The 114,288-nt window shown below is 71.4% G+C and carries 108 protein-coding genes (2 of these 108 running past the window's edge); 47 read left to right on the forward strand and 61 right to left on the reverse strand.

The window, feature by feature from the left end:
- Positions 1-565, forward strand: the 3' portion of a protein-coding gene (locus tag H4696_RS20200; protein WP_086857778.1) for an alpha/beta hydrolase. 119 nt of this gene lie to the left of the window's left edge; 565 of the gene's 684 nt are visible here — the last part of the coding sequence; its start codon lies off the left edge, out of view; its stop codon occupies positions 563-565.
- A 53-nt stretch (positions 566-618) separates the two neighbouring features.
- Here the strand turns inward: H4696_RS20200 and H4696_RS20205 are convergent, their stop codons facing one another.
- Positions 619-1,284 carry a DUF3710 domain-containing protein gene (locus H4696_RS20205; RefSeq protein WP_086857758.1) on the reverse strand — a complete coding sequence of 222 codons (666 nt, stop codon included), beginning with the start codon at positions 1,282-1,284 and terminating at the stop codon, positions 619-621.
- The gene (dut, locus tag H4696_RS20210) at positions 1,284-1,787 is read right to left on the reverse strand and encodes a dUTP diphosphatase (RefSeq protein ID WP_086857759.1); all 504 of its coding nucleotides are present in this window, start codon (positions 1,785-1,787) and stop codon (positions 1,284-1,286) included. Before dut ends, H4696_RS20205 begins: the two co-directional genes overlap by 1 nt.
- Positions 1,788-1,811: 24 nt before the next feature.
- Here dut and H4696_RS20215 point away from each other — a divergent pair, with 24 nt between their 5' ends.
- Positions 1,812-2,294, forward strand: a complete 483-nt coding sequence (locus H4696_RS20215) for a DUF3093 domain-containing protein (RefSeq protein WP_086857760.1) — start codon at positions 1,812-1,814, stop codon at positions 2,292-2,294.
- Between the two features lie 140 nt (positions 2,295-2,434).
- On the opposite strand, the gene H4696_RS20220 is transcribed toward H4696_RS20215, so the two are convergent.
- A complete protein-coding gene (locus tag H4696_RS20220; RefSeq protein WP_013224476.1) occupies positions 2,435-2,743 on the reverse strand; it encodes a DUF4193 domain-containing protein in 309 nt (102 codons plus the stop codon).
- 481 nt (positions 2,744-3,224) lie between these two features.
- Here H4696_RS20220 and cei point away from each other — a divergent pair, with 481 nt between their 5' ends.
- Positions 3,225-3,908, forward strand: coding sequence for an envelope integrity protein Cei (gene cei, locus H4696_RS20225; protein WP_086857761.1), 684 nt, complete (start codon positions 3,225-3,227; stop codon positions 3,906-3,908).
- Positions 3,909-4,182: 274 nt separating this feature from the next.
- Here the strand turns inward: cei and H4696_RS20230 are convergent, their stop codons facing one another.
- Complete coding sequence (locus tag H4696_RS20230) at positions 4,183-5,001, reverse strand: inositol monophosphatase family protein (protein WP_086857762.1); 819 nt, start codon at positions 4,999-5,001, stop codon at positions 4,183-4,185.
- A gap of 64 nt (positions 5,002-5,065) precedes the next feature.
- Here H4696_RS20230 and ppgK point away from each other — a divergent pair, with 64 nt between their 5' ends.
- Together ppgK and H4696_RS20240 are read left to right on the forward strand one after the other, a co-directional pair.
- Positions 5,066-5,833 carry a polyphosphate--glucose phosphotransferase gene (gene ppgK, locus H4696_RS20235; protein WP_086857763.1) on the forward strand — a complete coding sequence of 256 codons (768 nt, stop codon included), beginning with the start codon at positions 5,066-5,068 and terminating at the stop codon, positions 5,831-5,833.
- A gap of 185 nt (positions 5,834-6,018) precedes the next feature.
- Positions 6,019-7,419, forward strand: a complete 1,401-nt coding sequence (locus tag H4696_RS20240; RefSeq protein ID WP_086857764.1) for an RNA polymerase sigma factor — start codon at positions 6,019-6,021, stop codon at positions 7,417-7,419.
- Positions 7,420-7,472: 53 nt separating this feature from the next.
- Here H4696_RS20240 and H4696_RS20245 read toward each other — a convergent pair whose 3' ends face one another.
- The 13 genes from H4696_RS20245 to H4696_RS20305 form a co-directional block, all read right to left on the reverse strand.
- Positions 7,473-8,654 carry a hypothetical protein gene (locus H4696_RS20245; protein ID WP_086857765.1) on the reverse strand — a complete coding sequence of 394 codons (1,182 nt, stop codon included), beginning with the start codon at positions 8,652-8,654 and terminating at the stop codon, positions 7,473-7,475.
- 40 nt (positions 8,655-8,694) lie between these two features.
- Positions 8,695-9,084 carry a hypothetical protein gene (locus tag H4696_RS20250; RefSeq protein WP_086857766.1) on the reverse strand — a complete coding sequence of 130 codons (390 nt, stop codon included), beginning with the start codon at positions 9,082-9,084 and terminating at the stop codon, positions 8,695-8,697.
- A gap of 67 nt (positions 9,085-9,151) precedes the next feature.
- Entirely contained in the window at positions 9,152-11,341 is a 2,190-nt protein-coding gene (gene glgB, locus H4696_RS20255; protein ID WP_086857767.1) for a 1,4-alpha-glucan branching protein GlgB, read from the reverse strand.
- A gap of 4 nt (positions 11,342-11,345) precedes the next feature.
- Positions 11,346-12,719 (reverse strand): maltokinase N-terminal cap-like domain-containing protein, encoded by a 1,374-nt coding sequence (locus H4696_RS20260; protein WP_086857768.1) that lies wholly within the window; start codon positions 12,717-12,719, stop codon positions 11,346-11,348.
- A 5-nt stretch (positions 12,720-12,724) separates the two neighbouring features.
- Entirely contained in the window at positions 12,725-14,533 is a 1,809-nt protein-coding gene (gene treS, locus H4696_RS20265; RefSeq protein WP_086857779.1) for a maltose alpha-D-glucosyltransferase, read from the reverse strand.
- Positions 14,534-14,570: 37 nt separating this feature from the next.
- Entirely contained in the window at positions 14,571-16,553 is a 1,983-nt protein-coding gene (locus H4696_RS20270) for a maltotransferase domain-containing protein (protein ID WP_086857769.1), read from the reverse strand.
- Positions 16,554-16,975: 422 nt separating this feature from the next.
- Positions 16,976-19,123: a glycogen debranching protein GlgX gene (glgX, locus tag H4696_RS20275; protein ID WP_086857770.1), complete on the reverse strand. Its 2,148-nt coding sequence runs from the start codon at positions 19,121-19,123 to the stop codon at positions 16,976-16,978.
- A 50-nt stretch (positions 19,124-19,173) separates the two neighbouring features.
- Entirely contained in the window at positions 19,174-20,886 is a 1,713-nt protein-coding gene (treZ, locus tag H4696_RS20280; protein WP_086857771.1) for a malto-oligosyltrehalose trehalohydrolase, read from the reverse strand.
- Positions 20,883-23,147 carry a malto-oligosyltrehalose synthase gene (gene treY, locus H4696_RS20285; RefSeq protein WP_086857772.1) on the reverse strand — a complete coding sequence of 755 codons (2,265 nt, stop codon included), beginning with the start codon at positions 23,145-23,147 and terminating at the stop codon, positions 20,883-20,885. Before treY ends, treZ begins: the two co-directional genes overlap by 4 nt.
- On the reverse strand, positions 23,144-25,270 hold the full coding sequence (gene glgX / locus H4696_RS20290) for a glycogen debranching protein GlgX (protein ID WP_086857773.1): 2,127 nt from the start codon (positions 25,268-25,270) through the stop codon (positions 23,144-23,146). The genes treY and glgX (H4696_RS20290) overlap by 4 nt, the downstream gene beginning before the upstream one ends.
- 76 nt (positions 25,271-25,346) lie before the next feature.
- The gene (gene malQ / locus H4696_RS20295) at positions 25,347-27,299 is read right to left on the reverse strand and encodes a 4-alpha-glucanotransferase (protein ID WP_338078692.1); all 1,953 of its coding nucleotides are present in this window, start codon (positions 27,297-27,299) and stop codon (positions 25,347-25,349) included.
- A 157-nt stretch (positions 27,300-27,456) separates the two neighbouring features.
- Positions 27,457-27,657 (reverse strand): hypothetical protein, encoded by a 201-nt coding sequence (locus tag H4696_RS20300; RefSeq protein WP_086857774.1) that lies wholly within the window; start codon positions 27,655-27,657, stop codon positions 27,457-27,459.
- Positions 27,654-28,229 (reverse strand): hypothetical protein, encoded by a 576-nt coding sequence (locus H4696_RS20305; protein ID WP_086857775.1) that lies wholly within the window; start codon positions 28,227-28,229, stop codon positions 27,654-27,656. The genes H4696_RS20300 and H4696_RS20305 overlap by 4 nt, the downstream gene beginning before the upstream one ends.
- 109 nt (positions 28,230-28,338) lie before the next feature.
- Here H4696_RS20305 and H4696_RS20310 point away from each other — a divergent pair, with 109 nt between their 5' ends.
- From H4696_RS20310 to H4696_RS20320, 3 genes are read left to right on the forward strand one after another with little or no spacing between them, the layout of a single operon-like run.
- Complete coding sequence (locus tag H4696_RS20310) at positions 28,339-29,508, forward strand: sensor histidine kinase (RefSeq protein WP_192782435.1); 1,170 nt, start codon at positions 28,339-28,341, stop codon at positions 29,506-29,508.
- On the forward strand, positions 29,505-30,173 hold the full coding sequence (locus H4696_RS20315; protein WP_086865395.1) for a response regulator: 669 nt from the start codon (positions 29,505-29,507) through the stop codon (positions 30,171-30,173). Before H4696_RS20310 ends, H4696_RS20315 begins: the two co-directional genes overlap by 4 nt.
- 41 nt (positions 30,174-30,214) lie before the next feature.
- Entirely contained in the window at positions 30,215-31,657 is a 1,443-nt protein-coding gene (locus tag H4696_RS20320; RefSeq protein ID WP_086865398.1) for an amino acid permease, read from the forward strand.
- Here H4696_RS20320 and H4696_RS20325 read toward each other — a convergent pair.
- The 3 genes from H4696_RS20325 to H4696_RS20335 form a co-directional block, all read right to left on the reverse strand.
- Positions 31,635-32,417: a DUF6885 family protein gene (locus H4696_RS20325; RefSeq protein ID WP_086865394.1), complete on the reverse strand. Its 783-nt coding sequence runs from the start codon at positions 32,415-32,417 to the stop codon at positions 31,635-31,637. The two genes, H4696_RS20320 and H4696_RS20325, sit on opposite strands and share 23 nt — an antisense overlap.
- 49 nt (positions 32,418-32,466) lie before the next feature.
- Positions 32,467-33,810, reverse strand: a complete 1,344-nt coding sequence (locus tag H4696_RS20330) for a type I glutamate--ammonia ligase (RefSeq protein WP_192782437.1) — start codon at positions 33,808-33,810, stop codon at positions 32,467-32,469.
- A 569-nt stretch (positions 33,811-34,379) separates the two neighbouring features.
- Entirely contained in the window at positions 34,380-35,186 is an 807-nt protein-coding gene (locus tag H4696_RS20335) for an EamA family transporter (RefSeq protein ID WP_420831506.1), read from the reverse strand.
- 341 nt (positions 35,187-35,527) lie between these two features.
- On the opposite strand from H4696_RS20335, the gene H4696_RS20340 reads away from it, so the two are divergent.
- Positions 35,528-35,707, forward strand: a complete 180-nt coding sequence (locus H4696_RS20340; protein WP_086862682.1) for a DUF7455 domain-containing protein — start codon at positions 35,528-35,530, stop codon at positions 35,705-35,707.
- 129 nt (positions 35,708-35,836) lie between these two features.
- On the opposite strand, the gene H4696_RS20345 is transcribed toward H4696_RS20340, so the two are convergent.
- The 5 genes from H4696_RS20345 to H4696_RS20365 form a co-directional block, all read right to left on the reverse strand.
- Complete coding sequence (locus tag H4696_RS20345; RefSeq protein WP_086862681.1) at positions 35,837-37,018, reverse strand: ROK family transcriptional regulator; 1,182 nt, start codon at positions 37,016-37,018, stop codon at positions 35,837-35,839.
- A gap of 11 nt (positions 37,019-37,029) precedes the next feature.
- Positions 37,030-38,496 (reverse strand): sugar ABC transporter permease, encoded by a 1,467-nt coding sequence (locus H4696_RS20350; protein ID WP_086862689.1) that lies wholly within the window; start codon positions 38,494-38,496, stop codon positions 37,030-37,032.
- A gap of 20 nt (positions 38,497-38,516) precedes the next feature.
- Complete coding sequence (locus H4696_RS20355) at positions 38,517-39,290, reverse strand: ATP-binding cassette domain-containing protein (protein ID WP_086862680.1); 774 nt, start codon at positions 39,288-39,290, stop codon at positions 38,517-38,519.
- Between the two features lie 92 nt (positions 39,291-39,382).
- Positions 39,383-40,519, reverse strand: a complete 1,137-nt coding sequence (locus H4696_RS20360; protein ID WP_086862679.1) for a sugar ABC transporter substrate-binding protein — start codon at positions 40,517-40,519, stop codon at positions 39,383-39,385.
- 556 nt (positions 40,520-41,075) lie between these two features.
- On the reverse strand, positions 41,076-42,812 hold the full coding sequence (locus tag H4696_RS20365; protein ID WP_086862678.1) for a DEAD/DEAH box helicase: 1,737 nt from the start codon (positions 42,810-42,812) through the stop codon (positions 41,076-41,078).
- Positions 42,813-43,026: 214 nt separating this feature from the next.
- Between H4696_RS20365 and H4696_RS20370 the strand changes: the two genes are divergently transcribed.
- Both H4696_RS20370 and H4696_RS20375 read left to right on the forward strand, forming a co-directional pair.
- A complete protein-coding gene (locus tag H4696_RS20370) occupies positions 43,027-44,172 on the forward strand; it encodes a YihY/virulence factor BrkB family protein (RefSeq protein ID WP_086862688.1) in 1,146 nt (381 codons plus the stop codon).
- Between the two features lie 89 nt (positions 44,173-44,261).
- Complete coding sequence (locus H4696_RS20375) at positions 44,262-47,408, forward strand: efflux RND transporter permease subunit (RefSeq protein WP_086862677.1); 3,147 nt, start codon at positions 44,262-44,264, stop codon at positions 47,406-47,408.
- Positions 47,409-47,460: 52 nt separating this feature from the next.
- Here H4696_RS20375 and H4696_RS20380 read toward each other — a convergent pair whose 3' ends face one another.
- Positions 47,461-48,297, reverse strand: a complete 837-nt coding sequence (locus H4696_RS20380) for a hypothetical protein (RefSeq protein ID WP_169735079.1) — start codon at positions 48,295-48,297, stop codon at positions 47,461-47,463.
- A 166-nt stretch (positions 48,298-48,463) separates the two neighbouring features.
- Positions 48,464-48,706 (reverse strand): DUF3039 domain-containing protein, encoded by a 243-nt coding sequence (locus H4696_RS20385; RefSeq protein WP_167379801.1) that lies wholly within the window; start codon positions 48,704-48,706, stop codon positions 48,464-48,466.
- A 58-nt stretch (positions 48,707-48,764) separates the two neighbouring features.
- Here H4696_RS20385 and H4696_RS20390 point away from each other — a divergent pair, with 58 nt between their 5' ends.
- The 4 genes from H4696_RS20390 to H4696_RS20405 are packed head-to-tail and all read left to right on the forward strand — an operon-like array spanning position 48,765 to position 51,954.
- Entirely contained in the window at positions 48,765-49,553 is a 789-nt protein-coding gene (locus H4696_RS20390) for a sporulation protein (protein WP_086862676.1), read from the forward strand.
- On the forward strand, positions 49,553-50,170 hold the full coding sequence (locus H4696_RS20395; protein WP_086862675.1) for an HD domain-containing protein: 618 nt from the start codon (positions 49,553-49,555) through the stop codon (positions 50,168-50,170). Before H4696_RS20390 ends, H4696_RS20395 begins: the two co-directional genes overlap by 1 nt.
- Positions 50,171-50,179: 9 nt before the next feature.
- A complete protein-coding gene (locus H4696_RS20400) occupies positions 50,180-51,085 on the forward strand; it encodes a pseudouridine-5'-phosphate glycosidase (RefSeq protein WP_086862674.1) in 906 nt (301 codons plus the stop codon).
- Complete coding sequence (locus H4696_RS20405; RefSeq protein WP_169735078.1) at positions 51,082-51,954, forward strand: carbohydrate kinase family protein; 873 nt, start codon at positions 51,082-51,084, stop codon at positions 51,952-51,954. The genes H4696_RS20400 and H4696_RS20405 overlap by 4 nt, the downstream gene beginning before the upstream one ends.
- 76 nt (positions 51,955-52,030) lie before the next feature.
- Here the strand turns inward: H4696_RS20405 and H4696_RS20410 are convergent, their stop codons facing one another.
- Together H4696_RS20410 and H4696_RS20415 are read right to left on the reverse strand one after the other, a co-directional pair.
- On the reverse strand, positions 52,031-52,345 hold the full coding sequence (locus H4696_RS20410) for a DUF3099 domain-containing protein (protein WP_086862673.1): 315 nt from the start codon (positions 52,343-52,345) through the stop codon (positions 52,031-52,033).
- 37 nt (positions 52,346-52,382) lie between these two features.
- On the reverse strand, positions 52,383-53,648 hold the full coding sequence (locus H4696_RS20415; protein WP_086862672.1) for an amidohydrolase: 1,266 nt from the start codon (positions 53,646-53,648) through the stop codon (positions 52,383-52,385).
- A gap of 28 nt (positions 53,649-53,676) precedes the next feature.
- Between H4696_RS20415 and H4696_RS20420 the strand changes: the two genes are divergently transcribed.
- The 6 genes from H4696_RS20420 to H4696_RS20445 all read left to right on the forward strand — a co-directional run bounded on the left by H4696_RS20420 (position 53,677) and on the right by H4696_RS20445 (position 60,552).
- On the forward strand, positions 53,677-55,182 hold the full coding sequence (locus H4696_RS20420) for a DUF7782 domain-containing protein (protein ID WP_192782440.1): 1,506 nt from the start codon (positions 53,677-53,679) through the stop codon (positions 55,180-55,182).
- Positions 55,179-55,604, forward strand: a complete 426-nt coding sequence (gene dtd, locus H4696_RS20425; RefSeq protein WP_086862671.1) for a D-aminoacyl-tRNA deacylase — start codon at positions 55,179-55,181, stop codon at positions 55,602-55,604. The genes H4696_RS20420 and dtd overlap by 4 nt, the downstream gene beginning before the upstream one ends.
- A gap of 286 nt (positions 55,605-55,890) precedes the next feature.
- Positions 55,891-56,922, forward strand: a complete 1,032-nt coding sequence (locus tag H4696_RS20430) for a sigma-70 family RNA polymerase sigma factor (protein WP_086862670.1) — start codon at positions 55,891-55,893, stop codon at positions 56,920-56,922.
- Positions 56,923-57,474: 552 nt separating this feature from the next.
- Positions 57,475-59,127 (forward strand): FumA C-terminus/TtdB family hydratase beta subunit, encoded by a 1,653-nt coding sequence (locus H4696_RS20435; RefSeq protein WP_192782441.1) that lies wholly within the window; start codon positions 57,475-57,477, stop codon positions 59,125-59,127.
- Between the two features lie 106 nt (positions 59,128-59,233).
- Complete coding sequence (locus H4696_RS50240; RefSeq protein WP_225955749.1) at positions 59,234-59,701, forward strand: transposase; 468 nt, start codon at positions 59,234-59,236, stop codon at positions 59,699-59,701.
- A complete protein-coding gene (locus tag H4696_RS20445) occupies positions 59,698-60,552 on the forward strand; it encodes an IS3 family transposase (protein ID WP_086864085.1) in 855 nt (284 codons plus the stop codon). Before H4696_RS50240 ends, H4696_RS20445 begins: the two co-directional genes overlap by 4 nt.
- A 70-nt stretch (positions 60,553-60,622) precedes the next feature.
- On the opposite strand, the gene H4696_RS20450 is transcribed toward H4696_RS20445, so the two are convergent.
- The 13 genes from H4696_RS20450 to H4696_RS20510 form a co-directional block, all read right to left on the reverse strand.
- Complete coding sequence (locus H4696_RS20450) at positions 60,623-61,288, reverse strand: RlpA-like double-psi beta-barrel domain-containing protein (protein ID WP_086865613.1); 666 nt, start codon at positions 61,286-61,288, stop codon at positions 60,623-60,625.
- A gap of 100 nt (positions 61,289-61,388) precedes the next feature.
- A complete protein-coding gene (locus H4696_RS20455; RefSeq protein WP_192782442.1) occupies positions 61,389-62,786 on the reverse strand; it encodes a DHA2 family efflux MFS transporter permease subunit in 1,398 nt (465 codons plus the stop codon).
- Between the two features lie 66 nt (positions 62,787-62,852).
- A complete protein-coding gene (locus H4696_RS20460) occupies positions 62,853-63,290 on the reverse strand; it encodes an SRPBCC family protein (RefSeq protein ID WP_086864620.1) in 438 nt (145 codons plus the stop codon).
- A gap of 23 nt (positions 63,291-63,313) precedes the next feature.
- Positions 63,314-63,811: a hypothetical protein gene (locus H4696_RS20465; protein WP_192783050.1), complete on the reverse strand. Its 498-nt coding sequence runs from the start codon at positions 63,809-63,811 to the stop codon at positions 63,314-63,316.
- Positions 63,812-64,005: 194 nt separating this feature from the next.
- The gene (locus H4696_RS20470) at positions 64,006-64,500 is read right to left on the reverse strand and encodes a hypothetical protein (RefSeq protein WP_192782443.1); all 495 of its coding nucleotides are present in this window, start codon (positions 64,498-64,500) and stop codon (positions 64,006-64,008) included.
- A gap of 36 nt (positions 64,501-64,536) precedes the next feature.
- Positions 64,537-65,334 carry an ABC transporter permease gene (locus H4696_RS20475; RefSeq protein WP_086865248.1) on the reverse strand — a complete coding sequence of 266 codons (798 nt, stop codon included), beginning with the start codon at positions 65,332-65,334 and terminating at the stop codon, positions 64,537-64,539.
- A complete protein-coding gene (locus tag H4696_RS20480; RefSeq protein ID WP_086865249.1) occupies positions 65,312-66,145 on the reverse strand; it encodes a 2-aminoethylphosphonate ABC transporter permease subunit in 834 nt (277 codons plus the stop codon). The genes H4696_RS20475 and H4696_RS20480 overlap by 23 nt, the downstream gene beginning before the upstream one ends.
- Positions 66,142-67,191 (reverse strand): ABC transporter ATP-binding protein, encoded by a 1,050-nt coding sequence (locus H4696_RS20485; RefSeq protein ID WP_086865250.1) that lies wholly within the window; start codon positions 67,189-67,191, stop codon positions 66,142-66,144. The genes H4696_RS20480 and H4696_RS20485 overlap by 4 nt, the downstream gene beginning before the upstream one ends.
- Positions 67,188-68,198 (reverse strand): 2-aminoethylphosphonate ABC transporter substrate-binding protein, encoded by a 1,011-nt coding sequence (locus H4696_RS20490; protein WP_086865251.1) that lies wholly within the window; start codon positions 68,196-68,198, stop codon positions 67,188-67,190. Before H4696_RS20490 ends, H4696_RS20485 begins: the two co-directional genes overlap by 4 nt.
- On the reverse strand, positions 68,195-68,857 hold the full coding sequence (locus tag H4696_RS20495; protein ID WP_276328962.1) for a phosphonatase-like hydrolase: 663 nt from the start codon (positions 68,855-68,857) through the stop codon (positions 68,195-68,197). The genes H4696_RS20490 and H4696_RS20495 overlap by 4 nt, the downstream gene beginning before the upstream one ends.
- Positions 68,854-69,972: a TIGR03364 family FAD-dependent oxidoreductase gene (locus H4696_RS20500; protein ID WP_192782444.1), complete on the reverse strand. Its 1,119-nt coding sequence runs from the start codon at positions 69,970-69,972 to the stop codon at positions 68,854-68,856. Before H4696_RS20500 ends, H4696_RS20495 begins: the two co-directional genes overlap by 4 nt.
- 105 nt (positions 69,973-70,077) lie before the next feature.
- Positions 70,078-70,458, reverse strand: coding sequence for a DoxX family protein (locus H4696_RS20505; RefSeq protein WP_086860344.1), 381 nt, complete (start codon positions 70,456-70,458; stop codon positions 70,078-70,080).
- 59 nt (positions 70,459-70,517) lie between these two features.
- Positions 70,518-71,294 carry a GntR family transcriptional regulator gene (locus H4696_RS20510; RefSeq protein ID WP_086860342.1) on the reverse strand — a complete coding sequence of 259 codons (777 nt, stop codon included), beginning with the start codon at positions 71,292-71,294 and terminating at the stop codon, positions 70,518-70,520.
- An 80-nt stretch (positions 71,295-71,374) separates the two neighbouring features.
- On the opposite strand from H4696_RS20510, the gene H4696_RS20515 reads away from it, so the two are divergent.
- The gene (locus tag H4696_RS20515) at positions 71,375-72,592 is read left to right on the forward strand and encodes an APC family permease (RefSeq protein WP_192782445.1); all 1,218 of its coding nucleotides are present in this window, start codon (positions 71,375-71,377) and stop codon (positions 72,590-72,592) included.
- Positions 72,593-72,717: 125 nt separating this feature from the next.
- Positions 72,718-73,518 carry a S1 family peptidase gene (locus H4696_RS20520; protein WP_086860338.1) on the forward strand — a complete coding sequence of 267 codons (801 nt, stop codon included), beginning with the start codon at positions 72,718-72,720 and terminating at the stop codon, positions 73,516-73,518.
- 64 nt (positions 73,519-73,582) lie between these two features.
- Here H4696_RS20520 and H4696_RS20525 read toward each other — a convergent pair whose 3' ends face one another.
- Positions 73,583-74,683: an NAD(P)H-dependent flavin oxidoreductase gene (locus tag H4696_RS20525; RefSeq protein ID WP_086860336.1), complete on the reverse strand. Its 1,101-nt coding sequence runs from the start codon at positions 74,681-74,683 to the stop codon at positions 73,583-73,585.
- Between the two features lie 14 nt (positions 74,684-74,697).
- Entirely contained in the window at positions 74,698-76,314 is a 1,617-nt protein-coding gene (locus H4696_RS20530) for an acyl-CoA synthetase (RefSeq protein WP_192782446.1), read from the reverse strand.
- Positions 76,315-76,376: 62 nt separating this feature from the next.
- On the opposite strand from H4696_RS20530, the gene H4696_RS20535 reads away from it, so the two are divergent.
- The 4 genes from H4696_RS20535 (at position 76,377) to H4696_RS20550 (ending at position 80,408) form a co-directional block, all read left to right on the forward strand.
- Complete coding sequence (locus H4696_RS20535) at positions 76,377-77,165, forward strand: crotonase/enoyl-CoA hydratase family protein (protein WP_086860332.1); 789 nt, start codon at positions 76,377-76,379, stop codon at positions 77,163-77,165.
- 81 nt (positions 77,166-77,246) lie between these two features.
- Positions 77,247-78,224, forward strand: a complete 978-nt coding sequence (locus H4696_RS20540; RefSeq protein ID WP_086860330.1) for a Zn-ribbon domain-containing OB-fold protein — start codon at positions 77,247-77,249, stop codon at positions 78,222-78,224.
- Between the two features lie 7 nt (positions 78,225-78,231).
- On the forward strand, positions 78,232-79,245 hold the full coding sequence (locus H4696_RS20545; RefSeq protein WP_086860328.1) for a thiolase domain-containing protein: 1,014 nt from the start codon (positions 78,232-78,234) through the stop codon (positions 79,243-79,245).
- Positions 79,242-80,408: a thiolase domain-containing protein gene (locus H4696_RS20550; protein ID WP_192782447.1), complete on the forward strand. Its 1,167-nt coding sequence runs from the start codon at positions 79,242-79,244 to the stop codon at positions 80,406-80,408. The genes H4696_RS20545 and H4696_RS20550 overlap by 4 nt, the downstream gene beginning before the upstream one ends.
- Before the next feature lie 54 nt (positions 80,409-80,462).
- Here the strand turns inward: H4696_RS20550 and H4696_RS20555 are convergent, their stop codons facing one another.
- Both H4696_RS20555 and H4696_RS20560 read right to left on the reverse strand, forming a co-directional pair.
- Positions 80,463-81,482 carry a YhjD/YihY/BrkB family envelope integrity protein gene (locus H4696_RS20555; protein WP_086862335.1) on the reverse strand — a complete coding sequence of 340 codons (1,020 nt, stop codon included), beginning with the start codon at positions 81,480-81,482 and terminating at the stop codon, positions 80,463-80,465.
- 64 nt (positions 81,483-81,546) lie between these two features.
- Positions 81,547-82,338, reverse strand: a complete 792-nt coding sequence (locus H4696_RS20560; RefSeq protein WP_086862334.1) for a transglutaminase-like domain-containing protein — start codon at positions 82,336-82,338, stop codon at positions 81,547-81,549.
- Positions 82,339-82,373: 35 nt separating this feature from the next.
- On the opposite strand from H4696_RS20560, the gene H4696_RS20565 reads away from it, so the two are divergent.
- On the forward strand, positions 82,374-82,955 hold the full coding sequence (locus tag H4696_RS20565; RefSeq protein ID WP_086862333.1) for a dienelactone hydrolase family protein: 582 nt from the start codon (positions 82,374-82,376) through the stop codon (positions 82,953-82,955).
- On the opposite strand, the gene H4696_RS20570 is transcribed toward H4696_RS20565, so the two are convergent.
- Positions 82,927-84,153: a cytochrome P450 gene (locus H4696_RS20570; protein ID WP_169735062.1), complete on the reverse strand. Its 1,227-nt coding sequence runs from the start codon at positions 84,151-84,153 to the stop codon at positions 82,927-82,929. The two genes, H4696_RS20565 and H4696_RS20570, sit on opposite strands and share 29 nt — an antisense overlap.
- Before the next feature lie 231 nt (positions 84,154-84,384).
- On the opposite strand from H4696_RS20570, the gene H4696_RS20575 reads away from it, so the two are divergent.
- Positions 84,385-85,542 (forward strand): steroid 3-ketoacyl-CoA thiolase, encoded by a 1,158-nt coding sequence (locus H4696_RS20575; RefSeq protein WP_086862331.1) that lies wholly within the window; start codon positions 84,385-84,387, stop codon positions 85,540-85,542.
- On the opposite strand, the gene H4696_RS20580 is transcribed toward H4696_RS20575, so the two are convergent.
- Positions 85,539-85,925 (reverse strand): RidA family protein, encoded by a 387-nt coding sequence (locus tag H4696_RS20580; protein WP_086862330.1) that lies wholly within the window; start codon positions 85,923-85,925, stop codon positions 85,539-85,541. The genes H4696_RS20575 and H4696_RS20580 overlap by 4 nt on opposite strands.
- A 43-nt stretch (positions 85,926-85,968) precedes the next feature.
- On the opposite strand from H4696_RS20580, the gene H4696_RS20585 reads away from it, so the two are divergent.
- Positions 85,969-86,766, forward strand: a complete 798-nt coding sequence (locus H4696_RS20585) for an alpha/beta fold hydrolase (RefSeq protein WP_086862329.1) — start codon at positions 85,969-85,971, stop codon at positions 86,764-86,766.
- A 5-nt stretch (positions 86,767-86,771) separates the two neighbouring features.
- Positions 86,772-87,122 (forward strand): DUF2255 family protein, encoded by a 351-nt coding sequence (locus H4696_RS20590; RefSeq protein ID WP_086862328.1) that lies wholly within the window; start codon positions 86,772-86,774, stop codon positions 87,120-87,122.
- Positions 87,123-87,127: 5 nt separating this feature from the next.
- On the opposite strand, the gene H4696_RS20595 is transcribed toward H4696_RS20590, so the two are convergent.
- From H4696_RS20595 to H4696_RS20610, 4 genes are read right to left on the reverse strand one after another with little or no spacing between them, the layout of a single operon-like run.
- Entirely contained in the window at positions 87,128-88,330 is a 1,203-nt protein-coding gene (locus tag H4696_RS20595) for a metal-dependent hydrolase family protein (protein ID WP_086862327.1), read from the reverse strand.
- The gene (locus H4696_RS20600) at positions 88,327-89,742 is read right to left on the reverse strand and encodes a sodium:solute symporter family protein (protein WP_086862326.1); all 1,416 of its coding nucleotides are present in this window, start codon (positions 89,740-89,742) and stop codon (positions 88,327-88,329) included. The genes H4696_RS20595 and H4696_RS20600 overlap by 4 nt, the downstream gene beginning before the upstream one ends.
- Positions 89,739-89,936 (reverse strand): DUF4175 domain-containing protein, encoded by a 198-nt coding sequence (locus tag H4696_RS20605; RefSeq protein ID WP_143265208.1) that lies wholly within the window; start codon positions 89,934-89,936, stop codon positions 89,739-89,741. Before H4696_RS20605 ends, H4696_RS20600 begins: the two co-directional genes overlap by 4 nt.
- A gap of 5 nt (positions 89,937-89,941) precedes the next feature.
- On the reverse strand, positions 89,942-91,135 hold the full coding sequence (locus H4696_RS20610) for a M20 metallopeptidase family protein (protein ID WP_086862324.1): 1,194 nt from the start codon (positions 91,133-91,135) through the stop codon (positions 89,942-89,944).
- Positions 91,136-91,203: 68 nt separating this feature from the next.
- Between H4696_RS20610 and H4696_RS20615 the strand changes: the two genes are divergently transcribed.
- Positions 91,204-92,268, forward strand: a complete 1,065-nt coding sequence (locus H4696_RS20615; protein WP_225955753.1) for an Lrp/AsnC family transcriptional regulator — start codon at positions 91,204-91,206, stop codon at positions 92,266-92,268.
- 752 nt (positions 92,269-93,020) lie between these two features.
- On the opposite strand, the gene H4696_RS20620 is transcribed toward H4696_RS20615, so the two are convergent.
- From H4696_RS20620 to H4696_RS20630, 3 genes are all read right to left on the reverse strand, one after another.
- On the reverse strand, positions 93,021-94,421 hold the full coding sequence (locus H4696_RS20620; protein WP_086861157.1) for a DUF1996 domain-containing protein: 1,401 nt from the start codon (positions 94,419-94,421) through the stop codon (positions 93,021-93,023).
- 275 nt (positions 94,422-94,696) lie between these two features.
- Positions 94,697-95,485: a zf-HC2 domain-containing protein gene (locus H4696_RS20625; RefSeq protein WP_086861155.1), complete on the reverse strand. Its 789-nt coding sequence runs from the start codon at positions 95,483-95,485 to the stop codon at positions 94,697-94,699.
- A 7-nt stretch (positions 95,486-95,492) separates the two neighbouring features.
- Positions 95,493-96,053 (reverse strand): sigma-70 family RNA polymerase sigma factor, encoded by a 561-nt coding sequence (locus tag H4696_RS20630; RefSeq protein ID WP_086861153.1) that lies wholly within the window; start codon positions 96,051-96,053, stop codon positions 95,493-95,495.
- A gap of 229 nt (positions 96,054-96,282) precedes the next feature.
- Between H4696_RS20630 and H4696_RS20635 the strand changes: the two genes are divergently transcribed.
- The 5 genes from H4696_RS20635 to H4696_RS20655 are packed head-to-tail and all read left to right on the forward strand — an operon-like array spanning position 96,283 to position 99,928.
- A complete protein-coding gene (locus H4696_RS20635; RefSeq protein WP_192782448.1) occupies positions 96,283-96,879 on the forward strand; it encodes a COG4315 family predicted lipoprotein in 597 nt (198 codons plus the stop codon).
- Positions 96,863-97,660: a DUF4142 domain-containing protein gene (locus H4696_RS20640; protein ID WP_086865697.1), complete on the forward strand. Its 798-nt coding sequence runs from the start codon at positions 96,863-96,865 to the stop codon at positions 97,658-97,660. Before H4696_RS20635 ends, H4696_RS20640 begins: the two co-directional genes overlap by 17 nt.
- On the forward strand, positions 97,653-98,270 hold the full coding sequence (locus H4696_RS20645) for a ferric reductase-like transmembrane domain-containing protein (protein WP_086865696.1): 618 nt from the start codon (positions 97,653-97,655) through the stop codon (positions 98,268-98,270). The genes H4696_RS20640 and H4696_RS20645 overlap by 8 nt, the downstream gene beginning before the upstream one ends.
- Before the next feature lies 1 nt (position 98,271).
- Positions 98,272-98,502 (forward strand): ferredoxin, encoded by a 231-nt coding sequence (locus tag H4696_RS20650; protein ID WP_086865695.1) that lies wholly within the window; start codon positions 98,272-98,274, stop codon positions 98,500-98,502.
- Positions 98,495-99,928 (forward strand): NAD(P)/FAD-dependent oxidoreductase, encoded by a 1,434-nt coding sequence (locus tag H4696_RS20655; protein ID WP_086865694.1) that lies wholly within the window; start codon positions 98,495-98,497, stop codon positions 99,926-99,928. Before H4696_RS20650 ends, H4696_RS20655 begins: the two co-directional genes overlap by 8 nt.
- 299 nt (positions 99,929-100,227) lie before the next feature.
- Here the strand turns inward: H4696_RS20655 and H4696_RS20660 are convergent, their stop codons facing one another.
- Complete coding sequence (locus H4696_RS20660; RefSeq protein ID WP_225955756.1) at positions 100,228-101,715, reverse strand: MFS transporter; 1,488 nt, start codon at positions 101,713-101,715, stop codon at positions 100,228-100,230.
- Between the two features lie 75 nt (positions 101,716-101,790).
- On the opposite strand from H4696_RS20660, the gene H4696_RS20665 reads away from it, so the two are divergent.
- From H4696_RS20665 to H4696_RS20695, 7 genes are all read left to right on the forward strand, one after another.
- Entirely contained in the window at positions 101,791-102,669 is an 879-nt protein-coding gene (locus H4696_RS20665) for a LysR family transcriptional regulator (protein ID WP_086863685.1), read from the forward strand.
- Positions 102,670-102,967: 298 nt separating this feature from the next.
- Positions 102,968-103,411: a helix-turn-helix transcriptional regulator gene (locus H4696_RS20670; protein ID WP_086863686.1), complete on the forward strand. Its 444-nt coding sequence runs from the start codon at positions 102,968-102,970 to the stop codon at positions 103,409-103,411.
- 10 nt (positions 103,412-103,421) lie between these two features.
- Positions 103,422-103,832: a VOC family protein gene (locus tag H4696_RS20675; protein ID WP_086863691.1), complete on the forward strand. Its 411-nt coding sequence runs from the start codon at positions 103,422-103,424 to the stop codon at positions 103,830-103,832.
- Between the two features lie 32 nt (positions 103,833-103,864).
- Positions 103,865-105,061 (forward strand): MFS transporter, encoded by a 1,197-nt coding sequence (locus tag H4696_RS20680; protein ID WP_086863687.1) that lies wholly within the window; start codon positions 103,865-103,867, stop codon positions 105,059-105,061.
- Positions 105,052-105,309 carry an AraC family transcriptional regulator gene (locus tag H4696_RS20685; RefSeq protein ID WP_086863688.1) on the forward strand — a complete coding sequence of 86 codons (258 nt, stop codon included), beginning with the start codon at positions 105,052-105,054 and terminating at the stop codon, positions 105,307-105,309. The genes H4696_RS20680 and H4696_RS20685 overlap by 10 nt, the downstream gene beginning before the upstream one ends.
- Positions 105,310-105,314: 5 nt before the next feature.
- Complete coding sequence (locus H4696_RS20690; RefSeq protein WP_086863689.1) at positions 105,315-105,728, forward strand: VOC family protein; 414 nt, start codon at positions 105,315-105,317, stop codon at positions 105,726-105,728.
- A 25-nt stretch (positions 105,729-105,753) separates the two neighbouring features.
- The gene (locus H4696_RS20695) at positions 105,754-108,108 is read left to right on the forward strand and encodes an ATP-binding cassette domain-containing protein (protein ID WP_086863690.1); all 2,355 of its coding nucleotides are present in this window, start codon (positions 105,754-105,756) and stop codon (positions 108,106-108,108) included.
- A 24-nt stretch (positions 108,109-108,132) separates the two neighbouring features.
- Here H4696_RS20695 and H4696_RS20700 read toward each other — a convergent pair whose 3' ends face one another.
- A complete protein-coding gene (locus tag H4696_RS20700; RefSeq protein WP_086864916.1) occupies positions 108,133-108,975 on the reverse strand; it encodes a transposase family protein in 843 nt (280 codons plus the stop codon).
- A 270-nt stretch (positions 108,976-109,245) separates the two neighbouring features.
- On the opposite strand from H4696_RS20700, the gene H4696_RS20705 reads away from it, so the two are divergent.
- Genes H4696_RS20705 through H4696_RS20715 form a run of 3 tightly spaced genes read left to right on the forward strand, consistent with a single transcriptional unit; the run spans position 109,246 to position 111,585 of the window.
- Positions 109,246-110,262: a fatty acid desaturase family protein gene (locus H4696_RS20705; protein ID WP_086857489.1), complete on the forward strand. Its 1,017-nt coding sequence runs from the start codon at positions 109,246-109,248 to the stop codon at positions 110,260-110,262.
- 10 nt (positions 110,263-110,272) lie between these two features.
- A complete protein-coding gene (locus H4696_RS20710) occupies positions 110,273-111,334 on the forward strand; it encodes an MBL fold metallo-hydrolase (RefSeq protein WP_086857488.1) in 1,062 nt (353 codons plus the stop codon).
- Positions 111,319-111,585: a Smr/MutS family protein gene (locus H4696_RS20715; RefSeq protein ID WP_249026888.1), complete on the forward strand. Its 267-nt coding sequence runs from the start codon at positions 111,319-111,321 to the stop codon at positions 111,583-111,585. Before H4696_RS20710 ends, H4696_RS20715 begins: the two co-directional genes overlap by 16 nt.
- Here the strand turns inward: H4696_RS20715 and H4696_RS20720 are convergent, their stop codons facing one another.
- The 4 genes from H4696_RS20720 to hsaC form a co-directional block, all read right to left on the reverse strand.
- On the reverse strand, positions 111,586-112,185 hold the full coding sequence (locus H4696_RS20720; RefSeq protein ID WP_086857486.1) for an Rv1733c family protein: 600 nt from the start codon (positions 112,183-112,185) through the stop codon (positions 111,586-111,588).
- A gap of 119 nt (positions 112,186-112,304) precedes the next feature.
- Positions 112,305-113,414: an alpha/beta fold hydrolase gene (locus tag H4696_RS20725; RefSeq protein ID WP_086857485.1), complete on the reverse strand. Its 1,110-nt coding sequence runs from the start codon at positions 113,412-113,414 to the stop codon at positions 112,305-112,307.
- Between the two features lie 88 nt (positions 113,415-113,502).
- Positions 113,503-114,042, reverse strand: coding sequence for a 3-hydroxy-9,10-secoandrosta-1,3,5(10)-triene-9,17-dione monooxygenase reductase subunit (gene hsaB, locus H4696_RS20730; RefSeq protein WP_086857484.1), 540 nt, complete (start codon positions 114,040-114,042; stop codon positions 113,503-113,505).
- Positions 114,039-114,288, reverse strand: the 3' end of a protein-coding gene (gene hsaC / locus H4696_RS20735; protein ID WP_086857483.1) for an iron-dependent extradiol dioxygenase HsaC. 662 nt of this gene lie beyond the right edge of the window; only the last 250 of its 912 coding nucleotides appear in the window; its start codon lies beyond the right edge, outside the window — the gene reads right to left on this strand; its stop codon occupies positions 114,039-114,041. The genes hsaB and hsaC overlap by 4 nt, the downstream gene beginning before the upstream one ends.

The following is a 114,288-nucleotide window of genomic DNA, read 5'->3' on the forward strand; positions in this document are numbered from 1 at the left end:
CGACGGCTACCTGGCGGCCTTGGACGCGCTGGCGGCCGAGCACGGCGAACTGCTCGTCGGCGGCATTTCGTTCGGCGCGCACCTCGCCGCGGAGTGGGCCGTGCGTAACCCGGGCCGTTGCGGGGGCCTGCTGGCCGCTCTCCCGGCCTGGAACGGCGTCCCCGGCTCAGCACCCGCATCGCTCGCCGCGACGCTGTCGGCGGACCTGGTGGCCGATTCCGGCGTGGACGCCGCGCTCGCGCAGACCGAGGGCAGCCCGGACTGGCTTCGGGCCGAACTGGACCGGGCGTGGCGCCGGCACGGCGACGGGCTGGCCGACGGCCTGCGCGTCGCGGCGGGCCGTCCCTCGCCCACCCTCGGGGAGCTGTCGCGGCTCGCCGTCCCGGCCGGGATCGGCACGTGCACCGACGACCCGATCCACCCGACGAAAGTCGCATCGGAGTGGGCTCGCGCACTCCCCCGCGCGGCCCTCGGCGAGACGACCCTCACGGCACTGGGGGCCGACCGCGAGTCCCTGGGCCGGGCGACCGTCCTCGCCTTCCTGCGGGCCCTCGAAACGCCGTGAAGGCCTCCTTGCCGGTCATAAGTGCCGGTAAGGAGGCCTTCACGGAACGAGCGTCAGCCCTGTTGCTGCTGGGCCGCGATGTGCTCGGCGACTGCCTCGGGCAGCGTGATGGTCAGCGGGGTGCGGACCGGCATCGGGGCGTCACCGCGGTCGACGATCGTGCGGCGGACGATCTCGCGCAGCACCTCGACGGCCCCCGCGGCCTCCGACTGCGGCCCGGCGATCACGCCGCGCAGCATCCAGCGGGGCCGGTCGACGCCGACGAACCGCAGGGCGACGTCGCCGACGATGGCCGAGATCTCCAGGCCCCACTTGCCGCGGCCGATGTTGACCTTGGCGCCGTCGGCCCGCAGCTGCTCGGCGAGCTCGGTGCTCACCTCGCGCCACAGCCCGCCGGACCGCGGCGCGGCGTACGCGCTGACCGTGATCTGGCCCTGCTCGGTGACGACGTGCACGGCGCGCACGCCCCCGGTCTCCGGGTCCATTTCGACCTGGACCTGGGAACCGTCGGGCACCGGTACCTTCACCGAGCCGAGGTCGATCCGCGGGACGCCGTCGTCGTCGAAGTCCGCGACGTCGAACGGGCCGTCGGAAACATCCGAAAGCTCCGACTCCTCGTCGTCGTACGGCTCGTCCTCGATCGTGTCGTCGGCCTCGGGCGCGGCGTGCCTGCCCGCGGACCCGCCCTCGGTCCGCCGCTTGCGTCCGAAAATCCCCACTACTTCTCCGTTCCTTCCCCCGCGCCGGCGCCCGCGGCGAGCGCCGGTGTTCCCAGTGTGGCGTGTCCGCCGGTGGATCCGTAGCCGCCGGCACCCCGTTCGGTGGTGTCGAGCTCGGCGACCTCGACGAACTCGGCGTGCTCGACCCGCTGCACGACCAGCTGGGCGATGCGGTCGCCGCGCGCCAGCTTCACCGGGTGCACCGAGTCGTGGTTGATCAGGCAGACCTTGATCTCCCCGCGGTAGCCCGCGTCGATCGTGCCCGGGGTGTTCACCACCGACAGCCCGACCCGGGCGGCCAGGCCCGAGCGCGGGTGGACGAACCCCGCGTACCCGGGCGGGAGCGCGATCGCGACACCGGTGCCGACCACCCCGCGTTCCCCGGGTGCCAGGACGATATCCGAGGTGGTGACGAGATCGGCGCCCGCGTCGCCCGGTCGGGCGTAGGCGGGCAGCGGGACATCCGGGTCGAGCCGGGAGAGGAGTACCTGAACGCTGGACACGGGCGGCGAGATTACTCTCTACCCGTGGGTGAATCAGCGAAGACGGCCGCTAGTGCCGCGGTCCGGCACTCCGAGCGGCTGTACGTCCCGTGGTGGGGCTGGCCGCTGCCGGTGCTCGGCGCGGTCCTGCTCGCGGCCGAGATCGACCTCGGCTACCCGGGGATCCGGGCGTGGCTGCCGTACGTGATCGCGCTACCGGTCGTGGTGGCGCTACTGCTGTCGCTCGGCCGGTCGAAGGTCCGGATCACCGGCGGCGACGAGCCGGAGCTGTGGGTCGGCGACGCCCACCTGCCGCTGCGCTACGCCGGCGAGGTGGAGATCTTCGACAAGGAAGCCAAGCGCAAGGCGCTCGGCCGGGACGGCGACCCCGCCGCCTACGTGCTGCACCGCGGCTGGGTCGGCCCGGTGGTCAAGGTCCGCCTCACCGACCCGAGCGACCCGACGCCGTACTGGCTGTTCAGCACCCGGCACCCCGAGCGCGTCGCCGAGCTGCTCAAGGGCGCCTGACCGCCCTCCGGACATGGGAAGGGGGCCGGCCAACCGGCCGGCCCCCTTGTCCCCAGCGCGCTTCGAGCCTCCCCCAAGGTGTCCCTCGAGGCTCTTGGCCGCGTCTGTTCGTCCCCTGTGTCCGAGAACCCCTGCGCGGCTCAGGCGCAGTCGCGGCAGATCAGGCGTCCGCCGTTGTCCTCGGCCAGCCGGCTGCGGTGGTGCACCAGGAAGCACACGGAGCAGGTGAACTCGTCCGCCTGCTTCGGCACCACCTTCACGGTCATGTCCTCACCGGAAAGCCCGGAAAGGTCGGCACCCGGCAGCTCGAAGTTCTCGGCGGTCGCGTCCTCGTCGACGTCGACGACGCCGGACTGGTTCTCGTTCCGCCGGGCCTTGAGCTCCTCCAACGAGTCTTCGGCCAGCTCGTCGGCTTCGCTGCGGCGCGGAGCGTCGTAGTCGGTAGCCATGTGTCCCTCACCCCTGCGATCAGCTTGTATGTTCGTTTCTCCGGACCCCCGGGTGTCCCCGTGAGTCCGCCGTGCCGCTGGTCAACGTTCCAGGGCCCTCGTTTGTGCCCGACGGCCGAAGTGACCGAGGTCTCTTCTTTTCGCGCCTCTTCCTGCGGCCGGAGCCCGGGAAGGGTAGCTCACGCCCGCGACGGTTCTGCAACGAGTCAGACATTGCCGGGGATTCGTCACCCGACAGGGGGAACCCGCAGGTAAGACGCGTTGTCGTCCGTTCGGGTTGCCCACGGGTGGAGAACTCCACACGGGGCCCGTGTCCGCTTGCCCCGGCCGGCCCGGGCGTGGTGCGATCGCCGCACGGGGATCGGGCGTTCCGGCGGGGTGACCCGGGACGAGCCGCGCCGGCCGCAGCGCCTAGGCTGATCGGCCACGACGGGTGCCGGATTCGCACGGTCGGTTTCGGTGTTCGGGAAGGGACGGGCAGGTGGCGTCGGGGAACGGCATCGGGGACCGTGGGGCGCGGCCGTATCGCAAGCACAAGCCGCTGCCGGCGCTGATCGTCATCGGCGTGCTCGCCCTCGGCGCGATCATCGTCTGGATCAACGCGGCGGTCGGCAAGGGCGACGTCGACGAGGCCGTGAAGTGCGACCCGCCCGCGACCCCGCCGCCGGGTGTCACGTTCAGCACCCTCCCCCACAACTCCCTCGACGACCGCGCGCCGATCCCGCCGGACAAGGTCGCGGTGAAGGTCCTCAACGCGTCGAGCACGCGCGGCCAGGGCGGCATCGCCACCACCGCGCTCAAGGAGCTGGGCTTCACCGGCGCCGGCGAGCCGGCCAACGACCCCGCCTACGACGGCCGGGTGGCCAAGTGCCGCGGCCAGATCCGCTTCGGCGAGAACGGCGTCACCGCGGCCCGGACGCTGAGCCTGGTGGTCCCCTGCGCCGAACTGGTGCAGGACAACCGCAAGGACGCGAGCGTCGACCTGGTGACGGGCTCGCTCTTCGGCGACATCCGGCCGCGCGCCGAGGCCCGCCAGATCCTCACCCAGCTCGCCGACTGGTCCAAGACCCACCAGGGCGGCGGCGGCAACGAGCAGTCGGCAGGCGCCAAGGCCCCGGTGATCGACCAGACCCTGCTGGCCTCCGCCCGCGACGTCGCCTGCTGACGCGCTTCTCCGGCGAAGCCGGTGAGCCAGGGACGGCGCGACGGTCTCCGGGCGGCGGCGCCTTGAATGAGTCATTCAGGTCTTCGGAGGCCCTGAATGGGTCATTCAGGACCTCGTGCCGCGGCCCTTGCGCCAGCCCGCGGCGTCGCCTGGTGACCCAGCGCCGCGGGGGCGCCCCCGTTTTCCACGCTACCGGGGAGCACCGACAGTTCCGGCCGTCCGGCGTCCCGAATGAGTCATTCGCGACCCGCTGGCCGCCCGCTCAGACCTCGGCTCAGACCTCCGCCGCACCGCAGTCGGCCAGGAGCTTCCGCAGCGGGTCCGCGATCGACGGCGCCGCCGCGTAGGTCGCGTCCGCCCCCAGCTCCGGCACCGACCCCGGCACGGACACCACCGCGCCCGCCTCCGCCGCGATCAGCGCGCCCGCTGCCCAGTCCCACCGGTGCAGGCCGTGCTCGAAGTACGCGTCCAGCCAGCCCGCCGCGACCGCGCACAGGTCCAGCGACGCCGCCCCGTTGCGGCGGATGTCCCGCACCCGCCCCAGGAGCTCCGCGGCGAAGCGCGACTGCCGCGTCCGGCGCTCGGCCGAGTACGCGAAACCGGTCCCGACCAAAGTCAGCTCGAGCCGCGAAGGCGCCGACACCGCCAGCCGGCGGCCGTCCAGGAACGCGCCCTGGCCGCGGGCCGCCGTCCAGACGCGGCCGCTCGCCGGCTCCACGACCGCGCCCGCCACCGATTCGCCGCCGATCTGCGCCGCCACCGACACCGCGAACCACGGCAGCCCGTAGAGGAAGTTGACCGTGCCGTCGATCGGGTCGACCACCCAGGTCACGCCGTCGCCCGCCGCGCCGCCGCCTTCTTCGCCGAGCACCGGCTCCCCCGGCCGCAGCGAAGCCAGCCGTTCGCGCACCAGGCGTTCGGACTCGTGGTCGACCGCGGTCACCACGTCGGTGTCCGCGGATTTGGTCCCCACGGCCACCGAACGACCGTTCGCCATCCCCTCCCAGGCCTCGCGGACCAGCTCGGCGGCTTCCGTCGCGACCTGCTCCGCGACGCTTTTCAGCAACGACTCGTCAACTCCCACGTCCGCCATGTCACCACATCCGGTTAAAGTCTCCGAGGCAGGCTTCTGAATCGTGCGAGAAGGGACCACGTCCGTGGTGGAGGCGACCCGCCGAGGTTTCGGCATCGACATCGGCGGCAGCGGGATCAAGGGCGCCTTGGTCGACCTGGAGAAGGGCCGGCTCATCGGCGACCGGATCCGGATCGAGACCCCCAAGCCGTCCACGCCTTCGGCGGTGGCGGACGTCGTGCACGACATCGTCACGCAGGCGGGCTGGGACGGCCCGGTCGGCGTGACGCTCCCGGCCGTCGTCAAGCGGGGCGTGGCGCACACCGCGGCCAACATCGACAAGCAGTGGATCGGCACGGACGCCGACGCGCTGTTCGCGAAGCGGCTCGGCCGCGGCGTCGACCAGATCGCGATGCTCAACGACGCCGACGCGGCGGGCATGGCGGAGATCCGCTTCGGCGACCCGGTCGCGCGCAAGGGCGTGACCGCGCTGCTCACCTTCGGCACCGGGATCGGCAGCGCGGTGTTCCAGGACGGCAAGCTCGTCCCGAACACCGAGTTCGGCCACCTGGAGATCGACGGCCACGACGCGGAGAAGCGCGCGGCGGCGTCGGTGAAGGACAACGAGGGGCTCTCCTACCCCGAATGGGCCAAGCGGGTGCACCGTTATCTGACCGTGCTCGAGAACCTGATCTGGCCGGATCTGTTCATCGTCGGCGGCGGCGTCAGCAAGAAGGCCGAGAAATGGGTGCCGCTGCTGGACATCCGCACTCCGGTGCTGGTGGCGACGCTGCAGAACAACGCCGGGATCGTCGGCGCCGCGGCCGCCGCGGCGGAGGGCATCGAGCACTGATCCGGCGCTCGCGACGGGGCTGAGGGTGATCGCTTCGCACCGCATGCGCGTACCGTCGTTACAATGGAACACGGCCCACGGCTGCGGAGGCCAAAACCGCAGGCCGAGGCGTGATCCCCGAATGTGAGGCAGCAGTGGCCGCCAGGCCGTTGCTCGTCATGATCGACCGCTGCGAAAGGGCGTAAGTGGCAGCCGCAAGAACCGCAACCCGAGGCGGGACGAAGACCGCGACCGCAGCCGGCGAGCCGGCCGAAGAGGCAGCCACCGGGACGGCGAAGCCTGCGGCCCGCAAGACCACCACCGCCAAGAAGGCCCCGGCCAAGAAGGCCCCGGCGAAGAAGGCCGTGACCAAGGGCGCGAAGACCGAAGACGGCGATCCGGACGGTCCGGTCGAACTGGACGAAGCCGAACTCGACTCGCCCGATCTGTCGGACCTGGAAGAGGTCGAGGTCGACGTCGTCGACGAGACCGTCAACGACGAGCCGGACGCCGCCGCGGCCGACGACGACGATGACGAAGAGGACGACGAGGAGACCCCGGCGCAGCGCCGCCGGGGCGCCGCCGCCGACAAGGCCGCCGCCAAGAGCTCCGACAACCCGGACTTCGTCTGGGACGAGGAGGAGTCCGAGGCGCTGCGCCAGGCGCGCAAGGACGCCGAGCTCACCGCGTCCGCCGACTCCGTGCGTGCCTACCTCAAGCAGATCGGCAAGGTCGCGCTGCTGAACGCGGAGGAGGAGGTGGAGCTGGCCAAGCGGATCGAGGCCGGGCTCTACGCCGCCGAGCGCGTGCGCACCGCCGAGGAGGAGGGCGAGAAGCTCGTCACGCAGATGCGCCGCGATCTCAAGTGGATCGTGCGCGACGGCGAGCGGGCGAAGAACCACCTGCTGGAGGCGAACCTCCGGCTCGTGGTGTCGCTGGCCAAGCGCTACACCGGCCGCGGCATGGCGTTCCTGGACCTGATCCAGGAGGGCAACCTCGGCCTGATCCGCGCGGTGGAGAAGTTCGACTACACCAAGGGCTACAAGTTCTCGACGTACGCCACGTGGTGGATCCGCCAGGCGATCACCCGCGCGATGGCCGACCAGGCCCGCACCATCCGCATCCCGGTGCACATGGTCGAGGTCATCAACAAGCTCGGCCGCATACAGCGCGAACTCCTGCAGGACCTCGGCCGCGAGCCGACGCCCGAGGAGCTCGCCAAGGAAATGGACATCTCCCCGGAGAAGGTCCTGGAGATCCAGCAGTACGCGCGTGAGCCGATCTCGCTCGACCAGACGATCGGCGACGAGGGCGACTCGCAGCTCGGTGACTTCATCGAGGACTCCGAAGCGGTCGTCGCGGTGGACGCGGTGTCGTTCACGCTGCTGCAGGACCAGCTCCAGTCGGTGCTGCAGACGCTGTCCGAGCGCGAGGCGGGCGTGGTCCGCCTGCGCTTCGGCCTCACGGACGGCCAGCCGCGCACGCTCGACGAGATCGGCCAGGTGTACGGGGTGACCCGCGAGCGCATCCGGCAGATCGAGTCGAAGACGATGTCGAAGCTGCGCCACCCGTCGCGGTCCCAGGTCCTGCGCGACTACCTGGACTGAGTCACGGCATGCGGAAGAACCCCGTCACCTCGGTGGCGGGGTTCTTCCGCGTTTCAGGCCCGCCCGGTCAGCGTCGTCCAGGGGACGTGCACCACCACGCGCTCGCGCAGCTGCTCGTTGAGCAGCCACAGCTCCCCCGTCGCCGGCCAGTACGACAGGTTCTGGCTGTTCACCGGAGCCTGCCCGGCCAGCCTCGACGTCGAGACTCCCCCGACCCCGCCGTGCAGGCACGAGGGATGATCGCCCGCCACGCCCGCGTACTCCGGGCACACTCCCGTCACCACGAAATAGCCGCCCCGGGACACCGCGCCCTGCATGCCCCACACCGGCGAGGAAAACCCTTCGGCAGCGTGCACCAGCCCATCGGCTGACGGCACGAGACGGCCCGTCGCCCGGTCGAACGGCCACTTCAGGATCCGGCCGCCCGCTTCGGGTGCGTGTTCCGCCGTCACGAACGTGGAATCGCTGTGGTCGAAGGAAAGCGTCGACAGGCACGGGCGCTCACCCACCGCCGTCGTGCAGGCGCCGCCGCCCGGGTACCAGTACGCGCCGATCTGGGGCATCGCGTAGTCGTAGAACGCCGCGTGGTACTTGCCGTCGGCACCGCGGCCGACCGTTCCGGCGCTGGCGTCGACCTTCCAGAAGTGCGTGGTGTCGAAGACGCGGATCAGGCCGCCGGTGGTCGCGACGTAGAGCAGGTTGCCCGACCACGTCAGGCCGTGCCCGTGGCCCGCCACGACCGCGAAATCGGTGTCGGAGGTCGGTTCCACGAGCAGGACGTGCCGGTAGCCGAGCCCGGTCGCGTCCACAAAGGACAGTCGGACCATGGTGTCGCCCGGGGTGTGCCACGACGTCGCGACGACGCGCTTGCCGCCGACAGTGCCGGTCGCCGGATCCGCGTCGCCGGAGCCGGTGAGGCCCTGCGGGATCCAGTCGTTGGTCTTGTCGTCGTTCGCGTCTTCCCAGCAGAACCCGGCCGGCTTCAGCGCCGCTGCGAGGTACGTGCCGTGGCAGAGCGGGCGGGCCTTGCGGTTGGTGTCCCCCAGCAACGACGACAGCCCGCGCGGCGGTAGCTGGCGGTCGAGCGCGGTGACCCGCGAGCCGTAGGTGGCGAAGGTGTCGCCTGCGGTGAGCCGGTAGCCGTCGACGGCCAAGCGGGGGAAGTTCGCGGCGGCCTGGGCCGGCGGCGCCAGGGCGAGCAGCAGCAGCGTCACGAAGCCGATCAAGAGGCGCATGCCGGCAGCGTGACCGGGACGCGTACACGAGCCGTACAACTCAGGGCACGGCCAGCCCGCGCTCCCGCAGCGACTGCTCGACGCGCAGCCGTTCGATCTCGCGGTCCATCCCCTCGGGCAGCTCGGCGAGCCGGTGCGGGACGCCGACCTGGCGGCAGGCCTGGGTGAGCAGCTCGTCGTAGGCCTGCCGGGTGCCGAAGCGCCGGGCGGCCGGTGTGCCGGAGGGGTAGTCGACGAGCAGCCGGTGCACGCGGCGCAGGTCGGCGGCGACGCGCTCGATCGGCGGGCCCGACGGCGCCGGCGTGACCCGCTTCGCGCGGATCCAGTGGATCAGCCGGGGGACGCGCAGCGCGCACCAGAACAGCACCGTGGGAGCGACGCAGACCACGGCGAAGAGGATCAGGTTCGCGAGGACGCCGGAGCCGTCCATGCACCGATGGTAAGCCCGCGGCCCGGGCCCGGCGGAGTCTTTTTCCGCGACTCCGCCGGGTCGCGCCTCAGTCGGATTCCTCCACCAGCCACAGGACGCCCGCCGGCGGCAGCTGCAGCACCGCCGAGGCCGGCTGCCCGTGCCACGGCTCCTCGGTCGCCTCCACGAGCCCGAGGTTCCCCACCCCGGACCCGCCGTAGGCCTCCGCGTCGGTGTTGACGACCTCGCGCCAGCGCCCGGCGGCCGGCAGGCCGACCCGGTAGTCGTGGTGCGGGACGCCCGCGAAGTTCGCCACGCACGCCAGCCGCGAGCCGTCGGTGCCGAGGCGGAGGAAGCTCAGCACGTTGCCGCTGGAGTCGTTCGCGTCGATCCACGCGAAGCCTTCGGGCGAGGTGTCCTGGCTGAACAGCGCCGGGGTCGACCGGTACACCGAGTTCAGCGAGCGCAGCAGGTCCTGGACGCCGCGGTGCAGCGGTTCCTCCAGGAGGTGCCAGTCGAGCGAGCGCTGTTCCGACCACTCCCCCTCCTGGCCGAACTCGCCGCCCATGAACAGCAGCTGCTTGCCCGGGTGCGCCCACATGAACGCCAGCAGCGAGCGCAGCCCGGCGGCCTTGTTCCACGCGTCGCCCGGCATCCGGCCCCACAGGGATCCCTTGCCGTGCACCACTTCGTCGTGCGACAGCGGCAGCACGAAGTTCTCGCTCCAGGCGTACACCAACGAAAACGTCATCTCGTTGTGGTGGTACGCGCGGTGGATCGGCTCGTGCGACAGGTACCGGAGCGTGTCGTGCATCCAGCCCATGTTCCACTTGAAGCCGAAGCCCAGCCCGCCGAGGTGCGTCGGGCGCGTGACGCCCGGCCACGCGGTCGATTCCTCGGCCACCATCACGATGCCCGGGTGTCGCTTGTAGACGGTCGCGTTCAGCTCCTGCAGGAACTTCACCGCGTCCAGGTTTTCGCGGCCGCCGTACTGGTTCGGCAGCCACTCCCCTTCGTTGCGGGAGTAGTCGAGGTAGAGCATCGACGCCACCGCGTCGACGCGCAGGCCGTCGAGGTGGAACTCCTCGATCCAGTACAGCGCGTTGGCGACGAGGAAGTTGCGGACCTCGTTGCGGCCGAAGTCGAACACGAGCGTGCCCCAGTCGGGCTGCTCGCCGCGGCGCGGGTCCGCGTGCTCGTACAACGCCGTGCCGTCGAACTTCGCCAGCGCCCAGCTGTCCTTCGGGAAGTGCGCGGGCACCCAGTCCACCAGCACGCCGATCCCCCGCTGGTGCAGGCGGTCGACGAAGTAGCGGAAGTCGTCCGGCGAGCCGAAGCGGGACGTCGGCGCGTAGTACGACGTCACCTGGTAGCCCCACGAGCCGCCGAACGGGTGCTCCGACACCGGCAGCAGCTCCACGTGCGTGAAGCCGGTCTCGACGAGGTAGTCGCCGAGCTGGTCGGCCAGCTCGCGGTAGTCGAGCCCGGGCCGCCACGAGCCGAGGTGGACCTCGTAGACGCTCATCGGCGCCGCGGCCCACTCGGTCGCCTCGCGCCGGGCGACCCACGCGTCGTCGTCCCACAGGTACCCGGAGGTGGTGACGACCGAGGCCGTCGCGGGCGGCTGCTCGGTGGCGAACGCCATCGGGTCGGCCTTTTCGTGCCAGTTGCCGTCGGCGCCGAGGATCCGGAACTTGTAGCAGGTGCCCACGCCGACCCCGGGCACGAACAGCTCCCAGATCCCGGACGAGCCGAGCGAGCGCATCGGGTGCCCGCGCCCGTCCCAGCCGTTGAAGTCGCCGATCACGCGGATGCCGCGCGCGTTCGGCGCCCACACCGCGAACGACGTCCCGGCGACGACGCCGTTCGGCGTCTCGTACGACCGGACGTGCACGCCGAGCACCTCCCACAGCCGCTCGTGCCGGCCTTCGCCGATCAGGTGCAGGTCCAGCTCGCCCACCGTGGGCAGCCAACGGTACGGGTCGTCGGCGGTCGCGGTGTGCCCGTCGTACTCGACTTCCAGCCGGTAGTCGCCGGGGTGCTCCGGCACCGAGACGGCGAACAGGGCGTCGATCACCGGCTCCATCGGGAACCGCCGCTCGCCCGCGCTCAGCGTGACGGCCTTGGCGCCGGGCAGCAGCGCCCGCGCCACGAACCCCTTGCCGGCCGGGTGCACGCCGAGGACGGAGTGCGGGTCGTGGTGGGAACCGGCCAGCAGCCGGTCGATGTCGGCAGCCGGCGGGGCCGCGGCCGGGAGGCCTTCCGGAACGGCGTTCACGGTGTCATCCCTCTCCGCTCGTGATCCGGGCGATCGAAGCGAGCGGCACGCCCAGCCAGTCCGGCCGGTTCGCGTGCTCGTAGCCCACTTCGTAGACCGCCTTGTCCAATTCGAAGGCGCGCAGCAGCTCGCCCTGTTCGCGCGGGTCCGCCGCGACCGCGGCGTAGCCCTCGCAGAAGGCCGCCCGGTTGCGCTGGGACCACTCCAAGGCCCGCTCGACCAGCGCCGGCTCGTCGGGCTGCCCGACCAGCAGCTGCTGGGCCGCGTAGTCGAACGACCTCAGCATGCCCGCCACGTCGCGCAACGGCGACCGCAGCGCGTGGCGTTCCTCCACCGGCGCCGCGGGCTCGCCCTCGAAGTCGATCAGCAGCCAGCCGCCGACGGTCCGCAGCACCTGGCCCAGGTGCAGGTCGCCGTGGATGTACTGCATGCGCACCGAGCCGGCGGGCAGCGACTCCAGCTTCTCGAACGCCGACCGCAGCGCCGGGGCGTGCGCCGCCAGCTCCGGGACCCGCCCGGCGATCGTGTCCAGCCGGGCGGCCATCGCCTTCGTCGTGCGCTCCAGCTCGCCGGCGTCGACGCTCTCCGTGCCGAGCGCCTCGGCCAGGTCGGCGTGCACCTCGGCGACCGCGCGCCCGAGCCGCTCGGCCTCGCCGGCGAAGTCGCCGCCGACCTCCTCGGCGTGCAGCTCCGGCGCGGCCATCAGGTCACGCACGCTGGTCGTGGCCATCGCCCAGCCGTCGACGGCGTCGGCGACGAAGTGCTGCAGCATGCCGACCGTGGTCCGCTCGCCGCCGAGGTCGCCGGTGATCGACCCGAGCACCGGCGCGATGTGCTTGCTGCCGACGGCCTGCAGCGCGCGGTGCAGCAGCAGGTCCTTGTTCTTGCCCGGGGTCAGCTTGCGGAACAGCTTGAGGATGTACTGCCCGCCGTAGACCAGGGAGGTGTTGCTCTGCTCCGACGAGATCGGCCGGGCCCGCAGGCCGGTCTCGAGCTCCGCGCCGGGCTCGTGCTCGAAGGTCAGCGACCCCACGCTCTCCTCGCGCGCCATCAGGTCCAGCAGTACGCCGGTGAGGTCCAGGTCGCCGGACGCCTCGTACGCGTTCAGGTCGCCGACGGCGCCGATCCAGCTGGTCGACGCGATCTCCGGCGGGTGCGTCCGCCGCCCGACGAGCAGCTGGTAGGGCTCGCGCCGGTCGTCCTGGGCCACCTCCACGACCACGTGGAGCAGCTGCGGATCGCCGGCGACCAGCTCGGTCACGCCGAGCGGCCGGACGCCGGTCACCGGCCGGTCCTTGCCGGCGAACCAGCGCTGCTCGGGCAGCCAGCGCTTCAGGTCCTCGGCCAGTTCGTCGACCAGCTCGCGCGGGTCGGACAAGGGACTCACCTCGTTTCGCCTTCGTCTCCCGGGCTCGTCAGCTGGAACCAGTAGAAGCCGTGGCCCGGCAGCGTCAGCAGGTACGACAGGTCCCCGATGCTGGGGAACCGCACGCCGCCCGTGAGCTCCACCGGCGTGCACCCGCGGTGCGCGGACAGGTCCAGCTCCACCGGCTGCGGGAACCGGGAGAGGTTGTTCACGCAGAGCACGACGTCTTCGCCGCCGTCCGGGCGCCGCCACTGGCGCTTGTAGGCCAGCACGCTCGGGTTGGACCCGCCGAGGTCGACGAACTCGCCCTCGGCGAAGGCGTGGTGCTGCTTGCGCACCTCGATCATCCGCCGGGTCCAGTTGAGCAGCGAGGCCTCGTTGTTCGACTGCGCCTCGACGTTCAGGCCCTGGTAGCCGTACACCGGGTCCATGATCACCGGCAGGTAGATCCGGCCCGGGTCGCAGCTGGAGAACCCGGCGTTGCGGTCCGGGGTCCACTGCATGGGGGTGCGCACCGCGTCGCGGTCGCCGAGCCAGATGTTGTCTCCCATGCCGATCTCGTCACCGTAGTACAGAACGGGCGAGCCCGGCAGGGACAGCAGCATCGCGGTGAAGAGCTCCTGCTGGTTGCGGTCGTTGTCCAGCAGCGGGGCCAGCCGGCGGCGGATGCCGATGTTGGCCTTCATGCGCGGGTCCTTGGCGTACTCCGCGTACATGTAGTCGCGCTCTTCGTCGGTGACCATCTCGAGGGTCAGCTCGTCGTGGTTGCGCAGGAAGATGCCCCACTGGGCCCCACTGGGGATGGTCGGGGTCTGGGTGAGGATCTCCGAGATCGGGAACCGCGACTCGCGCCGCACCGCCATGAAGATCCGCGGCATCAGCGGGAAGTGGAACGCCATGTGGCACTCGTCGCCGCCGACCGCCGGGTCGCCGAAGTACTCGACGACGTCCGAGGGCCACTGGTTGGCCTCGGCGAGCAGGATCCGGCCCGGGTACTCGTCGTCGACGACCTTCCGGCAGCGCTTGAGGAATTCGTGCGTGCGCGGCAGGTTCTCGCAGTTGGTGCCCTCCTGCTCGAACAGGTACGGCACGGCGTCGAGGCGGAACCCGTCGATGCCCAGGTCGAGCCAGAACCGCAGGGTGTCGATCATGGCGTTCTGGACGTCGGGGTTCTCGAAGTTGAGGTCCGGCTGGTGGGAGAAGAACCGGTGCCAGTAGAACTGGCCGCGCACCGGGTCGTAGGTCCAGTTCGACGTCTCGGTGTCGACGAAGATGATCCGCGCGTCGGCGTAGCGCGAGTCGTCGTCGCTCCACACGTAGTAGTCGCCGTACGGGCCGTCGGGTTCGTTGCGCGACTGCTGGAACCACGGGTGCGCGTCCGAGGTGTGGTTGAGCACCAGGTCGGTGATCACCCGGATGCCGCGCCGGTGCGCCTCGTTCAGCAGGAAGACGAAGTCCTCGACGCTGCCGAACTCCGGCAGCACCGCCCGGAAGTCGCTGATGTCGTAACCGCCGTCGCGCAACGGCGAGGCGTAGAACGGCGGCAGCCACAGGCAGTCGATGCCGAGCCACGCCAGGTAGTCCAGCCGGCCGGCCAGGCCGCGCAGGTCGCCGGTGCCGTCGCCGTTGGAGTCGGCGAACGCGCGCACCAGCACCTCGTAGAACACCGCGCCCTTGAACCACTCCGGGTTGCTGGGCGCCTGCTGCGCCGAGCGGAAGTCCCCGGCCTGGGGTTCGACCAGCATGCCGTCGGCCGTGATCGCCTCACCGGTGTGCGGCACGCCGTCCAGCCCGAGCGCCGCGTCGGGGCGGGCTTCTTCCGCCATCTGTTCCACCTCAGTCCCTCGATCCGTTCCTTCCCTGCTAACCGGCCAGCCGCCGCCGGACCGACACCACGTGGGCCACGGCCCGCCAGGGTTCGAGCCGGACGTAGTTCGCCGGTCCCCAGTCCCAGGTGTCGCCGGTGACCTCGTCGTGCGCGATCAGCCGCTCGTGCGCCTCGAACCCGAGTGCCCCGGTGTCCAGCCAGAGCGTGCCTTCTTGGGGCCCGTACGGGTCGAGGGTGACGACCGTGACCACGGTGTCGCCGGTGGCCGGGTCCTGTTTGGAGTAGGCCAGCAGCGCGTCGTTGTCGACGTGGTGGAAGTGCAGGGTGCGCATCTGCTGCAGCGCCGGGTGCGCCTTGCGGACGGCGTTCAGCTTCGCGAGCCACGGCTCCAGCGAGCGCCCTTCGGCGAGCGCGCGCTCGAAGTCGCGCGGCCGCAGCTGGTACTTCTCGGAGTCGAGGTACTCCTCGCTGCCCTCGCGGACCGGGACGTGCTCGAACAGCTCGTACCCGGAGTAGACGCCCCACGTCGGCGAGATCGTCGCGGCGAGCGCGGCCCGCAGCGCGAACATGCCGGGGCCGCCGCGCTGCAGCGACTCGTGGAGGATGTCCGGGGTGTTGACGAACAGGTTCGGGCGGCCTTCGTTCCAGTGGTCGCGCAGGTCGACGGCGAAGTCGATCAGCTCCTGCTTGCCGGTCCGCCAGGTGAAATACGTGTAGCTCTGGGTGAAGCCGAGCCGGGCCAGGCCCCACAGCCGCGCCGGGCGGGTGAACGCCTCGGCCAGGAACAGCACGTCGGGGTGGGCGTCCTTCACCGATTGGATCAGCCAGGCCCAGAAGTCCGGCGGCTTGGTGTGCGGGTTGTCGACCCGGAAGATCTTGACCCCGTGGTCGATCCAGACCGTGATCACCCGGAGCATCTCTTCGTAGACGGCCTTGGGGTCGTTGTCGAAGTTGATCGGGTAGATGTCCTGGTACTTCTTCGGCGGGTTCTCCGCGTAGGCGATCGAGCCGTCCGGGCGGGTGGTGAAGAACTCCGGGTTCTTCAGGACCCACGGGTGGTCGGGCGCGGCCTGCAGCGCGAAGTCGAGCGCGACCTCCATGCCGAGTTCCTCGGACCGGGCGACGAAGGCGTCGAAGTCCTCGAAGGTGCCGAGGTCGGGGTGGATGGCGTCGTGCCCGCCCTCGTCGGCGCCGATGGCCCACGGCGAGCCGACGTCTTCGGGCTTGGCGTCGAGGGTGTTGTTGGGGCCCTTGCGGTTCACCCGGCCGATGGGGTGGATCGGCGGCAGGTAGACGACGTCGAAGCCCATCTTCGCGACCCGGTCGAGCGCGGCCGCGGCGGTGGCGAAGGTGCCGTGCACCGGCTTGCCCTCGGCGTCGAGCCCGCCGGTCGAGCGCGGGAAGAGCTCGTACCAGGAGCCGTACGCGGCACGCCGCCGGTCGACCCAGAGCTTGAGCGGCTTGCCCTTGGTGATCAGTTCGCGCACCGGGAATTCGCGCATGAGCTGGCGGATTTCGGGCGACAGCGCCGGGCCGACGCGCTCGGCGAGGGAGCGCTCTTCGTCGCGCAGCGCGGTCACCGCACCGGTCAGCAGCGCCTTTTCCGCGCGGCGGTCGGGACGGCGGGAGACGCGCTCCAGCAGCCGGGCGCCGTTTTCGATGTCGTTGGCGAGGTCCTCGGGCCCCTGCCCGGCGGCGACCTTCACCTCGACGGTGTGCTCCCACGTCGCCCAGGGATCGCTCCAGGCGTCGATGCGGAAGGTCCACGGCCCGGTGACGTCGGGGACGATCACGGCGGCGAACTCGTCGGGGTGGTCGGGACCCCGCGGCACCATCCGCGTCTGGCGCGTCAGGCGGTCGCCGGGACCACGCCACGCGACGGTGGCGGCGACGGCGTCGTGGCCCTCCCGCCAAACGGTCGCGGTGACCGGGATGTGTTCCCCCACAACGGCTTTGGCCGGATACCGGCCGCAGCTCACGCTGGGGGAGACGTCGTCGATGCCGAGCCGGCCGGTCATGGGCAACGCCCCTCGGTGTGTCGGTTGGACGCAGGCGACGACAGTCTGCCTGACACGATCAAGCGCCTACGAGGCAGGGCTCTTTTGCTGTGTACCCACTCCGCGCCGGTCGAAACGCTGTTCCAGCAAGGAATTTCCGCCGGATGTCCGGCGCGTTACGCGCACGCGACGACGAGCCGGGGCGACACGCGGACCCCAATGGTGCGGAGCCTTACCCGAATGGACGATCCGCCACCGCGGGTCCGGACCCTTTCGCACCGCGCGCAGTCGCGGCGCTCGGCCACGGCCACGAGTCGCTCGGCAAAGGTCTTGAATGAGTCATTCAGGACCTCCGAAGACCTGAATGAGTCATTCAAGACGTCACGGCGCCCGGTCCGCCCCGCGCATCTTTCGTACCGAAAGCTCCGCGCCGGCCGTACCGGTCAGTAGATCTCCGGCTGCGGTTCCGCCGCCAGGCGCGGGGCCCGCAGCAACAGCAGCGACCGCGACTGCAGCGTCACCCGGCTCTTGGCCTCCAGCACGCCCGGGTTGGCCGGGCTGCCGTCCGCGGTGCTCGTGTCGAGCGTCGGCTTGAACGTCTCGCCGTACTCGCGGCCCGGCAGGACGACCTCGCCCGGCGCGTCGCCCGCGTGCAGCCACAGCAGCCACGAGTGGTCGGGCACCAGCGCGCCCTCGCGGTTGCGGGCCTGGCTGTTCGAGCCGTCGATCCACATGCCGAGCGTGTGGCGGTCCTCGAACCAGTCGTTCTCGGCGAACTCCTCGCCGTCCGGGCGGAACCAGACCAGGTCGGGCTTGCCGGTCGGGGTGGTCCGGCCTTCGAAGAACTCCGGCTGCCGCAGCGCCGGGCTGTTCGCGCGCAGCCGCACCACCCGGCGGGCGAACGCGAGCATGGCCTCGGCCTCGGGGTCGTCCGGCGTCCAGTCCAGCCAGGACGTTTCGTCGTCGAGGCAGTAGGCGTTGTTGTTGCCGTGCTGGGTCCGCCAGAACTCGTCGCCCATGGTGAGCATCGGGGTGCCGGTGGACAGCAGCAGCGTGGCGAACATGTTCCGGGCCTGCCGGGCGCGCAGCGCGCGGATCGCCGGGTCGGCGGTCTCCCCCTCGGCGCCGTGGTTCCACGAGCGGTTGTCGTTGCCGCCGTCGCGGTTGTCCTCGCCGTTGGCCTCGTTGTGCTTTTCGTTGTAGGACACCAGGTCCCGCAGCGTGAAGCCGTCGTGGGCGGTGACGAAGTTGATCGACTGCCACGGCCGGCGCAGGTTGTGGTCGTACAGGTCCGACGAACCGGACAGCCGGTAGGCGAGGTCGCGGACGCCGGTCGCGCCGCGCCAGAAGTCGCGGACGGTGTCGCGGTAGCGGCCGTTCCACTCGGCCCACTGGGCGCCGAAGCCGCCGACGCGGTAGCCCTCGCCGGTGGCGTCCCACGGCTCGGCGATCAGCTTGCACCGGGACAGCACCGGGTCGGCGGTGATCGCGGTGAGCAGCGTCGAGGCCGGGTCGAACGCGCCCCCGCGGGGCCGCCCGAGCGTGCTCGCCAGGTCGAACCGGAAGCCGTCGACGCCCATCTCCTGCGTCCAGTACCGCAGCGAGTCGGTCACCAGCCGCACCACCGTCGGCGAGCCCGCCTCCAGGGTGTTGCCGCAGCCGGTGATGTCGGCCATGTGCCCGCGGTCGGTGTGCAGGTAGTAGACCGGCGCGTTCAGCCCGCGGAAGCTCAGCGTCGGCCCGTCCGGCCCGCCCTCGCAGGTGTGGTTGAACACGACGTCGAGGATCACTTCGATGCCCGCCGCGTGCAGGGCGGCCACCATCAGCCGGAACTCCTCGACCTCGTGGCCGGGCTCGCTGGCGTACGCGGCGTGCGGCGCGAAGAAGCCGAGCGGCGAGTAGCCCCAGTAGTTGTGCCGCCCGGCGCGGACGAGCGACGGCTCGTCGAGGAACGAGTGCACCGGCAGCAGCTCCACCGACGTGACGCCGAGCCGGGTCAGGTATTCGATCGCGACCGGGTGGGCCAGGCCGAGGTAGGTGCCGCGCAGCGCCTCCGGGATGAACGGGTGCCGCTGGGTGAAGCCCTTGACGTGCAGCTCGTAGATCACCGCTTCCTCGAACGGCACCTCCGGCTTGACGCCGGTGTCCGGCCCGCCCGGCGAGCTGACCACCGACAGCGGCACGCTGCCCAGGGAGTCCACAGTGGACATCGGCCCGCGCTCGGGGTCGCCGGTGAAGCCCTGGGCCGCGGTCAGGTCGGCCAGCCCGCCGGTGATCTGCCGCGCGTACGGGTCGACCAGCAGCTTGTGCGGGTTGCACCGCAGGCCGCGGGCGGGGTCGTACGGGCCGTGCACCCGGTAGCCGTAGCGCTGCCCCGGCGTCACCCCGGGCACCAGGCCGTGCCAGACGCCGAAGGTGCGCTCGGTGAGCGCGATCCGGCGTTCCGACCCGTCGGCGTCGATCAGGCACAGCTCGACGGCGTCCGCGACGGCGGACGTGATCGCGAACCGCACACCGCCGGACTCGGGGTGGGCTCCGAGCGGGAAGGGGCGGCCGGCGAGGACGTGGTCGGCGGAGGGTCGTGTGGCCATTCCTGAATCGTCCCAGATACCGGCCGTTTCGCGCGCTCTGTGCGGTGCGGTTATCGGGTTTCGACCAGAACGAAACCGTCCGGCGGCAGCTGGGCGGCCCCGCCGTCGACCTCGGCCCCGCCCCAGGCGAGCAGGGCCGCGGTCGCCCCGAGCGGCAGCGTGACCGGCCCCGGGCCGAAGTTGACCGCCAGCCGCAGCGTGCCGCGGTGCAGCACGAGCCAGGACCCGTCCGGCGAGCTGTCGATCCGCAGGCCGTCGACCCGCGGGTCGGCCAGCTCGGGCCGTTCGCGGCGCAGCCGGATCAACGCGCGGTACAGCTCCAGCACCTCGCGGTGACCGGGCGTGTCCGCCTCCGACCAGTCGAGCCGCGATCGGTCCACCGTGGCCGGGTCCATCGGGTCCGGTACGTCCGATTCGCCCCAGCCGTGCCGGGAGAACTCGCGACGGCGGCCCGTGCGGACGGCCTCGGCCAGCTCGGGGTCCGGGAAGGACGCGAAGAACTGCCACGGCGTGCTCGCCGCCCACTCCTCCCCCATGAACACCATCGGCGTGAACGGCGAGCAGAACAGGATCGCCGCGCCGCAGCCCAGCCGGCCCGGCGAAACGGTCGCCGACAGCCGGTCGCCGGTCGCGCGGTTGCCGATCTGGTCGTGGTTCTGCAGGTAGCCGAGGAAGCGGTGCCCGGGCACGGTCCGCGTGTCGACCGGACGGCCGTGGGTCCGCTCCCGGAAGGACGACCAGGTGCCCGCGTGGAAGAACACCTCGCGCAGGACCCGCTCGAGCGCGTCCGGCGCGGCGAAGTCGGTGTAGTACCCGCTCGTCTCGCCGGTCAGCTTGACGTGCAGCGCGTGGTGGAAGTCGTCCGACCACTGGGCGTGCAGGCCGTACCCGCCGCGCTCGCGGGGCGTGACGAGCCGCGGGTCGTTGAGGTCGGACTCGGCGATCAGCGTCAGCGGCCGGTTCAGCGCCGCGGACAGCGCGTCGACCTCGGTGGCGAGCTGTTCGAGGAGGTGGACGGCCCGCCGGTCCAGGAGCGCGTGGACGGCGTCCAGGCGCAGCGCGTCGACGTGGAAGTCGCGGAACCAGCTCAGCGCGTTGTCGACGACGTACCGGCGGACCTCGTCGGATCCGGCACCGTCGAGGTTGAGGCCGGGCCCCCAGTCGTTCTGGCCGGCGAAGTACGGGCCGAACCGGTCGAGGTAGGCGCCGGAGGGCCCGAGGTGGTTGTAGACGACGTCGAGCACGACCGCCAGGCCGCGCGCGTGGGCCGCGTCGACGAACCGCTTGAGCCCGTCCGGGCCGCCGTAGGGCTCGTGGACCGCGCCCCAGAGGACGCCGTCGTAGCCCCAGCCGGCGGTGCCGTCGAAGGAGTTCACCGGCAGCAGCTCGACGTGCGTGATCCCGAGGTCGACGAGGTGGTCGAGCCGGTCGATCGCGGCGTCGAAGGTGCCGCCCTCGGTGAAGGTGCCGAGGTGCAGCTCGTAGACGACGGCGCCGGGCAGCTGACGGCCGTGCCAGGCGTCGTCGGTCCACTCGAACTCGCCGTGGTCGTAGACCCGCGACGCGCGGTGGACGCCGTGCGGCTGCCACCGGGACCGCGGGTCGGGCAGCGGCTTCTCGTCGTCGTCGAGCAGGAAGGCGTAGTTGATGCCGTCGGCGTCGGCGTGCCACCAGCCGCCCTCGCCCGCGGTCATCTCGTGCACCTCGGCGTCGACGGACACCCGGACCCGCTCGGCGGCCGGGGCCCACAGGCTGAACCTCATGCGTCTCCTCGCACCAGCAACGCGACGGGGTAGCGGTCGAACAGGCTGGCCACGTCCGGCGTGGCGTCGCGGCCGGTGAGGACGTCCGTCCAGACGCCGTCCGGCAGTGGGAGCACGGTGTCGCGCCAGCCGCCCGCGGCCTCGAGGCCGACCGGCAGCCGGGTGACCGCGACGGCCAGATCGGGACTGCGGGTGTAGGCCAGGCAGTGCTCCGCCGCGACACCCTCGGCGCGCAGCGGCCGGTAGCCGCGGAACAGCGCGGGGTGCTCCTGGCGCAGCTTCAGCGCCTTGTGCACGACCAGCAGCTTCGCCGCGCCGGACGCGTCGATCTCCGGCAGCTCACCCTCGGCGATCCGCGCGAGCAGCTCGCGGCGGGCCGCGTAGTCGACCGGACGGCGGTTGTCCGGGTCGACCAGCGAGAAGTCCCACAGCTCGGTGCCCTGGTAGACGTCCGGGACGCCGGGCGCGGTCAGCTGGACGAGCTTCTGGCCGAGCGAGTTGCTCCAGCCCGGCCCCTCGATCCGCGCGACGAACGCGGCCACGTCGGCATCGTTCACGACGGCGTCGGGCCAAGCGGCGACGGCGGCCTCGAAAGCCTCGTCGTGGTCGGTCCAGCTGGTCCGGAGCTTGGCCTCCTTGGCCGCCTTGTCGAGGTAGTCCCGCAGCCGGGCCGGCTCGATCGGCCAGGTGGACACGAGTGTCTGCCAGGCGAGCAGGTTGAGCGACGGCTCGTCGATCCCGTGCTTCGCGGTCCACCGCCGGACCGCTTCGGCGAACTCGCCGGGCAGTTCGGCCAGCACGGCCATCCGGGCGCGGGTGTCCTCGGACCGCTTGGTGTCGTGCGTGGTCAGCGTCGTCATCGCGGCCGGGTAGCCGGCTTCGCGCTCGGCGGCCAGCCGGTGGAACTCCTCGACGCCGAGGCCGAAGCGGTCCGGGTTGCCGCCGACCTCGTTGAGCGCGGCGAAGCGGGTGTAGCGGTAGAACGTCGTGTCCTCGGTGCCCTTGGCCACGACCATGCCGGACGTCTGCTGGATCCGGGTGGCCAGCTCGCCGTCCGGCTCGGCGCGGACCTGCGCGTCGAGGGCTTCGAGCGCGGCGGCGAGGTCGGGCCGGGCCTGGCGCGCCCCGGCGATCGCGGCGGCCCAGTGCGCCGCGCCTTCGGGCAGGTAGGAGCGGTAGACCGGGAAGGCGATCATGGTCTCGGCCACCGCCTGCCGCGCCTGCTCGGCGTCGACGTCCCGCAGCAGCGCCGCGATCCGCCGGACCTCGGCGACCAGGATCCGGTCGGTGACCAGGCGCCGGGCCTCGGCCTCGACGCGGTGGTAGCCGGTCTTCACGCCCAGCTCGTTCGCCAGCTCGGTGAAGCCGGGCTCGCCCGCCGGGTCGACGAAGACGCCGGCGATCTCGCGCAGCGCGTCGTAGCCGGTGGTGCCGTCGACCGGCCAGCTCTGCGGCAGCGGCTCGCCCGGGTGCAGGATCTTCTCCGCCACGATCCACGCGCCCGGGGCGTTCTCGCGCAGCCGCCGGAAGTAGCCGCCAGGGTCGGCGAGGCCGTCCGGGTGGTCGACGCGCAGGCCGGTGACGTCGCCGTCGGCGACCCAGCGCAGCACTTCGCCGTGCGTCTCGGCGAACACCGTCGGGTCCTCGACGCGGACGGCGGCCAGGTTCGTGATGTCGAAGAAGCGGCGGTAGTTCAGCTCCGCGTTGCCGCGGCGCCAGCCGATCAGACGGTAGTGCTGCCGTTCGTGGATCTCTTGCGGCGTCCCGCTTTCCGTCCCGGGCGCGATCGGGAAGCGGTGGTCGTAGTAGGCGAGTTCGCCGTCCCGGACCGACAGTTCCGCGACGGCGTCGTCGTCGCCCAGTACCGGCAGCAGGATCGGCCCGCGTGCCCAGTCGACGTCGAAGAAGGCCGCGTACCGCGAGTCGCGGCCGTGCCGGAGCACGTCCCACCAGAACCGGTTCGTCTTCGGGACCTCGACCGACATGTGGTTGGGCACGATGTCGACGACCAGGCCGAGCCCGGCTTCCCGCAGCTTCGCGCTCAGCTCGCGGCGGGCGTCCTCGCCGCCCAGCTCGGGCCGCGCGCGCGTCGGGTCGACGACGTCGTAGCCGTGCGTCGACCCGGGCGTCGCGTCCAGCACCGGCGACGCGTAGAGCGCGCCGACGCCGAGTTCGCGCAGATAGCCGGCGATGCCGGCCGCGTCGGTGAAGGTGAACTCCGGGCGCAGCTGCACCCGGTAGGTCGACTCCGGCACCGTCATTCGGGCTCCGTCTCCGTCCGCTGCAGCACGATCAGGGACCGGGCGGGGAGGGTCAGCTGGCCGCCGCCTTCGATCGGCTCCGCGCCGGCAGGCTCCACCTCGCCGGTCGCGGTGTCGACGACGACGGTCCAGCGCTCGCCGTACCCGTTGCCCGGCAGCTTGGCGTCGATGTCTTCGTAGTGGGCGTTGAAAGCGAGCAGGAACGAGTCGTCCTCGACCTTCATGCCGCGCTGGTCGAGGTCCGGGATCGCCTTGCCGTTGAGGAAGACGACGACGGCCTTGCCGAAGCCGTCGTCCCAGTTCTGCTCGGTCATCTCCTCGCCGGCCGGGGTGAACCAGGCGATGTCGCCGAGCTTGTCGCCCTTGCCGACCGGCCCGCCCTGGAAGAACCGGCGGCGGCGGAACACCGGGTGCCGGTGCCGGAACGCGCCCAGCCCGCCGGTGAACTTGACCAGGTCCGCGTTGTCCTTGGCCAGCTCCCAGTCCATCCAGGACAGTGCGGAGTCCTGGCAGTAGACGTTGTTGTTGCCCTGCTGGGTGCGCCCGAACTCGTCGCCGTGCAGGATCATCGGGACGCCCTGCGAGAGCAGCATCGTGGCCAGCATGTTCCGCTGCTGGCGGGCGCGCAGCGCGAGGACCTCGGGGTCGTCGGTCTCGCCCTCGACCCCGCAGTTCCACGAGCGGTTGTCGTCGGCACCGTCGCGGCCGTCCTCACCGTTGGCCTCGTTGTGCTTTTCGTTGTAGGACACCAGGTCCCGCAGCGTGAAGCCGTCGTGGGCGGTGACGAAGTTGATCGACGCGAACGGGCGGCGGCCATCGTCCTGGTAGAGGTCCGACGAGCCGGTGATCCTGCTCGCGAACTCCCCCAGCGTCGACGGTTCGCCGCGCCAGAAATCGCGGACGGTGTCGCGGAACTGCCCGTTCCACTCCGTCCACAACGGCGGGAAGTTGCCGACCTGGTACCCGCCGGGCCCGACGTCCCACGGCTCGGCGATCAGCTTCACCTGGCTGACGATCGGGTCCTGCTGCACCAGGTCGAAGAACGTGGACAGCCGGTCGACGTCGTAGAACTCGCGCGCCAGCGCCGAAGCGAGGTCGAACCGGAAGCCGTCGACGTGCATCTCGGTCACCCAGTACCGCAGCGAATCCATGATCAGCTGCAGCGTGTGCGGGTTGCGGACGTTGAGGGAGTTCCCGGTGCCGGTGTAGTCCATGTAGTACTCGGGCTCCCCCTCCACCAGCCGGTAGTAGGCCTCGTTGTCGATGCCCCGCATCGACAGCGTCGGCCCGAGGTGGTTTCCCTCGGCGGTGTGGTTGTAAACCACGTCCAGGATGACTTCGATGCCGGCCTCGTGGAAGGCCTTGACCATGCCCTTGAACTCCTGGACCTGCCCGCCCTCGCCGGGCATCGCCGCGTACGCGTCGTGCGGCGCGAAGTACCCGATCGTGTTGTAGCCCCAGTAGTTCGTGAGGCCCTTCTCGGCCAGGCCGTGGTCGGTGACGAACTGGTGCACCGGCAGCAGTTCCACCGCGGTGACGCCGAGTTTCTGCAGGTGCTCCACGACCGCCGGGTGCGCGAGACCGGCGTAGGTGCCCCGCAGCGGCTCGGGCACGAACGGGTGATTCACGGTCATGCCCTTGACGTGCGCCTCGTAGATGACCGTCTCGTTGTACGGCCGCTTCGGCTGGCGGTCGTTGCCCCAGTCGAAGAACGGGCTCGCGACCAGCGAATAGGGCACCCGCCCGGCCGAGTCGTCGTCGTTGCGCTCGTCCGGGTTGTCGAACTGGTAGCCGAACAGCGACTCGTCCCACTTCACGCCGTGCGAGACGGCCTTCGCGTACGGGTCGATGAGCAGCTTGTTCGGGTTGCAGCGCAAGCCGCGCTTCGGGTCGTACGGCCCGTGCACCCGGAACCCGTACCGCTGCCCCGGCCCGACGTTGAGCAGGTAGCCGTGGTGGACGAAGCCGTCCACCTCTTCGAGCGCGTGGCGCGTCTCGTTGCCGTCGGCGTCGAACAGGCACAGTTCGACCTGCTCGGCCACCTCGGAGAACAGGGCGAAGTTCGTCCCGACTCCGTCGTAGGTGGCGCCGAGCGGGTAGGGCGTTCCTGGCCAGGGCCGCACTGGGGTCTCCTCGAGCTTGGGTCGTGCCGGTGTCGTCCGTGTCGACGGACGTGAGTCGTGCGCCGCGAAGAAGCCGTTACCCGGGCAACGGACGGGCCGCCGCCAGCGGTGCGACCGCGGCGCGAACCCCCTTCGCGGTGAAGAAGCCGTCGACGCTGACGGGAAGGCGAATCCGCCAGTTAGGGTACTGGTCGACGGTTCCGGGCAGATTCGGCTGCCGCACCTGGCCCGCGACGTCGGCCGGCGACGTCAGCACGAGCCGCGACGCGGCCCCCGCGAGCAGGGTGTGCAGCGCGACGACCGGGTCGTCGTCCGGAATCCCTTCGCGCGCAACAAGATCCATGAGCGCGGCCCGTTCGGCCGCGGCCGCTTCTTCTTCGGCTTCGACACCGCGGTCCAGCAGCCCCAGCTCAGCGCGCACCCGGACGTGCTCGCTGCGCAGCCAGCCCGGGACCGTCGGCAGGTCGTGCGTGGAGATGCTGGCCATCGCGTCCGGATCCCAGCTCTCCGGCCGCGTGAACGGCTTGCCCGGCGCGTCCCAGTCCCGTTCGAACCACAGGACGGCGGAGCTGAGCATGCCCCGTTCGTGCATGGTTTCGGTGACGACGTCCTCGACGGTCCCCAGGTCCTCCCCCACGACGACCGCGCCCGCCCGGTGCGCCTCGAGCGCGAGCACCCCGACCATCGCCTCGGCGTCGTAGTGCACGTAGGTGCCGCGGTGCGCGGGCTCGCCCGGCGGGATCCACCACAGCCGCCACAGCCCGGCGATGTGGTCGACGCGGATGCCGTCGGCGTACCGGAGGACACCGCGGATGACGTCCCGGAAGGGCGCGTATCCGGCCTCGGCCAGCTTGTCCGGCCGCCACGGCGGCAGGTTCCAGTCCTGCCCCTGCTGGTTGAACGCGTCCGGCGGAGCGCCGACCCGCACCTCGGCGGCGAAGACGTCCCGCACCGCCCAGGTGTCGGCCCCGCCCGGGTGCACGCCGACCGGCAGGTCGTGCACGATCCCGACGGTCATCCCGGCCTCCCGGGCGGCTTGCCGCGCTGTTTCCAGCTGGACCCGGCAGAGGTGCTGCAGCCAGCAGTGGAAGGCGACGCGGTCCCGTAGCTCCTCGCGTGCCTTGCCGACCTCGGCCCCGGCCGGATCCCGCAGGCCTTCCGGCCAGTCCCGCCAGTCGGCGCCGTGCAGTTCGGCGAGCGCGCAGAAGAGCCCGAATTCCCGCAGGTCCCCGTCCTCGGGCACCTCCTCGGCGCGGTGCGGCCACAGCAGTTCGAGCGCTGCCCGCTTCGCCGTCCAGACGGCGTCGTAGTCGATCAGGTCGCCTTCGCGGTCGGGCGCCAACGACTCGACCGCGGCCCGGGTCGCCGCATCGGCCCGCGCGAACGTCTCGGTGGCCGTGACGCGCAGGTAGACGGGATTGGCGAACCGCCGGCTCGCGGGCGAGTACGGCGACCGTTCGACGGGGTGCGCCGGGCTGATCGCCTGCACCGGGTTGACCAGCAGCACCCCCGCGTCCAGCTCACCGGCCGACCGCGCCGCGAAGGTGGCGAGATCGGCGTAGTCACCGATGCCCCACGACCCGGGCGAGTGCAAGGAGTAGAGCTGCAGCATCCACCCCCACGCGGGTTTCACGGCTGGCAGCTTCGCGGGCACGACGGCGAGCACGACGTCCTGTTCGGCGGTCACCACCCGGTGCCACCCGAGCGGCAGGTCGCCGGGCAGCTCCCCGGTCACCCGGCGGCGTGTCCCGTCCTCCAGCACGACCTCGGCCTCCCCGGGCAGCGCCCTGGTGGCGCCCTCCTCGACCACGATCGTCGGCGGCAGCCCGGTGGTGCTTCCTGCCCTGTCGAGGGCTTCGGCGATGGCATCGGCACTGGTTGCGTCGACCCCGAACTGCCCGAGAACGGCGACGACGACTTCGTCGTCCACCTCGACCCAAACCTGGTCGGCGTTCTCGTACCGGGTGGCGACGCCATACCGGTCGGCAAGCTCCTGCAGGGCACGGCGGGCGGGGATCTCATCGGGCACGGCCCCAGCATTCCGGTGCCCGGCCGTTCCCGCCATCCACACGGTCCGACGTCACCCCGGCGGCCGGTGTGCCCGGGCTGGGCGGTGCGGGAACCAGCTCCCTCCGCCGCGCTGCCCTCCGCTTGTCTCGCCTTCCGGCCCGCACTCGCCAATCCCCTCACCTCCGTCCCTTCCTCGCCCGGATCGCGAACAACACCACCGCCCCACCGAGAACCATCACCACGCTCGTCACCACGTGCAGCGAAGGCGGCAGCAGGTGCAGCTGGACGAACCAGCTCGGCGACCGCGCCCCGAGCAGCCGGTTCAGCAACCCGCCCACCCCCTGCACCACCAGCAGGATGCCCAGCAGCTCGATCACGACCGCACCTCCTCGCGCTTCCCGAACAGCTCCTCCCAGACCGGACCGGTGACCAGCCAGATCACCGTCACCGTGCCGAGCCGCGGGAACCACGACCACAGCGGGGCGACCTGCTCCGGGGTGCCGATCGCGAAGATCGCCGCCAGCAGCGCCACCGCCGCGAGCCCGCAGGCCAGCAGGCACTTGAAGAACTCGCGCCACTCGTGGCGCCGCTTCTCCCGCCCTCGCCGCTTCGGCGGTGGTGCCGGCCCGCCGGCGAAGCGGTGCGCGAAGCGCTCGTCGGCCCAGCGGACCATGGCCGGCCCGAACACGACACTGAACCCCAGATACACCGCCGCGAGGCCGTGGGTGAAGTTCGCCTTCGCCCCGCCGGCCAGGTCGACGACCGTCGCCACCAGCACGACCACGTCGATCAGCGGCACCATCGCCAGCAGCACCGCCGACGCCCGGCGCGCCCGCAGCACGTACCGCACGGCCAGCCCGGCCACGATGAACACCCAGAACCCGATCTCGCCCGCCGCGATCACGACCGCCATCGGGTTCTCCGCGAAGAACTCCCCAATTCCGTCCACCCCTCCACGCTCTCCCACCCGGCGGCTCCGGCGCGTCGTCGGAAGTGAGGACCGGGCGTCATCACTTCGTAGGACGCGGACCGGCCACGCGATGTGCTGGGATGATCACATGCAGTTCCCTCGCCTCAACTCGCTGCCGGTGTGGCAGCAGGACGCACTGATCGCCCTCACCGCGTGGGCGATCGGCTCCGGCGTGTACGTGGCCGGCATCCACCGGCTGCTGGCGGGGTACGACCACGCTCCCCTGTGGGTGCGGCTCGTGGAGCTGACCGCGCTGTGCGGCCTGGAGCTGCTGCGCCGGTGGGTGCCCGGCGCACTGCTCCTGGCGACGGCGGTGCTCGCGGTGGACATCTGGCTCGGCCCGTCGCTGCCGGTGCTGATCGTCTACACCGACTTCCTGTACGCGGCGACGCTGTACGGCTCCCGGCGCACGAGCCGGGTGATGATCGGCGTCGCCGCGCTGTCGGTGGTGGGCACGCTCGCCGCGGTGCTGCTGCTCGCGCAGCAGTGGCGCCTGGCCGTGCTGGCCGCGGTGAGCGTGCTGCCGTTCGTCGTGACGCCGGTGTGGTGGGCCGCGAACGTCCGGCAGCAGCGGGACATCGCCGAGACCGAGCGGGCCAACGCGGCGCAGCTGGCGAAGATCGCGGAGCTGGACAGGCGGGCGGCGATCGCGGCCGAGCGCCAGCTGATGGCGCGTGACCTGCACGACGTGATCGCCGGCCACCTCTCGGCCATCGCGATCCAGTCGGAAGCGGCGCTCTCGCTGCCGGACCCGCAGCTGGCGCGGGCGGTGCTGGAGTCGGTACGGGAAAACAGTGTGAGCGCCCTGGAGGAAATGCGCGCGATGATCGGGTTGCTCAAAGCCGACAACGGATACTCGGAAGCGACCGCGCCCGCCCGGCTGGCGGAACTGGCCAAGCTGGTCGAGTCGGCGCGGGCGAGCGGTCTGGAGGTCAACGTGGGGTCCACTGTGGACGCCGCGATGCCGCTTCCGGCGGCGGTCGACCTGACCGCGTACCGGATCGCGCAGGAGGCGCTGACCAACGCGGTCAAGCACGCCCCGGGCGGGAAGGTCGACGTCGACGTCTGCTATTTCGACGGCGTCCTCGCGGTCGAGGTCCGCAACGACGTCCACCACCCGCAAGACGGCGACAGCGCCGGAACCGGCCTGCTGAACATGCGCGAACGAGCCGACGCCGTGGGCGGCAAGCTCACCGCCGGCCCGGCGGGCGAAGGCTGGCTGGTCCGCGCGGAATTGCCGGTGAGCGATCCCCGATGACCGTCACCGTCCTCATCGCCGACGACCACGACGCCGTCCGGTTCGGCCTCAGCACCATCCTCAGCCACGCCGAGGGCATCGAAGTCGTCGGTGAAGCCGCCGACGGCGCCTCCGCCGTGCGGCAGGCCCGCGCCCTCCGCCCCGACGTCACGCTGATGGACGTGCAGATGCCGGGCACCGACGGCATCAGCGCCACCCGCCAGCTGGTCGCCGAAGGGCTCACACAGGTCCTCGTGCTCACCACGTTCGACCTCGACGAATACGTCGACGGCGCACTGCAGGCGGGTGCCGCCGGGTTCCTGCTCAAGTCCGTCGCGGCGCCGCGGCTGATCGAGGCCGTGAAGCTCGTCGCGGCCGGCGAAGGCGTGCTCGCCCCGCAGATCACCCGGCGGCTGATCTCCGTGTTCGCCGCGTCCACCCGGGGCCCGGCACCGGCGCCCGACGGCCTCTGCACCCTCACCGACCGCGAACGCGAGGTCCTCGCTTGCCTCGGCGCGGGCCTGTCCAACTACCAGATCGGCACCCGGCTGTACATCGGCGAGACCACGGTCAAGACGCACGTCTCACGCGTATTGGGCAAGCTGGGCCTGCACTCCCGCGTGCACGCGGCGATCCTCGCGCAGGAAAACGGGCTGACGATCGCCGATCTGCGGAAACCCCCGTGACCTTCTAACTTCTCCTCATGGGTGTGCGGAGAACGCTGAACGTGGACGAGGTCCTGGCCCGCCAGGACTCCGGTGAGCTCAAGCGGCGACTGCGCGGGCGCGACCTGGTCGGGTTCGGCGTCGGGATCATCATCGGCACCGGCATCTTCACCCTCGCGGGCGTCGAGGCGAAGACGCACGCCGGGCCCGCCGTGACGCTGTCGTTCGTGCTCGGCGCGGTCGTCGCCGGGCTCGCGGCGCTGTGCTACGCCGAGCTCGCCTCCAGCGTCCCGACGGCGGGAAGCGCTTACACCTATGCCTTCGCCACCCTCGGGGAGGTGTTCGCCTGGATCATCGGCTGGGACCTGCTGCTGGAGTTCGCGCTCGGCGCCGCCGTGGTGTCGCGAGGCTGGTCGGGGTACCTGGCGAACCTGCTCGGGCTGTCGCCGCAGTGGTTCGGCGAAGACGCGAAGGTCAACATCGGCGCGGTGCTCATCATCGCCGTGCTGACCGTCGTCGCCGTGCTGGGCATCAAGGAGTCGGCCTGGCTGACCAACCTGCTGGTGTGCGTGAAGGTCGCGGTCTGCGTGCTGGTGCTCGCGGTCGGCCTGTTCTTCGTCAAGGGCGCCAACCTGACGCCGTTCATCCCGACGGCCCAGGCCCCCGAGTCCGGGACGACGGTGCTCGAACAACCTATCGTCCAGGCCGCGCTGGGGCTAGAACAGTCGGTGTACGGCATCGCGGGCATGATCACCGCGGCCGCGGTGGTGTTCTTCGCCTACACCGGTTTCGAAGCCCTCGCGAACCTCGGCGAGGAGACGCTGAACCCGCGCAAGGACCTCCGGGTCGGCATCCTCGGCGCGCTCGGCGTGTGCGCGCTGCTCTACATCGGCGTGTCGATCGTGCTGACCGGCATGATCCCGTTCACCGACATCGACACGGGTGCGCCGCTGGCGGACGCGTTCGACCAGGTCGGCCAGCACTGGGTCGGCGCGCTGATCTCGCTCGGCGCGGTGACCGGCCTGACGTCGGTGATGATGGTCGAGCTGGTGACGATCGGGCGGATCGGCTTCGCGATGGGCCGCGACGGCCTGCTGCCGAAGGCGCTCGGCACGGCGCACCCGCGCTGGGGCACCCCGCACCGGATGACGATCGGCGGCGCGGCGCTGATCGCCGTGCTGGCCGCGTTCATCCCGATCTCCGAGCTGGCCGACATGGTGAGCATCGGCGCGCTGTCGGCGATGATCATCGTGGCGGTGGCGGTCCCGGTGCTGCGACGCCGCCGTCCCGACCTGGACCGGCCGTTCACCGTGCCGTTCTCGCCGGTGGTCCCGATCCTGGCAGCGCTGGCGTGCCTGTACCTGATGCTCAACCTCAACGTGCTGACGTGGATCCGGTTCGCCGTGTGGCTGGCGATCGGCCTGGTGATCTACTTCGCCTACGGCAGGCGGCACTCCCGCTTCGCCACCACCGAAGTCACGGTCAGTCCCAGGAAGACGGACTGAGCCCGGCGACCCGAGCTGCTTCGCGAACGACGCCAGCCTGGTCGGCGTCGACGACCACGAGGACGCCGAGCCCGGTCAGCGCCGCCGTCACCCATTCGACCGGCTGGTCGTGGATCCCGTTGTCGCCCAACGACGCGTAAGTGTCCACAACGGACAGCAGGGTGCCTTCGGCGCCGATGCGGATCCCCGCCAGGAGCACGAAGTGGCCGCCGGGCGGGCGCCAGCGGGACGTCCAGAGGGGCGGGACGCCGGTGTCGAGGTAGTCGAGCAGCGCGCGTTCCGGGGTGTCGTGGGCGCCGAGCTCGGCGCCGTCGATCCGGGCGATCACCGCGACGCGCGGGACGTCCCACAGCCCGACCAGCAGGTCGAAGAGCGACTCGGTGGTCCACGTCCCCGTCACCGGCACCGCCACGAGGGCGCCGCGCGACAGCGAGCCGACGGCCGACGCCAGCCCCGAAACCCGCGTCCCGGCGGCGGCCGGGTCGTCGACGACCGGCAGCGGCAACCGGAACCCGGCCCGGCCCACCTCACCCGACGGGCGCACGGCCGGGCCGCGGACCGTGCCCGCGGCCGCGGCGACGGCGTCCTGGTCGGGCACGTCGAGCCCGGCCGCCCGCAGCGCCGCGAGGCCGCAGAACGCCGCGGCCAGGCCGTCCTTCTGGGGCAGCTCCGCCTGGGCCACCGCGGCCAGGCGGGCCCCGCCCGGCAGCCAGCGCACCCCGGACAGGTCGAGCTGCCCGCCGTCGATCCCCGAAGACATCGGTCCCCTCAGTGGCTTCCCGGATTCCGTAGCGCCATCATCCCAGCCTTCAATAACGCCACAGGTGCGCGGCGACGATCTCGTCGGCCGCGCGCTCGGCCGCCCACGCCGCGTCGGACGCCCGGACGGCGCGGAAGGCGCCCAGCAGGTCGTCGCCGAGCACGCCGGCGATCCGCGGCGTGGCGAGCAGGGCGGCGTCCTGTTCGGCGGTGTCGGCCGGCAGCCGGCGCACCCCGCGCGTCTCCCGCTCCCCCGCCGTCCAGCTGCCCGGGTCCTCGGCGATCGGCTCGGGCAACGCGAGCTCGTCCTCGATGCCCGCCATCCCGGCGGCCAGCACGACCGCCAGCGCGAGGTACGGGTTGGCGGAGGCGTCCGACGTCTTGAGCTCGACGTTCGCGTGGCCGGCGCCCAGCAGCGGCGAGCCGGGGACGTACCGCAGCGGCGCTTCCCGGTTTTCGACGCCCCAGAACGCGTACGCGCCCGCGAAGTAGCCGGGCCGCAGCCGCAGCGTGGACGGGACGCTCGGCGCGGTGATCGCCGTCAGCGCCGGCAGGTCGCGCAGCAGCCCGGCGAGGTAACCGGCACCGTCGCCGGTGAGGTCGTCGAGGAGGTTCCGCCCCTTGCGGTGGACGGAGGTGTGCAGGTGCCAGCCGTTCCCGGCCGAACCGAGCCCGACGAGCGGCGCGAAGCTGACGACGAGCCCGTGCGCGTGCGCGGCGGCGTGGATGGTCTGCCGGGCCAGCAACTGGTCATCGGCGGCGGCCACCGGATCGGTGGCCGCCAGCGACAGCTCGACCTGCGCGACGCCGTACTCGGCGTGCAGCTGCCCGATCCGCAGCCCGTTGGCGCCGAAGTCGTGCAGGAGCGCGGCGACGAAGCCGTCGAGTCGGACCAGGGCGTGCGGGCTGTAGGCGGGCCCCGGGTGCCCGGGCGTGGTCACGATGTCGGCGCTGCCCGCGGGAGCGACGGCGAATTCGAGCTCGTACCCGGCCCGGAACTCGAGCCCCCGCCGCGCCCCCTCGGCGACCTGCGCTTCGAGTACCGCCCGCTGGCAGTAGGGCCACGGCTCCCCGTCCCGCGTGAGCTGCCGCACGGGCGCCCAGGCGAGCGCGGGCTGCCCCGCGAGCCGCCGCAGCCGCTCGACGACGGGCACGAGCCGGATGTCCCCGGACGGCGTGGCGAGCCCGGCGTGGCCGTAGGTGATGGCGTCATGACTGTCGAAAACTGCGAAGAGCGAAGTGGCCCCGACCCCGCGAACGGCGGCATCGGCGAGCCCGGCGACGGGAACGATCCGCGAGCGCGGGATGCCGTTGTTGTCCGCCCAGGCGAGGTGCACACCCCCGACCCCGGCGGCGGCGAGGTCCTTCGCCGCCGCGGACGCCGCCTTGGTCATGGCACACCCGCTTCCTCCGGCCCCGGACAGCCCCCACCCGTCCCAGGGGGGCGAGCCCCGCTCCAGCGTATCGGGCCGGTCCGACGATAAGGCCGGGAAAGGAGGGTGCGGAGGCGGATTGTCCACATCACGGGCGGGCTGTGGACAACCCGGCGGGCGCGGTCTGGCTGAGGGCGCCGCGGGCCACTTTGAGCAGCCTGGCGGCTCCGGTGCGGCCAAGACACCGCTAGCCGCCGACCGGCGGCTTTGCCGCCGCTGACCTGGCGCGGACATGCGGCGGTTTGCCTTCATCGGCGAGCCGCAGGCGTACGGCGATTGCGGTCGTCGGCGAGCAGCAGACATGCGGCGATTGCCATCACCGGCCCGCTGCGGGCGTCGGCCCGGCAGACCGCCGCGCCTCGGCCGACACCTCCGCCACACCAGACCGCCCGCAGCCCGGCTTTCGCCAACCAGCACGAGCCTCGGCGCAGCCGCGTACCCAAGCCGGCCCACTCGGAGCCTCAGCCCACCGCCCTCAGCCGCCCAAAGCCTCACCCCGGCGGCTCCACCACGGCCAACCACCCCCAACCTCACCCCGGCGGCTCCACCCCCGCCGCCCGGCCCGCACCTTCCCAGCTCCGCAACGCCACCCCCGCCACCACCGCCAGCGTCCCCAGTGCCTCCGGCACCGTCGGCACCTGCCCCAGCAGCAGGAACCCCATCACCCCGGCCGTCACCGGCAGCAACGCCAACAACACCGCGAACCGGGCCTGGCCCAGCCTCCGCAACACCACCTGGTCCAGCGCGTACGGCACCACCGTCGACAGCACCCCGACACCCACCCCCAGCAGCAGCATCCGGGGCGAGGACCACAGCTCCCCCGTCCCCAGCGCCAACGGCGACAACACCACCGTCGCCGCCGCGAAGCCGATGGCCAGGCTGTCGATTCCGTCGCCGTCGACCGCCACTCGCTTGCCCAACAGGATGTAGGCCGCCCACGCGGCCGCCGCGGCCAGGGCGAAGGCCACGCCCAGGAAGGAGCCGGCGATGCGGACGTCCGCGATCGCCACCACGCCGCCGACCACCAGGACCAACGCCAGCACGTCCCGCAGCGTCCGCGAGCCCAGGGCCGCGACGAGGACCGGGCCCGCGAACTCCAGTGCCACCGCCGTGCCGAGCGGGAGCCTCGCGATCGCCTCGTAGAAGAGCACGTTCATGCCCGCCGTCACCACGCCGAAGACGATCGCCAGCACCAGCCTGCGGCCTCGCCACGCGGCTCGGGAGGGGCGGCGCCAGGCCAGCAGCACCACCGCCGCGCCGAGGCAGCGGAGCCACGCCACGCCCGCCGGGGTCGCGTGGCCGAAAAGGTCGACCGCCACCGCCGCTCCGGCGTACATCGAAATTCCGCTGAGAACGAACAAGAGCGGGGCGGGGACCGCGGAAAGCCGTCGGCGGGTTGTCACCGTACTCACGACCCCATGGTGCCTGACCACGGAAAACGTAACTCTCCGGGTATTCGTCTCCGGCATTGCGGGATCCGGCTACGACATCCGGGGTAAATCGACGTGACTCAGGTCCCACCGGCGCGGGAACACTTGCGAGCCGCGAAACGTCTGGAAGAGTGGAAGCACGAACACCGCGGAGCCGAAGGCGATCGCCGCCAGCGGCAGCGTTCCGAAGTGGGCGTAGCTGGATCGATGGCATCGGGCAACCGATGCCGGGACGGAGGGAGACCCCCATGACAACGCCAACGCTCACCCGCCCCGAACTGACCGCCGCCGACCGCTGTGACCGGTGCGGAGCAGCAGCTCAGGTACGCGCTGTCCTCTCCGGAGGCGGCGAACTGCTCTTCTGCGGGCACCACGCCCGCGAGCACGAGGCCAAGCTCAAGGAACTGTCCGCCGACATCCAGCGGTAACCCAGACACGCGAAAGGCGGCTGGTGCGCACAGGCACCGGCCGCCTTTCTGCATCTTGCAGATTGCGTGGCCTTTATCACGGTCCGGCCGCGAAAAGCCGTGATTCCGGACACGAAACCGGACAAGAAATCAGACAGAATCCAGCACGACTTCGAACGCCACTTCGGCCGCCCCCAGGAGCTTCACGTCGGCCCCCAGGGCCGAGCTCACGATCCGGGTGCCGCCGACCGCGCGGCTGACCAGGCTGCGCCGCCGCACCTCGGTCCCGACGTGCCGCAGCACCGCCTCCGGCAGCACCGTCAGCAGGTCACCGAGGATCACCAGCTGCGGCCCGAGCAGGTTCACGACGTTGATCAGCCCGAGCGTCAGCCACTCGGCGAACTCCGCGAGCCGCGTCAGTGACGTCTCCGGGTCGCGGCCCAGCTCGCGCAGCTCGAACAGGATCGCGCCGCGTGGCGTGTCCTCCGGCAGGCCGAGGGCCCGGCACAGCGCCGCTTCGCCGACCTCGGTCTCCCAGCAGCCGCTGCTGCCGCAGTAGCAGGGCCGGCCGTCCGGGCGGATGACCATGTGCCCGATTTCGCCGACGTACCCCGCGCCGCCGCGCAGCGCCGAGCCCTCCGCGATGACGCCGCCGCCGACGCCGACGTCCGCCGAGATGTAGACCACGTCGGACGCCCCGCGGGCCGCGCCGCGCAGGTGCTCGGCGACCGCGCCGAACTCGGCGTCGTTGCCGACCAGGATCGGGATCTGCAGGACGCCGCCGAGCCGCTCGCCGAGCGCGACGTCGGTCCAGCGCAGGTTGGGGGCCTCGTGCACGTACCCGTCGGCGCGCCGGATGACGCCGGGCACCGACACCCCGGCCGCCACCGGGGTCACGTCGAGGTCGCCGGCCAGCAGGGTCGCCGACTCGATGACGTGCGTGATGACCTCGTCGGGCTGGCCCATCCGGCCGCGCAGGTTCCAGCTGTTGCGGCCCAGGATCTGGCCGCCCAGCCCGACCAGCGCGAGCGCGACGTGCTCGACCTGCAGGTCGACCGCGAGCACGACCGCCGCGTGCGGCTGGGGCAGGACCAGGAGCGAGGGGCGGCCCGCCCCTCGTCCCGGCCTCGGCACCTTCTCCTCGACGACGCCGGCTTCGGCGAGCCCGTCGACGAGGGTCTTGATCGTGCTCCGGTTGAGCCCCAGCTCGGCGGCCAGGGTCGCCCGGGTGCTCGGCCCGCCGACGTGCAACAGGCGGAGCAGGGTCGTGCGGTTGTGCCGGCGCACCTCGTCCGGTCGGGCAACGGGTGAGCTGGACACGGGTTTGATCATCCCATGCTGGTTCAGCGCGCCGACGCAGCCGCGCGGCGCCGCGACAGCGCGTCGACCGTGGCGGCGAGCAGCAGGACCAGGCCGGTGACGATGTTGACCACCGCGGCCGGCTGCTTGAGCAGGCCCAAGCCGTTGATGACCACGGCGATCACCAGGCCACCGACGACGGCGTCGGCCACCCGGCCCTTGCCGCCGAACAGCGACGTGCCGCCGATGACGGCCGCGCCGACCGAGTACAGCAGCGTGTTGAGGCCGCCGGACTGCGGGCTGACCGAGCCGACCTTCGACGCGGCGACGATGCCGCCGATGGCCGCGACCGCCGAGCCGATGACGAACACGCTCGCCCGGATCTTCGGCACGTCGATACCGGCGCGGCGGGCGGCTTCCTTGTTGCCGCCGACCGCGTAGACGTACCGGCCGTACTTGGTCCGGTTGAGCACGTAGGTCCCGGCCACCAGCAGCGCCAGCATGATCGGGATGACGTACGGGATGCCCTGGATCGTGACGACCGTCTTGTTCGGCGAGCGGTTGACCGTCAGCAGCCAGGTGCCCAGCGCCGAGAGCACGACGAGCGCGCCGACCTTCGCCATCACCAGCGCCGTCGGCTGGACGACCAGGCCACGCTGGAGCCGCCGGAAGTGGCTGAGCAGCGTGATCACCGCGAACCCGCCGGCGGCGACGAGGAAGAAGATCCAGCTGCCGAGGACGTTCAGGTTGCCGTTGGCGATCTTGTACAGGACGTCGGAGTTGGTGATGCCGATCGTGCCGCCCTCACCGATGAACTGCAGCAGGACGCCCTGCCACACGATGAACAGCGCCAGCGTCACGACGAAGGACGGCATGCCGATCTTCGACACCAGGAAGCCGGTGATGCAGCCGATCGCGGTGCCGACGCAGATGGCCAGCAGGATCTCCAGCCAGGCGTTGGCGGGGACACCGATCGCGACGAGCAGCAGGCCGAGCAGCGACAGCGCGGCACCGGCCCAGATCCGCTGGTAGGCCGAGAGCAGCATGGCCACGGCGAGGACCGCGATGAAAGTGACGAACACGCCGGAGCCCAAGGTGCCGAGCAGGTTCCCGGCGTGCACGTAGTGCAGGGCCATCACCGACGCGGCGGTGCCGGAGGCCACACCGGCGGCGAGGTCGATCTCGCCGAGCAGCAGCACGAAGACGATGCCCATCGCGATGATGATCACGCCCGCGCCCTGCGGGAACACGTTGGCGATGTTGGCCAGCGTAAAGAAGTTGTCCGACAGCGCGCTGAACAGGATCACCAGCACGAGCAGGCCGAACAGCGACGGCAGGGAGCCGAGCTCGCCGGCCCGGAGGCGGGCGAAGTAGTCACGCAGCGCTTCGCCGGTTGACATCGATGTCGTGTCGATGCCGAAGTCGGTGATCGCCGCGGTCGGGTTCTGGGTCTGCGCGAGCGCTTCCGCGGCCGGGGTGTCGACCTCGTGCTTCGCAGGGGTTTCAGTCATTTCCGGTTCTTTCTTCCCGCTCACAGGACCACGGCTTCGGGCCGGGCCAGGCCGAGGTCACCGGAGCGACCCGCGGTGATCAGTTCCACGATCTGGCCGTGGCTGACGTCCTTCGTGTGCACCTCGGCGACGAGCCGGCCGAGGTAGAGGACGGAGATGCGGTCGGCGACCTCGAAGACGTCGGCCATGTTGTGGCTGATCAGCACGACCCCCAGACCCTGCTCGGCCAGGCGGCGGACGAGGTCCAGCACCTGCCGGGTCTGCGCGACACCGAGGGCGGCGGTCGGCTCGTCCAGGACGACGACCTTGCTGTTCCACAGGACCGACTTGGCGATGGCCACCGTCTGGCGCTGACCACCGGAAAGCGAGGAGACCGGCGTCCGGACCGACTTGACCGTCCGCACCGACAGGGAGGCCAGCGTCTCGCGAGCGGCCTTCTCCATGCTGGCTTCGTCGAGCTTCCAGCTGCTCCCGCGCTCGCGCCCGAGGAACATGTTCTGCACGATGTCGAGGTTGTCGGCGAGCGCGAGGTCCTGGTAGACGACCTCGATGCCGAGGTCGGCGGCGTCCTTCGGGCCCCGGATGTGGGCGTCCTGCCCGTTGAACCGCACGGCCCCCGAGTCGTACGGGTGGATGCCGGCGATGCACTTGACGAGGGTCGACTTGCCGGCGCCGTTGTCGCCGACCAGCGCGGTCACTTCGCCCGCACGCACGTCGAAGTCCACGTCGTGGAGGACGTGGACGGGGCCGAAACTCTTGTTCAGGCCCTTGATCTCGAGGATGGGCTCACTCATGGCTGGTTTGTTTCTCCTGGGTGGGGACCGGGCCGGGACGCGCCGTCGGGGTGCGCGTCCCGGCCCGGCTGTTCATGGGTACTGCGGACGGCTCAGGAGATGCCGAGCGAGGTGCACTTGGCGGCGAGGTCGCCACCGCAGATCTCGCTCGCCTTCACGTAACCCTGGGTGACGACGGTCTTGATGTCCTTCTCCAGGATCGTCGTCGGCGTGAGCAGCACGGACTTGATGTCGCGGTTGTTCTTCGGGTCGTGCAGCTTGCCCGTGGCGATCGCGTCCGCACCGGCGGTGTCACCCTTGGCGAGGGCGGCGGCCAGCTTGGCGGTGGACTCGGCCTCTTCCTTGATCGGCTTGAAGACCGTCATGTACTGGTCGCCGCGCATGACCGCCATCAGGCCGTCGGCGGTCGCGTCCTGGCCGGTGACCGGGACCTTCCCGTTGAGCCCGTTCTTCTTGAGGATGGTGATGACCGCGCCGGCCAGGCCGTCGTTCGCCGCGACGACGCCGTCGACCTTCCCGCCGTTGGCGGTGAAGATCTGCTCGAACGTCGTGCCGCCGAGCTGGTTGTCCCAGTCGTTGATCGGCTGCTTCTGGATCCGCTTGAGCGTGCCCGCCGAGGCCAGCGGGTCGAGGACGGAGTCCTGGCCCTTGGTGAACAGCGTGGCATTGTTGTCGGTCGGGGCGCCCTCGATCTGGACGAAACCCGCGCCGGGCTTGCTCTTCAGCGCGTCGGCCATGGCCTGGCCCTGCAGCTGGCCGACCTTCTCGTTGTCGAACGAGACGTAGTAGTCGGCGGAGCCGCCGAGGCTCGGGCGGTCGTAGTCGATGACCGGGATGCCCGCGGTCTTGGCCTTGGCCTCGACCGCGGCACCGACGGCCGGGTCACCGGGGGCGATGACCAGGACCTTGACGCCGGAGCTGATGAAGCCGTCGGCCAGGGTGGCGAACTTCTGGTTGTCGCCCTGGGCGTTCTGGACGTCGACCTCGAAGCCCTGCGCCGTCAGCGCGGCGGTCAGCATCGGCTTGTCGAAGGCCTCCCAGCGCGCCGAGGTGGCGGTCTCCGGCAGGATGACGCCGACCTTGCCGTTGGCACCGCCGCCGGCCTGCGCGGACGAGGAAGCGGAGCTGCTCCCCGTGCCCCCGCTGTTCGAACTGTTGGCACCGCAAGCGGTCAGCACCAGGCCGGTGCTCACCGTGGCGGCGAGGAGGGTAAGGGTTCTGCTGCGCATCCTCGTTCCTTCCGGATCCAAGCATTGGTGACGAGCGGCCCTCGACGGGTGCTGTCTCGGGCCTGCGGGGCGGTGATCCGGAGAGGCCCGGCGCACCGACGCGCATATGTTGTGGGCGACAACATATGCCGCTGAGCGGCTGCGGGGAAGATAGCTGGATCGATTAAATGACACCAATTGGACACGGTTCGGCAACACGAGCTGAACCTCGCCCGGAAAGAGTAGATCCGCTGACGATGTGATCGCCAGCACTCACTCAGTGTTACATCCAGGTTTCTTGACGGCGTGAAGGTACTCCACCGGGGTGCACTCAGCGCAACCCGTGGCGATCCCACGCGACCGGGCGGTGATTGGTCGCCGACTTGCGAACTTCGACCGGGAAAGTGCCCGATGCGCCACCCCGCCGGGCACATCCGGGCAGGGCAGCGGTGACACGTTCAGCACGGAGTGTCACGTACTGACTGGTACGTACCAGGAACGGACGGTGATCGCCGAGCTTCAGCCTCCTGGGCGACATCCGGGGCTCCCGCAACCCCGGCCCCCAGGGTCGGGAGCCCTACCAGGACCGCAGCGTGACGATCCGCTCCTCGAGCTGCTCGACGGTCGCCATCGCCGTCACCGGGCCGCCGCACACCCGGCGCAGCTCGTTGTGGATCGCGCCGTGCGGCTTCTTGGTCCGGTGGTGGTACATCCCCACCAGCGCGTTCAGCTCCTTGCGCAACGCGCCGAGCCGCTCGCTCACCGACTGGGGGCGCGCCGCCGGCGGGGGCGCCTCCTCCTTGGCCGGCTTGCGGCGCTTCTCGTCGGCGATCTGCTCTTCCTGCCGCTTCCGCAGCAGCGCGCGGACCTGGTCGGGCTCCAGCAGCCCCGGCAGGCCCAGGTACTCCTGCTCCTCGTCCGAGCCGGAGAACACCGCCGTGCCGAACGAGTTGCCGTCGTAGATGACCTGGTCGAGCTCGGCCGAGGCGCCCAGCGAGGTGAACGCCTTCTCCTCCTCGCCCGGCTCGTCCTCAGTGCGGTTGGCCTGGGCGAGGAGCTCGTCCTCCCAGCCTTCCTTCTCCCGGTGCGGCTTGCCCAGCACGTGGTCGCGCTGCGCCTCCAGCTCGCTGGCCAGCTCCAGCAGCACCGGCACCGACGGCAGGAAGACGCTCGCCGTCTCGCCCTTCTTCCGGGCGCGCACGTACCGGCCGATCGCCTGGGCGAAGAACAGCGGGGTCGACGCACTCGTGGCGTACACGCCCACGGCGAGCCGCGGGACGTCGACGCCTTCGGAGACCATCCGGACCGCGATGATCCAGCGTTCGTTGGTTTCCGAGAACTCCTTGATCCGGCCCGACGCCTTCGGGTCGTCCGAAAGCACCAGCGTCGGCGTCTCGCCGGAGATGCGCTCCAGGATCTTCGCGTACGCCCGCGCCGTCTCCTGGTCGGTGGCGATCACCAGGCCGCCCGCGTCCGGCACGCCCTGGCGGACCTGCGACAGCCGCGTGTCGGCGGCCTGCAGCACCGCCGGGATCCACTCGCCCGCCGGGTCGAGCGCCGTGCGCCACGCCCGGGCGTTCTGCTCCGCGGTCAGCGGCTCGCCGAGCCGCGCGGTGAACTCCTCCCCCGCGCTCGTGCGCCAGGAGGCCTCACCCGAGTAGGCCAGGAAGACGACCGGCCGGACCACGCCGTCGGCCAGCGCGTCCGCGTAGCCGTACGCGTGGTCGGCCTTGCTGCGCTGGAACCCGCCCGCGTCCGGCTCGTAGGTGACGAACGGGATGGCCGAGTCGTCGGACCGGAACGGGGTCCCGGTCAGGCACAGGCGCCGCACGGCCGGGGTGAAGGCCTCGCGGATCGCGTCGCCCCAGGACTTCGCGTCGCCGCCGTGGTGGATCTCGTCGAGGATCACCAGCGTCTTGCGGTTCTCCGTGCGCACCCGGTGCAGCGTCGGGTGCGCCGCGACCTGCGCGTACGTCAGCGCGACACCGTTGTAGTCCGACGAAGTGACGCCGGTGGTGTTGCGGAAGTTCGAGTCGATGGCGATGCCGGCCGCCGCGGCCGAGGCCGCCCACTGGTGCTTGAGGTGCTCAGTCGGGGTCACGATGGTGACCGCCTCGATCGTGCGGTCGCTCAGCAGTTCCGCGGCGATCCGCAGGCCGAACACCGTCTTGCCGGCACCCGGCGTCGCCACCGCGAGGAAGTCCTTCGGCTTCTGCGTCAGGTACTTGGTGAGCGCCCGCCGCTGCCACGCCCGCAGCGGGCGCGCGGTCGAGTCCTTCTCCGCGGGAGGCGCCCCGAGCTGCGTCTCCGTCATGCCGGTCCTCCCCCTCGCTCATGCCGTTGACGTGCGAAAACCCTCACTGTGGTACCGACTTCGGCGTCGGCGACTGCGGTGAGGGCACTGGAGCGAGTCTACCGGCCGGGTCCGACAGTTCCCGGCACCGGCACGGGTGATGTCGCCCGACACGCCCGGCCGCAGGGGGTGTGACGAGCCAAATCAGCACGGATGGACCATGCTGGACAGCGTCATGGGTGAGGTGCAGCCGTCCGCAGCGACGAAGGTGGCCCGCAAGGGGCCGTGGCGCCTCCTCACGCGCACGCTCGGCAAGGCCTGGGAGGGCAACATCTTCTCCGAGGCCGCCGAGGCGGCCTTCTGGCAGACGCTGTCGCTGCCGCCGCTGCTGCTCGGCCTGCTCGGCAGCCTCGGCTTCGTCGGCGAGTGGTTCGGCCAGGACGTCGTGGCCGCCGTGCACGACCGGATCATCGGCTTCTGCAAGACGGTCTTCAGCGCCAACGCCGTCCAGGACATCATCGAACCGACCGTGAACAGCATCCTCACCGTCGGCAAGGGCGAGATCGTCTCGGTCGGCTTCCTGATCTCGCTCTGGGCGGGCTCGTCGGCGATGTCGTCGTTCGTGGACGCGATCACCGTCGCGCACGACCAGTACGGCGTCCGCAACGACGTCTGGCAGCGGATCTTCGCGCTCCTGCTCTACCTGTGCGGCCTGGTGATCCTGGTGGTCGGGCTGCCGCTGCTGGCGATCGGCCCCGACCTGCTGCCGGAGTTCTTCCCCACGGACTGGCGCCCGACCGTGACGTCGTGGGTGAGCGCGCTGTACTTCCCGGCACTCGGCGCGATGATCACCCTGGCGCTGACCACGCTGTACAAGCTCGCCCTGCCGCGGAAGCTGCCGTGGCACCGCGGGCTGCCCGGCGCGGTGCTCGCCATGGTCGTGTTCCTGCTTTCCTCGGTCGGTCTGCGCGTCTACCTGAACTGGATCACCAAGACCGGCTACACCTACGGCGCGCTGGCCGCACCGATCGCGTTCCTGCTGCTGATGTTCTTCATCGGGCTGGCCGTGGTCGGCGGGGCGTACTTCAACAGCGCGATCCAGGAGCTGTGGCCGGCGAAGGCCACGCGGCGGCAGCGGCGCAAGTGGCGGCGGCTGGAGATGGAACGCGCTTCCGAGCGGCTGCGCTCGGAAGAGGGCCGCAAGCTGTGGGAGCGCACGACCACGCCGCTCAAGCGCCCGCGCGGCGAAGACGTCTCCGAAAACGGCGGCGCACCGTCCGAAGAGGACACACCGTCACCGAGCGCACCGGAACCGGCACCGAGCGCTCCTCAGGGTCGCGTCTCCTCCCAACGGACGACCCGGAATCCACCCTCAGACTGAGTCGCTCCTCAGGCCGGACATGGGAGGCTCTGCGGGTCACTGACGACGGCACCGGTCGCCGCGTCGTTCCCGAGGGGGTTCCCACAGTCATGTCCGTGCTGGCCAGATTGAGCCTGCGCAACCGAAGCCTGATCGGCCTGCTCGCGCTCGTCGTCGTCGGGTTCGGGGCGTTCGCGCTGCCGCAGCTCAAGCAGCAGCTGTTCCCGTCCCTGCAGTTCCCGCAGGCCCAGATCGTCACCGCGTACGCGGGCGCTTCGCCGGACGCGGTCGACCGGCAGGTCACCGAGCCCCTCGAAGGCGCGCTGCAGGGGCTGAAGGGCCTCGAGGAGATCGACTCCACGTCGTCGGACGGCGTGTCGCGCGTGGTCGCGCGGTTCGAGTTCGGCACCGACATCGACGGCGCCGTCCAGCAGATCCAGCAGGTGGTGAACCAGGTCCGGCCGCGGCTGCCGCAGAACTCCGAGCCCGCCGTGTCCGCCGGCAGCACCGACGACCTGCCGGTGGTGCTGGTCGCCGCGGGCACGACCGGTGACCCGCAGGCGCTCGCGCCCGCGCTGACCGACCAGGTCGCCCCGGAGCTGCGCAAGATCGACGGCGTCCGCACGGTCACCGTCACCGGCGTGCAGCAGCCGCGCGTCACGATCACTTTGGACTACGCGAAGCTGGCCGCCGCGGGCGTCGACCCCACGTCGATCGCGACCACGCTGCAGACGGCGGGCGCCGCTATCCCGGCCGGCACGCTGACCGAAGGCGGCAAGACGCTGAGCGTCCAGGTCGGCGGCGGGCAGACCACTGTGGACACGATCCGCAACCTCTACCTCATGCCCAGCGCCGCTTCTGCGTCCCGGCCGGGCACCCCGGCGCGCGGACCGGTGAAGCTGGGTGACGTCGCCGACGTCCAGGCCGGCTTCGCGCCGCCGACGTCGATCACGCGCACCAACGGCAAGCCGAGCCTCGGTCTCTCGATCACCATGGTGGACAACGGGAACGCCGTCGCGATCTCCGACGCCGTGCGCGACAAGCTGCCGGACCTGGCGAAGAAGACCGGCGCCGAGATGAACGTCGTGTTCGACCAGGGCACCCCGGTCAAGGACGCGATCAGCGGCCTGACCACCGAAGGCCTGCTGGGCCTGGCGTTCGCCGTCATCGTCATCCTGCTGTTCCTGCTGTCGGTGCGCTCGACGCTGGTGACCGCGGTGTCGATCCCGCTGTCGGTGGTGGTCGCGCTGCTGGCGCTGTGGACCGGCGACCTGTCGCTCAACCTGCTCACCCTCGGCGCGCTGACCATCGCGATCGGCCGGGTGGTCGACGACTCGATCGTCGTGCTGGAGAACATCAAACGGCACTTGGGTTACGGCGAAGAGAAGCAGCGGGCGGTGCTCGACGGCGTCCGCGAGGTCGCGGGCGCGGTGACGTCGTCCACGCTGACGACCGTCGCGGTATTCCTGCCGATCGCGTTCGTCGGCGGGTTCGTCGGCGAGCTGTTCTCGCCGTTCGCGATCACGGTGACGGTGGCGCTGCTGGCTTCGCTGCTCGTGTCGCTGACCGTGGTCCCGGTGCTGGCGTACTGGTTCCTGAAGCGGCCGGCCGTCCCGGCGGACGCCATCGAGGCCGAGCGGGCGCGCGAAGCGGCCGTCGAGAAGGAGCGCCGCGGCCTCCTGCAGCGGGCCTACCTGCCGGTGATCCGGTTCGCCACCAAGCGGCGGCTGACCGTCGTGCTGCTGGCGCTGCTGATCTTCGCCGGCACGGTCGGGCTCGCGACGCGGCTCAACACGAACTTCCTCGACCAGTCCGGCGGCACCACGCTGAACATGACGCAGAAGCTGCCCGCGGGCACCAGCGTCGAGGCCAAGGAGCAGGCCGCCACGGCGGTCGAGCAGGCGCTCGCGGCGGAGCAGTCCGTGCAGACCTACCAGGTCAGCGTCGGCGGGGGCGGCGCGTTCGGCTTCGGCGGCGGCACCAACACGAGCATTTCGGTCACCGTCGCGAAGGACACCGACCTCGACGCGCTGTCGGACCGGCTGCGCGCGAAGCTGGCGTCGCGGCCGGAGCTGGGCGAGATCAAGATCGGCGCGGACGCGTCGGGCTTCAACTCCGACCAGATCTCGGTGACGGTGACCGCGCCGTCGGAAGCCGCGCTCAAGCCGGCGTCCGACCAGGTCGTCCAGGCGCTGGGCGGGGTGTCCGGGCTGACCGAGGTGACCAGTGACCTGGCCGTCGGCTCGCCGCGGGTGCAGGTCGAGGTGGACGACGCCGCGGCCGCCGCGCGCGGGCTGTCGGCGAGCACCATCGGCCAGGTCGCCAACCAGGCGATCGCCGGCCGCACGGTGACGCAGCTGCCGGTCGGCGGGCAGCGCACCGACGTCGTGCTGCGGGCCGGCACCGCGCCGGTCACGGTCGACCAGGTGAAGGGCCTGCCGATCCCGGGCCCCACCGGTGTCGTCCGGCTCGACGAGGTCGCGAAGGTGTCCACTGTGGACGGCCCGGCGGCGGTGCACCGCACCGGCGGCGACCTGAGCACCACGGTGACGGCCAAGAACACCGGCGACAACCTGAGCAAGACGACCGCGGACATCAAGGCCAAGCTGGACGGCCTGACGTTCACCGGCGGCGCGTCCTACTCGCTCGGCGGCGTGAGCCAGGACCAGCAGGAGGCGTTCTCGAACCTGTTCCTGGCGCTGCTGGCGGCGATCGCGATCGTGTTCCTGATCATGGTGGCGACGTTCCGCAGCCTGATCCAGCCGCTGATCCTGCTGGTGTCGATCCCGTTCGCGGCGACCGGCGCGATCGGCCTGCTGCTGGCGACCGGCACCGCGCTCGGCCTCCCGGCGCTGATCGGCATGCTGATGCTGGTCGGCATCGTGGTGACGAACGCGATCGTGCTGATCGACCTGATCAACCAGTACCGCGCCGAAGGGATGAGCGTCTCGGAGGCGGTCACCGAGGGCGGCCGGCGCCGGCTGCGCCCGATCCTGATGACCGCGGCGGCGACGATCTTCGCGCTCGTCCCGATGGCACTGGGCATCACCGGCCAGGGCGGCTTCATCGGCCAGCCCCTCGCCATCGTGGTGATCGGCGGGTTGGTCAGCTCGACACTGCTGACCCTGGTGCTGGTCCCGACGCTCTACACGATGGTCGAGACCCGCAAGGAACGGCGCCGCGCTCGTCGCGAAGCTCGCCGCACCCAGGCGAAGGCCCCGGAATCGGAGTCCCTGGACCCCGCCCCGACCGCCTGAGTCACGCACGAAGGCCCGGCACTTTCACGTGAAAGTGCCGGGCCTTCGTCGTTCACTGCTTGAAGCGGTAGGTCATGCTGTCGAACAGGATGCAGATGCTCGGGGACATCACGATCACGCGCAGCGTGTTGTCCCGCTCGTCGAAGTCGATGCCCTCGACCTCGAAGTTCCCCGAGCAGCCGCTGCGCAGGGGCAGCTGGCCGAGCGAGGTGACGTGCCCGCTGACGTCCGAACCGGACAGCGGGCCGGCCAGGTCGATCTGCAGCAGGGGCTTCGCGGTGCCGAAGAGGCTGCCGTCCGGGTCGTCGGACGCGCAGAGCAGGCGGGTGGCCGTCTGGAAGTCGCAGCCCTGGACGTCGCGGACCTGGTGGTCGAGCCGGATCGTGCCCGCCAGCGGCAGGTTCTGCGCCGGGTCGGTGGCCGCCACGCCGGGCATCGGGTGGACCAGCAGGCGGTCCATCGTGCCCCACTCCCCCGCCACCATCCAGCGGGCGTCGGGCGAGACCGCGGCGAACGAGTTGTTGTTCGCTTCCCACGACTCGAGGTTGTGCTTGTAGTTGGCCCACGAACCGTCCGGGGCCTGGACGCGGAAGAGCTTCGCGCCGCGGTCGTCGCGCTGGTAGGGCTCGACGTACCAGCCCTGGGCCGAGCCCGGGTCACCGACGTGGTTCCAGCCCTGGGAGTTCAGGTCGGCCGGGATGGTGCCGATCCCGGTGTAGCGGATGGTGGTGCCCGACGGCCGCACGATGGTGGCGAGGCCCTGGCTCTCGTCGAGGGCTCTGGCCTGGTCGCGACCGACCTCCGTCCAGCCGGTGACGGCCTGGGCCAAGGCGGGCGAGACCACGGCCAGCAGGGCGGCGAGGGTGAGCACGATCCCGGTTCTGCGCATGTGCGGCTCCGGTGGATGAGGGGACCTGGCCCGCTGGATTTTCCAGGCCACCGGCACCCGGCACACCCGCCGAATGAAGGTTTTTCACGTTTGTTCGCCGTTTCGTGCGCTTCCGGACAGCAAGAAACCCCGGCAGGACGACCCCGCCGGGGGATTCAGGCCGGGGTCACTCCCCCGGGCGCAACCCGTCGAAGATCTCCTTGCACGCCGGGCAGACCGGCGAGCCGGGCTTCGGCGACTTCGTCACCGGGAAGACCTCGCCGCAGAGCGCCACCACGTGATTGCCCATGACCGCGCTCTCGGCGATCTTGTTCTTCTTCACGTAGTGGAACATCTTCGGCGTGTCGTCGTCGGTGGTGTCCGTGCCCTCGGGCGTGGTTTCCGGCTTCGTCAGCGTCTCGGTGCTCACCCGTCCATTGTGCCCGAGTCCCGGCGCGATCGGTCCCCGGCCTGGCAGGATCCACGGCATGTTCCAGAAGGTGCTCGCGACGTTCGGCGCCGGCGGGGCGCGGATCGACGCCCGGCTGCTCGACGCCACCGCCGCTCCCGGCCGTCCCCTGCACGGTGAGATCGTGCTGCTCGGCGGCGAGGTCGACCAGGAGATCAAGGGGCTCTCGGTGACGCTGCTGGCGCGCGTCCAGGTCCCCGGCGAGGACAAGACCGAAGATCTCCCCTTCGGCACGCAGCAGCTGGCCGGCCGCGAAACCATCCGCGCCGGCGGGCAGGTCCGGGTGCCGTTCGAGGTGCCGCTGCCCTGGGAGACACCGGTGACCAGCGTCTACGCCAAGCCGCTCGCCGGGATGGCGGTCGGGGTCCGGGCCGAGCTCGACCTGGCCGCCGCGGTGAGCGACCCGTTCGACGCCGACGCCGTCGCGATCGAGCCGCTCCCGGCGCAGAAGCGGGTTCTCGACGCGCTCAGCCGGACCGGCTTCACCTTCCGCGAGGCGATCCTCGAACAGGGCCGCATCGACGGCGCCCAGCAGCAGCTGCCGTTCTTCCAGGAGATCCGCTTCGCGCCTTCGCCGCGCTTCGCGAGCATCTTCTCGCAGGTCGCGGTCACCTTCCTGACCTCGGCGGAGCGCACCGACGTCGTCCTCGAGGTCACCAAGCGGGTCCGGGTGAGCAAGACCGGCGGCTTCGGCGGGCGCGGGCAGGACTTCCTGGGGAAGTTCACCATGAAGCCGGACGTGAACTGGGAAAAGCAGCTCGAGGACTGGTTCGACCAGGTGGCCCGCCCCCGCGGGATCTTCGACTGATGGAGTGGGGCGACGCGGTCACGGCGCTGGGCGGCACGGCCGGGACCCGGCCGCGGCTCGAAGCGCGCTACGGCGAGCCCCACCGCCGGTACCACACGCTGGCGCACGCGGCCGCCGTCGTCCGCGACTCCGCCTGGCTGGCCGGTGACCTCGGTGCCACCGACCGCGCGGTGCTCGCCGTCGCCGCCTGGGCGCACGACGTCGTGTACGACGCGAAGCCCGGCGAAGACGAACGCGCCAGCGCGGCCTGGGCCCGCGAAGCGCTCGACGGGGCCGCCGAAGCGCACGTCGAGCGGGTCGAAGGCCTGATCCTCGCCACGATCACGCACGACGCGCCGCCCGGCGACCACCTCGCGACCGCACTGCTCGACGCCGATCTGGCCGTCCTCGGCGCGCCGCCTGACCAGTACGCGGCTTACGCGGAAGGCGTGCGCGAGGAGTACGCGAAGTACCCCGACGACGTCTGGCGCGAAGGCCGCATTGCGGTGTTGGAAGGGATGCTCGCGCGCGAGCTGTACCGCAGCGAAGCCGCGCGGGCACGCTGGGCGACGGCCGCGGAAAAGAACCTCACGGCCGAGCTGACCCACTGGCGCGGCGAGCGGACCGATCACCGATGATGGTCCCTCGTGACCACCCCACTCCACCTGCACGAAGAGATCGCCTCGGCGCTGCGTGACGGGCACCCCGTCGTCGCGCTGGAGAGCACCATCCTGTCCCACGGCCTGCCCCCGGGCCGCAACCTCGACGTCGCCCGCCGCCTCGAGCGCGTGGTGCGCGACGGCGGGGCCGTCCCGGCCACGATCGCGGTGCTCGACGGGCGGGTCGTCGTCGGCCTCTCCCCCGCCGAGCTGGAGCGGGTCTGCGCGCCGGACGCCGGGCTGGACAAGCTGTCGCTGCGCGACCTCGGCCCCGCCGTCGGGCTCGGCCGCTCGGGCGCGACGACCGTGGCGAGCACGTCGGCGCTGGCCGCCGCGGCGGGGATCGGGATGTTCGCCACCGGCGGGCTCGGCGGCGTGCACGTCGGCGCGGCGCAGTCGTGGGACGTCTCGGCGGACCTCGGCGTGCTCGCGAAGGTGCCGACCGTGGTCGTCTGCTCCGGTGTGAAGTCGGTGCTCGACATCCCGGCCACCCTCGAGGTGCTGGAGACGAACTCGGTGCCGGTGCTGGGGTACCGCACCGACGACTTCCCGGCGTTCTACCTGCGTTCGTCCGGGCACGCGGTCGGCTGGCGGGTCGACGACCCGAAGCAGGCCGCCGCCGTGGTCGCCGCGCACCGCGCATACGCGGATTCCGGTGTGCTGCTGGCCAACCCGATCCCGGAAGCGTCCGAAATGGACAAAGCGCTGCACGACCGGCTGCTCGCCGAGGGCCTCGCCCTCGTGGCCGAGCGCGGGGTGCACGGCGCCGACGTCACGCCGGTGCTGCTGGAGCACTTCCACACCGCCAGCGACGGCGTGAGCATCGACGCGAACGAAGCGCTCGTGCTCAACAACGCGAAGCTCGCGGCCGAGGTCGCGGTGGCGCTCGCATGAACGGCATCGTGGTGGTCGGCGACGCGGCTCTCGACGTGATCGCCCGGCACGACAAGCCCTTGCCGCACGGCGGCGACGCCCGCGCGAAGATCCGGTTCACCGGCGGCGGCTCCGGCGCGAACACCGCGCTGTGGCTGCGTTCCCTCGGCGCGGAAACGACGTTGCTCGCGCGGATCGGGAACGACCCGGGCGGCCGGCTGATCCGCGCGGAGCTGGAAGCGGCGGGCGTGCGGTGCGCGTTCGCCGTCGACGACGAGGCGCCGACGTGCTGCGTCGTGGTGATGGTCGACGGCTCGGGGCAGCGCAGCATGCTCGCCGACCGCGGCGCGAACCAGCGCTTCGCGCCCGAAGACGTCACTCCCGAGGCACTGGCCGGGGCGAGCCACCTGCACCTGTCCGGGTACGTGCTGCTCGACCCGCCGTCGCGCGCGGCCGGGCTCGCCGCGCTGGCCGCCGCTCGTGAGGCGGGGCTGACGACGTCGGTCGACCCGCAGGCGGCCGCGCACATCACCGACCCGGCGGCGTTCCTCGACGACGTCCGCGGCGTCGACCTGCTGATGCCGAACACCGAGGAACTGGTGGCGCTGACCGGCTCGGCGGACCCGGTGGCGGCGAAGGAACTGCTCGGCGCGGTCGGCGCGGTGGTCGTCACCGCCGGGCTGGACGGCGCGAGCTGGGTCGACCAGGACGGCGTGACGAGCGTCCCGGCCGTCGAGGCGGAGTGCATCGACTCCACCGGCGCGGGCGACGCGTTCGACGCGGGCGTGCTCACCGGCTGGCTGGCCGGTGAGTCCACTGTGGACGTCCTGCGGCACGGCACCCGGCTGGGCGCCCTCGCCGTCGGGAAGGTCGGACCTCAACCGGCCTGAAGCCGCATCTTTCTCGGCGAAAGATGCGGCTCTGGCGGCCCGGAACGCATCTTTCGTCGGAGGAGTGACGCCTCGGTCAGCCGTCGATGACGCGGTGGCTCGTGCCTTCGATCGCCTTCGCCTCGCGCTCGTACCGGCTGACCTTCTCGGCCTTGCGGGGCGGGCGGTCGTTGGCGATGAGCACCGCGATCCACGGCAGCGGTACCGAGATCGCGAGGAACCCCAGCGCCAGCCACCACACGTGGTAGGTCAGCCCGGCGAGGATCAAGCACGGGATCCGGCACGCCATCATGATCACGTACTTGCGCTTGCGCGTCGCGAGCTGTTCTTCGTACGACCTGGCCGCCCCGGTGATCAGCACCGGGTCCGGGCCGCTGGCGGGCGTGGTCACTGCACCACCTCCGCGTCCATCGTCCCACTTGCGCGGGTCATCCGACACCGGGGTGGGACAACCGGCTCAGCGCGGCGGCGACCAGGGTCTCGATCCCGGTGCGCAGGGTCGGGTGCAGCACCGGGGCGAACCGCGGCGAGTGGTTGGACGGGACGTCGCGCTCGAACCGGCCCTCGGTCATCGCCGTGATCACCGTCTCCGGGTCGAAGCCGCCGACCAGCCAGAACACCGAGGGCGCGCCGGCCGCCCGGCCGAACTCGCTGAAGTCCTCGCTGCCGGTGACCAGCGGGGCCGGCATGACGGCTTCCGCGCCGAAGCGGGCGCGGAAGACCTCGGTGAGGGCGTCGTTGGCGGCCTCGTCGTTCTCGGTGATCGGGTAGGCGCCGGAGCGCTCGATGTCCGGCGGCTTCGGCGCGCCCGCCGTGGCGGCTTCGCCGTTGACGATCCGCTCGACCGCGGCCAGCACCCGCTCGCGGACGGCCTGGTCGAAGGACCGGACGTTGACCTCCAGGACGGCGTCGTCGGCGATCACGTTGCTCGCGGTGCCCACGTGCAGCGAGCCGACGGTGACCACGGCGGAGTCGGTGGCGGCGATCTCGCGGGAGACGATCGTCTGCAGCTTGAGCACCACCGACGCGGCCAGGACGGCCGGGTCGACGGTCGTTTCCGGGCGCGAACCGTGCCCGCCACGGCCGTGCAGGGTGATGCGCAGCGTGTCGGTCGCGGCCATGATCACGCCGGGCCGGGTGAGCACCCAGCCCGCCGGGCCGGGCACCAGGTGCTGGCCGAACACGACGTCCGGCTTCCCGGCGATGTCGAACAGGCCGTCGCGCACCATCGCCGACGCGCCGCCCGCGCTCTCCTCGCCGGGCTGGAACACCACGAGCAGCGTGCCGGACCACGTGTCCCGGCCCTTCGCCAGCAGCGCGGCGGCCCCGGACAGCCAGGTGGCGTGCATGTCGTGCCCGCACGCGTGCATGACCGGGACGTCCTTGCCGTGCTCGTCGGTGCCGCGGGCGGTGCTGGCGTAGGACAGCCCGGTCTTCTCCTCGACCGGCAGCGCGTCGATGTCGGCCCGCAGCTGCACCGTGGGGCCCTCGCCGTTGCGCAGCACGCCCAGCACGCCGGTCCCGGCGATGCCGGTGTGCACCTCGTAACCGTCGCGCTCCAGCCGCCGGGCCAGCTCGGCCGCCGTCCGGGTCTCGGCGAAGGAGAGCTCCGGGTGGCGGTGCAGGTCGATGTACAGCGCTTCGAGCTCGGGCAGCGCCGCGTCGAGCGGGGCGAGGACGTGTTCAAGGGTCACGGGGGTCATCGTGGCAGCATTACCCACCGTGAGCACGCGAAGTGTACTGCCCGACCTGTCCGACGACGTCTGCGCGCGGCTGCGCGAGGCCTTCCGGCGCACCGCCTACGACGCCGACGGCGTGGTGGCCGCCCTCGGTGGTGCCGCGCACGCCGCGCTGGGCCGCGGCGAGCCCGTGCCCGCGGAGCGCGCGAGCCGCGACGCGGGTGACCTCGGCACGCTGATCCGGCTGTTCCTGCTGGGTGGCACCGAACCGGAGACCGCGGTCAAGGCCGCGTTCGCGCCGCTCGCCCCCGAAGACGCCGTCGCCGCGGGGCTGCTGGCCGCGGCCGGCGACGGGTACCGCGCCGCGCTCGACGTCCGCCCGCACGGCGACGAAGAGGGCTCCTGGTGGGTGGTCTCCGACCTCGACGCCGACGTGCTCGGCAGCACCGTGCCCGAGGACCACGTGCTGGGCGTCGGCCACGCGTCGCTGTCGCTGATCCGCGCGACCAGCCGCAACCCCGTCGGCACCCTGCTCGACCTGGGCACCGGCAACGGCGTGCAGGCACTGCACGCGGCCCGGCACGCGCAGCGCGTGACCGCCACCGACGTTTCCGAGCGGGCGCTGGCGCTGGCCGCGGCGACGTTCCGGCTGAACGAGCTGGACGTCGAGCTGCTGCGCGGCGAGTGGTTCGCGCCGGTCGCGCGGCGGAAGTTCGACCAGGTCGTCTGCAATCCGCCGTTCGTGGTCGGCCCGGCCCGGGTGGACTACACCTACCGCGACTCCGGGCTGGCCGGCGACGACGCGAGCGCGCTGGTCGTGCGGCAGCTGCCGGGCTTCCTGAACGACGGCGGCGTCGGGCACCTGCTGGCTTCGTGGCTGCACACCGGGAAAGAGGACTGGGCCGACCGGGTGAGCCGCTGGCTGCCCGCCGAGACCGACGCGTGGTTCGTGCAGCGCGACGTCGCCGACCCGGCGCTCTACGTCGGCACCTGGCTGCGGGACGCCGGTCTCGAGCCGCGTTCGCCGGAGGGCCGGGCGAAGGCGGCGGCGTGGCTCGACTGGTTCGCGGCCAACGACGTCCGCGGCATCGGGTTCGGCTTCGTCACGCTGCGCCGGGCGGCCGGGGTGAGCAACCCGACAGTGGTTTGCGAAGACCTGCGGCAGGCCTACGACGACCCGCTGGGACCGGAGGCGGCGGGCTGGCTGGACCGGGTCGAATGGCTGCGCAAATCGGGTGATTCATTACTCAATGTCCGTTTTGTGGTGCCCGACACGGTTCTGCTGGAAAGCGTCGAAGAACCCGGCGACGAAGGCTGGGCGACGTCGATCCGGCGCCTGCACCGCACCGACGGGCCGGGCTGGCAGCACGAGGTCGACGAGCTGGCGACGCGGCTCCTGGCGGGCTGCCGCGGCGCGCTGCCGCTCGAGGACCTGATCGAGCTCCTCGCGTTCTCGCAAGGGCTCGACGCCTCGGAGCTGGCGGCCACCGCACTGCCCGTCGTCCGCGAGCTCGTCCGGCACGGGATGCTCGTCCCGGCGGGCGAATGAGGGCCGTCGCGGCCCGCGTCACGCGGGCGGACGTCACCGTCGGCGGCGAGGTCGTCGGCGCCATCGACGAGCCGGGTTTGCTTGTGCTGCTGGGAATCCACGTCGACGACGACGCGGCGAAGGCCGCCGTGATGGCGCGGAAATTGCACGAGCTGCGCGTACTGCGTGACGAGGAATCATGCGCCACGGCGAATGCGCCGCTGCTCGTGGTGAGCCAGTTCACGCTCTACGGCGACACGAAGAAAGGGCGCCGGCCGTCGTGGACACAGGCCGCCCGGCCCGAGGTCGCCGAGCCGTTGGTGGACGCGGTCGTGGCCGGGCTGCGCGACCGCGGCGCCACCGTGGCGACGGGGCGTTTCGGGGCGATGATGGCGGTGTCGAGCGTCAACGACGGTCCGTTCACCGTTCTCGTAGAGGTCTAGACCACAGCGCCCCGGTTCACATCCTGACCCGATTCACATCGGATTCTCAGGTTTCCCGGTCACGGAACGTTCTCAGCAAAAGCTCAGCAATGGTCGAGCAACCGGAGCCCGCCGGCAGCCGTCTCCTTTTCAGCGAGCCGGGAACGTTTTGGAAACCCGGAGCGTTGTGCCAGATGTCCAGCCAAGCCGGCCGGACTGGCGTACCGGGATCCACAGGCCCCGGTCGCCGGGAAGCACCGGCGGGACCACCGCAGCAGCACGTTCAGCCCGTGACCGGGGAGGCAGAATGTCAGTCCAGACTCTCGAACGCGAGTCGCGCGGGATTCGCGAGCGTATCCCGGCTCAGCTGTCCGAGGAGCCGTCGATGAGCGTGGGGGCGCTCACCGACGCCGACCTCGACGCCCAGAGCCCCGCCGCCGACCTCGTCCGCGTCTACCTGAACGGAATCGGCAAGACGGCCCTGCTCAGCGCGGCCGACGAGGTCGAGCTGGCCAAGCGCATCGAGGCGGGTGTCTTCGCCCAGCACATGCTGGACACCGCGGAGAGCCTGACCGCGAAGCGCCGCACCGAGCTGGCCGCCCTGGTCCGCGACGGCCACGTGGCGAAGAACCACCTGCTGGAGGCCAACCTCCGCCTGGTGGTCTCGCTCGCCAAGCGCTACACCGGCCGGGGGATGCCGCTGCTCGACCTGATCCAGGAGGGGAACCTGGGTCTCATCCGCGCGGTCGAGAAGTTCGACTACTCCAAGGGGTTCAAGTTCTCGACCTACGCCACCTGGTGGATCCGCCAGGCCATCACCAGGGGGATGGCCGACCAGGGACGCACCATCCGGCTCCCGGTCCACCTGGTGGAACAGGTGAACAAGCTGGCCCGCATCAAGCGCGACCTGCACCAGCAGCTCGGGCGCGACGCGACCCACGAGGAGCTGGCGGCCGAGTCGGGCATCCCGGCGCACAAGATCTCGGACCTGCTCGACCACTCGCGTGACCCGGTAAGCCTGGACATGCCGGTCGGCACCGAGGAAGACGCCCCGCTGGGCGACTTCATCGAGGACTCCGAGGCGACGGACGCCGAGAGCGCCGTGATCTCGAGCCTGCTGCAGGACGACCTGCGCCGGGTCCTGTCGACGCTTGACGACCGCGAGCAGCAGGTCATCCGGCTCCGCTACGGCCTCGACGACGGCCAGCCCCGCACGCTCGACCAGATCGGCAAGCACTTCGGGCTCTCCCGCGAGCGCGTCCGCCAGATCGAGCGCGAGGTCATGTCCAAGCTCCGCCAGGGCGAGCGCGCGGACCGCCTCCGCGCCTACGCCAGCTGACCGATCCGTCTGAAGAGGGCGGGCGCACACGGTGCGCCCGCCCTCTTTTTTGGCGTACGGCCGAGCCGACGACCAGGCATTCCGCGTAAGACGAAAATTTTCCACGAAAACCGGGTTTTGCCTCCGGCGGCCGTGGGTAGCAACCTTCCGCCAACACCCGTTCGGCCGCGTTGACTTATGACTTCGGTCACGTCACATTCGTGAAGCGGCTTTGAACCGGTAGCGGCAGCGGCCTCGCGACCGGATGTGCACGCATCCGGAAGCTTCCCCCGGGAGGTCGGGTCCGTCGGGGTGGACCCGGCCTCCCGACCAGCTCCCCAAACCGCACGCCAACGAAACGCACGGAGGCGGCCCGCCCAGCCCAGACCTCCCCGCAACCCCGATCCGAAGCCAGAACACGGCCGGCCGTAGTCACAATCAGGCTTCGGGGTTGCGGACACACCAGAACCAAGAACTGCGTGGGGTGGCCCACAGTGACCGCATGCCTCTTCGGCGTGCCCTCCCCCGCCGCATAAGCTGACCGGATCCCGGAGCTGGCAAAGGAGCCTGGCAGTGCCGTCCACCACGTTTCAGCACACCGAAGTCCTCCCGCTGGGCAAGGACACCACCACCGAATACCGGCTGGTCACCGACCAGGGCGTCGAAACCGTCGAAGCCGCCGGGCGCACCTTCCTGAAGATCGAGCCGGAAGCGCTCACCACCCTCGCGCGCACCGCCATCACCGACATCCAGCACCTATTGCGCACGTCACACCTGAAGCAGCTGCGGGCCATCGTCGACGACCCCGAGGCCTCCGGCAACGACCGGTTCGTCGCCATGGACCTGCTGCGCAACGCCGCCATCTCGGCCGGCGGCGTGCTGCCCATGTGCCAGGACACCGGGACCGCCATCGTCGTCGGCAAGCGCGGTGAGGGCGTCCTGACCGGCGGGGACGACGAGCGCGCGCTCTCGCAGGGCATCTTCGACGCCTACCAGCAGCTCAACCTGCGCTACTCGCAGATGGCGCCGGTGAACTTCTGGGACGAGCGCAACACGGGCACCAACCTCCCCGCGCAGATCGAGCTCTACCACAAGGAGGGGGACCCCACTTACGAGTTCCTCTTCATGGCCAAGGGCGGCGGCAGCGCCAACAAGACGTTCCTGTACCAGGAAACCAAGGCCGTCCTGAACCCGAAGCGGCTCGCCCGGTTCCTCGACGAGAAGCTGCGCAGCCTCGGCACCGCGGCCTGCCCGCCGTACCACCTCGCGATCGTCGTCGGCGGGATGTCGGCCGAGTTCAACCTCAAGGTCGCGAAGCTCGCCTCCGCGCGCTACCTCGACAACCTGCCGACCGAAGGGTCCGAACTGGGGCACGCCTTCCGCGACCCGAGCCTGGAGCAGCAGGTCCTGGAGATGACCCGGCAGTTCGGCATCGGCGCGCAGTTCGGCGGCAAGTACTTCTGCCACGACGTCCGCGTCATCCGGCTCCCCCGCCACGGCGCCTCGTGCCCCGTCGGCATCGCCGTGAGCTGCTCCGCCGACCGGCAGGCCAAGGCCAAGATCACCGCCGACGGCGTGTTCATCGAACAGCTCGAGCGCGACCCGGCGCAGTTCCTCCCCGAGATCACCGAAGAGGACCTCTCCGACGACGTCGTGAGCGTCGATCTCAACCGGCCGATGGCCGAGATCCGCGCGCAGCTTTCGCAGCTGCCGGTCAAGACGCGGCTGTCGCTCACCGGGCCGCTGGTCGTCGCGCGCGACATCGCGCACGCCAAGATCGCCGAGCGGCTCGACGCCGGCGAGGGGATGCCGGACTACCTGAAGAACCACCCGGTCTACTACGCCGGCCCGGCGAAGACGCCGGAGGGCTACGCGTCCGGCTCGTTCGGGCCGACCACGGCCGGGCGGATGGACTCCTACGTCGAGCAGTTCCAGGCGGCCGGCGGCTCGCTCGTCATGCTGGCCAAGGGAAACCGGTCGAAGCAGGTGACGTCGGCGTGCCAGGCGCACGGCGGGTTCTACCTCGGCTCGATCGGCGGCCCGGCCGCCCGGCTCGCGCAGGACTGCATCAAGAAGGTCGACGTCCTGGAGTACGCCGAGCTCGGCATGGAAGCCGTGTGGAAGATCGAGGTCGAGGACTTCCCGGCGTTCATCGTCATCGACGACAAGGGCAACGACTTCTTCGCCAGCACCGGCGACCCGGTGCTGCAGATCAGCTTCCGCTAGGACGCAAGGGAAGGGGACACCGGCCCGCTGAACCGCTCCCCGGAAGTTGGACTGGGAATCCAGTTCCGACTTTCCGGGGAGCGGTTTGGTGTATCCAGGAAGTTCGTTGTCTGAGCAGCAGCGGGAGTCCGCTGTTGCGTTGTTCGAGGCCGGGTATGGCGCGAAGGTGGTCGCGACCCGGTTGGGCGTGTCGCCGATGGCGGTGCGACGCTTGCGTGATCGTTGGAGGTTGCGGAGCGCGGGAGCGCTGATGAGGGAGCCGGGTAAGCGGTCGTTCACCTTCGAGTTCAAGCGTGAGGTCGTGCGCCGGTTCGTCGATGGTGAGGCGTCGGCGATGGAGCTGGCGCGTGAGCATGATCTGTCGTCGCCGAAGCTGCTGGAAAACTGGGTCAGGGTGTACCGGCGTGAGGGCGAGGACGCGTTGCGGCCCAAGCCGAAAGGCCGGCCGGGCAAGCCGGTTGACCCAGCCGGGCTCAGCGAGCTGGATCGCCTGCGGCAGGAGAACCTGGAGTTGTCGGCGAAGGTGGCGTTGCTGGAAAAATTGCGGGCCTTGAAGGAGCAGGGGCGAGGGTGAAAACCCAGGTCATCGCCACCCTCAAGGCCGAGTATCCGCTGGCGGTGCTGCTGGCGGCCGCCGGGCTGGCACGCTCGACGTTCTTCTACCACCAGGCCCGGCTGACCCGGCCCGACCCGCAGGTCGAGCTGAAGGCGGCGGTCACCGAGCAGTTCGAGGCCGCCCGCGGCCGCTACGGGCATCGGCGTGTGCACGCGATGCTGCGCCGCGGGGGCTGGCGGGTAGCTAAGAAGACGGTGTTGAAGCTGATGAACATGCTGGGCCTGTTCTGCCAGGTCCGGCGGCCGCGCCGCTATCGGTCCTGGCTCGGGCAGATCGGCACGGTCGCGGCCAACGTGCTGGATCGCCAGTTCACCGCGGCGGCTCCGGACACGAAATGGGTCACCGACGTGACCGAGTTCCGTATCGGCGACCGCAAGGTCTACTTGTCCCCGGTGATCGACTTGTTCGACCGATCCGTGATCGCCTACAGCCATGGCCCGTCCCCGAGTTTGGAACTGACGAACTCGTCGCTGCGCGCGGCGATCGCGACCCTCGACGGCGCCGCCAGGCCGTTGGTGCACTCCGACCAGGGGTTCCAGTACCAGCACGTCTCCTGGCGGAGGTTGATCGAGGACGCGGGCCTGGCCCAGTCGATGTCCCGGCGAGCGAACTGCCTGGACAACTCCATGGCCGAGAACTTCTTCGGTCATTTGAAGGAAGAACTGTTCCACCACAACAGCTTCGACACCGTCGAGGAGTTCACCGCCGAGCTGGACGAGTACATCGACTGGTACAACACGATCCGCATCTCGACCACGCTTGAAGGCCTGAGCCCGGCCGAATACCGAGCCCAGGCCCTCAAGCCCTAGCTTTACCTAGCCAGTCCAACTTCCAGGGGTCAGTTCACCGCCGCCGGTGCCCCCTTTCTTCCCTGCTCCCTCAGCCGACGCGCTCGATCCGCGCGCGCCGGATGAGGAACTTTCCGGGCTCCCGAACCTGTTCGAAGGCCGCGTTGTTCAGCAGCGTGCAGCTACCCGACACCGACGTGACTTCCACCGTGGTGGACTTCGAGTTGTCCAGGTTCGTCACCTTCAGCTTCGTCCCCGCCGGGAACTGGTTGCTCGACGCGGCCGGTGAGCCGCCTTCGCCCGAGAGCGTCACGGTCGACCCCGGGCACACGACGTCGCCGACGGCACCGGTGTCCACTCCGGACTGACCCTGTTGCTGGTCCTGTTGCTGCGCCAGCGCTTGCTGGGCCGGTGCTTGCGCCGCCGGGGCCTGGGCGGCTTGGCCGTTGTCCGCCACGACGTTCGCGGTGCACTCCGCGACCTGCCGCCGTTGCTGGATCAGGTCCACCACCGCCTGGCGGTTGGCGATCCGCGCGGCCGACTGCGCGTCCGGGTTCGCCTGCTGGCCCGCGATGAAGTTCAGATTGTTCCGCAGTGCGGTGTCGAGTCCCGCGCAGTTCTCCTTGGGAGCTTCGGCCGCGTTGCCCGCCGGGCTGCTCAGCGCGATCGCGGTCGCGGTGATGCCGGAAACCCCCAGCAACGCGGCCAGCCCGATGGTCGCCTGCTTGCGGTGCCGACCACTACTCAACCGGGGCATGCGCCCTCCTCTCTGATCACCACCTCACCCCGGGACACGGCTCGATCACGGAGGCGGTTCACCGCTTCCGCGAAATTTTCGACAGCTTCGACGGCGGAGTTCAGCCGACCGGGACGCCGTGGTCCGAACCATTGACGCGCGCCGCCGTGGCCAGCGCCCAGCGCCCGGTGGTGACCACGCCCAGCGCGAACACCAGCACCCCGCAGGCGGTGACGATCACCCACGCCACCCGGTCCGCCGCGGGCGAGGCCGCGGCGACGACCGCGCCGATCACCGCGACGCCCAGGGACGCGCCGACCTGGCGGCTGGTGGACGCCACCGCCGCCGCGAGACCCGCGCGTTCCCGCGGCATCCCGGACACCGCGGCGTTGGTGATCGGCGCGTTGAGCATGCCGAAGCCGGCGCCGAAGCACACGTACCCCAGCACCAGCACCGGAATCGGCGTCGCCGGGCCGATCCCGGCGAGCACGACACCGGAGGCGGCGATCCCGGCGCCGGCGACCAGCAGCGGTAACCGCGGCCCGCGGGCGGCCACCACCCGGCCCGACAGCGGCGCGCACACCGCCGTCACCGCGGCCATCGGCAGCGTCAGCAATCCCGCGTGCAGCGCGGAAAAGCCGCGGGTGTCCTGCAGGTACAGCGTGTTGAGGAACAGGAACCCGGACAGCGCCGCGAAGCCGGTGACGGCGGTGAGCGTCGCGCCGGAGAACGGGACGCTTCGGAAGAACCTCAGTTCCAGCAAGGGATCCACGCGCCGCCGCTCGTACGGCAGCAGAAGGGCGAGCGCGAGCGCGGCCACGGCGAAGCAGCCGATGATCTCCGGCGACGTCCAGCCCGCGCCGCGGCCTTCGATGATCGCGTAGGTGAGCGAGGCCAGCAGCACGATCACCAGCACCTGCCCGACCGGGTCGAGGCGGCGCGGGTGCGGCGAGCGGGACTCGGGGACGAACAGCGCCGTCAGGACGATCGCGGCGACGCCGACCGGGACGTTGATCCAGAAGATCGAGCGCCAGCCGGCCCAGCCGACGAGCGCGCCGCCGACCACCGGCCCGACCGCCATGCTCAGCCCGACCACCCCGGCCCACACGCCGATCGCGCGGGCGCGCTCGCGGGGTTCGGTGAAGACGTTGGTGACGATGGACAGCGCGACCGGGTTGAGCATCGACCCGCCGATGGCCTGGAGCGCGCGGAAGGCGATCAGCGTCCCGACGTTGGGCGCGACGCCGCACAGCAGCGAGCCGAGGCTGAACAGCGCGAGGCCGGTCTGGAACGTCCGGCGCCGCCCGATCCGGTCGGCGGTCGAGCCGGAGAGCATGAGCAGGCTGGCCAGGACGAGCGTGTACGCGTCGATCGTCCACTGCAGACTCGCGACGGACGCGCCCAGCTCGTGGCGGATCGAGGGCAGGGCGAGGTTCACGATCGTGTTGTCGAGCCCGACGATGAACAGGCTCATGCAGCAGACGGCCAGGACGACCCGGGGCCGGACGGACTGGGGCACCGCACCCTCGCAATTAGTTGCACGAACAATATTAAGCACTGTACAACTAATTGGGTGCGGTCTTCGTCAGGCCGGGAACAGCTCCGTGAGGCGGGCGAGGGTCTTCTCGATGCCCTGGGCGTTCTTGCGCGGGAACGGGCTGAGCGTGATGGCCAGCGGGAACTTCGCCGTCGACCAGTCGAACGTCTCGGTGACCTCGGTGCGGCCGTCGTCGAGGGGTTCGAGGCGCCAGCGCCAGCGGTGGCCGTTGAAGTGGCGCCAGGCGATCAGGCGGTCCTCTTCGAACTCGACCACGGTGTTGAGGATCTTGTAGGACGGGCCCAGCTTCATGTCCATGCCGAACGTGGCACCGAGCGAGAGCCGGTCCGGACCGCCCGGCTGGGCGGCCCGGACCGTGCCGGATCCGTCGATGAGCGGGTGCTGGCTCGGATCGGCCAGTAGCCCGAAGATCTTCTCCGGGGTCGTGGCGACGATCGCGGTGCGTGAGACCTGGCGGCTTCCCATCACCCGAGCCTAGGCCAGGGTGATCACTTCGGCGGCGTGGTCTTCAGCACCACCGTGCGCTGGTCCAGCGGCGCGGCCAGCGCGACCGAGATCACCGGGTAGCGGATGTCCATCGTGCACATCTGGCCGGTCTGCGCCTTGGTTTCGCTCAGGTTGACGACGACGTGGTCGCCCGCCTGCTCGGTCGCCTCGCCGAGGGCGTGGCCGCAGCCACCCTCCTGGGCGCGGATGTTGAGGACGGTGCCGCCGTTGGCCGTCCACACCTCGTGCGGGAAGCCGCTGGGCAGCGCGGTCGCGTCGATCTTGGCGGGCGGCACCGGCGTACTGCCTTCGGGCACGGTGAGCCGCGGCTTCCCCGGCGGGTTCGCCGACGGCGTCCCCGGCAGCACCGATTCGCTCGGCGACGTCGAAACGCTCCCGGTCGGCGCGGCGGAGTCACCCCCGGCAGCGGGCTGGCTGGTTGGCAGGTCCTGGCCGGCGCAGGCCGTCGCCATCAGCAGGAACGCGCCTGTCCCGACCACCTTCGCTAAGTACCTCATGCCCCCGAAGACGGAACGGGTGCCGCGCGGGGTTGCACGGAAGATCGCTCCGGTCCGGCTCGGCGAAAGCGGACAGCGAAAGCGGCACTTTCACGTGAAAGTGCCGCTTTCTGGTCATGGTCTGGGAGGGCGGTCCCGAGCATCCCGGGGCCGCCCTCCCAGCGTCCGGGGCGGGGTCAGCCCTGGCGGAGCACCACCGTGCGCGTGCCGAGCGGCTCGGCCAGTGCCAGCGGGATCGTGATCTCGCGGATGTAGTCCGGGCACATCTGGCCCTTCTTCCCCGCGCTGACGGCGATCAGCACCACCACCTGCTGCGGCGTCTGGTCACCGACCCGGGCCGAGACGCGGCGGCAGCCGCCCTCCTCGGCCTGGAGGATGATCGTCTTGCCGTCGACGCTGCGGGTCAGGCTGCGCGGGTAGCCCTCGGGCAGGGAACGCGCGTCGACCTGGGACTCCGCGATCACGTCGTCGCCCGGGGCGATGCCCTGGGTGGGGCGGCCGACCGTCTGGGACGGGGGCGGGGCCACCGGCGGCGAACCCGGCAGCGAGGACGAAGACGACGTCGTGGGCGTCTCCACGCCGGTGCTGCCCGGCGCCGCCCCGGAGTCCGAACGAGCCCCGCACGCGGTCAGCGTCAGGAGCAGCAGGACCGTACCCAGCAGTGTGCGCATACCTGCCAGACGGACCGGACGCCGAAAGGGTTGCACCTACCGGTGCGCCGCCCGGCCGCGGGCCAGGCTCAGCACCACCACCCCCGCGAGGGTGACCGCGAGCAGCAGGACCGTCGCCGCCGAGGCGAGGAACACCTGGCCGCGGTCGGTCAGGGCGAAGACGCTCGCCGGGAGCGTGCGCCAGTCCGGCGGGTACAGCATCATCGTCGCGCCCAGCTCGCCCATCGACATCGCCAGCGCGAGGCTCGCCGACGCCGTCATCGCCGGGAGCAGCACCGGTACGCGCACGCGCAGCAACACCCGGACGGGGGAGGCCCCGAGTGACGCCGCCGCCTGCGCGAGCTGCGGGTCGACGCGGGTGAGCGCTGCCGACACCGTGCTGAAGGCGAACGGCAGCACGATCAGCAGGTGCCCGAGCAGCACGATCCAGCGGGTGCCGTTGAACGCCAGCGGCGGCCGGCTGAACGCCACCAGCAGCGCCAGCCCCAGCACCACCGACGGCACCGCGATCGGCAGGTGGAACACCGTGCCGGCGAGCCGCCGCAGCCGCCGCGGCGCGGTCTCCGCGGCCAGCGCCGCCCACGTGCCGAGCAGGACCGCCGCCGCGCCCGCGATGACGCCGGTCTGGATGCTCACCGACAGGCTCGCGAACGTCTCCCCCGCCAGCGCCGCCGAATAGTGGCCGAGGGTGAACCCGCCCGGCAGCACGCCCGTCCAGTGCCCGGCGAACGACGCGAGCACGATCATCACCAGCGGGGCCGCGACGACGACCGCGAACACCACGCCGAACACCAGACACAGCAGCACCTTGCTACGCCGCGTCCACAGCAGCACCGCGACCCCTTCCCGCGAGAACCCGGTAACTCCCGTACAACAGCAGCGAAAGCACGACGTCGACCAGCGCGACGACGCTCGCCGCCGGGAAGTCGAAGGTGACGATCCCCTTGCCGTACACCAGCATCGGCAACGTCGTGACGCCCTTCGCGCCGAGGAACAGCACGATGCCGAACTCGTTGAGCGCGAGCAGCAGCGTCAGGCAGGCGCCGGAGGCCAGCGACGGCAGCGCCGCGGGCAGCACCACCCGCCACAGCACCCGGCCCGGCCGCGCGCCGAGCGACGCCGCGACGTCCAGGTGGACGCCGGGGATCTGCCCGAACGCCGCCAGCGCCGGCCGCATCACGAACGGCGTGTAGAACGTGACCTCGGCCAGCAGCACGCCCCACGGCGAGTACAGGAACCCGCCCGCGCCGAACACGCCCGCGCTGCCGTAGAGGAACGTGAACGCCAGCGCGATGAGGAACGACGGGAACGCGAGCACCGTGTCGACCAGCCGCGACAGCGTCCGCGCGCCGGGGAACGGGACGAACGCGATGACCAGGGCGAGGAACGTGCCGAGGACAACGCAGCCGGCGGTGGCGCCCAGCGCGAGCAGCACCGTCTGGAGCGCCGCGTCGCGGAACTCCGCCGAGCCGAGCACCTCGGCCCAGACCGCGAAGCCGAACCCGGCGTCCGTGGTCAGCGACTGCCCGGCGACGAGCACCAGCGGGTAGCCGAAGAACACCGCGACGACCACCAGCGGCGGCAGCACCCACAGCGAACCCGGTCGTGAGTGTTTGGTCGGGTTGGAACCCGACCGAACACTCACGAGCCGGCTCCGACCAGCGGGCAGCCGTCCGGGATGGACACCCCGACCGCCGTGCCGACGGGGAACGCCTCACCTACCTCGGCCCGGATCGTCGTGCCGGTCGCCAGGACCAGATCCAAGCGGTAGCCGGTGCCACGCCACTGCACGGCCTTGACCAGCGCCGGGAGCGTGCCCGCGCCCGGCTCGCCGACCCCGACGCGGTGCGGGCGCACGCCGAGCGCGACCGGGCCGGAGCCCAGCGCGCCGGTCGGCTCGGCGGTCAGCTCGCGCTCGCCGAGCCGGACGGTCGCCGGCGAACCGGCGCGGACCAGGTCGACCGGGATGAGGTTGGCCGCGCCGAGGAAGCTCGCGGTGAACGCGTCGGCCGGGCGGCGGTAAAGCTGTTCGCACGGCCCGGTTTCGACCAGCCGCGAGTCGCGCATGACGGCGATCCGGTCGGCCAGCGCGAGCGCTTCGCCCTGGTCGTGGGTGACGTAGACGAGCGTGGTGTCCGGCAGTTCGGCGCGCAGCCGCAGCAGTTCCGCGATCATGTCCTCGCGCAGGGCGGCGTCCAAAGCGGACAGTGGTTCGTCGAGCAGCAGCACGTCGGGGCGGATGGCCAGTGCCCTGGCCAGCGCGACCCGCTGCTGCTGCCCGCCGGACAGCTCGCGCGGGAACCGGCGGGCGTAGCCGCCCATCCCGACCAGGCCGAGGACTTCGGCGACCCGGGCCGCGACGTCGGCACGCGGCCATCGCCGGGCCTTGAGCCCGAACGCGATGTTGCCGTCGACGCGCATGTGCGGGAACAGCGCGTAGCTCTGGACGACGACCCCGAGGCCGCGCCGGTGCGGTGGCAGGTCCGTGACGTCTTCGCCGTTGAGGAACACCCGGCCAGCGCTGGGCCGCACGAACCCGGCGAGCGCCTTGAGCGCCGTGGACTTGCCGGAGCCGGACGGCCCGAGCAGCGCGAGGGTTTCGCCGCGGCCGATCGCGAGGTCGAGGGAGTCCAGCGCGGTCGTCCGTCCGAACTGGACGGACACCCCGCGGAACTCGACGGACGGCGTCACCGGCCGACGGCCTTCTTGTACGCGGCGAGGTCGGCGTCGAGCTTGCCGAGCACCGCGGTCCAGTCCGGGTGCCAGATCTCGACGCCGTCGAGCGCGGCCTTGATCTTCGCCGCGTTCGGCCCGGTCGCGGTGACGTCGGCGCGGGCCGGGATGCCGTACGCATCGGCGGCCTTGGCCTGGACTTCCGGCGAGAACAGGAAGTCGAGGAGCTTCTTCGCTTCTTCCGCGTGCGGCGCGTTCGCCACGAGCCCGGCGTAGTACGGCAGCGCGAACGTCGAGCGCTTGCCCTGGGCGTCGGCGGGGAAGAACACCTCGAAGCCGCCGCTCTTGGCGATCTCGGCGAGGTTCATCTGGACGTCGCCGTTGGCGACCAGCAGCTCGCCCTTGGCCACCTTCGGCTGCAGCTTGCCGGTGGAGGACGACGGCCCGGCGTTGTTCGCCTCCAGCTTGCCGAGGTAGCCGAGCGCGCCCTGCTCGCCGAGGACGTGCTGCAGCTGCAGGAGCACGGCGGTGCCGTCGCCGGCCTCGCCGGGCGTCGAGTACTGGACCTTGCCCTTGAGCTTCGGATCGAGGAGGTCGTCCCAGGTCTTCGGCGTGGCCGCCGGGTTGCGGATGAAGCTGAGGTAGTTGTTCATCATCGCGGCGAAGCGGCCCTGCGGGTCCTTGTCCGACACCTGGTCCGCGCCCTGCGGCGTGTAGGGCTGCAGCAGGCCGGCGACGCGCTGGATGAACGGCGGCAGCGTGACGAGGACGTCCGCCTGGGTGTTGGCCTTTTCCTTCTCCACGCGCGAAGCGACCTCGCCGGAGCCGGCGGTGACGGCCTGCACGGTGATTCCGGTCTGCTGCCGGAATTCGGCGAACCGGGCGGTGTACCAGTCTTCCAGTCCGTCCACTGTGTACACGGTGACGGTCTTGCCGCCGCCGGCGGTCGCGGCGCCGGTGCCCCCGCACGCGGCGAGCAGGGCGGTCAGCGCCACCGCGAGGAGGGTGGCCAGGGTCTTCTTCATCGGGGTTCTCCTTCGAGCACGGCGGGGAGGTCGGAGACGGAGTCGAGGATGTGGGTGGCTTCGGCGAGGTCTTCGCGGCGGCCGGCGCCGGTGAGCACGCCCGCGACGACGGACGCGCCCGAGCGGAGGCCGCACAGGACGTCCGAGGCGGTGTCGCCGACGACGGCGATCCGCCGCACGTCGGTGACTTCGAGCCGCAGCGCGGCGGTGAGGACGAGGTCGGGGAACGGGCGGCCGCGCACGCCGTCGCCGGGCGCGAGCGCGAGGTCGGCGAGGTCGCGCCAGCCGAGGGCGTCGAGGATGGCCTGCTGGGTCACGGGCGCGAACCCGGTCGTGAAAGCGACCTTGACGCCGGTTTCGCGCAGGTCGCGGATGACGGCTTCGGCGCCGGGGATCGGCTTGCTCTCCCCCACGAGCTTCCCGTAGGCGGCTTCGAAGGCCGCGTTCGCTTGCCGCGCTTGGTCTTCACCGCCGAGGAGAGCGCGGAAGACGGTGATCTTCGACTGGCCCATGGTGTCGAGGACGTACTGCAGCATCTCGGGGTACTTCTCGTCGGGCACGCCGACGGCCCGGATGGCTTCGGTGAAGGCCCGCACGACGAGGCCGTCGTCGGCGACGGTCGTGCCTGCCATGTCGAGCACGACGAGTTCGGGGGTCACAGGTCCAGCTCCTCGGCGGTGTCTTCGGCGATGGCGGGCGAGCAGGTCATGCCGCGCCCGCCCGGCCCGGTGACCAGGAAGGCGTTGTCCGCGACGCGCGCGCGGTGCACGATCCGGGCGGAGTCGGTGGTCTGCGCGTACACCCCGGCCCAGCGGCGGCGGATCGGCGGCAGCGGGCGCCCGAGCAGGGCCGCGGCGACGTCGGCGAGGTGCGCATACGGGTCTTCGGTGACGTCGAAGGCGAACGGCTCGTCGTATTCGTGGGTGTCGCCGATGGTGAGCGAGCCGTCGAGCCGCTGGACGAGCAGCAGCTGCATGCGGTGGGCGGCGGCGACGTCGGCCTGGGGCTGGGTTTCCGCCAGCGCGTCGAGCGCGGGACCGCGGTAGGCCGGGTAGTAGCGGAAGCTGTCGCCGTCGGCGACGCTCGTGGTGAGCCTTTCGCCGAGGGGTTCGGTCTGGGCCATCTGCAGCCGTACGCGCCGCACCGGCGGGTCGCCGGCCAGCTCGCGCACCAGGCCGCCGGTCCGGGCGCCGGTGCAGAACAGAACGACGTCGCCGTCGTGCCGCTCGCCGTGGTCGTCGACGACGCCGGTGGCGCTCAGGTGCCGGACCTCGCGCCCGGGCCACCAGGTGTAGCGGCCGGACTTCCCCAGCTCGGCCCGCAGCGCGGGCTGGGCGGCCCGCGGCTCGACGGCGGCGTCGCGGTCACACCAGAGCGCGCCGCGGAAATCGCCGCGGAGCGCCGGGTTCAGCGCCCGGGCCTCCGCGGCGTCGAGGAGCCGGTACCCGCGCTCGGCGGCTTCGGGCCCTTCGGCGACCTCACGGGCGACGGCGAGTTCGGCTTCGGTCCGGACGACGGTCAGCGAGCCGTTGGCGCGGAAGCCGAGCCCCGGCACGCGCTCGCCGATCCGCTCCCAGAGGTGCCGGGCCCGCCGCGCGGTCTCCAGTTCGGCACCGGACGCGCGGCCGCCGACCCAGACCAGGCCGAAGTTGCGCACGGAGGCGCCCCTGGCCTCGGGTTCGCGTTCGAGCTGGACGACGTCGTGGCCGCGCTCGACGGCCTGCCAGGCGTGCAGCGTGCCGAGCACGCCGCCGCCCACGATGAGGATTCGCACGCCGCACACGCTGTCTGCCGCGCGCCAACGACGGCTGACCCGAGGGCTAACGGAGCGTGAAGGACCCTCGAATATTGGACCGGATGAGTTATCTGGTCGTTATCTTCACAATCGGCCGATGGCCACGAAGAGGCAGACCGCGAGGATCAGGGCGTTCACGCCGACGTTCCGCCATTCGGCCGGCTTGTGCTGCACGATCGCCAGCCTGCCGTGCATCGCCATGGCGCCCAGCATCACCACGGCCAGCCCGGCCGCGGCCCACCCGGTCAGCGCCGGCGCGATGCCGAGCAGCACCGGCAGGATCAGCCCCACCACCGCGAACAACTCGCAGATCGCGGTGAACCGGACCACCGGCAGTGGGTAGGCGGCCGCGCCGGTCTGGCCGGTCTCGAGCATCCGCTGCCGCGACATGGTCGACTTCAACACGCCCGACAAGGCGAAGATCGCGGCCAGCAGCACCTGGCCGATCCACAGTGCGGTGTTCATGACGTCCTCCCGTTCGGTTCGGTGCGGGAGGAACGAGGCGGCCGGGCGGAACGTGACAGTCAGTCCGCGCGGCTCAGGCGAGTCGTGAAGCTCAGCCGGTCACCGCGGTACAGCGACCGCACGCGCTCGAACGGCACGCCGTCCGGGCCCCACGAAACGCGGTGCATGAGCAGCATCGGCAGGGCCGGGTTGGTCCCGATCAGCAGCGCTTCCCGCGGGGTCGCCAGCACCGTCTCGACCCGCTCCTCGGCGCCGTCGAACACGACCCCGAGCCGCTCGCTCAGGCACGCGTACAGCGACTGCTCCGGGTCGAAGACGTCCAGCAGGTCCGGGAACCGCTCGACGAGGAGATATGTCGACTCCAGGCCGACGCGCTCCTCGTCGGCCAGCAGCACCCGCTCGAGGTGGAACACCTCCGCGTCCGACGTCACCTGCAGGTCGGCGGCCAGGGCGCTGCCCGCGAGCCGACGTTCGAGCGTGATCACCGTGCGGCCCGGCCGGATGCCCTGGCGCCGCAGTCCTTCGGTGTAGCTGACCAGAGCCAGCGGCTGGACGAGCTTCGGGCCGGCGACGTAGGTGCCGCTCCCCTGGCGCCGGCTGAGCCTGCCCTCCAGCACCAGCTCGCTCACCGCCTGCCGTACGGTCGCCCTCGACACTTCGAACCGTTCGCACAATTCCCGTTCCGTGGGCAGTACCGCGCCTTCGCCGAGTTCCGCGATCACCGCCAGCAGTTCGACCTTCACCGCGTAGTAACGCGGGACGCGGCCGTGCTCGGGAATCCCGTCGAGGACGGGACCGTCGGCGGACAGGCGGGAATGGCGTGAAGGGGCAGGCACGGAATCGACCCTATTCGGTTCCCCCGGCACCGTGGTTCGCTGTGGCGCGCAACACGGTGCGAACAAGGAGGATCACCCGGATGCGTCCGACCCCGCTCGCTCGCCGGCTCGGCCTGCCCGACGCCGTTTTCCTGGGCCTCGGCTCGATGATCGGTGCCGGGGTGTTCGCCGCGTTCGCCCCGGCGGCGCGCGCCGCGGGCAGCGGGCTGCTGCTCGCGCTCGTCGTCGCGGCCGTCGTCGCCTACTGCAATGCGACGTCTTCGGCGCGGCTCGCCGCGATTCATCCCGAATCCGGCGGCACTTACGTTTACGGCCGGGAAAGGCTCGGTGAATTCTGGGGATACCTCGCCGGATGGGGATTCGTCACCGGGAAGACGGCCAGCTGCGCCGCGATGACGCTGACCGTCGTCGCGTATGCCGCGCCCGGGCTCGGGCAGCCGTGGCGGAGCCTGCTCGCCGTCGCGGTGGTCGCCGCGCTCACCGCCGTCAACTACTTCGGCGTGCACCGGTCCGCGCTGGCGACCCGGGTGATCGTGTCCTGCACCCTGCTCGTGCTCACCGCCGCGGGCGTGGCGATGGCCACCGGGCCGTCGGCGGGCGGGCCGCTCTTCGCGTGGCCCGGGGGCGGCGGCGTGCTCGAAGCGGCCGGGCTGCTCTTCTTCGCCTTCGCCGGGTACGCGCGGCTGGCGACGCTCGGCGAGGAAGTCCGTGACCCGGCCCGGACCATCCCCCGCGCCATCCCGCTCGCCCTCGGCATCACGCTCGTCGTCTACGCGGCGCTGGCGGTGCTCCTGCTCGTCCGGCTCGGCCCGACCGCGCTGGCCGCGAGCCCGGACCCGATCGCCGCGGCCGTCCCGGGGTGGCTCGCCCCGGTCGTCCGGGCCGGCGCCGCCATCGCCGCGCTCGGCTCACTGCTCGCGCTCATCCTCGGCGTTTCGCGCACGACGCTCGCGATGAGCCGCGACGGCCACCTCCCCCGGTTCCTCGCCGCCGTGCACCCCCGCTACCAGGTGCCGCACCGGGCCGAACTCGCCGTCGGGGTGGTCGTGGCCGTGCTCGCCGCGTCGATCGACCTGCGCGCGGCGATCGGCTTTTCGTCCTTCGCGGTCCTGACGTACTACGCGATCGCCAACGCCGCCGCGTTCACCCTCCGCGGGGCGGCCCGGATCGCGGCGGTCCCGGGTCTGGCCGGGTGCGTGGTGCTGGCGTTCAGCCTGCCGCTGCCCTCCGTGCTGGCCGGCTGCGGCGCGCTGGCGCTGGGCGCGGCGGCCTACGGCGTCCGCCGGATCCGGCGGTGAGAAATCACCCAACCGCCCGAAAGATCCGAAGAAAGTTGGTTGTCCCGGTCTGCGGCCACCTGGTGTAGTCATGGGGCCGCTCACGGCAACGGCTTCCACAGTGGACACTGGAAGGACTGATCCCCTTGGCTCCCAAGCGCTGGTTCACCCTGCTCAGAAACGTCACCACCGCGGTGGCCGCGGTCGCCGCGGCCGCGTCGTTCGCCACCCCGGCGATCGCGGCCCAGCCGCCGTCCACCGACGTCGTCGGCGGGACCCGGGCCGCCCAGGGCGAGTTCCCGTTCATGGTCCGGCTTTCCATGGGCTGCGGCGGAGCGCTCTACACCAAGCAGATCGTCCTGACCGCCGCCCACTGCGTCAGCCGGACCGGGGCCAACACCTCGATCACGGCGACCGTCGGCGTCGTCGACCTGCAGAGCACGAGCGCCCAGAAGATCAAGTCGACCTACGTCTACCAGTCGCCGACCTACGGCACCTCGACCGGCGGCGACTGGGCGCTGATCAAGCTCGCGAGCCCGGTCAGCGGCCTGTCGACGCTGCCGATCGCGACGACGACCACGTACAACACCGGCACGTTCACCGTGGCCGGCTGGGGCGCGGCGACCGAGGGCGGCTCGCAGCAGCGGTACCTGCTCAAGGCGACGGTCCCGTTCGTCGACGACGCCACCTGCGCCGCCCAGGGCGGCAGCTACCCCGACCTCATCCCGAGCGCGGAGATCTGCGCCGGCAACCTGACCGCCGGCGGGGTCGACACCTGCCAGGGCGACTCGGGCGGCCCGATGTTCCGCCGGGACAACAACAACGCCTGGATCCAGGTCGGCATCGTCAGCTGGGGTGACGGCTGCGCCCGGCCGCACGCCCCCGGCGTCTACACCGAGGTGAGCACGTTCGCGTCGAAGATCGCCGCGGCCGCCGCCACCCTCTAGCCCCGCAAGTCCGTGAATGCCACATTGAGAGACCTAAAGTCCCTCAATGTGGCATTCACGGATTTCAGCGGGTCTTGTCCAAACGGGACAGTGCTTCTTCGTAGCCGGAGACCAGGTCCGCGACGACCTCGGCGACCGGGCGGACGGCGTTCATCCGGCCGACGATCTGCCCGACCGGCATCGACACCACGCTCGGGTCGTTCGCCGCGTGGATCCGGTTGTGCGCGTGGGAAACCAGCAGGTTCTGCAGTGGCATCGGCAACGGCTCGGGCGCGTCCGCCGCGGCCCACGCCTCGGTCCACCGGGTCTTGAGCAGCCGCGCGGGCTTGCCGGTGTAGATCCGCGTCCGCACGGTGTCCGCCGAGGTCGCCGCGACGAGCGCCTGCTGCATGGCGACCGACTCGCCCATCGTCTGCAGGTACTCCTCGGTGGCGAGCCACATCGAGCCCATCCAGACGCCGGACGCGCCGAGCGCGAGCGCCGCGGCCATCTGCCTGCCGGAACCGATCCCGCCGGCGGCGAGCACCGGCACGTCGACGGCGTCGACGATTTCCGGCACCAGCACCATCGACGCGATTTCGCCGGTGTGCCCGCCGGCTTCGTAGCCCTGCGCCACCACGAAGTCGACGCCGTTTTCGACGTGCCGGACCGCGTGCTCGGCCTTGCCGGCCAGCGCCGCCACCGGCACCCCGCGGTCGTGGCACTGGGCGATGACGTCGGCCGGCGGCGAGCCGAGCGCGTTGGCGATCAGCTTGATCGGGTGGTTCAGCGCGACCTCGACGTGCGAGCGGGCGACCGAGTGCAGCCAGCCGAGCACGCCCGCGCGCTCGTCGGTGTCGTCCGGCAGCGGCGGCACGGAAAGCTCTTTCAGCACCCGGTCGACGAACGCGCGGTGGCCGTCCGGGATGTGCTTCGACAGGTCGACCTGGGTGCCTTCGGCCGGGATCTTCGCCGGCATCACGATGTCGACGCCGTAGGGCTTCCCGCCGGTGTTCTCGTCCATCCAGGTCAGCACCCGGTCGAGCTCGGCGGCGTCGTTGAACCGGACGCAGCCGAGGACGCCGAGCCCGCCGGCGCGGCTGAGCGCCGCGGCGACGTGCTCCGACGGGGTGAACCCGATGATCGGCAGGTCGATGCCGAGCCGGTCGCACAGGGGTGTCCGCACTTCTGGTGTCCTCCTCAGACGGGCTGGGCCGCCGCCGGTTCGTGCTCGGCGGCGTAGCGCTGGGCCCACGGGTAGTCCGGTTTGCCGCTGGGCGAGCGGCCGATCTCGGCGGCCAGCCAGATCGTGCGCGGCACCTTGTACCCGGCGATCTCGCCCCGGAGGTGCTCCTCGAGCGCGGTCAGGTCCGGCGCGGCGCCGTCCCGCAGCTGCACGACGGCGGCGACGCGCTGGCCGAGCCGCTCGTCCGGGATGCCGATGACCAGGGCGTCGAAGACGTCGGGGTGCGACTTGAGCGCCCCTTCGACCTCCTCCGGGTAGACCTTCTCGCCGCCGGTGTTGACGCACTGCGAGCCGCGGCCGAGCAGCGTGACCGTGCCGTCCTCCTCGTAGCGGGCGTAGTCGCCCGGGACGACGTACCGGACCCCGTCGACCTCGACGAAGATCTTCTTGCTCTTCTCGGGATCGCCGTAGTAGCCGAGCGGGACGTGCCCGCGGCGGGCGATCAGCCCGACCGCGCCGGGGGCCGGCTCGACGAGCTTGCCGTCGTCGTCGACCAGGATCGCGTCCTTGCCGAAGCTGACCCGGGGGCCGGCGCTGTGGTCGGAGCCCTTGCCGACCATGCCGATCCCGGTGAAGCCGCTTTCCGACGAGCCGATGGCGTCGGTGATCACGGCGTTCGGCACCAGCTCGACGAACTCCTGCTTGACCGACTGCGAGAACAACGCGGCGTGGCTGGAGACGGCGACGAGCGACGAAGCGTCGTAATCGCCCTCGCGGTAGGCCTCGATCAGCGGCCGCGCCATCGCGTCGCCGACGATCGTGAGGACCTGGACGTTGTTGTCCTGCACGGCTTTCCAGATCTCGTGGGCGTCGAAGCGCGGCACGAACACGACCGGGCTGCCGGTGAACAGCGCCCCGAACGCGGCCCACTGCGCGGCGCCGTGGATCAGCGGCGCGGCGGGCAACCGGGTCAGGCTTCCGGCCTTGCCCTGCTCGGCGAGCGTCCACTCGTCCGGGATGTATTCGCCGGTGACGAAGTTGATCCCGCCGCCGAGCGCGCGCCAGACGTCCTCCTGGCGCCAGAGCACGCCCTTCGGGTAGCCCGTGGTGCCGCCGGTGTAGAGGATGTAGAGGTCGTCGCTGCTGCGCTCGCCGAAGTCGCGCTCCGGGCTCTGCGCCTCGAGCGCGGCCTCGTAGTCGACGCCGCCGTAGCCTTCGTAGTCGCCATCGCTGCCGTCGTCGATCACGACAACGTGTTTCAGTTTGGGCGTCTCTGGCAGGACGGCGGCGACCTTGTCGGCGTAGCTCCTCTCGTGCACGAGCGCGACGAGCTCGGCGTCGGTGAAGAGGTAGACGAGCTCGCCGTGCACGTAGCGGTAGTTGACGTTGACGGCGATCGCGCGCAGCTTGTACGCCGCGATCATCGCCTCCAGGGCCTCGATCGAGTTGCGGGAATAGACCCCGATGTGGGACCCGCGTCCCACGCCGTGCGCGGCGAGGTGGTGGGCGAGCCGGTTGGCCCGCGCCTCCAGTTCGGCGAAGGTGACCCGCCGCTCGCCGCACACGACCGCGACGCGCTCCGGCACGGCGTCGACGGCGTGCTCCAGAAGATCCGCGATGTTGAGTGCCACTCCCTCAAAGTAGAACATGTTATCGTTCTGGGCAATGGCACTGCTCCTTCAGGAGGTCTTCCGTGGGTGAACCGCACGCGCTGGTTTCGCAAGAGGGGCAGACCCTGATCGTCACGATGAACCGGCCCGAGGCGCGCAACGCGATCACCGGCGAGATGATGTCGATCATGGTCGAGGCCTGGGACCGGGTCGATGCGGACGACTCGATCCGCAGCTGCGTCCTGACCGGCGCGGGCGGCGCGTTCTGCGCGGGCGCGGACCTGAAGTCGATGTCCCGCAACTCCCCTTCGGAGTCCTTCGCGTCGGGCAAGTTCGACCCCTCGCGCATCCCGGGCCTGCTGAAGGGCCGCCGCCTGACGAAACCGCTGATCGCGGCGGTCGAGGGCCCGGCGATCGCGGGCGGCACGGAGATCCTCCAGGGCACGGACATCCGGGTGGCCGGCGAGTCGGCCCGCTTCGGCGTGTCGGAGGCGCGGTGGGGACTGTTCCCGATGGGCGGGTCGGCGGTCCGCCTGCCGCGGCAGATCCCGTACACGGTGGCCGCGGACATCCTGCTCACCGGCCGTCACCTTTCGGCGGCGGAGGCGCTGGCGATCGGGCTGATCGGGCACGTGGTGCCCGACGGTTCCGCGCTCACGAAGGCGTTGGAGCTGGCTTCGCTGGTGAACGCGAACGGGCCGGTGGCCGTGCGGGCGATCCTGCGGACGATCCGGGACACCGAGGGGCTCCACGAGGAAGAGGCCTTCAAGCTGGACTCGCAGTACGGGATCGAGGTCTTCGCGTCGGAGGACGCCAAGGAAGGGCCGCGGGCGTTCTCGGAGAAGCGGAAGCCGGACTTCACCGGCCGCTGACGTAGAACGCGTTCTGGGAAAATCGGACCACCGCGTGGAGGAACCTTGTCGGCAGAACAAGAACGTGTTTCACTCAACGGCGTGACCGAGACACCGCTGGCGGCACCCCTCAACGTCGGTTTCGACTACACGCGCTCGACCGGGCCGGTCCTCGGCCGGTTCGTCAACGGGCTGCGCGAGCGCCGGATCGAAGGCATCCGCGGCAGTGACGGCCGGGTGCACGTTCCCCCCGTCGAGTACGACCCCGTGACCGCCGAACAGCTCGGCGAGTTCGTCCCCGTGGGCGAAGAGGGCACCGTCGTCTCCTGGTCGTGGTGCCCCGAGCCGCTCGACGGGCAGCCGCTGAGCAGGCCGTTCGCCTGGGCGCTGGTCAAGCTCGACGGGGCCGACACCGCGATGCTGCACGCCGTGGACGCCGGGTCGCCGTCGAACATCCACAGTGGACAGCGGGTGCGGGTGCGCTGGGCCGGGGAGACCGTCGGGCACATCCGGGACATCGCCTACTTCCTGCCCGTGGACGCCGAAGACACCGAACCGACCGAGCCCGCTCCCCCGGTCGCCGAGCGCGAAGAGGGTGCGCCGGTCAGTGTCGTCATCACGCCCGTGCACCTGAAGTACCAGCACTCCGCCTCCCCCGAGGAGAGCCGCTACCTGCGCGGGCTCGCCGAAGGCAAGCTGATCGGGCAGCGCTGCCCCGCGTGCGGGAAGGTCTACATCCCGCCGCGCGGCGCCTGCCCGACCGACGGCGTGCCGACCACCGAAGAGGTCGAGCTGCCCGACACCGGCATCGTGACGACGTTCTGCATCGTCAACGTCCCGTTCCTCGGCCAGCGGCTCAAGCCGCCGTACGTCGCCGCCTACATCCTGCTCGACGGCGCGGACATCGCGTTCCTGCACCTCGTGCTGGGCTGCGACGCCCAGGACGTCAAGATGGGGATGCGCGTGCGGGCGGCCTGGAAACCCCGCGAAGAGTGGTGGACGTCGCTGGAGAACATCAGTCACTTCGAGCCGACCGGCGAGCCGGACGCGGCCTACGAAACCTTCGCCCACCACCTGTGAGGTCCTGATGCCAGACGTCGCCATCGCGGGCTTCGCCAAGGCCCCCAACGTCCGGGAGACCGAGGGGACCACCAACGGCGTCGAAATGCTCGTCCCCATCTTCGCCGAAGTGTTCGCGCAGACCGGATTGTCCAAACAGGACATCGACTTCTGGTGCTCCGGTTCGTCGGACTACCTGGCCGGGCGCGCGTTCTCGTTCATCGCCGCGGTCGACGCGATCGGCGCGTTCCCGCCGATCCACGAGTCCCACGTCGAAATGGACGCCGCCTGGGCGCTCTACGAAGCCTGGCTGAAGATCAAGATGGGCGAGGTCGAGACCGCGCTCGTCTACGGCTTCGGCAAGTCCAGCGCCGGGCAGCTGCGCCGCGTGCTCGCCCTGCAGCTCGACCCCTACGTCGTCACTCCCTTGTGGCCGGACTCGGTTTCGATCGCCGGGATCCAGGCGCGGATGGGGCTCGAGGCCGGGTTGTGGTCCGAAAAGGACCTCGCCGAAGTCGCCGCGCGCAGCACGGGCAAGGACGTCAGCGAGCTCCTCGACGCGCCCTACCTCGCGGATCCGTTGCGCCGGCACGACATCGCGCCGATCGCCGACGGCGCGGCCGTGGTCATCCTGTCCACTGTGGAACGCGCGCGCGACATCGTCGAGCGGCCCGCGGTGATCGGCGGGATCGAGCACCGCGTCGACTCCCCCGTGCTCGGCGCCCGCGACCTGACCCGCTCGCCGTCCACCGAGGCCGCGGCGAAGGCACTGGACCTCGACGGCGCCGACCTCGCCGAGCTGCACGCGCCGTTCACGCACCAGGAGCTGATCCTGCGCAGCGCGCTCGGGCTCGGCGACGGCGTGCAGGTCAACCCCTCCGGGGGCGCGCTGGCAGCGAACCCGATGTTCTCCGCCGGCCTCGCCCGGATCGGCGAGGCCGCGGCCCGGATCCACCGGGGCGAGTCCCGCAAGGCCGTGGCGCACGCGACCAGCGGCCCCGCCCTGCAACAGAACCTGGTGACCGTGCTGGAGGCCCGATGACCAAGCAGCTCACCGCCGTGCTCGGCACCGGCCAGACGCACCACCGCGCCAAGCGCGCGGACGTCTCGATGCCGGGCCTGCTGCGCGAGGCGATCGACCGCGCGATGACCGACGCCCAGGTGGAGTGGGCCGACATCGACGCCGTCGTGCTCGGCAAGGCGCCGGACCTGTTCGAGGGCGTGATGATGCCCGAGCTGTTCCTCGCGGATGCGCTGGGGGCGACCGGGAAACCGCTGCTGCGCGTGCACACCGCCGGGTCGGTCGGCGGGTCGACGGCGCTGGTCGCGGCCTCGCTCATCCAGTCGGGCGTGCACCGGCGGGTGCTCACCGTGGCCTACGAGAAGCAGTCCGAGTCGAACGCGATGTGGGGCCTGTCGATCCTGCCGCCGTTCCAGATGCCGGTCGGCGCGGGGGCGGGCGGCTACTTCGCGCCGCACGTGCGGTCCTACATCCGGCGCTCGGGCGCGCCCGAGCACGTCGGGGCGATCGTCGCGGCGAAGGACCGGCGCAACGGGGCGCTGAACCCGTTCGCGCACCTGCGGCAGCCGGACATCACGGTGGAGTCGGTGCGGGCGTCGCAGATGCTGTGGGACCCGATCCGCTACGACGAGACGTGCCCGTCGTCCGACGGCGCCTGCGCGATGGTGCTCGGCGACGAGGCCGCCGGGGACGCCGTCGAAGGCGGGGCCGCGTGGCTGCACGCGACGGCGATGCGCACCGAGCCGACCACGTTCGCCGGCCGCGACCAGGTGAACCCCCAGGCCGGGAAGGACGCGGCGGCCGCGCTGTGGGCCGAGGCGGGCATCACCGACCCGATGTCCGAAGTGGACGTCGCCGAGATCTACGTGCCGTTCTCGTGGTTCGAGCCGATGTGGCTGGAGAACCTCGGGTTCGCGCCCGAAGGCGAGGGCTGGAAGGTGACGGAGAAGGGCGAGACGGCGATCGGCGGCCGGCTGCCGGTCAACCCGTCCGGCGGGGTGCTCTCGTCCAACCCGATCGGCGCGTCCGGCATGCTCCGGTTCTCCGAGGCGGCGAAGCAGGTCATGGGCCGGGCCGGCGACTACCAGGTGGACGGCGCGCGCCGGGCCCTCGGCCACGCCTACGGCGGCGGCTCTCAGTACTTCTCGATGTGGCTGGTCGGCTCGGAGAAGCCCACGGCGTAGCTTTCACGTGAAAGCTACGCCCCCAGGTGGGAGCTTTCACGTGAAAGCGGCGGGTCAGCGGCGGGAGCGGCGCCAGCGCAGGGCGAGCAGGGTGCCGGCCACGCCGGTGAGCACGCCGACCGTGGCCGGCACCGCGATCGGCGGGTCCACCACGACCACCGGGTTCAGCACCACCGGCGCCGGCGGCTGGACCGGCTTCGGCGGCGCGTCGGAGCCGGTCGCCGTCCACGCCGTGACGTAGACGAGCATCCGCGCCACCAGCGAGATGAAGAAGATGAGGCCGATCACCGAGCCGAACGCGATGCCGGTCGGCGAGTCGCCGATCAGCCGGAGGTAGAACCCGCCGGCCAGCTTGAGCGCCTCGAACCCGAGAGCCAGCGCGATCGCGCCGCGCACCGCGCTGCGCACGCCCACCTTCTGCCGCGGCAGCCGGCTCAGCACCCACAGGAACACCAGCCAGTCGGCGGCCAGCGACAGCGGCACCGAGGACGCCGACACGAGCTGGTGCCCCCAGCTCGTGTCGTCGAGGCCGGCCAGCCGCAGCAGGTAGCTGCCGAGCGCGGTGCCGGAGATGGTCAGCGTGAACGACACCAGCAGCGCCGCGGTCAGCCCGACCAGGGCGAGCAGGTCGACGGCGATGAGCCGCAGCAGCGGCTGGTCGGAGCGGTTCTGCCCCCACAGCGCGGTCAGCGAGTCCCGCAGCGCGTTCATCCAGTTCCAGCCCGAGTAGAGGCCGATCACCAGGCCGAACGCCCCGACGCTCGTCCGCTGCTCGACGAAGCCGGTGAGCAGCTTGGTGGCCTTGTCACCGAGTCCACCGGGCAGCGTGGACACGATCGCGTGCACCATCGTGTCGAGCAGGTGCGGCTGGCTGGCCAGCACGAACCCGGCGACCGACGAGGCGACCATCAGCAGCGGCACCAGCGACAGCAGGCTGAAGTAGGTGATCGAGGCGACGTAGTGGTACCCGCCGCGCTCGATGTAGCGGTTGGTCGCACGGGCGATGTGGTCCAGCCACCGGTACCGGGCACGCGCCCGGGCCCACTGGCTCGGGGCCTTGGGGGAACTCTTCACGAAGACTGTCTACCCAGCCGGGAGCCTTCTCGTGCGGGCAACACGCGGTCGCCAGCCGATCGGCTCACCCGAGGACGACCGGCTCCGTGCCGTCGTCGACCGGGAGCGCGGCGTCCGTCGTCGCGAACACCGTGCTGCCGAGGAAGTCGAGCTCGCAGCCGAGGGTGGCGAGGAACGAGGTGTCGGCGGCGTCCCGGCCGGTGGAGATCCGCAGCATGGTCTGCCGCGGCGCGAGGCGGGTGGCGTCGAAGACGTACCAGTGCCCGTCGAGGCCGGCCTCGAAGACGGCGTGGAAATCCATCGGGGACAGCCCCGGCGCGTAGACGCCGACGTAGCGCGCGGGGATGTCGAAGAACCGGCAGAGCGTGATGCACACGTGCGCGAAGTCGCGGCAGACGCCTTCGCCGGCCAGGAGCGTGTCGATCGCGTCGTCGGTGGGGCGGCTGGCACCGACCACGTAGGACAGTCGCCGGTGGACGTGCCGGACGATCGCGTCGACCTGTTTTTTGGCGCTCTTCAAGGCGAACAGCTCCGGCGGCACCAGCCCGGCGATCCGGTCGGACGGGCAGTACCGGCTCGGCCGCGTGAAGACGGCGGCGTCGGCGAGCGTGACCGGCTCGGGTTCGGGCTCGGTCAGCGCGCGCTCGGCGTGGTAGGTGACGCGGTGCTCCCCCGCGGGCAGCTCGAAGACCTCGGCGCGGGTGCCGTGCTCGAACTCGACGAGTTCGCTCTCGCCGTGCCAGGAAACGGTCAGCTCTTCGGTGTCGGCGCGCGCCGCGGCGACCGAGATCGCGGCGGGCCCGGGTCCGGTGACGCGGACGGAGAATTCGACGTCGACGGTCGCTCGCGGGGCCATCGCCTCATGATGTCACCGTTTGGCACGATTGCCGGGTGACCGACATCGTGGTGTTCCACTCCGTGCTGGGGCTGCGGCCCGTCGAACTCGGCCTCGCCGACCGGCTGCGGACGGCCGGGCACCGCGTCACCACCCCGGACCTCTACGACGGCCGCACCGCGCCGACGCTGGAAGCGGGCTTCGCGCTGAAGGACGCCGTCGGCTGGGAGACCATCACCCGGCGAGCTCGCGACGCGGTGCGCGACCTGCCCGCGGAGACGGTGCTGCTGGGCGTGTCGATGGGCGCGGGCGTCGTCCAGGCCGTGCTGCCGCACCGGCCCGCGACGGCCGGGGTCCTGCTGCTGCACGCGCTGGGGGACCTGCCCGCCGACGCCCGCCCCGGCCTGCCGGTCGAGGTGCACGTCGCCGACCCCGACCCCATCGCGCCGCCGGCCCAGGTCGCGGCGTGGCAGGCGGCCGCCGTGCGCGCCGGCGCCGATGCCCGGGTGAACACCTACCCGGGCATCGGCCACTTCTACATTGACGCGGACGGCCCCGACCACGACCCGGCCGCGGCCGCGCTCACCTGGGAGCGCGTCTCGGCGTTCCTCAGGCGTAGCGCACCGGGTAGTGCTTGATGCCGTTGAGCCAGCTGGACCGCAGCCGCACCGGCGGCGCCGCCTCCGTGATGCCCGGCATGACGTCGGCGATCGCGTTGAAGATCAGGTCGATCTCCAGGCGGGCCAGGTTCGCGCCGATGCAGTAGTGCGAGCCCGTGCCGCCGAAGCCGACGTGCGGGTTGTCCTCGCGGAGGATGTCGAACTTCTCGGGGTCGTCGAAGACCTCGTGGTCGAAGTTGGCCGAGCTGTAGAACATGCCGACGCGGTCGCCCTTGCGGATCTGCGCGCCGCCGAGTTCGGTGTCGCGCGTGGCGGTGCGCTGGAAGGCGACCACCGGGGTGGCCCAGCGGACGATCTCGTCCGGCGCCGTCTTCGGCCGCTGTTCCTTGAACAGCTCCCACTGGTCCGGGTGGTCCAGGAGCGCCTTCATGCCGTGGGTGATGGCGTTGCGCGTCGTCTCGTTGCCGGCGACGGCGAGCAGGATGACGAAGAAGCCGAACTCGTCCGAGCCGAGCGCTTCGCCGTCGACGTCGGCCTGGATCAGCTTCGTGACGATGTCGTCCATCGGGCACTTGCGGCGGTCCTCGGCCATGTTCCACGCGTAGCCGATGAGCTGCGCGGACGCCTCCAGCGGCGCGACCTCGTACTCCGGGTCGTCGTAGGCGACCATCTGGTTGGACCAGTCGAAGATCTTGAGCCGGTCCTCCTGCGGGATGCCGATCAGCTCGGCGATCGCCTGCAGCGGCAGCTCGCACGCGACGTCGGTGACGAAGTCGCCGCTCCCCTTCTTGCGGGCCTCGTGGGCGATCCGCTCCGCGCGGTCGCGCAGGGTGTCCTCGAGCTTCGCGATCGAGCGCGGCGTGAAGCCCTTCGACACGATCCGCCGCAGCTTGGTGTGCTGCGGGGCGTCCATGTTGAGCAGCACCAGGCGGTTGGCGTCGAGGTTGTCCTCGGTCATGTTCTCGTCGAAGCGGATGATGGCGGTCTTTTCCCGCGACGAGTACAGCGTGCTGTCGCGGGAGACCTCCTTGACGTCCGCGTGGCGCGAGACGACCCAGTAGCCGTCGTCGCGGAAACCCGCGGTGTTGTGCTTCTGGGGGTTCCACCACACCGGTGCCGTCCGCCGCAGCTCGGCGAACTCGTCCACCGGGAGTCGCTGGGCGAGGAGATCGGGATCGGTGAAGTCGAACCCTGCCGGGATGAGCGGAGCGGCCACGTTGCCTCCCACGGTTCGGCTTGGAACACGTTCTAAGTTGGATTGAAGCATACGGTGTTAACCAACGGAAGACGTTCAGTGAAACCCGTTAACTTGACCGATGATGGCAGGTGAGCACTCGCTCACCCGACAAAGATCAAGATGACGTCGATCCTGCGACGACTTGCCAGAAACGATAACTTGTTCTAGTTTTTGGGTCAGTGAACAGTGTTTCCCGACGAAAGGGACGACATGGGCGTGCCGGTCATCGCCGAAGCCGTGCGAACCCCCATCGGCAAGCGGGGCGGGCTGCTGGCCGGCCTGCACGCGGCCGAGCTGCTCGGCGCCGCGCAGCTCGCGCTGACCGACCGCGCGGGGATCGACCCGGCACTGGTCGAGCAGCTGATCGGCGGCTGCGTCACGCAGGCGGGCGAGCAGTCGAACAACGTCACGCGCACGGCGTGGCTGCACGCGGGCCTGCCCGAAACGACGGGCGCGACGACGATCGACGCCCAGTGCGGCTCGGCGCAGCAGGCCACCCACCTGATCGCCGGCCTGATCGCGGCCGGCGCCATCGAGGTCGGCGTCGCCTGCGGGGTCGAGGCGATGAGCCGCGTCCCGCTGGGCACCAACCGCGCTGGCGCGTCCCCGCGGCCGTCGTCGTGGACGATCGACCTGCCCAACCAGTACGGCGCGGCCGAGCGCATCGCGGTCCGGCGCGGGCTGACCCGGGAAGACGTCGACGCGTTCGGCGCCGCTTCCCAGCAGAAGGCGGCGGCCGCGTGGGAAGCCGGGCACTTCGACCGCGAGGTCGTCCCGGTGAAGGCGCCGGTCCTCTCCCCCGAGGGCTCCCCCACCGGCGAGACCCGGCTGGTCGGCCGCGACCAGGGCCTCCGCGAGACGACGGCCGAGGGCTTGGCGCGCTTGAAGCCGGTGGTCGAGGACGGCATCCACACGGCGGGCACGTCCTCCCAGATCTCCGACGGCGCGGCGGCGCTGCTGCTGGTGGACTCGGACCGCGCGGCGGCGCTGGGCCTGCGTCCCCGCGCCCGGATCCTCGCGCAGGCACTGGTCGGCGCCGAGCCGTACTACCACCTGGACGGCCCCATCCGCGCGACCGAACGGGTGCTGGAGCGGACCGGGATGACGGTGGGTGACCTGGACCTGTTCGAGGTGAACGAGGCGTTCGCGTCGGTCGCGCTGTCGTGGCAGCAGGTAGTGGGGCCGGATCCGGCACGGGTCAACGTGAACGGCGGCGCGATCGCGCTCGGCCACCCGGTGGGCAGCACGGGCGCGCGGTTGCTGACGACGGCGTTGCACGAGCTGGAGCGCCGCGACGCGTCGACGGCCCTGGTGACGATGTGCGCGGGCGGCGCTCTCGCGACGGCGACGATCATCGAGCGGCTTTAGCCCGGCAGGTGGGCGTCCACCTCGATTTCGATCTTCATGCGCGGGTCCGCCAGGCCGCACTCCAGCATCGTCGCGGCCGGGCGGACTTCCGCGAACGCCTTGCGCAGCACCGGCCAGCACGGCTCGAAGTCCGCGCGGGCCGGCAGCAGGTACCGCACCCGCACCACGTCGGAAAGCGTGCAGCCCGCCTCCGCCAGTGCCGCCTCGATGTTGCGGACGCACTGCGCCGCCTGCTCGACGACGTCATCCGAGATCGTCATGGCCGGGTAGTCGAAGCCCGTGGTGCCCGAGACGTACACGCGATCGCCGTGGACGACGGCGCGGGCGTAGCCGATCTGTTCTTCGAAGGTGGAGCCGCTCAGGATCGCTCGACGTTCGGTCATGCCGCGCACATTAGCTTGTGGCGCTTGTGCTTCACTTCGATGCATGATCTCGGAGAGCCGCTGCCCGGTTCAGGACGGTGAGCTCCTCGTCCGCCGCGGCGGCGAGGGCCCGGCGCTGCTGCTGATCCCGGGCGGCACCGGGGCGGGTGATTCCTACCGCGCGCTGGCGAAGCAGCTCTACGCGGATTACACCGTGATCACCTACGACCGGCGCGGGCACTTCGGCAGCACGGACACCACCACCGGCCCGGTCCCGGTGCCGCTGCAGGCCGACGACGCGCTGGCGGTCCTCGAGCACGCGACCGACGGCCCGGCGCTGGTGTTCGGCACGAGCGCGGGCGCGCTGATCGGCCTCGACCTCGTCGCCCGCCACCCGGACCGGGTGAGCGCTTTCGTCGCGCACGAACCCCCGGCGGTGCACCTGATGCCGGACGCGGGCGGCTGGCTCGAAGCGGCGGCCGAACAGGTCCGCCTGGCCCGGTCCGGTGAGCTGATGGCCGCCGTGACGCGGTTCGCCGACGCGATCGCGGGCGCCGCACTGCCCGACCTGCCGAACCTGCGGCTGCCGCACGAGGCCGACTGGATCCGCCTCTTCGACCGCGAGCTGACGGAGTTCTTCGACTACCTGCCGGACCTGCGCGCCCTGCGGCGGGCGAGCACGGAGATCTTCCCGGTGGCGGGCGAAGGCAGCCGCGGGCGCTACCACTACCAGCCGGCGAAGATCCTGGCGCTGGAACTGGGTTTGCCGTTCACCGAGGTCCCCGGGGCGCACCTCGCGCCGCAGCGGAACCCGGCGAAGTTCGCCGCCGCGCTGCGGGAACTGCTCGGCCCGGAGGTCTGACGGAAATGTGGTCACCGGAGCAGCTGCCGCTCCTGGATGAAGCCCGGGAACTGGAAATCACCGTCGAGGGCGGCTCGCCGCGGTGGACGCCGATCTGGGTCGTCTGCACCGGCGGGCACGCGTACGCGCGCACCTGGTACCGGCGCGACACCGGCTGGTTCGGGGCCGCCCTGCGGTCGCGCCGGGCTCGGATCCGCGTGCCCGGCCTGGCCGCCGACGTGACGATCGAAGAGGCCGCGCCGGAGACCACCGCCGAGGTCGACGCGGCCTACCGCGCCAAGTACCCCGGCGGCGGCACCGACGCCATGGTGACCGCCGAAGCCGCGGCGACCACCCTGCGGCTCGACCCGCGATAACCCCCTCAGACCACCCGGACGCCGTCCTTCCAGACCTCGCGGATGTTCGACGCCAGCGCCGGGAAGTCGTACGGGTCGCCCGCCACCACCACGACGTCCGCGCGCAGGCCCGGTGCCAGGCGGCCCAGCTCGCCGTCCAGGCCCATCAGGCGGGCCGCCGAGGACGTCGTCGCCTCCAGGACGTCCGCCGGGGTCATGCCGCACGCCGCCATCAGGGCCAGTTCCTCGAGGTTCGTCCCGTGCGGGCCCACGCCGCTGTCGGTGCCCATCGCGATCCGGACGCCCGCGGCGTACGCGCGGCGGACCGAATCGCGGTGGATCTCCACCACTTCGCGCGCCTTCGCCACCACCGCGGCCGGCAGGTCGACGCCCGCGTCGGCCGCGCGGACCACGTTGACCGGGGCGATCAGGGTCGGCACCAGCCAGGTGCCGTGGCCGAGCATCAGCTCGATGGCCTCGTCGTCGAGGTGGATGCCGTGCTCGATGGACCGGACGCCGGCGCGGACCGCGTTCTTGATGCCCGCCGCGCCCTGGGCGTGGGCCATCACCGGGCGGCCCTGCATCGACGCCTCGGCGACCAGGACGTCCAGTTCCTCCGGGGTGAACTGCGAGTGGCGCGGGTCGTCGCGCGGCGACAGCACGCCGCCGGTCGTGCACACCTTGAGGACGTCGGCGCCCGCGCGCAGCAGCGTCCGCGCCACCCGGCGCATCTCGTCGGGGCCGTCGACCGTGGCGTCCGGGCGGCCCGGGTGCGGCACCAGCAGCGGCACGCACAGCCCGGACGGGTGCCAGGCGTCGCCGTGGCCGCCGGTCTGGCTGATCAGCCCGATCGAGATCTGCAGCCGCGGGCCCGGGATCAGCCCGTCGTCGACCGCCTGCTTGATGCCGAGGTCCGCACCCGAGGCGTCCCGGACGGTCGTGATGCCGAGCCCGAGCGTCGCCCACAGGTTCCGCGCGGCTTCGTAGAACTGGTAGGAGAACGGCTTCTGCACGCGGGCCAGCAGCCCGATGTCCGACACCGTGACGTGCACGTGGCAGTCGAACAGCCCGGGCAGCAGCACCGCGCCCGCGCAGTCGACGCTCTCGTCGCCGTCGAGGTCCGTGCCGACGTCGACGATCCGGCCGTGCTCGACGACGACGTCGGCCGCCGCCGGCTCGGCGCCCGTGCCGTCGAAGACCGAACCACCGGTGAACACCGTGCGCGTCACGCCGCCTCCACGAGAGCAGTCTTCCGCGGCGCGACCACCGCGGCCAGTGCGAGCACGACGACGTTGACGCCGAGCCCGACCAGGCCGACGTTGACGGTGCCGACGAGGTGTTTGTCCACAAAGGTCAGCCAGAGCACCACGAGCTCGCCGGCGATCAGCCCGGCGAACACCGGGCCCTTGCCGACGGGCACCCGCTTCAGGAAGCCCAGCAGGTTCGCCGGGGCCAGCTGGACCGACCCCGAATAGGTCAGCAGCAGGAGGTTGGCCAGCAGGTCCGGCCGGAAGATGCCGAGCACGAGGGCAAGGGTACTCGCGAGCACAACCGTGCCGTGGTTGATCCAGAACTGCTTGCGGCCGCTCGAGACGCGGACTATGTTGCGCGCCACCAGCGACGAGATGCCGATCAGGATCCCGGCCGCCGGGACCATCGCGGTGGCCGTCGCGGCGACCACGATGATGCCGGTCACCCAGCCGGGCAGGGCGTCTTTCGACAGCGTCAGCAGTACGCCGTTCGGGTCACTGCTCTTGGGCACCACGAGGATCGCGGCGAACCCCACGACCATCGGCAGCAGCAGGCACAGTTCGTAGACCGGCATCCAGGCGTAGTTGCGCCGCAGCACCTTCGGGTCGCGCGCGGACATCAGCGCCGGCCACGAGTGCGGCAGCGTCATCAGCCCGACGCCGATCGCGCTGACCAGCATGCTCGTCACGAACCACACGTGGTCGTTCAGTCCACTGTGGACGATCAGCTTCTCCGGGTGCAGCTGTTCGATCTTGCGGAACACGCCCCCGATGCCGCCCGCGAAGTGCGTCGGCACCGCGATGATCAGCACCACCAGCGCGACCAGCATGATGCCGTCCTTGAAGTAGGACGTCGCCGCGACGCCGCGCAGCCCGGCCCACAGCACGAACGCGACCACCAGCACGCTGCCGGCGACCATGCTCAGCGTCCCGGACGCGCTGTCGCCGGTGACCAGCCGGACGATCAGCCCCAGCCCGGTGATCTGCAGCTGCAGGTAGGGCAGCACGAACACGACGCCGAGCACCGCGGACAGCGTCCCGAGCGCCCGGCTGGCGTAGCGGTCCTCGAGGAAGTCGCCCTGGGTGAGGTAGCCGCGCTCCTTGCCCATCGTCCACAGGCGTTTCGCGAGGAAGAACAGCACGACGTAGGCGATCGGCACGTACGGCAGCGCGTACATCGCGGCGACACCGCCGGAGAAGGCGAGGCCCGCCATGCCGAGGAAGGTGAAGGTGGTGAACACCTCCCCCGCCTGGAGGAACCACATCGTCACGGCGCCGAAGCGGCGACCGCCGACGGTCCATTCCGCCAGGTCCGTGGCCGGGCGGCGGCGGCCGACGAAGCCGAGCACGCCGATCAGCAGGATGCCGGCGAGGGTGAAGGCCAGGATCATCGTTCGTCCTCCCGTCCGCGCATCAGGCGTTCCGACAGCAGCAGCGCCGGGGTGAACATGAGGCACCAGAACGCGCCCCACACCACCATCCGCGGCAGCCCGAGCCACAGCCCGGTGGTGTTGACGAACGGCAGGAACGGCATCAGGACCAGCGCGACGACCGGGAGCAGCGGCGGCCAGTGGTAGCTGCGCACGCCGCTCACCCGGCCAGGAGCCCGAGGCGGCGGACGGCGAGCTCGGCCAGCAGCGCGGCGCCGTCGCCGAGCACGCTGTCGTCGAAGCGGGCCCGCGGCGAATGGTTGTCCGGCGCGGTTTCCGGGTCGCCCGGGCAGGCGCCGAGGAAGAGGTACGCGCCGGGAACCCGTTCCAGCACGCGGGAAAAGTCCTCCGAACCGGTGATCGGATCGGCCATCTCGGTGAACCGCTCCTCGCCGAAGACGTCGCGGATCGTGCCGGCGACGAAGTCGTACGCGGCCGCGTCGTTGACCGTCGCCGGGTACTCCGGCTCGTAGGTGACTTCGATGTCGAGACCGTGCGCGGCGGCGATGCCCCGGCACACCTGGACCGCGCGCTCCCCCACCCGCGCCGCGACTTCCGGCGAGAAGGACCGCAGCGTGGCTTCGAACTTCGCGTCGTCCGGGATGATGTTGCGCCGGGTGCCGGCGTGGAACGTGCCCACCGTGACGACCACCGGGTCGAAGACGTCGAAGGTGCGCGTGACCATCGTCTGCAGCGCGGTCACCATCTCGCAGGCGGCCGGGATCGGGTCGCGGGCGTCGTGCGGTGACGAGCCGTGGCCGCCGTCGCCGAGCACGCGGACCGCGAGGGCGCCCGACGCCGCCATCAGCGTGCCCGGCCGGGCGACGAAGTGGCCCTTCGCGTAGCTCGCGGCCGAGACGTGCAGGCCGTACGCGGCGTCGACGTGCTTGCCGGACGCGGTCAGCACGCCTTCCTCGATCATGTGCCCGGCGCCGTCCCAGCCTTCTTCGCCGGGCTGGAACATGAAGACGACGTCGCCGGGCAGCTCGTCCTTGCGGGCGGCGAGCAGCCGGGCCGCGCCGACCAGGCCGGCGGTGTGCAGGTCGTGGCCGCACGCGTGCATCGCGCCGTCGACGGTCGAGCTGAACTCCTCGCCGCTGGCTTCGGTGACCGGGAGCGCGTCCATGTCCCCGCGCAGGAGGACCGTGCCGCCGGGCTTGCCGCCGCGGAGCACGGCGGTGATCGACGACAGGTTCTTGCCGAGGCTCACTTCGAGGGGCAGGCCGTCCAGCGCCGCGAGGACCCGTTCCTGGGTGCGGGGCAGGTGGAGGCCGATCTCGGGGATGCGGTGCAGGTCGCGGCGGAGGGCGACCAGATCGTCGAGCAGGGCGGCGGCGTCCGAGCGCAGGGTCATCCGCTGATCATGCAAGTGTCGAGCACAATGGCCGGGGAAAAACACCGGAACCACCGATGCGGGGCCCGATGAGCGAAGAATCCGCCATGTTGGCCGAGCAGGACCTCAAACTGGTCGACGCGCTCCAGGCCGCGCCGCGGGCGTCCTGGTCGACGCTCGGCCAGGCGCTCGGCGTGGGCGCGGTGACCGCCGCCCGGCGCTGGGACGCACTGGTCGAACGCGGCGACGCGTGGCTCACCGCGTACGTCGGCGGCGAGCTGACCGCGCGGCTGTCGCTGGCGTTCGTCGAGATCGACTGCGCGCCCGGCACCGCGCTTTCGGTGGCGGCCGCGCTGGCCGCGGACCCGCACGTGGCCACCGTCGAGTACCTGGCCGGGCCGTGCGACCTGCTCGCCCACGTCGTCACGCCGACCCTGCGCGAGCTGGGCGCGCACGTGCCGGCCCGGGTGGCGGCGGTGCCCGGCGTGGTGCGGGCGCGCACGGTGCTGTCGCCGCGGATGTTCACCGAAGGCAGCCGCTGGCGGGTACGGGCGATTTCGCCGGGCGAGCGCGAGGCGCTTTCGGCCAAGCCGCCCAGAAATCGCGCGCCTCTGCGCTTCGGCGACGCGGACCGGGCGCTGATCCTGGCCCTCGGCGCGGACGCCCGCGCGTCGGCGGCTTCGCTCGCGGCATCACTCGGCGTCGGGGCCACGACCGTCCGGCGCCGCCTGGACGCTCTGCTGGGGCGCGGCGCGATCCGCGTCCGGTGCGAGATCGCGCGTGCGGCCTCGCCGGCGCCGGTCACGGTGACGCTGTGGCTGCGCGTCCCGCCGGACAAGCTGGAGTCGACCGCGCGGTCGCTGGCGATGCTGCCGGAAGTGCGGATGTGCGCGGCCCTGACCGGGGTGGCCAACCTGATGCTGGTGCTGTGGCTGCCTTCCCAGCACGACACGGTGGCGGTGGAGGCGCTGCTGGCGGCGAAGCTGCCGTGGCTGGAGATCACCGGCCGGGCGGTGACGCTGCGGAGCGTGAAACTGATGGGCCGCCTGCTCGACGCGTCCGGACGCGGAGTGGGGCGGGTGCCGCTGGACTTCTGGGCCGCGGTCCCCGTGCCGGAGCACGGGGACCGCGACGGGGACCGGCCCGGGGGATGAGGGGGGTGAGGTGGAGGGAAGCATCCACCGGACCGGGGTTTCGGGGGGCTACCGGGGGCCTGCCGGGTGAGCGGGGCCGTCGACCGGCGCCGGGGGCTCGCGTGCTGAGGGGCCGGAGTTCGCTTGGCTGGGAGGGCGGATCCCGGTTGCCGGGACGGGCGGCCGAGGTGGATTCCGCTTGCCGAGCCTGGAGTTCGCTTGCCGGGGACTCACGTTGCCGAGGTGGATCCCGGCTTTCGCGAGCGGGAGCCGGGGATGAAGTTCGTTCGCCGGAGTGGACTCGAAAAGTCCGGGGCTTCCGGGTCTGTCCACTTTGCTCGGTCGGTACTTCGGGGAGGGCGGAGTTCCGGCGCCGGTGGACGCGGGGGTGAGGTGGAGGGAAGACGTCCACCGGGCCGGAACTCGCGGGGCGGGAGCGACTCCCGCCGCGTTCCTCCTTCGCTGACCCGGCCGGGCCGGATCGGGGTGGGGTGAAGAATCCCGGCCCGGCGGACTGGGGGGGGTGAGGTGGAGGGAAAGCGTCCACCGGGCCGGGGCTCGGGGCGCGGGACCCGGGGGGGGTCCCGCGGTTCTTCGGGGTGGTGCCACCGCCCCGGCGGACCGAAAGGGGGGTGAGGTGGAGGGAAGGGTCCGCCGGGCCGGGGTTCGTGGGGCGGGCCGGTGCTCGCTCGGAGCACGGTCACCCGCGGGTCACTGTCGCGAATGGACCGGAACCGCGTTCACCGGGTGCGACCCGGTGAACGCGGTCGTCGTCATTCGGCGCAGGCCTTGCCGGAGTTGATGCAGTTGACCAGGCGGCCCATGATCTTGCGGTTCATCACGTTCGCGAAGTCGTCGTGGTCGGACCGCGGGTTGTGCTTCTCCTGGGCGAACGCGTCCACTTTGTACTGACCGTTGCGCTGGACGTCCTGCGGGACGTCGTAGACCAGCGTCACCTGCAGCTGGGGCACGTTCTTGAAGCCCTTGGGGCACTTGCCCTGCTGGTCGGCGAACACGATGTGGGTGCGGTGGTTGGCGCTGTCGGTGTTCTTGCCGTCCCAGCAGTTCGGGAACGCGTGGATCCGCTCGACCTTGCTGCCCTGCGGGCAGATCGGGTAGAGGTCGGTCAGCCGGTCCTCGAACCCGGTGCAGGTCCAGCTGGGCCGGGCGTTCGCCGGGCCGTTGGTGCTCTGCTTGGCGTCGCCGTAGAGGACGCGCAGGCCCAGCGGCATCGCGGTGACCTGCTGGGCCCCGCCGCCGATGAACTTCAGGGTCGCCGACTCCGGCTCGAGGATCTCGCCGTCGTTGTCGCCGACTTCTTCGTTCGCGCCCTGGGGACCGCCCAGCTCCTCGGCCGGCGGTGCCGCGGCGCTGCTGCTCTGGTTGTTGTTCTGGCCCTGGTTCTTTCCGCCGCGACGGCGGTCCTGACTCTGCTGCTGGTCCTGCTGGTTCTGACCGTCCTGCTGCTGGGCATTGCGGTCGCCGCCACGCGCGCCACCGCCGCCGTCGCGCCGGTTCTGGTCCTGCTGCGCGTTCTGGTCCTGCTGGTCCTGACCGTTCTGGTCCTGCGCGTTCTGGTCCTGCCCTTGACCGGCGTCCTGCGCGGCCTGGGCGTCCTGCCCGCTCTGGTCCTGCTGGACGTCGCCGGTCTTGCCCCGCTGCTTCTGCTGCGCCTGCTGGTTTTCGCTCTCGTTGGCCGCGGCGTCTTCGCGGTCGATGCGGATGACGGGCCAGAAGTAGGCGGACTGGTCACCGTTCTTGCAGGTGGTGTCGCCGGCGAGCAGGCTCTTCAGGTTCGAATCGGCATCGGTGGTCACGTTGCCGACGTAGTCGTGCAGGTGCTGGGCACCGTTCTTGATCCCGGGCTGGGCGATGAAGTTGTCCGGGTTGTGGTGCGCGCCGTCCGCGTTCGTTCCACAGTCGACGGTGAAGGAACCCTGGGCGCCCTTCTTCTTCAACGCCGCGTTGACGTTGTTGCCGGCGGGGACCTTGTTGATGTCGATGAAGAACGACGGGTCCGCCGGGTCCGCGCTGGCCTCGCCCGTGCGGCCCGCGGAGACCGCGACGGCCAGTGCGCCGACGGCGATCGCCAGGCCGATCGCACCCATCGCGATCTTGGTTCGGCGGGCAACGCGGTGCTTGCCCGTCACGGGGGACCGAGAATTCCGGGCCATAGACTAGTTCACCTCGTTCGTTATTCCGGGCGCGCGCTTCAGCAGCGCGGCAGCCCGGGCAAGAACTACCGTTGTTTTGACGTCGAGATTCGCGCGGAACCGGGGGTCGGGTGGGGTGGTTCCGCCGCGTCGGGACGCATCGGGGGATGCATTGGGGGATACGGACCCCAGCGCCTTGAGGTTCAAAAGCGACCGGTCCGTTATCTGTTCGTTATCAAGCAGAACGCAACCGGGCAGCATTCATCCAGGTCATGGCGTTATCGGGAAAGAAAGAGTCAGCGCTGCACGGAAACGAGGACCGAACCGTCGTCACCGCGGACTTCGAAGCGGGCGATCTGGTCCATCGCGAGTGAGATGGTTCCCTGCAGCCGCAACGGTTCGGGCGAGCCGGGGATGCCGAACCCCTTGGGCGGCACCGACCAGCTGGAGACCACGCGCTCGTCGCCCGCCGTGGAGATCGCGACCAGCTGGCACTTCACCGGCCCGACGATGCCGCGCAGCTCGAGCTCGACGCGGCTGCCCCACTCCACCGGCGAAACCGTCACGAGGGCGTTGACCGCGGACCCGCCGCTGCCGCGGCCGTAGGTCTGGCCTCCACCCGGCTGGGGCGGCGTGGCGGGCGCCGGGGGCACGCTCGTCGCCAGGACACCCGTCTCCGGCGGCGCCTGCTTGCTGCTCGGCGCGGCCAGCGACGCGGGCGGGACGGCGTCGGCGGGCCGGACCGCCAGCGTCACGAGGGGGCCGGCCACGACGAGGGCGGCGGCCGCGGCGCCGGCCAGCAGGCCGAGGCGCTTGCGGCGGCGGCGCTTCACCGTGGCCTCTTCCATCAGGCCGCGCAGGACGCGCGGCCCGGGCGCCAGGGTCCGGGGGCCGGGAGCGGGCATCGGGGGTTCCGGCCAGCTGCGCTTGACGAGGTCGAGGACGTCCGGCAGCTGGTAGAGCTCGATCAGGTCGAGCTGGCAGTGCGGGCAGTTCATCAGGTGGGCTTCGAACTGGGTGTTCTCGGCCTCGCTGAGGACGCCGAGCACGTACGCGGCGACATCGGTGTGTGCGGACCCGGCCACCCTCACCTCACCCCCGCTCACGCAGGGCCCGGCGCAGCGCGCGGACGGCGTGGTGGATGCGGGACTTGACGGTGCCGGGCGGTACGCCGAGGGTCGCCGCGACCTCGTTCACGGTCCGATCGCGCAGGTAGGTCTGCTGGATGGCCTCCCGCTGCTCGGGCGAAAGGCCCTGCAGCGCCTCGTAAACGATCATCGCGGCGAGCGTCCGGTCCGACTCGTCGGACACCGCGATCGCGTCGGATTCGATCTCTTCGAGCTCCTGGGGCCGGACACTGCGGCTGCGCCAGCCGTCGATCACGATCCGGCGGGCCACCGTGAACAACCAGGCACGGAGCATCTCCGGCCGGCGGTCGAGCTTGTCCGCGTTCCGCCACGCCTTGATCAGGGTCTCCTGGACGACGTCTTCGGCCCACTGCCGGTCGTGGCCGGTCAGCCGCAGCGCGAACGCCATCAGCGACCCGCCGAACTCCTGGTAGAGCGCTTTCGCCAGATCATCGGAGGCGTCGTTGAGCTCACCAACGACTTCCTGATCTTGAACGGGTCTCAGCGCTCGGGTGTGCCGTCCCACGCGGGACATCCTGGTGCTCCACACGGCCCAAGTCCAGTACCAAACGGTCCCGAAACTTTTTTGAACCGTTTCCGTACCGTGTCCGTATCCCCTACCGAAGACCCCGACAAGGCGTTGTCCCCCGCAACGCTCCGCATCCACCCCGGACCAAATGTCCACTGTGGATCCTTCGCGCGCTTTTCCGTTGCACCTCAAGGTACAGCGCGTAGTCATGCCCTCCGGAGGAGCAGTGATCCGCATTCCCCGAACGGCGGTCCCCGCCGCCGTGTGCCTCACCGCACTCGCCCTGCTCACCGCCTGTACCGCCGGCGCGGCCACCACCTCGGCCGGCGGTTACGCCGGCGGCGGCGCCGGGATGCAGATGCCCGGTATGCAGGCCCCGATGACCATCGCGATGCCGCAGCCCATCACCGCCACGCCGAACGATCCGGCGAAGAGCCAGCTCAGGGCCGCGAAGACGTTCGACCTCGGCCTCATGCTCGTCGACGGCACCGGCTTCACCATCTACCGCTACGACAAGGACACGACCGACCCCTCGCGGTCGAACTGCACCGGCGCGTGCGCGGCCAAGTGGATCCCGGTCAAGGCCGGCGGCACCCTGCCCCCGGTCGACGTCGACCAGGCGCTGATCGGCCGGATCACCCGTGACGACGGCACCCAGCAGCTCACCCTGGCCGGCTGGCCGCTGTACCACTTCACCGGCGACAGCGAACCGGCCGACACCTCCGGCCAGGGCGCCGACCAGGCCTGGTACCCGATCGCGCCGGACGGCACCAAGATCACGCTGACCCAGGACCAGTGGAGGCAAAGTGCTTTCGGCGTCTGAGTTCGCCGGGCCGGACTTCGCGCTCCGGCCCGCCGCCGACCGCTCCCGGCCTCTGGTGCGGACCCTGTTCGTGCTGGTCGCGGTGCTGACCCTGCTCGCGTCGGTGGCCGTGACCTCGACCGCCCAGACCGCGTCTGTGTCCGACACCGACGCGGTGCTGCTCACCAAAGTCCGCCAGGCCGGGCTCTGGGAAATGCCCTCGGGCATGATGGCGATGCAGAAGGGCAGCCCGCTCGTCCAGTCCGTCGGCTTCGCGATCATGATGGACCACGGCCGCCTCGACGTGGCCACGCGCGCGCTGTCGGCGAAGCTGAACTCGCCGGTGCCCGACCAGCCGTCCGCCGAGCAGCTCGGCTGGCTCGCCGAAGAGATGAACGCGTCGCCGGGTCCGGAGTTCGACCGCATCTTCGCCAACCGGCTGCGCGCGGCGCACGGCCAGGTGTTCGCGATCCTCGCGCAGCTGCGCGCCGGCACCCGCAACGACGACGTGCGCGCGTTCGCGACCGTCGGCAACCAGGCCGTGATGCGGCACATGACGATGCTCGAGAGCACCGGGATGGTCGACTACACCGCCCTGCCCACGCCGGCGGTTTCCACCACCGCGGCGCCCGTCGGGCAGCCGCTCGGCCTCGACACGTCCCAGATCGCCGTGGTGGGAGCGCTGTTCCTGCTGGTCGGCGGCGGCCTGTTCTACGTGCTGCGCCAGATCAAGGGCAATCGTGGCCGGGCCAGGGCGTCCCGCCGGCCGGCCGCCGTGAGAACCGGGGGTAGCCATGGTTGAGACCTGGCACGAAGCGACGATCTTCCTCACGCAGCAGTTCCAGCCGAAGACGGACCCGGCGGCGCGCGGGCTCGCGGCGTTCGCCGCACGGGCGTCGTACGCGGCCATGATGCTGACGCTCACCTGGGGCGTGCTCACCGCCACCGGCTGGGTGCGCTCGGTCACCGGCCGCAAGGCGCTGCGCAGCTCGCACATGGTGCTGGCGACCGGCACGCTGATCTTCGGCGGCATCCACGCACTGGGCTTCTTCTACCTGACGATCCAGCCCTACAGCCTGCAGTACCTCTTCCTCCCGTTCCTCGCGGGCCAGGAAGGCAGGCACATCGCCGGCATCGTCGGCTTCGAGGTCATGCTCGCCATCGCGCTCACCGCGGGCCTGCAGCGGTTCACCTCCTACCGCCGCTGGCTGTGGCTGCACCGCTGCGCGTACCCGGCGGTCGCGCTGACCGCGGTGCACGCCTGGTTCGGCTCGATCGCCAACGGCCACCTCGCCGTCGTCTGGCTGGGCGGCATCACGCTGCTCATCCCGGCGGCCACGGTGTCGCTGCTGCGGTTCATGCCCGCGCGCACCCTCGAACGCATCGGACTCGTGGAAGAGCAGGTGGCCTGACATGCCCTTCCGACTGCCCGGAAGCGGGCCCCGGATCAGCGTCGACAACGACCGGTGCGAGCTCTACGGCATCTGCGCCATGGAGGCGCCGGACGTGTTCGACCTCGGCCAGGACGGCCGGCTGCGCTTCCACACGCGGCTGCTGGACGAAACCACCATGGAACAGGCGAAGATGGCCGCTCGCTGCTGCCCGATGCAGGCGGTCGTGATGAGAGGGGACCTCGATGGCTGACGGCGACCGGATCGTCATCGTCGGTGCGGGCGTCGCCGGGCTGCGTGCCGCGGAACGCCTGCGGGAACTGAACTTCGACGGCGAGATCGTGCTCATCGGCGACGAGGCGCGGCGCCCCTACCACCGGCCGATGATCTCGAAGGCACTGGTGATGGGCACCGAGCGGCCCAGCGACGTCGGGCTGTCGCACTACCTGCCCGACCTCGACGTGCACTGGCGGCTCGGCGCGCGGGTCACGCACCTGGACACCACCGAGCGGGTCGTGCACCTGCCCGGCGGCGAATCCCTCTGGTACGACGGCCTGATCGCCGCGACCGGCGTCTACCCGCGGCACCTGCCCGGCGCGCCGCGGCACGACCCGCGGGTGCGGATCCTGCGCACGGTCGAGGACTCGATGGCGGTGCGGCGCTGCCTCAACGCCAGCAAGAAGCCGGCCGTCGTGATCGGCGCCGGCCTGATCGGCAACGAGTTCGCCGCGAGCATGCGGCACATCGGCCGGGACGTCACCCTGGTCGGGCACGCGAAGGCGCCGCTGCACCGCTTCGGCGACCGCGTCTCCAGCGGCATCGTCGAGGCGCACCACGAGCACCGCGCGAACCTCGCGATGAAGAGCGAGGTCCGGCACTGGATCAGCACGAAGGACACCGTCGGGCTGCACCTGACGAACAACCAGCTGCTGGTCGCCAGCGTCGTCGTGCTCGCCATCGGCAGCGTCCCGTCGGTGGACTGGATGCGCGGCTCCGGCCTCGACATCAGCGACGGCGTCCTGTGCGACTCCAAGCTGTTCGCCGAGGGCGCCTCCGACGTCGTCATCGCCGGTGACATCGCGCGCTGGCCGAACCTGCGCTTCGACGAGACCCCGCGGCGGGTCGAGCACTGGATCAACGCCGTCGAGTCGGCCCGGCACGCGGCGGAGAACCTGCTGATGGGGCACTCGAGCGCGAAGCCGTTCACCCCGCTCCCCCGCGCCTGGTCGACGCTGTACGACACCCGGCTGCAGATGTGCGGGATGCCTTCGCTGGCCGAGGACACCGTGTCGCTGGCCGACGGCATCACCGGGTTCATCCGCGACGGCAGGCTCGTCGGCATCTCCTCGTGGGACAAGCCGCGGGCGATGCTCGACTGGATGGCCGAGCTCGACCGGCGGCTGCCCGCACCGGACTACGTGCCCGAGCCGGAGCCCGTGCCCGTCGCGGAGGTCCCGGTGGCCGAGCCGTCGGTCGCCGCGCCGGCGGCCGAGGTGCCGCCGGAGTTCGACAGCGGCTTCGACCACCAGGCCTTCGAGCGCGAGTTCGAGAGCGAGTTCGCCAACGACATCCCCACCACGGCGTTCCCCGCGCAGGCCCTGCCGACGCCGCCGACCACGGCGTTCGCCGCGCAACCCGGTGCGGCGCTGCCGACGATGGCCATCCCGATGGGGAGGTAGTGAAAGCCGGGGCGGGGCTGCGCGCGGCGGCCCTCGTCCCCTTGCCGGTCACCACGCCCCCTCCGCGGCTGGGCGGTGTGGTGGCCGGCCCCAACGTCCCCCTGCCCGCCTCGCGTACCGCTTCGAGCGCCCGGCGGGCCAGGAGAGGGCCATCCCGAGGGAACCCGACGCCCCCGGGGTGGCCTTCTTCCGGCGCACCGGGCGGGGGCCCGGGGTCGACGCCGTGACGGGGTTCCCCGCCACGGCACACGGAACCGTGGGGGCCTTCGCGGCGGAAGGGTATGCCGCCGGGAAGGTCGTCACGGCTCCGGTCGGGGTTGCACCGGTGCACGGTCGTCCCGGGGGAACGGGAACCCCCGGGACGGTCTCCGCCGCCAGGCTTCCCCGGCGACCAGAGAGCCGAGGACCAGCACGGCGATCCCGGCCACGCGCAGCCCCGCGTCGGTGCCTTCGACGAACGCCGTGACGACGTCCCCCGCGTGACCGGTCCTGGCCAGCGCTTCCGCGACGGTGCGGGAACCGCGGGCGTCCGCCGGCAGCGCGTCCGCGAACCGGGCGGTCATGACCGTGCCGGCGACGGCGACGCCGAGCGCGCTGCCGAACTCGCGGGTGGTGGCCTGCAGCCCGGTGCCGACGCCGGCTTGCGCGGGCGGCAGCGAGCCGGCGATCACGCCGGACAGCGTCGGCAGCGCCAGCGTCACCCCGATCCCGGTGCACACGAGCCAGGCCGCGTACTCGGCGTACGGCGTCTGAGCGTCGCTCGTGGACAGCCCGAGCAGCCCGCCGCCGACGAACGCGAAGGCGAGCGCCACCGTGGCGTCGAGGCCGACGCGCCGGGCCAGGTGCCCCACGTGCCGTCCGCCGAGGATGATCGGGACGGTCAGCGGGACGATCCCCAGCCCGGTCCCCAGCACGCCGAACCCCTTGGCGTACTGCAGGAACGACGCGTTGACGTAGAACAGCGCGAACATGCCGAAGAAGACCGTGGTCAGGCCGAGGCAGGCGCTGCGCAGGCCCGCGATCCGGAACAGCCGCGGGTCCAGGAGCGGGTGCCCGGCCTTCAGTTCCCGGAGCGTCCAGGCGGTGAACAGGACGGCTGCAGCGGCGAACCCGGTCACGACGACCGTGCTCCCCCAGCCCGCTTCCGGGCCTTGGACGATCCCGACGAGCAGCGCGACCGACGCGCCGACGAGCAGCAGCGCGGCCGGCGGGTCGAGCGGGCGGTCGTGGCGCGAGGACACCGGTGCTTTGCGGGCCACCAGTGCGGCCGCGGCGAGGGCGATCGGGACGACGGCGGCGAACAGCCAGCGCCACGAGCCGCCGGACAGGACCAGCCCGCCGCCGACGTTGCCCGCGACGCCGCCGATGCCGGTCATCGACGCCCAGGTGGCGATCGTGGCCGCCTTCCGGTCCGCGGGCGCGGCGTGCAGCAGGACGGCGAGCGAGTTGGGCAGCACCGCGGCCGCGCCGACGCCGGTGAGCGCCCGGCCGCCGAGCAGGACGACGACGTCCGGCGCGACCGCCGACAGCAGCGCGCCCGCCGCGAAGAGGACGAGACCGGCCAGCAGCACGCCCTTGCGGCCGAACCGGTCGCCCGCGGCGCCGCCGGGGATCACCAGGCAGGCGAACACGATGACGTAGGTGTCGACGATCCAGACGAGGGCGGACGCGGACGGGTGCAGCGCGCTCGCGGCGAGCATCGGGACGGCGAGGTTGACCGCCGCGACCATCCCGACGACGAGCACGACGCACGCGCACATCAGGGCGACCAGTTTCTTGAACTCCATGCGGCCGACGCTAAGGACGCCGCGGGATGTCGTGCCACGCAACTTCGGCAAGACAGATTTGCGTACAGTGCAACCATGGACCTGAACCTCCTGCGCGTGTTCGACGCGCTGCTGCGGGAAGGGAGCGTCACGGCGGCGGCCGAGCGCCTGAACCTGTCCATCCCGGCGACCAGCCGCGCGCTGGGCCGCTTGCGGCGGGCGATGAACGACCCGATCCTGGTGCGCGCCGGCCGCGGGATGGCCCCGACGCCGTTCGCGCTGCGCACCGCCCCGCGCGTGCGGTCGCTGCTGGAGGAGGCGTCGGCGCTGATCAGCACCGAGGTGGCGATCGCCGACCTGGAGCGCACGTTCACGATCCGCATCAACGACGGCGTGGCGGCCACCCTGGCCACGGCGGCGGCCGAAGCGACGGCGGCGGCCGCGCCCGGCGTCACGCTGCGGTTCGTCGCGGAGGGGACGGAGAGCGCGGAGGCGCTCCGCGACGGCTCGATCGACCTCGACATCGGCGTGGGCGAGCACGCGGCGCCGGACATCCACAGCACGGTGCTCTACCGCGAACGCCTGGTCGCGGCGGTGCGCGCGGCCAGCCCGCTGGGCAGGCACCGCCGTCCGACGCTGGCGCAGCTGTGCCGCCACCCGCACGTGTCGGCGTCGCGGCGAGGCCGGGCCCGCGGCCCGCTGGACGACGTCCTCGCGGCAGCGGGGTTGCAGCGGCGGGTGGCGGCGGTCGTGCCGACGTCCGCGGTGGCGGCGCTGGTGGTCTCGTCGAGTGACTACGTGGGGCTGCTGCCGCAGCGCCTGGCCGAGCAGCACGGCCCGGCGCTGGGCCTGCGGTGGTTCCCGGTGCCGGCGGAGCTGCCGGAGGTGGAGGTCCGGCTGTCCTGGCACGCGCGGCTCGACGCGGACCCGCCACAACGCTGGCTGCGGGAGACGATCACCACCGCGCTCCGCTGACCCGAGCGGGTCCGGTCCGGATGTCATGGCTCCGGCAAAGTCGCGTCGGTGCAGGTCGCAGCCCGGCACCAGCGTCTTGAATGACTCATTCAGGACTTCCGAAGACCTGAATGAGTCATTCAGGACGTGGGGCGAGCGGGTCACCGGCGGCAGAATGGCCTGGCCGCGTGACTTTGCCGGGCCCCGGTCCGGCTGTCATGAACGAGTCGTTCATGACAGCGGGTCCGCGCCGCACTCAGCTGACCAACGCCGGGCCGATTCGCTCCGCGCAAGCCCTCCGGTGTGGCACGATTCTTCCGTGACCAGCACCGCCGCCTCGGCGCAGTACCTGCGCGACCTCGCGCTGCTTCGCCGGGTCCGGGACCGGATCGACCGCGAGTACGCACAACCTCTCGACGTCGAGGCCCTCGCGCGCGGGGTGAACATGTCGGCCGGGCACCTCAGCCGGCAGTTCCGCAAGGCCTACGGAGAGTCACCGTATTCGTACCTCATGACCCGGCGGATCGAACGGGCGATGGCTCTGCTGCGCAAGGGCGAGCTGAGCGTCACCGAGGTCTGCTTCACCGTCGGGTTCTCCTCGCTCGGCACCTTCAGCACCCGGTTCGCCGAGCTGGTGGGCCTGCCCCCGAGCGTCTACCGGGAGCAGGAGGCGGAGGCGACCGTCGGGATGCCGCCGTGCGTCGCCAAACAGGTCACCAGACCGATCAGGAATCGAGAAGCGCGACCGCAGGCGCACACATAGTGTGACGGCCATGGACGTCACCATTCACTCGAGCTTCCTGCCCCACACCGACCCGGAAGCCTCCCTCGCCTTCTACCGCGACCTGCTCGGCTTCGAGGTCCGCCAGAACGTCAAGTACGGCGGGATGCAGTGGATCACCATCGGGCCGCCGAACCAGCCGGACACCTCGATCGTGCTGACGCCGCCGACCGCGACGCCGGGGCTGACCGACGACGAGCGCCGCATGATCGGCGAGATGATGGCGAAGGGCACCTACGCCGGGGTCAACCTCGCCACCAAGGACCTCGACGCCTTGTTCGCGAAGCTCCAGGCGGGCGGCGCCGAGGTAGTCCAGGAGCCGATCGAGCAGCCCTACGGCGTCCGCGACTGCTCCTTCCGCGACCCCGCCGGCAACCTGCTGCGCATCCAGGAACTGCGCTGACCACGACCGCGGCCCCGCACGGCTACCGCGAGGTGCTGCGCGACCGGCGGATCGCCGGGCTGCTCCTGGGGGATCTGCTGGCCGGCGTCGGCACGGGCATGCTGCTGGTCGCCATGCCGGTGCAGACGCTGTCCCTGCCCGGCGGCGTGCCGAAGGCGATCGCCATCGGGCTCGTGGAGGCGGCGCCGTTCGTCCTGTCCACCGCGCTGGCGCTGGCCATCGGGCTGGGTCGCGTGCGCGTGCCGCCGCGGACGCTGCTCGTCGCCGATTGCGTGCTGCGGTCGCTGACGTTCGCCGCGCTCGGGGTGCTGGCCGCCACCGGCACGCTCACCCTGCCGGTGCTGCTCGCCGGGCTCTTCTTCGGCGCGACCTTCCGGCTGGCCGGGGCGAGCAGCCGCCGCGTGCTGGCGACGTCGGCCGCGGGCGAGGCCGGGCGGTTCTCGGTCAACGGCCTGCTCGGGCTGAACACGACGTTCGCGCTCTACATCGCCGGGCCGGTGCTCGGCGGCATCGTCGTCGCCACCGCGGGTGCGAGCCTCGCGCTGTTCCTGGACGCGTGCGGCGCGCTGGTCCTGCTGGCGGCCACCCTCGCGTGCGTCCCCCAGCCCGCCGAACCGCCGGAGCGGCCCGAAAGCTCGGGCTGGCGGATCCTGCGCCGCCGTCCGGTGGCCGCGCGGCTGCTGGTGGTCGAGTTCTTCTTCAACTTCCTCTACATGCCCATCGAGGTGGCCCTCCCGCTCTACGTGAGCGGAACGCTGCACGCCGGCGCGACCGGGCTGGGCTGGCTCTGGGGCGCGCTCGGGGCGGGCGCGTTCCTCGGCGCCGCGCTCGTCGGCCGGCTGCGGAACCTGCCGCAGCGGCCGCTGCTGGTCGCGATCATCGGCCTGTGGGCGCTGTGCCCGATCGGCCTCGCGCTGACCGGCGACCTGACCGTGGCGCTGCTCGTCTTCGGCCTGGGCGGGCTGGTGTACGCGCCGTTCACCCCGGTCGCCTACAGCTTCCTCCAAGCCGGGCTGGCCCCCGCCGAACAGCAGCCGGTCGTGACGCTCTGGACGACCGGCGCGACCGTGGCCGCCCCGCTCGGCCTGGCGCTGGGCGGGCCGCTGATCGAGCTGGCCGGCAGCTCCGGCGGGCTGGTGCTGTCCGGCGTGCTGACCCTCCTGCTGCTCCCGATCGCGGCCCGGGCGGTGCTCGGCCGCACTGCGGAAAGGGAACCGACATGTGCCTGAGCCTCGCCGCCGCCGCGCGAACGCACCTGGCCGAATTGGTGCTGCTGCGCCGCGTGCGCGATCGCATCGACCGCGAATGCGCGCAGCCGCTCGACGTCGAAGCACTGGCTCGCGTCGTGGATCTGCCCGTCGCGCAATTCGTCCGCCGGTTCCGGGAGGCTTACGGCCTTTCCCCGCACGATTACCGGCGGGCCGCCGAAGCGGTCAGGAATCGAGAAGCCCGCCCCGTGCGGGCGAAAGTAGCGTGATTCCCATGAACCTCACCATTCACCAGACGTTCCTCCCCCACCACGACCACGAAGCGTCGCTCGCCTTCTACCGCGACCCCCTCGGCTTCGAAGTCCGCAACGACGTCGACTACGGCGGCCAGCACTGGCTGACGATCGGCCTGCCGGGCCAGCCCGACACCGCGCTCGTCCTGCAGCCGACCGGTGCCGCGTACGCGGGCCTGTCCGACGAAGAACGCCGTACCATCACCGAAATGATGGCCAAGGGCACCTTCGCGGCGGTCAACCTGGCCACCGACGACCTGGACGGCACCTTCGCGCGGGTGCAGGCCGGCGCCGCCGAAGTCGTCCAGGAACCGGCCGACCAGCCGTGGGGCATCCGCGACTGTTCCTTCCGCGACCCGGCGGGCAACCTCGTCCGCATCCAAGAAGTGCGCTGATCCCACCGAACGCTGGAGAACCCCGATGACCCACACCGCCGACAGCCACGACCTGATCCGCGTCCACGGCGCTCGCGTGAACAACCTCAAGGACGTCAGCGTCGAGCTGCCGAAGCGGCGGCTGACGGTGTTCACCGGGGTCTCCGGCTCCGGCAAGAGTTCCCTGGTGTTCAGCACGATCGCGGCCGAGTCGCAGCGGCTGATCAACGAGACCTACAGCACCTTCGTGCAGGGTTTCATGCCCACGCTGGCCCGGCCCGACGTCGACGTCCTCGACGGAATCACCACCGCGATCATCGTCGACCAGGAGCGGATGGGCGCGAACGCGCACTCCACCGTCGGCACCGCGACCGACGCGAACGCGATGCTGCGCATCCTGTTCAGCAGGCTCGGGAAGCCGCACATCGGTTCCCCGCAGGCGTTTTCGTTCAACGTCGCCTCGATCAGCGGCGCCGGTGCGGTGACCATCGAAAAGGGCGGGCGCCGGATCAAGGAGCGCCGCAGCTTCAGCATCACCGGCGGCATGTGCCCGCGCTGCGAAGGCCGCGGCAAGGTCAACGACATCGACCTCACCGCGCTCTTCGACGAGAACAAGTCGCTCAACGAAGGCGCGATCACCATCCCGGGCTACAGCATGGAAGGCTGGTACGGCCGCATCTTCCGCGGCTCCGGCTTCTTCGACCCGGACAAGCCGATCAAGAAGTACACCAAGAAGCAGTTCGCCGACCTCGTCTACAAGGAACCGACCAAGATCAAGGTCGACGGCATCAACCTGACCTACACGGGGCTCGTCCCGGCGATCCAGAAGTCCTTCCTGGCCAAGGACGTCGATGCGATGCAGCCGCACATCCGCGCGTTCGTCGAGCGGGCGGTGACCTTCCAGAGCTGCCCTGACTGCGGCGGCACGCGGCTGTCGGCGGAAGCCCGGTCGTCGAAGATCGACGGGCTCAGCATCGCCGACGCGTGCGAGATGCAGATCAGCGACCTCGCCGCCTGGGTCGGGAAGCTCTCGGAGCCGTCGGTCGCGCCGCTGCTGGACGCGCTGAAGCACACGCTCGACTCGTTCGTCGAGATCGGCCTCGGCTACCTCTCGCTCGACCGTCCATCCGGGACGCTGTCCGGCGGGGAAGCCCAGCGCACCAAGATGATCCGCCACCTCGGGTCGTCACTGACCGACGTCACCTACGTCTTCGACGAGCCGACGATCGGGCTGCACCCGCACGACATCGCGCGCATGAACGAGCTGTTGCTGCAGCTGCGGGACAAGGGCAACACGGTGCTGGTCGTCGAGCACAAGCCGGAGGCGATCGCGATCGCCGACCACGTCGTCGACCTCGGGCCGCGGGCCGGCTCCGCGGGCGGCGAGGTCGTCTTCGAGGGCACTGTGGACGGTCTGCGCAAGAGCGGGACGCTGACCGGGCGGCACCTCGACGACCGGGCGTCGCTGAAGCCGTCCGTGCGCTCGCCGTCGGGCGTGCTGGAGGTGCGCGGGGCTTCGACGCACAACCTCCAGGACGTCGACGTCGACATCCCGCTCGGCGTGCTGGTCGTGGTGACCGGGGTGGCCGGCTCGGGCAAGAGCTCGCTGATCCACGGCTCGGTGTCCGGCGGCGAAGGCGTGGTGACGGTCGACCAGGCCGGCATCCGCGGTTCGCGCCGCAGCAACCCGGCCACCTACACCGGGTTGCTGGAGCCGATCCGCAAGGCGTTCGCCAAGGCCAACGGCGTGAAGCCGGCGCTGTTCAGCGCCAACTCCGAAGGCGCCTGCCCCAACTGCAACGGCGCCGGCGTCGTCTACACCGACCTCGGCATCATGGCCGGCACCGCCACCCCGTGCGAAGTGTGCGACGGCAAACGGTTCTCGGCCGAGGTGCTGGAATACACGTTCGGCGGCCGCGACATCAGCGAGGTCCTCGGGATGTCGGTCGCCGAAGCGCTGGAGTTCTTCGCCGACGGCGACGCGAAAACCCCGGCGGCGCACAAGATCCTGACCCACCTGTCCGACGTCGGCCTCGGCTACCTGACGCTGGGCCAGCCCTTGACGACGCTCTCCGGCGGCGAGCGCCAGCGCATCAAGCTGGCGACGCACATGGCGGAGCAGGGCGGGGTGTACGTCCTCGACGAGCCGACGGCGGGCCTGCACCTGGCCGACGTCGAGCAGCTGCTGGGCCTGCTGGACCGGCTGGTGGACTCGGGCAAGTCGGTGATCGTGATCGAGCACCACCAGGCGGTGATGGCCCACGCGGACTGGATCATCGACCTCGGCCCGGGCGCGGGCCACGACGGCGGGAAGGTCGTGTTCGAGGGCACGCCGGCGCAGCTGGTGAAGGCGCGGAAGAAGACCCTGACGGGCCGGCACCTGGCGGAGTACATCGCCTGACCGAAGCGCCCCAATGAGGTTTTCTCAGTAGCGTCCGTGGTGTTCGTGGTGGGTGAGGACGAGGGCTGCTTGGACGATGGTGCCGATGCGGTGTGGGCAGAGGCTGATGCGGTGTAGGGCTGACCAGCGGGTTTTGAGGATGGCCATGGCGCGTTCGCCGAGGGCGCGGGCTCGGGATTGCAGCTGGTTGTAGACCCGTTGGCGGAGGTGGAGGGGTGGTTGGCCGGCGGCTTTCTTGACCGGGGTGTAGATGCCGATGCCGGCGGAGTGGTAGGCCTTGTCGGCCAGGGTGGGCAGGCCGTGGGCTGCGGCGGCGGTTAACGCGCCGATGATGTCGAGGTCGCGGGCGGCGGAGAGGTCGTTGCGGGAGCCGGGCAGCACCGGGGAGACCCACAGCGGGAATCCGTCGGCGCTGGCCAGGAACTGGATGTTTCCGCCGAAGGCTCGGTGTTTGCCCGAGTACCACAGGTGCACGGTCCGGCCGCGGTTCTTGCCTTTGGTTTTGGTCGTGGTCGCCGCGACCCGGTCGCAGGAGATGAGGCTGCCGTCGAGGATCACGTGGGTGTCACCCCGGGCGCGGCGGTCGGCCAGGACTTGGTGCAGGTCCGGGGCTTGGGCGGCGAGGGCGGTGATGGCTTCGTGCAGGTAGCGGTAGGCGGTGGCGGTGCTGATGTGGTGGTCGGTGGCCAGCCGGTGCACGGGGGTGGCGTCGCGGAACCAGCGCAGCGCCAGGACCGCGTGCCGGTAGGGGGTCAGGGCGCGCCGGCCGCGGCGGGTGCCGCGCCGCAGCCGCTCGGTCTGCAGGACACGGGCAACGAACCAGACCAGCTCGCGCGCCACGTCGAGGGTGGCGCCATAATTGATCACGTGGGGCCTCTGGAACCTCGGACTTGATCTTCGCAAATCCAGTCCTACCAGGGGCCCCACGCCTATTCGCGGAACCACACCGCTACTGAGAAAACCTCAATGTGGCGTTCGGTGCGTCCAGCGCACCCAATGTGGCGTTCGGTGCGTTGGACGCAACCAACGCCACATTGGGGCGCTCGTATACCAGCGCGGCCGGTAGGGCTGGCCCCCCGAAACTGCCGGAGGCGCGCAGGATTCCGCCGTGGGCCCGCGCCGCGAAGACTCAGCCGGGTGACCACCACAGAGAACCACGTCGGCAGCGACTTCGCCCGGCTGAGCCGCCGCATCTCCGCCGCCGGGCTGATGGCGCGCCGTCCCGGGTACTACGCCGCCCGGATCACCGTCGTCGCCGGGCTCTTCGCCGCCGGGTGGGTGGCCTTCGCGCTGCTCGGGAACTCCTGGTGGCAGCTGGGTATCGCCGTCTTCCAGGCCTTCATGTTCGGGCAGATCGCGCTGCTGTCCCACGACCTCGCGCACAAGCAGGTGTTCCGGCGCCGCCGTCCCACCGAGGTCGCCGGGCTGCTCGCCGGGAACCTCGGGGTCGGGATGAGCTACGGCTGGTGGATGGACAAGCACACCCACCACCACGCCAACCCGAACCACGAGGAGCTCGACCCCGACGTCGACCCGGACATCCTGGTGTGGTCGAAGGACCAGGCGCGCGCCAGCCGCGGGGTGCCCCGGTTCATCGGGCGGTACCAGGCGTTCCTGTTCTTCCCGCTGCTCACCCTCGAAGGCCTGAACCTGCACTGGTCGGGGATCCGCGCGGTGCGCAAGCCGGGGCTGCGCCGGCGCAAGACCGAAGCCGCGCTGCTCGCCGCGCACCACGTCCTGTACTTCAGCGCGCTGTTCACCGTCCTCTCCCCCGGCATGGCGCTGCTGTTCTGCGCCGTCCACCAAGGACTGTGGGGTGTCTACATGGGATCGATCTTCGCGCCGAACCACAAGGGCATGCCGACGCTGACCGGGCCTGCCCAGCTCGACTTCCTGCGCAAGCAGGTGCTGACCTCGCGCAACGTCCGCGGCGGCCTCGTCACCGACATCGCGCTCGGCGGCCTCAACTACCAGATCGAGCACCACCTGTTCCCGAGCATGCCGTCGCCGCACCTGCGCCGCGCGCAGCCGATCGTCCAGGCCTACTGCGCCGAGCTCGGCGTCCCCTACCTGCAGACGAGCCTGGCCGAGTCCTACCGCCAGGCGCTCACCCACCTGCATGAAGCTGGGGCACCTCTCAGGAACCGTTCGTAGACTCGGCACCATGAGGAAGACGATCGCGGCCCTCCGGGACCTGCCGGCGGCATTCGGCGCGAAGGCGGCCGGGGCGCGGGCCGAGCGGGTGCGCTCGTCGCCGCAGTTCGACGGGAAGGTGTTCCGCAACGCGGCGCCGCGCCACCCGATGACGGCGGCGTCGATGCGGACCATCTTCCGCGAAATGTTCTTCGGCGAGCACCGCGAACTGCGCAAACCGGGCGGGGCGGTCCCGCTGGTCGCGGCCGCGCCGGTCGAAGCGGCCGAGGGCGTGCACCTGACCTGGTACGGCCACGCGTCCACCCTGGTCGAGCTCGACGGCGCCCGCGTGCTGCTGGACCCGGTGTGGAGCGAGCGGGTGTCGCCCGCGGCGTTCGCCGGCCCGCGGCGGCTGCACGAGCCGCCGGTGCCGCTGTCGGGCCTCGGCCGGATCGACGCGGTGGTCATCTCCCACGACCACTACGACCACCTGGACCTGGCGACCGTCCGCGCACTGGTCGCGTCGACGACGGCGCCGTTCCTGGTGCCGCTCGGCGTGGGCGCGCACCTCGAACGCTGGCGTGTCCCGGCCGCGCGGATCATCGAGCTCGACTGGAACGAAGAGGCCACCGTGGCGGGCGTCCGGTTCGTCGCGACGCCGGCCCAGCACTTCTCCGGCCGCGGCATCTCGAACGACAGCACGCTCTGGACGTCGTGGGCACTGCTGGGTCCCGCGCACCGCGTGTTCTACAGCGGCGACACCGGGTACTTCGACGGCTTCGCGAAGATCGGCGCCGAGCACGGCCCGTTCGACGCGGCCTTGATCCAGGTCGGCGCGTACGCCCCGCTCTGGCCGGACATCCACATGACGCCGGAGGAAGGCGTCGCGGCAGGCCTCGACGTGCGGGCGAAGCTGCTGGTCCCGGTGCACTGGGCGACGTTCCAGCTGGCGATGCACCCGTGGGGCGAGCCGGCGGACCGCGTGTGGCGCGAAGCGAAGGCGGCCGACCTGGACCTGGCGATCCCGCGCCCGGGCGAGCGCATCGACGTCACCGCGCCCCCGCCGGTGGAGGGCTGGTGGCAGGCGCTGTGAAGCTCAAGCTGGATCTGCACGACATCTACAACCGCGGCGGCGAAATCGACCGGGCGCTCGAGGCGATCATCGACGAGGCCGTCGCCAAGAAGGCGCCGCTCGTCGAGATCATCCCCGGCAAGGGGTCGGGGCAGCTGAAGAAGCACGTCCTGCGGTTCCTCGAGCGCAAGGACGTCAAGGCGCGCTACCACCGGGTCGAGAAGGACAAGGACAACTTCGGCCGGGTGTTCGTGCACTTCCGCTGGAAGTGATCAGAAGCGGCTGTCGTGCCGGGCTTCGGCCCACGCGCGGTCCCACGCCGCCGAGTGCAGGCGGCTCAGGACGAACCGGCCGGCGCCGTAGAGACCGGCCAGCGAGCCGGTGATCGCGACCCACAGCAGGATCGCCGCGAAGACGCCGTCGGCCGCCGAGGTGGCCGGGGAAAGCGGCTCGGTCGTCAGGTCGCCGTGCTGGTCGAGCCACACGGACACGCGCGTGCCCGCCGGGCTGCCCGCATCGGCCAGGACGTCGCCGGTGTGCCGGGCGCCGCGGGCGTCGAACCAGGCGGCCTGGACCGTCGTCTGGTCGGCGGGCGCGCCGGCACCGTCGGTGCTGTAGGTCTGGCTGGGCGCCGCGGCGAGGGACACCGCCGTCGCCGGGTGGCGGGTCGCGCGCTCCTGCTCGGCGCGGACGGTCTGCGCCGCGTAGGTGTCGGAGCCGAACGCCGCCGCGAACGGCACGGCCAGGAACGCGCCCGCGATCACCAGGAGGAGCAGGAGGGACTCGAGCCGGTCGCCCGTCCGCGCCAGCGGGTTGCGCCCGGGGTGCAACCGGCGCCGGAACCGGGCGATCCGTCCGCTGGGCCTGCGCATGCGCGACTCACTCCTCCCAGAAGACGTCATCTCGATAACAGTGTGCGCGCAGGGGGTCGACTTTCTCTCGTAAATGGGATGCGGCCCACCTGTGAACCGGTGCACAACCACCCGGTCGGCTAACTCGCCGCGATCGCCGACCACAGCGCGTGAGCGATCTGGGGCCCGGTGACGTCGGTGTGGGCGCGCACGAACCGGTCCGCGCGGAGGTTGTGCGGCACCCCCGGCCGCCAGTGGTAGGTCCCGCTCACCGGGAACAGCTCCCCCGTGACGGCTTCGGCGGTCCGCTGCGCGCCGTTGCGGCCCATGCCGCCGTACGGGCTCGACGCGTCCCCCGTGAGGGACGCCGTCTGGCCCGCGATCCGGGACGCGATCGCGTAGGCGACGCCGACCGCGAGGTCATTGGCGGTGTGGGTGACGAGGATCGGGCCGGTCACCACCCGCTCCTCCAGCACCCGGCGGAACGCCCCCGGCTCCCCGCCGCCCCAGTCCGCCGCGAAGCCGTGGTGCGAGAACGCCGCCTGCAGCAGGGTCAGCGTCGCCAGCGAGCCGGCCGGGCGCGCGTTGGCGGCCGCCGTCACCAGCCGGCCGCCGAAGCTGTGGCCGACGAGGTGGATCTTCGGCCGGGTGAGCGTGGCCAGGAAGGGCGCGAGCCCGCGTTCGCCGACGGTCCCCGCGCGGACCTTCATCTCGTAGTAGGCGAGGAAGTCGAGGAGGTCGGGGGCGCCGAGGCGGTCCATGACCGTGCCGCCGGGGAGGCCGAACAGCTGGGCCGACGCGTCTTCGCGGTCGTCCGCACCGCGGGAGGCCACCGAAAGCAGCGCGGCGGCGAACGCGGTGCGCGCGGTCGCGCGGGCCGGGAGCGCGGGCACCAGCCCGGCCGCCGCGTCGATGGTGAGCCGCTGCTCCGGCACGAGGTCCCGCAGCTGGTCGAGGCGCTCGTCGAGGCTCGCGCCGGTCTCGACGCCGGCGATCTTCCGCGACGGCCACAGCACGCACGCGAACCCGACCCCGTGGCCGGGCCCCGCCACCGCGCGCATCGACCCGGCCAGCGCCGAGTAGAGCAGGCGCGCGATCAGGTGATCGTTGTTCCAGCCGTGGCAGAGGACGACGAGGTCGGTGACGGCCGGATCGGCCGCGAGCTCCCGCACGGCCGCACCCCGGTCACCGACGACGGCACCCGCCCGGTCGAACTCGACCTCGGCGGCCGGGAATCCGCACAGCTGCACGGGGTCCTCCTCAGGCGACGGCTCCCGGGGAAGTCGCACCCACCCCGGCGCCCGTTACTGGGAGCCACCCGTTCGGCACACCTGCCGCTCAGAGCCAGTCGTCCGGCCGAGGCCACGGCATCAGCGCCGCCAGCGCGTCGCGCGCCGGTTCGGTCACCGCGTACCGGCCCCGGTGGAACAGCAACGGCCGCGCGTCCGACGGTGCGCCCAGCGCCGTGACCCGGCCGATCACGACGTAGTGGTCGCCCGCCTCGTGCACCGCCTCCAAAGAACAGTCGATCCACGTCAAAGCACCGTCGAGCAGCGGCGCGCCGGACGGCGCGGGCGTCCAGCCGACCCGGGCGAACTTGTCCTCGCCGCGGGCGCCGAACACCGCGCTGATCTCCTGCTGGTCCTCGGCCAGCACGTTGACCGCGAACCGCCCGGCCGCGGCCAGCACCGGCCACGTCCGCGAGGTGCGCGCCGGGCAGAACAGCACCAGGGGCGGGTCGAGCGACAGCGCGGCGAACGACTGGCAGGCGAACCCGGCGAGCGTGTCGCCGTCGCGGCCGGTGACCACCGTGACGCCCGTGCAGAAGTGCCCGAGCACGCTGCGGAACTCGGTCTGGTCGACCGCCACGGAAGTCATGCGCCCGGGGGCCGCGCGCCGACCGAAAAGTCGTGGCCCCACAGGGAAACCGCGGTGCTCTCGCGCGCGATCCAGTTGTCGTCGTCGACCTGGCGGCCTTCACAGCCGAACTCGACGTCAAAGCCACCGGGGGTCTTCATGTAGAACGACAGCATCAGGTCGTTGACGTGCCGGCCGAGCGTGGCCGACATCGGCACCTTGCGCCGGATCGCGCGGTCGAGGCACAGGCCGACGTCGTCGGTGTTC

The organism is Amycolatopsis lexingtonensis, assembly GCF_014873755.1.
Taxonomy (GTDB): domain Bacteria; phylum Actinomycetota; class Actinomycetes; order Mycobacteriales; family Pseudonocardiaceae; genus Amycolatopsis; species Amycolatopsis lexingtonensis.

Coding starts and splice junctions, on each gene's coding strand:
- H4696_RS20360 (WP_086862679.1), bottom strand. CDS start 40,519: ATGCGCAGCAGAACCCTTACCCTCCTCGCCGCCACGGTGAGCACCGGC.
- H4696_RS20685 (WP_086863688.1), top strand. CDS start 105,052: ATGTGCCTGAGCCTCGCCGCCGCCGCGCGAACGCACCTGGCCGAATTG.
- treZ (WP_086857771.1), bottom strand. CDS start 20,886: ATGAGGTTCAGCCTGTGGGCCCCGGCCGCCGAGCGGGTCCGGGTGTCC.
- H4696_RS20620 (WP_086861157.1), bottom strand. CDS start 94,421: ATGGCCCGGAATTCTCGGTCCCCCGTGACGGGCAAGCACCGCGTTGCC.
- H4696_RS20610 (WP_086862324.1), bottom strand. CDS start 91,135: ATGACCCTGCGCTCGGACGCCGCCGCCCTGCTCGACGATCTGGTCGCC.
- H4696_RS20340 (WP_086862682.1), top strand. CDS start 35,528: ATGACAACGCCAACGCTCACCCGCCCCGAACTGACCGCCGCCGACCGC.
- H4696_RS20645 (WP_086865696.1), top strand. CDS start 97,653: ATGGTTGAGACCTGGCACGAAGCGACGATCTTCCTCACGCAGCAGTTC.
- H4696_RS20655 (WP_086865694.1), top strand. CDS start 98,495: ATGGCTGACGGCGACCGGATCGTCATCGTCGGTGCGGGCGTCGCCGGG.
- H4696_RS20600 (WP_086862326.1), bottom strand. CDS start 89,742: ATGATCCTGGCCTTCACCCTCGCCGGCATCCTGCTGATCGGCGTGCTC.
- H4696_RS20615 (WP_225955753.1), top strand. CDS start 91,204: ATGAGCGAAGAATCCGCCATGTTGGCCGAGCAGGACCTCAAACTGGTC.
- H4696_RS20335 (WP_420831506.1), bottom strand. CDS start 35,186: ATGTACGCCGGAGCGGCGGTGGCGGTCGACCTTTTCGGCCACGCGACC.
- H4696_RS20395 (WP_086862675.1), top strand. CDS start 49,553: ATGGAGTGGGGCGACGCGGTCACGGCGCTGGGCGGCACGGCCGGGACC.
- H4696_RS20695 (WP_086863690.1), top strand. CDS start 105,754: ATGACCCACACCGCCGACAGCCACGACCTGATCCGCGTCCACGGCGCT.
- treY (WP_086857772.1), bottom strand. CDS start 23,147: ATGACGGTGCCGGAGTCGACCTACCGGGTGCAGCTGCGCCCGGAGTTC.
- H4696_RS20370 (WP_086862688.1), top strand. CDS start 43,027: ATGGGTGAGGTGCAGCCGTCCGCAGCGACGAAGGTGGCCCGCAAGGGG.
- H4696_RS20585 (WP_086862329.1), top strand. CDS start 85,969: ATGATCTCGGAGAGCCGCTGCCCGGTTCAGGACGGTGAGCTCCTCGTC.
- H4696_RS20505 (WP_086860344.1), bottom strand. CDS start 70,458: ATGAACACCGCACTGTGGATCGGCCAGGTGCTGCTGGCCGCGATCTTC.
- H4696_RS20350 (WP_086862689.1), bottom strand. CDS start 38,496: ATGACTGAAACCCCTGCGAAGCACGAGGTCGACACCCCGGCCGCGGAA.
- H4696_RS20470 (WP_192782443.1), bottom strand. CDS start 64,500: ATGCGCACACTGCTGGGTACGGTCCTGCTGCTCCTGACGCTGACCGCG.
- H4696_RS20405 (WP_169735078.1), top strand. CDS start 51,082: ATGAACGGCATCGTGGTGGTCGGCGACGCGGCTCTCGACGTGATCGCC.
- H4696_RS20450 (WP_086865613.1), bottom strand. CDS start 61,288: ATGCCCCGGTTGAGTAGTGGTCGGCACCGCAAGCAGGCGACCATCGGG.
- H4696_RS20580 (WP_086862330.1), bottom strand. CDS start 85,925: ATGACCGAACGTCGAGCGATCCTGAGCGGCTCCACCTTCGAAGAACAG.
- H4696_RS20690 (WP_086863689.1), top strand. CDS start 105,315: ATGAACCTCACCATTCACCAGACGTTCCTCCCCCACCACGACCACGAA.
- hsaB (WP_086857484.1), bottom strand. CDS start 114,042: ATGACTTCCGTGGCGGTCGACCAGACCGAGTTCCGCAGCGTGCTCGGG.
- H4696_RS20590 (WP_086862328.1), top strand. CDS start 86,772: ATGTGGTCACCGGAGCAGCTGCCGCTCCTGGATGAAGCCCGGGAACTG.
- H4696_RS20665 (WP_086863685.1), top strand. CDS start 101,791: ATGGACCTGAACCTCCTGCGCGTGTTCGACGCGCTGCTGCGGGAAGGG.
- H4696_RS20675 (WP_086863691.1), top strand. CDS start 103,422: ATGGACGTCACCATTCACTCGAGCTTCCTGCCCCACACCGACCCGGAA.
- glgX (WP_086857770.1), bottom strand. CDS start 19,123: ATGGCCACACGACCCTCCGCCGACCACGTCCTCGCCGGCCGCCCCTTC.
- treS (WP_086857779.1), bottom strand. CDS start 14,533: ATGGCGGAAGAAGCCCGCCCCGACGCGGCGCTCGGGCTGGACGGCGTG.
- H4696_RS20330 (WP_192782437.1), bottom strand. CDS start 33,810: ATGACCAAGGCGGCGTCCGCGGCGGCGAAGGACCTCGCCGCCGCCGGG.
- H4696_RS20310 (WP_192782435.1), top strand. CDS start 28,339: ATGCAGTTCCCTCGCCTCAACTCGCTGCCGGTGTGGCAGCAGGACGCA.
- H4696_RS20650 (WP_086865695.1), top strand. CDS start 98,272: ATGCCCTTCCGACTGCCCGGAAGCGGGCCCCGGATCAGCGTCGACAAC.
- dtd (WP_086862671.1), top strand. CDS start 55,179: ATGAGGGCCGTCGCGGCCCGCGTCACGCGGGCGGACGTCACCGTCGGC.
- H4696_RS20375 (WP_086862677.1), top strand. CDS start 44,262: ATGTCCGTGCTGGCCAGATTGAGCCTGCGCAACCGAAGCCTGATCGGC.
- H4696_RS20390 (WP_086862676.1), top strand. CDS start 48,765: ATGTTCCAGAAGGTGCTCGCGACGTTCGGCGCCGGCGGGGCGCGGATC.
- H4696_RS20430 (WP_086862670.1), top strand. CDS start 55,891: ATGTCAGTCCAGACTCTCGAACGCGAGTCGCGCGGGATTCGCGAGCGT.
- H4696_RS20575 (WP_086862331.1), top strand. CDS start 84,385: ATGGGCGTGCCGGTCATCGCCGAAGCCGTGCGAACCCCCATCGGCAAG.
- H4696_RS20355 (WP_086862680.1), bottom strand. CDS start 39,290: ATGAGTGAGCCCATCCTCGAGATCAAGGGCCTGAACAAGAGTTTCGGC.
- H4696_RS20710 (WP_086857488.1), top strand. CDS start 110,273: ATGAGGAAGACGATCGCGGCCCTCCGGGACCTGCCGGCGGCATTCGGC.
- H4696_RS20545 (WP_086860328.1), top strand. CDS start 78,232: ATGCCAGACGTCGCCATCGCGGGCTTCGCCAAGGCCCCCAACGTCCGG.
- H4696_RS20245 (WP_086857765.1), bottom strand. CDS start 8,654: ATGCGCCTCTTGATCGGCTTCGTGACGCTGCTGCTGCTCGCCCTGGCG.
- H4696_RS20490 (WP_086865251.1), bottom strand. CDS start 68,198: ATGAAGAAGACCCTGGCCACCCTCCTCGCGGTGGCGCTGACCGCCCTG.
- H4696_RS20515 (WP_192782445.1), top strand. CDS start 71,375: ATGCGTCCGACCCCGCTCGCTCGCCGGCTCGGCCTGCCCGACGCCGTT.
- H4696_RS20720 (WP_086857486.1), bottom strand. CDS start 112,185: ATGCGCAGGCCCAGCGGACGGATCGCCCGGTTCCGGCGCCGGTTGCAC.
- H4696_RS20660 (WP_225955756.1), bottom strand. CDS start 101,715: ATGGAGTTCAAGAAACTGGTCGCCCTGATGTGCGCGTGCGTCGTGCTC.
- H4696_RS20380 (WP_169735079.1), bottom strand. CDS start 48,297: ATGCGCAGAACCGGGATCGTGCTCACCCTCGCCGCCCTGCTGGCCGTG.
- H4696_RS20560 (WP_086862334.1), bottom strand. CDS start 82,338: ATGGCCCCGCGAGCGACCGTCGACGTCGAATTCTCCGTCCGCGTCACC.
- H4696_RS20220 (WP_013224476.1), bottom strand. CDS start 2,743: ATGGCTACCGACTACGACGCTCCGCGCCGCAGCGAAGCCGACGAGCTG.
- H4696_RS20460 (WP_086864620.1), bottom strand. CDS start 63,290: ATGGGAAGCCGCCAGGTCTCACGCACCGCGATCGTCGCCACGACCCCG.
- H4696_RS20270 (WP_086857769.1), bottom strand. CDS start 16,553: ATGACCGGCCGGCTCGGCATCGACGACGTCTCCCCCAGCGTGAGCTGC.
- H4696_RS20345 (WP_086862681.1), bottom strand. CDS start 37,018: ATGATCAAACCCGTGTCCAGCTCACCCGTTGCCCGACCGGACGAGGTG.
- H4696_RS20250 (WP_086857766.1), bottom strand. CDS start 9,084: ATGGACGGCTCCGGCGTCCTCGCGAACCTGATCCTCTTCGCCGTGGTC.
- H4696_RS20550 (WP_192782447.1), top strand. CDS start 79,242: ATGACCAAGCAGCTCACCGCCGTGCTCGGCACCGGCCAGACGCACCAC.
- H4696_RS20315 (WP_086865395.1), top strand. CDS start 29,505: ATGACCGTCACCGTCCTCATCGCCGACGACCACGACGCCGTCCGGTTC.
- H4696_RS20325 (WP_086865394.1), bottom strand. CDS start 32,417: ATGTCTTCGGGGATCGACGGCGGGCAGCTCGACCTGTCCGGGGTGCGC.
- H4696_RS20230 (WP_086857762.1), bottom strand. CDS start 5,001: ATGGCGGACGTGGGAGTTGACGAGTCGTTGCTGAAAAGCGTCGCGGAG.
- H4696_RS20365 (WP_086862678.1), bottom strand. CDS start 42,812: ATGACGGAGACGCAGCTCGGGGCGCCTCCCGCGGAGAAGGACTCGACC.